Origin of the sequence: Nocardia wallacei (assembly GCF_014466955.1) — a bacterium.
GTDB lineage: Bacteria > Actinomycetota > Actinomycetes > Mycobacteriales > Mycobacteriaceae > Nocardia > Nocardia wallacei.
Window position 1 is genome coordinate 1586021 of the sequence record NZ_AP023396.1, and the last position, 112206, is coordinate 1698226.

Annotated in this window: 110 protein-coding genes, 2 tRNA genes, 1 other RNA gene and 1 pseudogene (1 of these 114 running past the window's edge); 53 read left to right on the forward strand and 61 right to left on the reverse strand. The window is 68.8% G+C overall.

Annotation, left to right across the window (positions count from 1 at the left end; all coding sequences use genetic code 11):
* Both NWFMUON74_RS07275 and NWFMUON74_RS07280 read right to left on the reverse strand, forming a co-directional pair.
* Positions 1 to 573, reverse strand: the 5' portion of a protein-coding gene (locus NWFMUON74_RS07275) for an ABC1 kinase family protein (protein ID WP_187687187.1). 771 nt of this gene lie to the left of the window's left edge; the window shows 573 of its 1344 coding nt (coding positions 1-573); it begins with the start codon at positions 571 to 573; its stop codon lies off the left edge, out of view.
* A 298-nt stretch (positions 574 to 871) separates the two neighbouring features.
* Positions 872 to 1789, reverse strand: coding sequence for a TOMM precursor leader peptide-binding protein (locus NWFMUON74_RS07280; protein ID WP_187687188.1), 918 nt, complete (start codon positions 1787 to 1789; stop codon positions 872 to 874).
* A gap of 434 nt (positions 1790 to 2223) precedes the next feature.
* Here NWFMUON74_RS07280 and NWFMUON74_RS07285 point away from each other — a divergent pair, with 434 nt between their 5' ends.
* Positions 2224 to 3234, forward strand: coding sequence for an FAS1-like dehydratase domain-containing protein (locus NWFMUON74_RS07285; protein WP_187687189.1), 1011 nt, complete (start codon positions 2224 to 2226; stop codon positions 3232 to 3234).
* A 9-nt stretch (positions 3235 to 3243) separates the two neighbouring features.
* Here NWFMUON74_RS07285 and NWFMUON74_RS07290 read toward each other — a convergent pair whose 3' ends face one another.
* Positions 3244 to 4197, reverse strand: coding sequence for a sigma-70 family RNA polymerase sigma factor (locus NWFMUON74_RS07290; RefSeq protein WP_187687190.1), 954 nt, complete (start codon positions 4195 to 4197; stop codon positions 3244 to 3246).
* A 516-nt stretch (positions 4198 to 4713) separates the two neighbouring features.
* On the opposite strand from NWFMUON74_RS07290, the gene NWFMUON74_RS07295 reads away from it, so the two are divergent.
* Both NWFMUON74_RS07295 and NWFMUON74_RS07300 read left to right on the forward strand, forming a co-directional pair.
* Positions 4714 to 5046: an ArsR/SmtB family transcription factor gene (locus NWFMUON74_RS07295; protein ID WP_187687191.1), complete on the forward strand. Its 333-nt coding sequence runs from the start codon at positions 4714 to 4716 to the stop codon at positions 5044 to 5046.
* Between the two features lie 106 nt (positions 5047 to 5152).
* Entirely contained in the window at positions 5153 to 6028 is an 876-nt protein-coding gene (locus NWFMUON74_RS07300; protein ID WP_187687192.1) for a TIGR03620 family F420-dependent LLM class oxidoreductase, read from the forward strand.
* Between the two features lie 163 nt (positions 6029 to 6191).
* Here NWFMUON74_RS07300 and NWFMUON74_RS07305 read toward each other — a convergent pair whose 3' ends face one another.
* Positions 6192 to 7601: a zinc-dependent metalloprotease gene (locus tag NWFMUON74_RS07305; protein ID WP_187687193.1), complete on the reverse strand. Its 1410-nt coding sequence runs from the start codon at positions 7599 to 7601 to the stop codon at positions 6192 to 6194.
* A 50-nt stretch (positions 7602 to 7651) separates the two neighbouring features.
* Here NWFMUON74_RS07305 and NWFMUON74_RS07310 point away from each other — a divergent pair, with 50 nt between their 5' ends.
* Complete coding sequence (locus tag NWFMUON74_RS07310; protein ID WP_187687194.1) at positions 7652 to 8677, forward strand: YlbL family protein; 1026 nt, start codon at positions 7652 to 7654, stop codon at positions 8675 to 8677.
* Between the two features lie 234 nt (positions 8678 to 8911).
* Here the strand turns inward: NWFMUON74_RS07310 and NWFMUON74_RS07315 are convergent, their stop codons facing one another.
* The gene (locus tag NWFMUON74_RS07315; RefSeq protein ID WP_425300409.1) at positions 8912 to 9517 is read right to left on the reverse strand and encodes a PPA1309 family protein; all 606 of its coding nucleotides are present in this window, start codon (positions 9515 to 9517) and stop codon (positions 8912 to 8914) included.
* Positions 9518 to 9713: 196 nt separating this feature from the next.
* Between NWFMUON74_RS07315 and NWFMUON74_RS07320 the strand changes: the two genes are divergently transcribed.
* Positions 9714 to 12707: a UPF0182 family protein gene (locus tag NWFMUON74_RS07320; RefSeq protein WP_187687196.1), complete on the forward strand. Its 2994-nt coding sequence runs from the start codon at positions 9714 to 9716 to the stop codon at positions 12705 to 12707.
* Positions 12708 to 12788: 81 nt separating this feature from the next.
* On the opposite strand, the gene NWFMUON74_RS07325 is transcribed toward NWFMUON74_RS07320, so the two are convergent.
* The gene (locus NWFMUON74_RS07325) at positions 12789 to 13328 is read right to left on the reverse strand and encodes a transglycosylase family protein (RefSeq protein WP_187687197.1); all 540 of its coding nucleotides are present in this window, start codon (positions 13326 to 13328) and stop codon (positions 12789 to 12791) included.
* Positions 13329 to 13842: 514 nt separating this feature from the next.
* Here NWFMUON74_RS07325 and NWFMUON74_RS07330 point away from each other — a divergent pair.
* Positions 13843 to 13916: transfer RNA gene (locus tag NWFMUON74_RS07330), tRNA-Met, on the forward strand.
* A 98-nt stretch (positions 13917 to 14014) separates the two neighbouring features.
* On the opposite strand, the gene NWFMUON74_RS07335 is transcribed toward NWFMUON74_RS07330, so the two are convergent.
* Positions 14015 to 14458, reverse strand: coding sequence for a nitroreductase/quinone reductase family protein (locus tag NWFMUON74_RS07335; protein ID WP_187687198.1), 444 nt, complete (start codon positions 14456 to 14458; stop codon positions 14015 to 14017).
* A 112-nt stretch (positions 14459 to 14570) separates the two neighbouring features.
* Between NWFMUON74_RS07335 and NWFMUON74_RS07340 the strand changes: the two genes are divergently transcribed.
* The 3 genes from NWFMUON74_RS07340 to NWFMUON74_RS07350 all read left to right on the forward strand — a co-directional run bounded on the left by NWFMUON74_RS07340 (position 14571) and on the right by NWFMUON74_RS07350 (position 16282).
* On the forward strand, positions 14571 to 15056 hold the full coding sequence (locus tag NWFMUON74_RS07340; protein WP_187687199.1) for a MarR family winged helix-turn-helix transcriptional regulator: 486 nt from the start codon (positions 14571 to 14573) through the stop codon (positions 15054 to 15056).
* Between the two features lie 128 nt (positions 15057 to 15184).
* Positions 15185 to 16135 (forward strand): phosphotransferase, encoded by a 951-nt coding sequence (locus tag NWFMUON74_RS07345; protein WP_187687200.1) that lies wholly within the window; start codon positions 15185 to 15187, stop codon positions 16133 to 16135.
* 73 nt (positions 16136 to 16208) lie between these two features.
* Positions 16209 to 16282 (forward strand) — tRNA-Met (locus tag NWFMUON74_RS07350).
* Between the two features lie 134 nt (positions 16283 to 16416).
* Here NWFMUON74_RS07350 and NWFMUON74_RS07355 read toward each other — a convergent pair.
* The 7 genes from NWFMUON74_RS07355 to NWFMUON74_RS07385 form a co-directional block, all read right to left on the reverse strand.
* Positions 16417 to 18012 carry an ABC-F family ATP-binding cassette domain-containing protein gene (locus tag NWFMUON74_RS07355; protein ID WP_187687201.1) on the reverse strand — a complete coding sequence of 532 codons (1596 nt, stop codon included), beginning with the start codon at positions 18010 to 18012 and terminating at the stop codon, positions 16417 to 16419.
* Positions 18013 to 18252: 240 nt separating this feature from the next.
* Positions 18253 to 18630 carry a winged helix-turn-helix transcriptional regulator gene (locus NWFMUON74_RS07360; protein ID WP_232110893.1) on the reverse strand — a complete coding sequence of 126 codons (378 nt, stop codon included), beginning with the start codon at positions 18628 to 18630 and terminating at the stop codon, positions 18253 to 18255.
* A 2-nt stretch (positions 18631 to 18632) separates the two neighbouring features.
* Positions 18633 to 19019, reverse strand: a complete 387-nt coding sequence (locus NWFMUON74_RS07365) for a nuclear transport factor 2-like protein (protein WP_187687202.1) — start codon at positions 19017 to 19019, stop codon at positions 18633 to 18635.
* A gap of 24 nt (positions 19020 to 19043) precedes the next feature.
* Positions 19044 to 19688 (reverse strand): dihydrofolate reductase family protein, encoded by a 645-nt coding sequence (locus tag NWFMUON74_RS07370; protein ID WP_187687203.1) that lies wholly within the window; start codon positions 19686 to 19688, stop codon positions 19044 to 19046.
* 71 nt (positions 19689 to 19759) lie between these two features.
* On the reverse strand, positions 19760 to 19972 hold the full coding sequence (locus NWFMUON74_RS07375; protein ID WP_187687204.1) for a CDGSH iron-sulfur domain-containing protein: 213 nt from the start codon (positions 19970 to 19972) through the stop codon (positions 19760 to 19762).
* Complete coding sequence (locus tag NWFMUON74_RS07380; RefSeq protein WP_187687205.1) at positions 19950 to 20606, reverse strand: methyltransferase; 657 nt, start codon at positions 20604 to 20606, stop codon at positions 19950 to 19952. The genes NWFMUON74_RS07375 and NWFMUON74_RS07380 overlap by 23 nt, the downstream gene beginning before the upstream one ends.
* Positions 20607 to 20634: 28 nt before the next feature.
* The gene (locus NWFMUON74_RS07385; protein WP_232110895.1) at positions 20635 to 21642 is read right to left on the reverse strand and encodes an iron-containing redox enzyme family protein; all 1008 of its coding nucleotides are present in this window, start codon (positions 21640 to 21642) and stop codon (positions 20635 to 20637) included.
* Between the two features lie 114 nt (positions 21643 to 21756).
* On the opposite strand from NWFMUON74_RS07385, the gene NWFMUON74_RS07390 reads away from it, so the two are divergent.
* The 5 genes from NWFMUON74_RS07390 (at position 21757) to NWFMUON74_RS07410 (ending at position 26349) form a co-directional block, all read left to right on the forward strand.
* Positions 21757 to 22128 (forward strand): hypothetical protein, encoded by a 372-nt coding sequence (locus tag NWFMUON74_RS07390; protein WP_342212922.1) that lies wholly within the window; start codon positions 21757 to 21759, stop codon positions 22126 to 22128.
* Positions 22129 to 22161: 33 nt separating this feature from the next.
* Entirely contained in the window at positions 22162 to 23508 is a 1347-nt protein-coding gene (locus NWFMUON74_RS07395) for a cytochrome P450 (protein WP_187687207.1), read from the forward strand.
* A 91-nt stretch (positions 23509 to 23599) separates the two neighbouring features.
* Complete coding sequence (locus NWFMUON74_RS07400; protein ID WP_187687208.1) at positions 23600 to 25387, forward strand: thiamine pyrophosphate-requiring protein; 1788 nt, start codon at positions 23600 to 23602, stop codon at positions 25385 to 25387.
* 15 nt (positions 25388 to 25402) lie between these two features.
* A complete protein-coding gene (locus tag NWFMUON74_RS07405) occupies positions 25403 to 25726 on the forward strand; it encodes a plasmid stabilization protein (protein WP_187687209.1) in 324 nt (107 codons plus the stop codon).
* 35 nt (positions 25727 to 25761) lie between these two features.
* Positions 25762 to 26349 carry an Rv1733c family protein gene (locus NWFMUON74_RS07410; protein WP_187687210.1) on the forward strand — a complete coding sequence of 196 codons (588 nt, stop codon included), beginning with the start codon at positions 25762 to 25764 and terminating at the stop codon, positions 26347 to 26349.
* Positions 26350 to 26431: 82 nt separating this feature from the next.
* On the opposite strand, the gene NWFMUON74_RS07415 is transcribed toward NWFMUON74_RS07410, so the two are convergent.
* Positions 26432 to 27574, reverse strand: coding sequence for an acyl-CoA dehydrogenase family protein (locus tag NWFMUON74_RS07415; RefSeq protein ID WP_187687211.1), 1143 nt, complete (start codon positions 27572 to 27574; stop codon positions 26432 to 26434).
* A 65-nt stretch (positions 27575 to 27639) separates the two neighbouring features.
* Between NWFMUON74_RS07415 and NWFMUON74_RS07420 the strand changes: the two genes are divergently transcribed.
* Positions 27640 to 28224 carry a TetR/AcrR family transcriptional regulator gene (locus tag NWFMUON74_RS07420; protein ID WP_187687212.1) on the forward strand — a complete coding sequence of 195 codons (585 nt, stop codon included), beginning with the start codon at positions 27640 to 27642 and terminating at the stop codon, positions 28222 to 28224.
* Here the strand turns inward: NWFMUON74_RS07420 and NWFMUON74_RS07425 are convergent.
* The 13 genes from NWFMUON74_RS07425 to hpnC all read right to left on the reverse strand — a co-directional run bounded on the left by NWFMUON74_RS07425 (position 28214) and on the right by hpnC (position 43801).
* Positions 28214 to 29941 (reverse strand): FAD-dependent oxidoreductase, encoded by a 1728-nt coding sequence (locus tag NWFMUON74_RS07425; protein WP_187687213.1) that lies wholly within the window; start codon positions 29939 to 29941, stop codon positions 28214 to 28216. The two genes, NWFMUON74_RS07420 and NWFMUON74_RS07425, sit on opposite strands and share 11 nt — an antisense overlap.
* A gap of 116 nt (positions 29942 to 30057) precedes the next feature.
* Entirely contained in the window at positions 30058 to 31125 is a 1068-nt protein-coding gene (locus NWFMUON74_RS07430) for an ABC transporter ATP-binding protein (protein ID WP_187687214.1), read from the reverse strand.
* A 25-nt stretch (positions 31126 to 31150) separates the two neighbouring features.
* Positions 31151 to 32011: a carbohydrate ABC transporter permease gene (locus tag NWFMUON74_RS07435; protein ID WP_187687215.1), complete on the reverse strand. Its 861-nt coding sequence runs from the start codon at positions 32009 to 32011 to the stop codon at positions 31151 to 31153.
* Positions 32012 to 32041: 30 nt separating this feature from the next.
* On the reverse strand, positions 32042 to 32887 hold the full coding sequence (locus NWFMUON74_RS07440) for a carbohydrate ABC transporter permease (RefSeq protein ID WP_187687216.1): 846 nt from the start codon (positions 32885 to 32887) through the stop codon (positions 32042 to 32044).
* A 3-nt stretch (positions 32888 to 32890) separates the two neighbouring features.
* Positions 32891 to 34198, reverse strand: a complete 1308-nt coding sequence (locus NWFMUON74_RS07445) for an ABC transporter substrate-binding protein (RefSeq protein WP_187687217.1) — start codon at positions 34196 to 34198, stop codon at positions 32891 to 32893.
* A gap of 52 nt (positions 34199 to 34250) precedes the next feature.
* Positions 34251 to 35537, reverse strand: coding sequence for a hypothetical protein (locus NWFMUON74_RS07450; protein WP_187687218.1), 1287 nt, complete (start codon positions 35535 to 35537; stop codon positions 34251 to 34253).
* 58 nt (positions 35538 to 35595) lie between these two features.
* Positions 35596 to 36597, reverse strand: coding sequence for an adenosyl-hopene transferase HpnH (gene hpnH, locus NWFMUON74_RS07455; protein ID WP_187687219.1), 1002 nt, complete (start codon positions 36595 to 36597; stop codon positions 35596 to 35598).
* Positions 36598 to 37596, reverse strand: coding sequence for a phosphorylase family protein (locus NWFMUON74_RS07460; RefSeq protein ID WP_187687220.1), 999 nt, complete (start codon positions 37594 to 37596; stop codon positions 36598 to 36600).
* A gap of 3 nt (positions 37597 to 37599) precedes the next feature.
* On the reverse strand, positions 37600 to 39531 hold the full coding sequence (gene shc, locus NWFMUON74_RS07465; protein ID WP_187687221.1) for a squalene--hopene cyclase: 1932 nt from the start codon (positions 39529 to 39531) through the stop codon (positions 37600 to 37602).
* Between the two features lie 2 nt (positions 39532 to 39533).
* On the reverse strand, positions 39534 to 40550 hold the full coding sequence (locus tag NWFMUON74_RS07470; protein ID WP_187687222.1) for a polyprenyl synthetase family protein: 1017 nt from the start codon (positions 40548 to 40550) through the stop codon (positions 39534 to 39536).
* Positions 40551 to 40596: 46 nt separating this feature from the next.
* Complete coding sequence (gene hpnE, locus NWFMUON74_RS07475; RefSeq protein WP_187687223.1) at positions 40597 to 42045, reverse strand: hydroxysqualene dehydroxylase HpnE; 1449 nt, start codon at positions 42043 to 42045, stop codon at positions 40597 to 40599.
* Positions 42042 to 42959, reverse strand: a complete 918-nt coding sequence (gene hpnD, locus NWFMUON74_RS07480; RefSeq protein WP_187687224.1) for a presqualene diphosphate synthase HpnD — start codon at positions 42957 to 42959, stop codon at positions 42042 to 42044. Before hpnD ends, hpnE begins: the two co-directional genes overlap by 4 nt.
* The gene (gene hpnC, locus NWFMUON74_RS07485; RefSeq protein WP_187687225.1) at positions 42956 to 43801 is read right to left on the reverse strand and encodes a squalene synthase HpnC; all 846 of its coding nucleotides are present in this window, start codon (positions 43799 to 43801) and stop codon (positions 42956 to 42958) included. The genes hpnD and hpnC overlap by 4 nt, the downstream gene beginning before the upstream one ends.
* 104 nt (positions 43802 to 43905) lie before the next feature.
* On the opposite strand from hpnC, the gene NWFMUON74_RS07490 reads away from it, so the two are divergent.
* Together NWFMUON74_RS07490 and ald are read left to right on the forward strand one after the other, a co-directional pair.
* The gene (locus NWFMUON74_RS07490) at positions 43906 to 45120 is read left to right on the forward strand and encodes a PucR family transcriptional regulator (protein ID WP_483243861.1); all 1215 of its coding nucleotides are present in this window, start codon (positions 43906 to 43908) and stop codon (positions 45118 to 45120) included.
* 166 nt (positions 45121 to 45286) lie between these two features.
* Entirely contained in the window at positions 45287 to 46396 is a 1110-nt protein-coding gene (ald, locus tag NWFMUON74_RS07495) for an alanine dehydrogenase (protein WP_187687227.1), read from the forward strand.
* 390 nt (positions 46397 to 46786) lie between these two features.
* On the opposite strand, the gene NWFMUON74_RS07500 is transcribed toward ald, so the two are convergent.
* The 3 genes from NWFMUON74_RS07500 to NWFMUON74_RS07510 form a co-directional block, all read right to left on the reverse strand.
* Positions 46787 to 47278 carry an Lrp/AsnC family transcriptional regulator gene (locus NWFMUON74_RS07500; RefSeq protein ID WP_187687228.1) on the reverse strand — a complete coding sequence of 164 codons (492 nt, stop codon included), beginning with the start codon at positions 47276 to 47278 and terminating at the stop codon, positions 46787 to 46789.
* A 96-nt stretch (positions 47279 to 47374) separates the two neighbouring features.
* Positions 47375 to 47770 carry a rhodanese-like domain-containing protein gene (locus NWFMUON74_RS07505; protein WP_187687229.1) on the reverse strand — a complete coding sequence of 132 codons (396 nt, stop codon included), beginning with the start codon at positions 47768 to 47770 and terminating at the stop codon, positions 47375 to 47377.
* 22 nt (positions 47771 to 47792) lie between these two features.
* Complete coding sequence (locus tag NWFMUON74_RS07510) at positions 47793 to 48317, reverse strand: cysteine dioxygenase (protein WP_197986980.1); 525 nt, start codon at positions 48315 to 48317, stop codon at positions 47793 to 47795.
* Positions 48318 to 48594: 277 nt separating this feature from the next.
* Between NWFMUON74_RS07510 and NWFMUON74_RS07515 the strand changes: the two genes are divergently transcribed.
* A complete protein-coding gene (locus tag NWFMUON74_RS07515) occupies positions 48595 to 50199 on the forward strand; it encodes an ABC transporter substrate-binding protein (protein WP_187687230.1) in 1605 nt (534 codons plus the stop codon).
* A gap of 13 nt (positions 50200 to 50212) precedes the next feature.
* On the opposite strand, the gene NWFMUON74_RS07520 is transcribed toward NWFMUON74_RS07515, so the two are convergent.
* A complete protein-coding gene (locus NWFMUON74_RS07520; RefSeq protein ID WP_187687231.1) occupies positions 50213 to 50902 on the reverse strand; it encodes an HAD family hydrolase in 690 nt (229 codons plus the stop codon).
* 191 nt (positions 50903 to 51093) lie between these two features.
* Between NWFMUON74_RS07520 and NWFMUON74_RS07525 the strand changes: the two genes are divergently transcribed.
* Positions 51094 to 51570, forward strand: coding sequence for a GNAT family N-acetyltransferase (locus tag NWFMUON74_RS07525; protein WP_187687232.1), 477 nt, complete (start codon positions 51094 to 51096; stop codon positions 51568 to 51570).
* Positions 51571 to 51636: 66 nt separating this feature from the next.
* Here NWFMUON74_RS07525 and NWFMUON74_RS07530 read toward each other — a convergent pair whose 3' ends face one another.
* From NWFMUON74_RS07530 to NWFMUON74_RS07540, 3 genes are read right to left on the reverse strand one after another with little or no spacing between them, the layout of a single operon-like run.
* Positions 51637 to 52431, reverse strand: a complete 795-nt coding sequence (locus tag NWFMUON74_RS07530) for a class I SAM-dependent methyltransferase (RefSeq protein WP_187687233.1) — start codon at positions 52429 to 52431, stop codon at positions 51637 to 51639.
* Between the two features lie 7 nt (positions 52432 to 52438).
* Complete coding sequence (locus tag NWFMUON74_RS07535; RefSeq protein ID WP_187687234.1) at positions 52439 to 53530, reverse strand: hypothetical protein; 1092 nt, start codon at positions 53528 to 53530, stop codon at positions 52439 to 52441.
* 22 nt (positions 53531 to 53552) lie between these two features.
* Positions 53553 to 53720 carry a hypothetical protein gene (locus NWFMUON74_RS07540; RefSeq protein ID WP_187687235.1) on the reverse strand — a complete coding sequence of 56 codons (168 nt, stop codon included), beginning with the start codon at positions 53718 to 53720 and terminating at the stop codon, positions 53553 to 53555.
* 311 nt (positions 53721 to 54031) lie between these two features.
* Here NWFMUON74_RS07540 and NWFMUON74_RS07545 point away from each other — a divergent pair, with 311 nt between their 5' ends.
* A complete protein-coding gene (locus tag NWFMUON74_RS07545) occupies positions 54032 to 54697 on the forward strand; it encodes a PIG-L deacetylase family protein (protein ID WP_425300408.1) in 666 nt (221 codons plus the stop codon).
* 657 nt (positions 54698 to 55354) lie between these two features.
* Here NWFMUON74_RS07545 and NWFMUON74_RS07550 read toward each other — a convergent pair.
* The gene (locus NWFMUON74_RS07550) at positions 55355 to 55915 is read right to left on the reverse strand and encodes a hypothetical protein (protein ID WP_187687237.1); all 561 of its coding nucleotides are present in this window, start codon (positions 55913 to 55915) and stop codon (positions 55355 to 55357) included.
* Positions 55916 to 55999: 84 nt separating this feature from the next.
* On the opposite strand from NWFMUON74_RS07550, the gene NWFMUON74_RS07555 reads away from it, so the two are divergent.
* Positions 56000 to 57391 carry an NsdA family TPR-like regulatory protein gene (locus tag NWFMUON74_RS07555; RefSeq protein ID WP_483243749.1) on the forward strand — a complete coding sequence of 464 codons (1392 nt, stop codon included), beginning with the start codon at positions 56000 to 56002 and terminating at the stop codon, positions 57389 to 57391.
* Here NWFMUON74_RS07555 and NWFMUON74_RS07560 read toward each other — a convergent pair.
* Positions 57355 to 57927 carry a GNAT family N-acetyltransferase gene (locus NWFMUON74_RS07560; protein ID WP_187687239.1) on the reverse strand — a complete coding sequence of 191 codons (573 nt, stop codon included), beginning with the start codon at positions 57925 to 57927 and terminating at the stop codon, positions 57355 to 57357. The genes NWFMUON74_RS07555 and NWFMUON74_RS07560 overlap by 37 nt on opposite strands.
* A gap of 86 nt (positions 57928 to 58013) precedes the next feature.
* Between NWFMUON74_RS07560 and NWFMUON74_RS07565 the strand changes: the two genes are divergently transcribed.
* On the forward strand, positions 58014 to 58481 hold the full coding sequence (locus NWFMUON74_RS07565) for an NUDIX domain-containing protein (protein ID WP_187687240.1): 468 nt from the start codon (positions 58014 to 58016) through the stop codon (positions 58479 to 58481).
* On the opposite strand, the gene NWFMUON74_RS07570 is transcribed toward NWFMUON74_RS07565, so the two are convergent.
* The 3 genes from NWFMUON74_RS07570 to NWFMUON74_RS07580 form a co-directional block, all read right to left on the reverse strand.
* Positions 58478 to 58786, reverse strand: coding sequence for a DUF202 domain-containing protein (locus NWFMUON74_RS07570; protein ID WP_187687241.1), 309 nt, complete (start codon positions 58784 to 58786; stop codon positions 58478 to 58480). The two genes, NWFMUON74_RS07565 and NWFMUON74_RS07570, sit on opposite strands and share 4 nt — an antisense overlap.
* Positions 58783 to 59124, reverse strand: coding sequence for a YidH family protein (locus NWFMUON74_RS07575; RefSeq protein ID WP_187687242.1), 342 nt, complete (start codon positions 59122 to 59124; stop codon positions 58783 to 58785). The genes NWFMUON74_RS07570 and NWFMUON74_RS07575 overlap by 4 nt, the downstream gene beginning before the upstream one ends.
* 90 nt (positions 59125 to 59214) lie before the next feature.
* A complete protein-coding gene (locus NWFMUON74_RS07580) occupies positions 59215 to 59757 on the reverse strand; it encodes a TetR/AcrR family transcriptional regulator (protein ID WP_187687243.1) in 543 nt (180 codons plus the stop codon).
* Positions 59758 to 59918: 161 nt separating this feature from the next.
* On the opposite strand from NWFMUON74_RS07580, the gene NWFMUON74_RS07585 reads away from it, so the two are divergent.
* The 3 genes from NWFMUON74_RS07585 to NWFMUON74_RS07595 all read left to right on the forward strand — a co-directional run bounded on the left by NWFMUON74_RS07585 (position 59919) and on the right by NWFMUON74_RS07595 (position 62990).
* Complete coding sequence (locus tag NWFMUON74_RS07585; RefSeq protein WP_187687244.1) at positions 59919 to 61343, forward strand: MFS transporter; 1425 nt, start codon at positions 59919 to 59921, stop codon at positions 61341 to 61343.
* Positions 61344 to 61413: 70 nt separating this feature from the next.
* Positions 61414 to 62424: an isopenicillin N synthase family dioxygenase gene (locus NWFMUON74_RS07590; protein WP_232110896.1), complete on the forward strand. Its 1011-nt coding sequence runs from the start codon at positions 61414 to 61416 to the stop codon at positions 62422 to 62424.
* Between the two features lie 23 nt (positions 62425 to 62447).
* Positions 62448 to 62990: a YaeQ family protein gene (locus tag NWFMUON74_RS07595; protein ID WP_187687246.1), complete on the forward strand. Its 543-nt coding sequence runs from the start codon at positions 62448 to 62450 to the stop codon at positions 62988 to 62990.
* 8 nt (positions 62991 to 62998) lie between these two features.
* On the opposite strand, the gene NWFMUON74_RS07600 is transcribed toward NWFMUON74_RS07595, so the two are convergent.
* Positions 62999 to 63517 (reverse strand): dihydrofolate reductase, encoded by a 519-nt coding sequence (locus NWFMUON74_RS07600; RefSeq protein WP_232110897.1) that lies wholly within the window; start codon positions 63515 to 63517, stop codon positions 62999 to 63001.
* A 159-nt stretch (positions 63518 to 63676) separates the two neighbouring features.
* Here NWFMUON74_RS07600 and NWFMUON74_RS07605 point away from each other — a divergent pair, with 159 nt between their 5' ends.
* Complete coding sequence (locus tag NWFMUON74_RS07605) at positions 63677 to 64417, forward strand: HAD family hydrolase (protein ID WP_232110898.1); 741 nt, start codon at positions 63677 to 63679, stop codon at positions 64415 to 64417.
* A gap of 61 nt (positions 64418 to 64478) precedes the next feature.
* Complete coding sequence (locus NWFMUON74_RS07610; protein ID WP_187687247.1) at positions 64479 to 64688, forward strand: hypothetical protein; 210 nt, start codon at positions 64479 to 64481, stop codon at positions 64686 to 64688.
* Positions 64689 to 64704: 16 nt separating this feature from the next.
* On the opposite strand, the gene NWFMUON74_RS07615 is transcribed toward NWFMUON74_RS07610, so the two are convergent.
* Both NWFMUON74_RS07615 and NWFMUON74_RS07620 read right to left on the reverse strand, forming a co-directional pair.
* A complete protein-coding gene (locus tag NWFMUON74_RS07615; RefSeq protein WP_187687248.1) occupies positions 64705 to 66003 on the reverse strand; it encodes a sensor domain-containing diguanylate cyclase in 1299 nt (432 codons plus the stop codon).
* A 23-nt stretch (positions 66004 to 66026) separates the two neighbouring features.
* On the reverse strand, positions 66027 to 66836 hold the full coding sequence (locus NWFMUON74_RS07620) for an SAM-dependent methyltransferase (protein WP_187687249.1): 810 nt from the start codon (positions 66834 to 66836) through the stop codon (positions 66027 to 66029).
* Between the two features lie 261 nt (positions 66837 to 67097).
* Between NWFMUON74_RS07620 and trpB the strand changes: the two genes are divergently transcribed.
* The gene (trpB, locus tag NWFMUON74_RS07625) at positions 67098 to 68348 is read left to right on the forward strand and encodes a tryptophan synthase subunit beta (RefSeq protein ID WP_187687250.1); all 1251 of its coding nucleotides are present in this window, start codon (positions 67098 to 67100) and stop codon (positions 68346 to 68348) included.
* Positions 68349 to 68358: 10 nt separating this feature from the next.
* Positions 68359 to 69423 (forward strand): threonine aldolase family protein, encoded by a 1065-nt coding sequence (locus tag NWFMUON74_RS07630; RefSeq protein ID WP_187687251.1) that lies wholly within the window; start codon positions 68359 to 68361, stop codon positions 69421 to 69423.
* A gap of 173 nt (positions 69424 to 69596) precedes the next feature.
* Here NWFMUON74_RS07630 and NWFMUON74_RS07635 read toward each other — a convergent pair whose 3' ends face one another.
* Positions 69597 to 70382, reverse strand: a complete 786-nt coding sequence (locus NWFMUON74_RS07635) for a maleylpyruvate isomerase N-terminal domain-containing protein (RefSeq protein ID WP_187687252.1) — start codon at positions 70380 to 70382, stop codon at positions 69597 to 69599.
* A 148-nt stretch (positions 70383 to 70530) separates the two neighbouring features.
* On the opposite strand from NWFMUON74_RS07635, the gene NWFMUON74_RS07640 reads away from it, so the two are divergent.
* Entirely contained in the window at positions 70531 to 71748 is a 1218-nt protein-coding gene (locus NWFMUON74_RS07640; protein ID WP_187687253.1) for an oxygenase MpaB family protein, read from the forward strand.
* 396 nt (positions 71749 to 72144) lie between these two features.
* Positions 72145 to 72906, forward strand: a complete 762-nt coding sequence (locus NWFMUON74_RS07645; RefSeq protein WP_187687254.1) for a DUF6319 family protein — start codon at positions 72145 to 72147, stop codon at positions 72904 to 72906.
* A gap of 9 nt (positions 72907 to 72915) precedes the next feature.
* Here NWFMUON74_RS07645 and NWFMUON74_RS07650 read toward each other — a convergent pair whose 3' ends face one another.
* Positions 72916 to 73101, reverse strand: coding sequence for a hypothetical protein (locus NWFMUON74_RS07650; protein ID WP_187687255.1), 186 nt, complete (start codon positions 73099 to 73101; stop codon positions 72916 to 72918).
* 292 nt (positions 73102 to 73393) lie between these two features.
* Between NWFMUON74_RS07650 and NWFMUON74_RS07655 the strand changes: the two genes are divergently transcribed.
* The gene (locus tag NWFMUON74_RS07655; RefSeq protein WP_187687256.1) at positions 73394 to 75139 is read left to right on the forward strand and encodes a sodium:solute symporter family protein; all 1746 of its coding nucleotides are present in this window, start codon (positions 73394 to 73396) and stop codon (positions 75137 to 75139) included.
* Positions 75140 to 75151: 12 nt separating this feature from the next.
* Positions 75152 to 75397, forward strand: a complete 246-nt coding sequence (locus NWFMUON74_RS07660) for a hypothetical protein (RefSeq protein ID WP_187687257.1) — start codon at positions 75152 to 75154, stop codon at positions 75395 to 75397.
* A gap of 37 nt (positions 75398 to 75434) precedes the next feature.
* Here NWFMUON74_RS07660 and NWFMUON74_RS07665 read toward each other — a convergent pair whose 3' ends face one another.
* From NWFMUON74_RS07665 to NWFMUON74_RS07675, 3 genes are all read right to left on the reverse strand, one after another.
* Positions 75435 to 76238, reverse strand: coding sequence for an NAD(P)H-binding protein (locus NWFMUON74_RS07665; protein ID WP_187687258.1), 804 nt, complete (start codon positions 76236 to 76238; stop codon positions 75435 to 75437).
* 5 nt (positions 76239 to 76243) lie between these two features.
* Positions 76244 to 77158, reverse strand: a complete 915-nt coding sequence (locus NWFMUON74_RS07670) for an NAD(P)H-binding protein (protein ID WP_197986981.1) — start codon at positions 77156 to 77158, stop codon at positions 76244 to 76246.
* 273 nt (positions 77159 to 77431) lie between these two features.
* Entirely contained in the window at positions 77432 to 78001 is a 570-nt protein-coding gene (locus tag NWFMUON74_RS07675) for a TetR/AcrR family transcriptional regulator (RefSeq protein WP_232110899.1), read from the reverse strand.
* A 34-nt stretch (positions 78002 to 78035) separates the two neighbouring features.
* Between NWFMUON74_RS07675 and NWFMUON74_RS07680 the strand changes: the two are divergent.
* Positions 78036 to 78854, forward strand: a pseudogene (locus NWFMUON74_RS07680) (DMT family transporter); the annotation flags it as partial.
* A 183-nt stretch (positions 78855 to 79037) separates the two neighbouring features.
* On the opposite strand, the gene NWFMUON74_RS07685 reads toward NWFMUON74_RS07680, so the two are convergent.
* The 5 genes from NWFMUON74_RS07685 to NWFMUON74_RS07705 all read right to left on the reverse strand — a co-directional run bounded on the left by NWFMUON74_RS07685 (position 79038) and on the right by NWFMUON74_RS07705 (position 86881).
* The gene (locus NWFMUON74_RS07685) at positions 79038 to 80519 is read right to left on the reverse strand and encodes a PepSY-associated TM helix domain-containing protein (protein ID WP_342452777.1); all 1482 of its coding nucleotides are present in this window, start codon (positions 80517 to 80519) and stop codon (positions 79038 to 79040) included.
* Positions 80520 to 81279: 760 nt separating this feature from the next.
* Positions 81280 to 81855 carry a hypothetical protein gene (locus NWFMUON74_RS07690; protein WP_232110900.1) on the reverse strand — a complete coding sequence of 192 codons (576 nt, stop codon included), beginning with the start codon at positions 81853 to 81855 and terminating at the stop codon, positions 81280 to 81282.
* Between the two features lie 80 nt (positions 81856 to 81935).
* The gene (locus tag NWFMUON74_RS07695) at positions 81936 to 83543 is read right to left on the reverse strand and encodes an acyl-CoA synthetase (RefSeq protein WP_232110901.1); all 1608 of its coding nucleotides are present in this window, start codon (positions 83541 to 83543) and stop codon (positions 81936 to 81938) included.
* Between the two features lie 197 nt (positions 83544 to 83740).
* A complete protein-coding gene (locus NWFMUON74_RS07700) occupies positions 83741 to 85393 on the reverse strand; it encodes an acyl-CoA synthetase (RefSeq protein WP_425300749.1) in 1653 nt (550 codons plus the stop codon).
* Between the two features lie 117 nt (positions 85394 to 85510).
* Complete coding sequence (locus NWFMUON74_RS07705) at positions 85511 to 86881, reverse strand: FAD-binding oxidoreductase (protein WP_187687262.1); 1371 nt, start codon at positions 86879 to 86881, stop codon at positions 85511 to 85513.
* Between the two features lie 216 nt (positions 86882 to 87097).
* Here NWFMUON74_RS07705 and NWFMUON74_RS07710 point away from each other — a divergent pair, with 216 nt between their 5' ends.
* The 3 genes from NWFMUON74_RS07710 to NWFMUON74_RS07720 all read left to right on the forward strand — a co-directional run bounded on the left by NWFMUON74_RS07710 (position 87098) and on the right by NWFMUON74_RS07720 (position 89889).
* Positions 87098 to 87733, forward strand: a complete 636-nt coding sequence (locus tag NWFMUON74_RS07710) for a hypothetical protein (RefSeq protein ID WP_187687263.1) — start codon at positions 87098 to 87100, stop codon at positions 87731 to 87733.
* A 68-nt stretch (positions 87734 to 87801) separates the two neighbouring features.
* Positions 87802 to 89214: a serine/threonine-protein kinase gene (locus NWFMUON74_RS07715; protein WP_232110902.1), complete on the forward strand. Its 1413-nt coding sequence runs from the start codon at positions 87802 to 87804 to the stop codon at positions 89212 to 89214.
* Between the two features lie 69 nt (positions 89215 to 89283).
* Positions 89284 to 89889, forward strand: a complete 606-nt coding sequence (locus NWFMUON74_RS07720) for a dihydrofolate reductase family protein (protein WP_187687264.1) — start codon at positions 89284 to 89286, stop codon at positions 89887 to 89889.
* A gap of 93 nt (positions 89890 to 89982) precedes the next feature.
* Here the strand turns inward: NWFMUON74_RS07720 and NWFMUON74_RS07725 are convergent, their stop codons facing one another.
* Both NWFMUON74_RS07725 and NWFMUON74_RS07730 read right to left on the reverse strand, forming a co-directional pair.
* Positions 89983 to 91218, reverse strand: a complete 1236-nt coding sequence (locus NWFMUON74_RS07725) for an acyl-CoA dehydrogenase family protein (RefSeq protein ID WP_187687265.1) — start codon at positions 91216 to 91218, stop codon at positions 89983 to 89985.
* Positions 91219 to 91245: 27 nt separating this feature from the next.
* Positions 91246 to 92637: an acyl-CoA dehydrogenase family protein gene (locus NWFMUON74_RS07730; protein ID WP_425300842.1), complete on the reverse strand. Its 1392-nt coding sequence runs from the start codon at positions 92635 to 92637 to the stop codon at positions 91246 to 91248.
* 145 nt (positions 92638 to 92782) lie between these two features.
* On the opposite strand from NWFMUON74_RS07730, the gene NWFMUON74_RS07735 reads away from it, so the two are divergent.
* Complete coding sequence (locus NWFMUON74_RS07735; protein WP_187687267.1) at positions 92783 to 93373, forward strand: class I SAM-dependent methyltransferase; 591 nt, start codon at positions 92783 to 92785, stop codon at positions 93371 to 93373.
* 85 nt (positions 93374 to 93458) lie between these two features.
* Here NWFMUON74_RS07735 and hisN read toward each other — a convergent pair whose 3' ends face one another.
* The 3 genes from hisN to NWFMUON74_RS07750 all read right to left on the reverse strand — a co-directional run bounded on the left by hisN (position 93459) and on the right by NWFMUON74_RS07750 (position 95833).
* Entirely contained in the window at positions 93459 to 94244 is a 786-nt protein-coding gene (hisN, locus tag NWFMUON74_RS07740) for a histidinol-phosphatase (RefSeq protein WP_187687268.1), read from the reverse strand.
* A 47-nt stretch (positions 94245 to 94291) separates the two neighbouring features.
* A complete protein-coding gene (locus tag NWFMUON74_RS07745; protein WP_187687269.1) occupies positions 94292 to 95098 on the reverse strand; it encodes an SDR family oxidoreductase in 807 nt (268 codons plus the stop codon).
* Positions 95099 to 95245: 147 nt separating this feature from the next.
* Positions 95246 to 95833 carry an NADPH-dependent FMN reductase gene (locus tag NWFMUON74_RS07750; RefSeq protein ID WP_187687270.1) on the reverse strand — a complete coding sequence of 196 codons (588 nt, stop codon included), beginning with the start codon at positions 95831 to 95833 and terminating at the stop codon, positions 95246 to 95248.
* Between the two features lie 198 nt (positions 95834 to 96031).
* Here NWFMUON74_RS07750 and NWFMUON74_RS07755 point away from each other — a divergent pair, with 198 nt between their 5' ends.
* From NWFMUON74_RS07755 to NWFMUON74_RS07815, 13 genes are all read left to right on the forward strand, one after another.
* Positions 96032 to 96889: a helix-turn-helix domain-containing protein gene (locus NWFMUON74_RS07755; protein ID WP_187687271.1), complete on the forward strand. Its 858-nt coding sequence runs from the start codon at positions 96032 to 96034 to the stop codon at positions 96887 to 96889.
* Between the two features lie 71 nt (positions 96890 to 96960).
* Positions 96961 to 98079: a peptide chain release factor 2 gene (prfB, locus tag NWFMUON74_RS07760; RefSeq protein ID WP_187687272.1), complete on the forward strand. Its 1119-nt coding sequence runs from the start codon at positions 96961 to 96963 to the stop codon at positions 98077 to 98079.
* 144 nt (positions 98080 to 98223) lie between these two features.
* Positions 98224 to 99075, forward strand: coding sequence for a mechanosensitive ion channel family protein (locus NWFMUON74_RS07765; RefSeq protein ID WP_187687273.1), 852 nt, complete (start codon positions 98224 to 98226; stop codon positions 99073 to 99075).
* Complete coding sequence (locus NWFMUON74_RS07770; RefSeq protein WP_187689630.1) at positions 99062 to 99220, forward strand: Rv3103c transmembrane domain-containing protein; 159 nt, start codon at positions 99062 to 99064, stop codon at positions 99218 to 99220. The genes NWFMUON74_RS07765 and NWFMUON74_RS07770 overlap by 14 nt, the downstream gene beginning before the upstream one ends.
* A 153-nt stretch (positions 99221 to 99373) precedes the next feature.
* Positions 99374 to 100063 (forward strand): cell division ATP-binding protein FtsE, encoded by a 690-nt coding sequence (ftsE, locus tag NWFMUON74_RS07775; RefSeq protein ID WP_187687274.1) that lies wholly within the window; start codon positions 99374 to 99376, stop codon positions 100061 to 100063.
* Entirely contained in the window at positions 100063 to 100968 is a 906-nt protein-coding gene (gene ftsX, locus NWFMUON74_RS07780) for a permease-like cell division protein FtsX (protein WP_187687275.1), read from the forward strand. Before ftsE ends, ftsX begins: the two co-directional genes overlap by 1 nt.
* An 87-nt stretch (positions 100969 to 101055) precedes the next feature.
* Positions 101056 to 103224 carry a DNA helicase RecQ gene (gene recQ, locus NWFMUON74_RS07785; RefSeq protein ID WP_187687276.1) on the forward strand — a complete coding sequence of 723 codons (2169 nt, stop codon included), beginning with the start codon at positions 101056 to 101058 and terminating at the stop codon, positions 103222 to 103224.
* A 56-nt stretch (positions 103225 to 103280) separates the two neighbouring features.
* A complete protein-coding gene (locus NWFMUON74_RS07790) occupies positions 103281 to 103535 on the forward strand; it encodes a WLR motif membrane protein (RefSeq protein WP_187687277.1) in 255 nt (84 codons plus the stop codon).
* 79 nt (positions 103536 to 103614) lie between these two features.
* Positions 103615 to 103860, forward strand: a complete 246-nt coding sequence (locus tag NWFMUON74_RS07795) for a WLR motif membrane protein (protein ID WP_187687278.1) — start codon at positions 103615 to 103617, stop codon at positions 103858 to 103860.
* Between the two features lie 304 nt (positions 103861 to 104164).
* Positions 104165 to 104812, forward strand: a complete 648-nt coding sequence (locus NWFMUON74_RS07800; protein WP_187687279.1) for a slipin family protein — start codon at positions 104165 to 104167, stop codon at positions 104810 to 104812.
* Positions 104813 to 104920: 108 nt separating this feature from the next.
* A complete protein-coding gene (gene smpB, locus NWFMUON74_RS07805) occupies positions 104921 to 105394 on the forward strand; it encodes an SsrA-binding protein SmpB (protein ID WP_187687280.1) in 474 nt (157 codons plus the stop codon).
* A gap of 81 nt (positions 105395 to 105475) precedes the next feature.
* Positions 105476 to 105846, forward strand: a transfer-messenger RNA (tmRNA) gene (gene ssrA / locus NWFMUON74_RS07810).
* A gap of 91 nt (positions 105847 to 105937) precedes the next feature.
* The gene (locus NWFMUON74_RS07815; protein WP_197986982.1) at positions 105938 to 106810 is read left to right on the forward strand and encodes a 2OG-Fe(II) oxygenase; all 873 of its coding nucleotides are present in this window, start codon (positions 105938 to 105940) and stop codon (positions 106808 to 106810) included.
* Here the strand turns inward: NWFMUON74_RS07815 and NWFMUON74_RS07820 are convergent.
* Together NWFMUON74_RS07820 and NWFMUON74_RS07825 are read right to left on the reverse strand one after the other, a co-directional pair.
* Positions 106792 to 107481, reverse strand: coding sequence for a DUF899 domain-containing protein (locus tag NWFMUON74_RS07820; RefSeq protein WP_187687281.1), 690 nt, complete (start codon positions 107479 to 107481; stop codon positions 106792 to 106794). The genes NWFMUON74_RS07815 and NWFMUON74_RS07820 overlap by 19 nt on opposite strands.
* Before the next feature lie 253 nt (positions 107482 to 107734).
* Positions 107735 to 108976 carry a DUF1444 domain-containing protein gene (locus tag NWFMUON74_RS07825; RefSeq protein ID WP_187687282.1) on the reverse strand — a complete coding sequence of 414 codons (1242 nt, stop codon included), beginning with the start codon at positions 108974 to 108976 and terminating at the stop codon, positions 107735 to 107737.
* Positions 108977 to 109126: 150 nt separating this feature from the next.
* On the opposite strand from NWFMUON74_RS07825, the gene NWFMUON74_RS07830 reads away from it, so the two are divergent.
* Together NWFMUON74_RS07830 and NWFMUON74_RS07835 are read left to right on the forward strand one after the other, a co-directional pair.
* Positions 109127 to 109744 carry a TetR/AcrR family transcriptional regulator gene (locus NWFMUON74_RS07830; RefSeq protein ID WP_187687283.1) on the forward strand — a complete coding sequence of 206 codons (618 nt, stop codon included), beginning with the start codon at positions 109127 to 109129 and terminating at the stop codon, positions 109742 to 109744.
* A gap of 14 nt (positions 109745 to 109758) precedes the next feature.
* The gene (locus tag NWFMUON74_RS07835; protein WP_187687284.1) at positions 109759 to 111357 is read left to right on the forward strand and encodes an MDR family MFS transporter; all 1599 of its coding nucleotides are present in this window, start codon (positions 109759 to 109761) and stop codon (positions 111355 to 111357) included.
* A gap of 67 nt (positions 111358 to 111424) precedes the next feature.
* Here the strand turns inward: NWFMUON74_RS07835 and NWFMUON74_RS07840 are convergent, their stop codons facing one another.
* The gene (locus NWFMUON74_RS07840) at positions 111425 to 112186 is read right to left on the reverse strand and encodes a 3-hydroxyacyl-CoA dehydrogenase (protein ID WP_187687285.1); all 762 of its coding nucleotides are present in this window, start codon (positions 112184 to 112186) and stop codon (positions 111425 to 111427) included.
* Between the last annotated feature and the right edge of the window lie 20 nt (positions 112187 to 112206).

Below are 112206 nucleotides of genomic sequence, written 5' to 3' on the forward strand. Positions count from 1 at the left end.
CTCGGCGAGAATCGGCTTCACGTCGGCGCCGGGGATGACGGCGCCGATCATGCCGGCCATGCGGTTGAGCGTCTTCAGGTCGGCGCGCAGGGCTTCGTCGGCGCCCGGATACTGCACCTTCACCGCGACGGCGCGCCCGTCGGACCACTGCGCCTTGTGCACCTGGCCGATGCTGGCCGAGGCGGCGGGCTCGTCGTCGAAGTCGGCGAAACGCTGCCGCCAGGCCGTGCCCAGTTGCTGATCCAGTACGCGGTGCACGGCGGGTGCGGGCAGCGGCGGCGCCGCGGCCTGCAGTTTGGTCAGCGCCTCGCGGTAGGGCTCGCCGAATTCCTCCGGAACGGCGGCCTCCAGCACCGACAGCGCCTGTCCGAACTTCATCGCGCCGCCCTTGAGCTCACCGAGCACGGCGAACAGCTGCTCGGCGGTCCGCTGGTTCAGTTCGGCGTTGATCTCGGTCCGATCGCCCCCGGCCAGCCTGCGGCCGAATCCCATCGCCGCCCGGCCGGCGATCCCGAGCGGAATCTTGGCCAGCTTGGCATTGCGGGACGAAGGCCGACGCACAATCTCAGACACCTCACCATCATGGCCGACGTACCGCGCGCTGTGCCATGTGAATCGGGTGAACTTATCCCCCTCTCACGATGGTGTCGTCGGTCACAATCCTCACTTCCGCCTCATGATTTCCGCAGTGCGCCGGGGTCCACGCGGTCCGCCGAGGACCTGTCGCCACGACCGTCACCCGATACGCCGAGAACCGGCTCGACACCTCGGTGACACATCTCACCACCGCATTTCCCGCCGTGCCACGCCGCCCGACCAGCCGCTGACTCTCGATCAGCTGGTCGGTCGGCGAGCGGTGTGCTACCTGCGTTCACTGGTTCCCATGGACAGACGGCCTGCGCGGCACGCGTTCCGATGCCCCGCCCTGTTCTGCGGGCGGGGCGGTGAGGATGGCGCGGCAGCCGCAGGCCGGGTGCGGGGACCAGGTGCGGCGGTGGATGTGGTGCGTGTCCGGGTCGAGTTCCAGTGTGGTGTCGAGGGTTCGGGGTGGGGTGTCGGCGGCGCCTGCGAGGACGAGTTCCAGGTCGCGCAAAGCCAGGGCGGCGGTGGCGGCGATCATGGCCGGCGAGCCATAACCGATGCGGTCGAGGAGTTGGGCGGCCAGGTGCGGCCATTCGGCGTCCAGGTCCCGGCGGGTGAGGTCGGCGCAGCGCAGGCAGCTGGTGCCGCCCGGCAGCACCAGCGGGCCGACCACCCCGCGGCCGTCGCGGATGCGCACCTGCAGATGCGGAATCCGCCGCAGCACAAGGTCGTTGACCAGGTGCGGCTCGGGTACCAGCGCGTCGGCGAGCACCACCACGTCGGCGTCACGGCCCACGCCCGCGCCCGGAGTCAGATCACGGGACCGGCTGGGCCGCAGCCCCGATCGGCGCACGCCCGCGGCGAGGGCCTCCGACAGCGGGCCGCGCCCGTGCACATGTACCGCCCGCACCGCGCTCACCGACTCCCGCGGGCGCATCAGCAGTCCGGCGCGGTCGATCTCGCCGAGCAGCCGCAGCGCGTCGCTCGACGCGATCCCGAAACGACCTGCCTGCCAGATGATCTGCGGATGGCTGCGCAGACCGTCCAGTAGCTTCAGGAATTCGACGATCGGCTCGGCGCCGACTCCCGGTAGCCGCACCACCACCGCCCGCTCCGGATCCCACCCCAGCTGCACCGCCCCCGAAGGGCGCCGCAACACCGCCACTCGCGGATGCAACATCGGCCCGCGCGGCCGAAACATGGTCATGGCCGACAGTATTCGCGCCCACCGCCCCGGGCCAACGCCCGAAAGCCCTGGTTATCCACAGATTTCGGCTGTCATCCACAGGGTATTCGGCCAGGACATCCCCGTGTCCGCGCCCCGCTCGGTGGCGCCTTTCCCGCCGCCGCCCTCCGAAACCATCCCCAACTTGCCGGATCCGCACGGACCCGTCGAACCGGCTTGTGGAAAGCACGCCGATCGGAACCCGCGGAGCACCAAGGTTTTTCCGCCTTTCGCGACAATCCGGACGGCACGACCGCGGGCGTGCGATTCACAATCCGATCGGCCCGAACACGGTGATATCTCCAGACCATGGCTCCTCCCGGGTGACATCCGGCCGGGCCGGGAAAACAATGGTTGTCCCCTCGGGGATGCACTGGCCCGGTCGGCCCGGCCCGGATTCGCCGCAAAGGAGCACCATGGGAAGCGCATCCGTCGACGTCCCGCACGTGGCATCGAAGGAACAACTCCGGTCCCGCAACACCTTCACCGTGACCGCCGAGCACATCCGCGACTACGCGCGCGCGGTCGGCAACTCCGACCGCATTCATCTGGACGCGGACGCGGCCGCCGCGCGTGGCTTCGGCGCGCTGGTCGCGCCGCCGACGTTCGCCACCATGGTGTGGATGCGGGCCGAGGAGGAGACCCTGACCGCGATGGTGCCAGGTTTCCACATCGGCCGCATCCTGCACGCCGATCGCGCCCTCGACATCGTCCGCCCGCTGGTGGCCGGGGACCGGGTGAGCTGCGATGTGCACTTCGAATCGTTCCGGCACTACCGCGATTACGACATCGTCTCCATGGTGACCACCATGCGCGATCACCTCGGGCAGGTCATCGTGATCGGCTCGTCGACGCTACTGGTGCACACGCAGCGGCTCGCCGCCCGCCATCCCGGCGCGCACGGTGACGACCGCGGACTCGAACTCGTCCCCGCCCGGCGTCGCGCCCGCGTGCCGGGGCTGGGCGAACACCTGCCGATGCGGCAACGCGGAGTGGCGGTTCCGCGCCCGCGACCGGTCGTCGACTTCCAGGAGTTGCGGGTCGGCTACGAATTGCCGGTCCGGCGCCACGCGCTCGCGCCCTCCGACGTCATGGATCACGCGAGTGTGGTCGGCGCCCCGGGCCGTTTCGACGCCGACGGGCGCACGCCGGTCGGCGCGACACCGGGCATGCTGAGCCTGGGGCTGGCTGCCGGATATCTGTCGTCGTGGCTGGGCGATCCGACCGCGGTCGCCAAGTACCGGGTGCAGTACGCGCCGAAAATGCACTACCTGCCCGTGGGCACCGGCGAATCCACCTCGATCGAGTTCCGCGGCCGCGTCACCTGGCTCAACCCGACCCGCCGCACGGCGACCGTGGTCGTCGAGGCGATGGCGCAGAGCCGCAAGCTGTTCGGGTACGCCACGGCGGAGGCGCGCTTTCCCTGAGGCGGCCGATCAGCCCAGCAGGCCGTCGAGCACCCGCGTGCTGGCGGGCTTGCGGAGTTTGGCCATGCTCTTGGTCTCGATCTGCCGGATGCGTTCGCGCGAGACGCCCAGGATGCGGCCGACCTGCTCCAGGGTTCGCGGTTCGGTGCCGTCGAGACCGTAGCGCAGCACGAGTACCTGCGCCTCGCGCTCGGCGAGCGTGGCGAGCACGTCGGCGAGGCGGCCCCGGATGAGGGAGTCGGCGACCGTCTGCGCCGGGTCGGGGGAGTCGTCGGCGATGAGGGCGCCGAGTTCGGTGTCGTCGTCGCCGACCTGCAGGTGCAGCGAGATCGGTTCGCGGGCGTGCCGCAGCACCTCGCGGACCTTCTCGGCGGACAGGTCCAGTTCGGCGGCCAGTTCGTCGGCCGTGGCCTGGCGGCCGAGCTGCTGGTCCAGGGTGCGCTGGGCCCGGGTGATCCGGTGCAGGATCTCGGCCACGTGGGCGGGCAGGCGGATGGCGCGGCTCTTGTCATCGATGGCGCGGCCGACCGCCTGCTTGATCCACCAGGTGGCATAGGTGGAGAACTTCAGTCCGCGATGATGATCGAACTTCTCCACCGCGCGGATGAGACCGAGCGTGCCCTCCTGCACCAGATCCAGCAGCGACATGCCGGCCGGCGCCGGATAGCGCTTGGCGATCGAGACCACCAGGCGCAGATTGGCCTCGATCATGTGGTCCTTGGCGGTGCGGCCGGAGCGGGCCGCGCGGGTCAGCTCGCGCCGCTCGGCCGTGGTGAGTTCCGCTCCGTCCGTGGCGCTTTCGGCCAGCCTCCGCTCGGCCTCCAGCCCGACGGCCATCCGCTCGCCGAGCTCGAATTCCTGCTCGGCGGTGAGCAGCGCGGTGCGGCCGATGCGGTGCAGGTAGTCGCGGATCGGATCGGTGCTGACAGCCGCCGAGCGGTCGGTGGTGGGGCGAAAAGTCACGAAGGCCTCCGAGTGCGAGTGCGGCTGTGGGCTGTGCGAGGGGTAGGCGGCCGGTGGGCGGAACTGTACGGCGCGCGTCGCGCCGCCGGTGTGACGCCCATCCTACCGGCGGTAATCCCCCCGCACCCGCGCTCGTCCGAGGTCCACCAAATCGCCACGCCCACCCATATCGCGACCCGGCGGCCCCTTGTTGCCCCGCGGACTTGGCACCCCGGCGAATTCTGTTGCCACAGAGTTTGGCGCCCGGCGAGCTCTGTTGCCCTGCGAAGTCGTGCCGGGCCGGATCGTTGTTGCCTAGTGGGGGCCCGCTGTCCGGCAGATCCTCGTTGCCTCGTGAATCGCCGCGCGGTGGATCCTCGTTGCCTGGTGATCCGCCGCGCGGTGGATCGTTGTTGCCTGGTGAATCGCCGTCCGGCGGATCCTCGTTGCCTGGTGAATCGCCGTCCGGTGGATCGTTGTTGCCTGGTGAATCGCCATCCGGCGGACCCTTGTTGCCCCGTCGCTATTCTGGGGCTCATGGCGGAAAGTGTGGCCGCACCCGATCCTGAGTTGGTGCGTGCGTTGCGGGCGCTGGCGAATCCGCTGCGGCTACAGCTGTTGGCCTGGCTGCGCGATCCCGAACAGCACTTCCCGGTGGAGCGCGCGATCGCCGACATGAACGAGGTCGGCGTGTGCGTGAGTCATATCCAGGAGAAGGTGGGGCTGGCGCAGTCCACGGTGTCGGCGTATCTGGCCGAACTCGAACGGGCCGGGCTGGTGCGGTCCACCCGGGTGGGCAAGTGGACCCACTACAAGCGTGACGAGCGGCGCATCGCCCGGCTCGTCGCGGAACTCGGGCAGACCCTCTAGTCGCTCTCGAGCGGGAACATATCGCACTTCCTCGATAGTTCTAGGTATCGTACTTCCACGATATGACGATGCGTCTCGGCGCACGAACGGGAACGAGGAGATCGGCATGGGCACCATCGACGGCCTGGACCTGGGGACATACGGCATCTACACCTTCGACTTCGAGCACCTGCTCGCCACCGGCATGCGCGAAGCCATCCGCGAACTCGAACGGCAGGGCTGGCGAGCCTTCTGGTTCCCCGAGGTCGGCGGGCACGAGGCGCTGACCCAGGCCGGGCACCTGCTCGCCGCCACCGAACGGATGCACATCGTCAACGCCATCGCGCAGATCACGCCGCGGACGCCGAGCGCGACCCACAGCGGCGCCGCGCTGCTGGCCGCGGCCTACCCCGATCGGCATGTGCTCGGGCTCGGCGTCGGAGCGATCGCACGCAAGCCACTGGCCGCCATGGCCGAATACCTCGACGAACTGGATGCCCTGACAGACGACGGCCGGCCGCCCATCCGCCGCATCCTGGCCGCCTACGGACCCAAGATGCTGGAGCTGGCCCGCGACCGCGCGGCCGGTGCGCACACCTATCACGTCACCGTGTCGCACACCGAGCAGGCGCGAGAGATATTGGGCCCCAACAGCTTTCTGGGAGTCGAACACGCGGTGCTGTTCGAGACCGATCCGGACCGGGCGCGCGAGATCGCCCGCGAGCACCTGGTGCCCTACCTGACCACGCCCTACAACCTCGCCAAGTTCCACCGCCTGGGCTACACCGAGGCCGACACCTCGGGTGGCGGCAGCGACCGCCTCGTCGACGACCTGGTGTTCTGGGGCGAACCCGCGAGCATCGCCGACCGTCTGCGCGCCCACGTGGCAGCGGGGGCGGACCACGTCGCCGTGCAGGTCATCGGTGTCGAACCCGGTCGGTCGGCCGTCTCACAGTGGCGCACCCTCGCGGAAACCCTGCTCCCGCAACCTGTCACCGTCTGAGTACGCACTCCGGTCGCAACCTGCCCGGCGCAGCAACCTGCCCGGCGCAGCAACCGGCCCGGCGCAGCAACCTGCCCGGCGCAGCAACCTGCCCGGCCCGCGTGGCCTGGGCACGCACTTCGATGCCGTTGTCCGGTCGTGGCGCGGACCGAGAGTGCGGTGGTCAGGAATCGGTGTTGCCGGAGTCGCCCTGTTCCGGGTCCTCGCCTTTCTTCTCCGCCTCACGCTGTGCGCGCTCACGGGCCTCGGTCTCGGCCAGCTGGGCCAGCGGGTCGTCGAAAGCGTCGGTGCCACCGCCGATCACGCCGTCGATGAAGCCGGCCGGGTTGTCCAGATCCTCGGAGCTGGGCAGCAGGTCGGGGTGGGCCCAGATGGCGTCACGGGATTCGATTCCGGCGTCGGTGGTCAGGCGCTGCCACAGGGTGGCGGCCTCGCGCAGCTTGCGCGGCCGCAACTCCAGGCCGACCAGGGTGGCGAAGGTCTGCTCGGCCGGGCCGCCGGTGGCGCGGCGGCGGCGCAGTGTCTCGGCCAGCGCGCCCGCGCCGGGCAGCCGATCGCCGACCGCCTCGCTCACCACGACCTGCACCCAGCCCTCGATCAGCGCCAGCAGCGTCTCCAGCCGTTCCAGCGCGGCCTGCTGCTCCGGCGTGGTCTGCGGTTCGAACGTGCCCTGCGACAGCAACTCCTCCAGCTTCGAGGGGTCGGTCAGCGTCATCGGGTCGATGTTCTGGGCCGCCTCCTCGATCGCCGAGAAGTCCATCCGGATGCCGCGCGCGTAGTCCTCCACCGCGCCCAGCACCTGCTGGCGCAGCCACGGTACGTGCGCGAACAGCCGTTGATGCGCGGCCTCGCGGGCGGCGAGATAGACCAGGATCTCGCTCTCCGGCCGTTCCAGGCCCTTGCTGAATTCGGTGACGGCCGCGGGCAGCAGCGCCGCGGTGCCGGTCGGGCCCAGCGGCAGGCCGATGTCGGTGGAGGTCAGCACCTCCTTGGCCAGCTGACCCAGCGCCTGCCCGAGCTGCGAGCCGAACGCCAGGCCACCCATCTGGCCCAGCATGCCGATCATCGGCGCGGCGAACTCCTTGGCCTCCTCCGGCAGGGTGGCCGTCCACATGCCCGACACCTGCTGGGCCACCGGGTCGCACAGCCGCCGCCAGGTCGGCAGGGTCTCCTCGATCCAGTCGTTGGGCGTCCACGCCACCGTCTTCGAGGCGCCGGCGGGCAGCGTCGTGACCGGGTCCAGCCACAGCTCGGCCAGGTGGGCCGCGTCGGCTACGGCGCGCTGCGTGCCCGCGGACACCGGCTCGACGCTCGAGCCGAGCTGCTGGCGGGCCAGTCGCTTGGCGATGTCGTAGTTCACCGGACCGCCGGACTGCGCGCCCGGCTGCCCGATATTGGAGAACATCTGACCCAGCGAGGTCAGCATCTGCCCGAGCTGCGACGGATCGAATCCGCCCGCACCCGGACCTCCGATCCCGAACGGATTGTTCGCGCCGGAACCGGACTGATCGTCCCGCCGGTCGCGGTCGGGATCGTCATCGCGGTTCGAGAATCCGAATGGCACGTCGCTCATAACCCTCAGGCTACGCGGACGGCTCCACGGGAGCCGCTACTGTGTTGCGGGTGAATCGTCGGATCCTCACGCTGCTGGCTGCCCTGATTCCCGTCCTCGTGCTCGGTGTCGTCGGCAGCGCCGTCACGGTGCCGTTCGTCGCGCTGGGGCCCGGTCCCACGTTCAACACCCTCGGCGATGTGGAGGGCAAACAGGTCGTCGACGTGCGGGGCGCGACAGTGGATCCGACGGCGGGCAACCTCAACATGACCACGGTGTCCGTTCGCGACGGGCTGAATATTTTCGAGGCGTTCGTGTTGTGGGCCGACGGCCGCTACGGCTTGGTGCCGCGTTCGGAGGTGTACCCGCCGGGCGTGCCGCGTGACCAGATCGACAAATCCAACGAGCAGGACTTCAAGGACTCCGAGGACAACGCGGAGCTGGCGGCGCTGCACTACCTGAAGTACCCGACGACGGTCCGGCTGCGCACGGTCGCCGAGGACGGCCCGGCCAACGGCGTACTGCGCAAGGGCGACGTGCTGGTGAGCGTGGGCGGCAAGCCGGTCGCCACCGCCACCGACGTGGTGGACGCGGTCAAGGCGACCAAGCCCGACACCGTCGTGCCGATGGTGATCCGCCGCGACGGCGTCGAGCAGACCGTCGAGGTGAAGGTCGGTGCGCGGCCGGACGACAACTCCAAGGGCTACCTCGGCGTCACCCCCGAGGAGGTGCCGCAGGGCCCGCTGGACGTCACCTTCAACCTGGCCGATATCGGCGGCCCGTCCGCGGGCCTGATGTTCAGCCTGGCGCTGATCGACAAGCTGAGCCCCGGACAGCTCAACGGCGGCAAGTTCGTCGCCGGCACCGGCACCATCGACCCGACCGGCAAGGTCGGCCCGATCGGCGGCATCCAGTACAAGATGATCGCCGCCCGCGAGGCCGGCGCCGAGACCTTCCTGGTCCCCGCCGACAACTGCAACGAGGCGCGCCAGCGCATCCCCGACGGCCTGAAACTGGTGAAAGTCGAAACCCTCACCGGCGCAGTGCAATCCCTCGGCGACCTGAACTCGGGACGCGACACCGTCAGCTGCGGGTAGCTCGCGGCCGCACCTTCCCACGCCCCGGCAGGCCGCGCATCGCCCGCCTGTCCTCGCCCGCATTGCCGTGCCTGTGTAGGTGCCCGCTCCTGACGCCGTGCCCGTGCCCGTGCCCGTGCCCGTGCTCGTGCTCGTGTCGGTGCCGGTGCCGGTGCCCGTGTCGGTGCGTGCGCCCGTGCCCGTGTCGGTGCATGTGCCCGTGCCCGTGTCGGTGTCTGTCGCGTTCGCCGCGGGCTACTCCTCCGGCTCGTTCTCCAGGGTGTGGCGCAGGGCCTCGACCAAATTCGTGGCCAGGTTCGGAGCGGTGCGCAGGTCCAGGTCGGCGAACGGGTCGTCCTCGGCCTCGTCGGGACGGATCTGCAGCAGGCTCAGGGAGACGCCGTCGCGCAGCGTGCCGACGAACAGACGGGCGTCGCGGCGTCCCGGATGGGCGACCGCGGCCTTGCGGCCCGCCCGGTCGGCGGCGTCGCGGTCGGCCAGCAGCGGGGCGATGGCATCGTCGAGGGTCTGCTCGGCGTCCGGCGGCAGCACCACGATCTGCTGCACCAGCACGCAGCCCGCCACCGCCGGTGGCCAGCTGGTGGTCGCGAGGAATTCGTCCAGCGCCATCGCGTCCCCGCGCAGGTCGTCCGGAAGCGGTTCCTGCGCAATGGGAGTCAGTTCCGCGCCGTCGGCGAGCTGATCCTCCAGCGTCGGCTCGGCCGCGACCAGGTCGGCCGTCGGCACCAGCGCGAACAGCTGCGGCGGGCGATCCCACCCCTCGCCGTCGGCGTACTCGGCCACTTCGCGGATGCAGCGGTACAGAGCGGTGGAGGGGTTCACGATGGTCACGGCCGACACCTTAGGGCCTGCCCGGACGGTCACCCGGACCGGGCACGATGCCCGCCGCGACGCACTCGGGCAGGGAGTGTGATCCGATCCGACCCGTTTTACGTAGAGTGGGGCGCGAGAGACGGTCCGCAGGGACCGCCGCAACATCGGACTGCGGTGCGCCGACCGGGAAGTCGCGCACCGCCGGACCTGGGAGAGTGGCATCGTGGGCATGCGCCCCCCGACAGGCTTACCTTCGCTGTCCCGTCGCAGCCGGGTGCTGCTGCTGACGGCCCTCGTGATCGCGGCGCTGCTGCTGGTCGGGCCACGGCTGGTCGACGCCTATACCAACTGGTTGTGGTTCGGCGAGCTGGGATTCCGTCGTGTCTACGCGACGGTACTGGTGACCCGCATCCTGCTGTTCCTGGTGGTGACGGTCGTGGTCGGCCTGATCATCTGGCTGGCGCTGCTGGCGGCCTACCGCACCCGTCCGGTGTTCGTCCCGGTCGCCGGTCCCAACGACCCGATCGCGCGCTATCGCACGACGGTCATGGGGCGGTTGCGGCTGTTCGGCATCGGCATTCCGGCGCTGGTCGGCCTGCTGTCCGGGCTGGTGGCCCAGTCGAACTGGGTGACGGTGCAGATGTTCCTGCACGGCGGCTCCTTCGGCATGAAAGATCCGCAGTTCGGCCTGGACGTCGGCTTCTACGCCTTCGATCTGCCGTTCTACAAGATGCTGCTGAACTGGCTGTTCGTCGCGACGGTGATCGCGTTCTTCGCGAATCTGGTGACGCACTACGTGTTCGGCGGCCTGCGGCTGTCCGGGCGTGAGGGCACCCTGACCCGCCCGGCCCGCATCCAGCTGGCGATCATCGCCGGAACCTTCGTGCTGCTCAAGGCCATCGCGTACTGGTTCGACCGCTACTCGATGCTGTCGAGCACGCGCAAGGAACCCACCTTCACCGGTGGTTCCTACACCGACATCAACGCCGTGCTGCCGGCCAAGCTGATCCTGATGTCCATCGCCATCATCTGCGCGATCGCCTTCTTCACCGGAATCGTGTTGAAGGACCTGCGGGTTCCGGCGATGGCGGCGGCGCTGCTGGTGCTGTCGTCCATTCTGATCGGCGCGGTGTGGCCGCTGATCGTGGAGCAGTTCGAGGTGCGCCCGAACGCGGCGACCAAGGAGTCGGCCTACATCGAGCGCAATATCGCCGCCACCCGGCAGGCGTACGGCCTCACCGACGACAAGGTCCAATACCAGGATTACAAGGGCACCCCGACCAAGGACCCCACCTCCATCCCCGCCGACCAGCAGACCATCAAGAACATCCGGCTGCTGGACCCGAACCTGTTGACCCAGACCTTCGTCCAGCGTCAGCAGCTGCAGAACTTCTACGGCTTCCCCGATCCGCTGGACATCGACCGCTACACCGTCAACGGCGAGGTCCAGGACTACATCGTCGGCGCGCGAGAGCTGGTGCCGCAGAACCTGTCCGGCAACCAGACCGACTGGATCAACAAGCACACCGTCTACACCCACGGCAACGGTTTCGTCGCCGCGCCGGCCAACCGCGTCAACGTCGCCCCGCCGAAGGAGACGCAGCAGGCCGCGACCGGTTCGGCCGGGTCCAACACGGGCGGCTACGGCTACCCGGTGTTCAACATCGGCGACCAGTCCACGGTCAGCGACCTGTTCACGCCGAAGGACAAGCAGGCGATCAAGGTCGACCAGCCGCGCATCTACTACGGCGAGATGATCGCCAAGTCCGATGCCGACTACGCGATCGTCGGGGGCAACGACCAGCCGCCACGCGAATACGACACCGGCACTTCGCAATACACCTACACCGGTTCGGGCGGCGTGCCGATCAGCAACTGGTTCAACCGCCTGGCCTTCGCCGCCAAGTACGCCGAGCGCAACATCCTGTTCTCGGGCGCGATCGGGTCGGATTCGAAGATCATCTACAACCGGAATCCGCGCGATCGGGTACAGCAGGTGGCCCCGTGGCTGACCGCCGACGGCGACGTCTACCCGGCGGTCGTCAACGGCCGCATCCAGTGGATCGTCGACGCCTACACCACCCTCGACAACTTCCCCTACGCCCAGCGCACCTCGCTGGAGGGCATCGAGGATTCGATCGATCAGAACACCGGGCGGATGCTGCCTCGCAAGGAGGTCAGCTACATCCGCAACTCGGTGAAGGCCACCGTGGACGCCTACGACGGCACGGTGAACCTGTACGAAGTGGACTCCAACGATCCGGTGCTGAAGGCATGGGAGGGGGTGTTCCCGAACGCGGTGCAGCCCAAGAGCGCCATCACCCCGGAGTTGCAGGCCCACTTCCGTTACCCGGAGGACCTGTTCAAGGTGCAGCGGGACATCCTGTCGCGCTACCACGTGAACGACCCGCGAGAGTTCTTCACCACCAACGCGTTCTGGTCGGTGCCCAGCGACCCGACCTCGGACACCCCGACCAACGCGCATCAGCCGCCGTACTACGTGCTGCTGGGCGATCCGCAGACGGGTAAGCCGCAGTTCAACCTGACCAGCGCGATGGTCGGATACAAGCGGCAGTTCCTGGCCGCCTACATCCAGGTGAATTCGGACCCGGAGAACTACGGCAAGTTCACGGTGCGCAAGCTGCCCACGGACTCCCAGACCCCCGGCCCGCAACAGGTGCAGACGTCCATGACGACCGATGCCCGGGTGTCCAGTGATCGCACGGTGCTCACGGGTGGCAACACCAACAAGATCAAATACGGGAATCTGCTGACCCTGCCCGTCGGTGACGGGGGCGTGCTCTATGTGGAGCCGTGGTATCTGGAGCGCAACGCCGGACCCAATGCCGCATCGTTCCCGCAGCTGGTGAAGGTTCTCGCCAGTTCCGGGGACAAGGTCGGCTACCAGGCCACGCTGGGCGACGCGCTCAACGACGTCCAGGAGGGTCTCGGCTCGACGGCGACCCAGCAACCGGGCCAGCAGGCGGTCAACCCGCCCAGCGGGAACGGCACCGCGCCGCCCGCCAACCAGGGCACCCAGCCGCCGGTCACGCCACCCTCGACGGGGTCGGCCGGTAAGGACGCCGCGGTCAAGGAGATCAACGACGCGCTGAAGGGCGTGCAGGACGCGCAGAAGTCGGGCGATCTCGGCCGCCTGGGCCAGGCGCTGGAGACCTTGCAGAAGGCCGTCGACGATTACAACAAGGCCGGCGGATAGCGCGGCCGATACGCGAACGGCGCCGCCATCGTCATTGATGGCGGCGCCGTATCGTTTCTCCCGGTATGGAGAGCTTTCGCGTCAGCGGCCGAGCGACTCGATGAGGCCGCTGTTCTGCTGCAGGAGCTGCTGATACTGGTCGGTGACGCCGAACTGGTCGGCGAGCTGTTCGCCGGTGCTCTTGGCCTGGTCGAGCAGGGCCTGGCGGTCGGACGGGGCAGGGGCGGGCGCAGCGGGCTCCTCCGGCTGCGGCTCGGGCTGCGCGACGCTGTCTTCGCCGGCGCCCCAGCGCAGGTACTGGCCGCACACCGGCCAGGCGCCCACGCCCTGAGTGGCGAGGACGTTCTCGGCGACCCGGATCTGCTCCTCCTTGGAGGCGTTGGCCGGGCTGCCGGAGCCACCGTTGGCGTTCCAGGTGCTCTGCGAGAACTGCAGGCCCCCGTAGTAGCCGTTGCCGGTGTTGATGTTCCAGTTACCGCCACTCTCGCACTGGGCGACACCGTCCCAGTCGTGGGCAGCGGCGGAAGCCGTGCTGGACATGGCGAACGGGACGGCAACAAGGGCGCCGGTCACGGCGGCGAGGCCGAAGGCGCGACTGCTGATCTTCCGGTTCTTGTTCATTGGCTGTTTCCCTCCCTGCGCCCACCGGCACGACGGCGAACCGCCGGGCCCTGCCCCCAGGAGGTCGGGGATCCCTCGAACCGCGGGGCAGGGTCGCCGGTGTGCAACGGTTCGGGTCGGTTGCCCCGTCACGAGGATCGTTCCGGGCCGAGCACGACGATAACGAACAGATTTCGACAGATCACGTCTTGATAACAGCTGGAATGCGTGAAGCGCATAACCGAATTCGGACCGTTGATGCAGGATAGCTATGCTGCGTTAGGAAATTCTGGTCGGTCTGTTATCTGTTCGTTATGTGTTCCAGATCACCCCGTGATTGTGTGCCAGTTCACGTTTCCACGCTCTTGCGCAGGGGACGCGCGTGTGCGCGAGAGCTCTTGCGGCGCTGTTGCCCGCCCGATCCCCGCTCGCCCTCTTTCCGACCGCCCATGATCATCTCGACCCACCCCGAAACCCCCGCTGACCACACGATTTGTATGTCCTCACCACCTGTGTGTAATGTTGTGTTCACCGACGCGGGGTGGAGCAGCTCGGTAGCTCGCTGGGCTCATAACCCAGAGGTCGCAGGTTCAAATCCTGTCCCCGCTACTAACGAGAACGGCCCCGGAACCACTGGTTCCGGGGCCGTTTCTTTCGGTTCCGAGTCCTTCTCGCCGTAGGCCGTACGGGAGGGTGTGCGGGCCGGATCAGGCCGGTTCGACGCTGAACACGGCGATTCGGTCGGCCGCTGCGGCGACTCCCTCCGGCGTCGCATGCTCGGCCAGGCCCGTGGTGACGAAGCGCCGGCCTACGCTCGCCGGACTGGTTTCGACCAGCTCGCGCAGAAGCGGGCCGCGGTCGGTGACCGGCACCTCGACAAGGCGGGCTGTGGCAGCCTTGCGGCCTCGGGTCAGGGTGACCGTATCGGCCGCTCGTACGTTCGCCACCCAGGCGGCCTTGGGGAATGCCTGGAAAATGTAGCGGCCGCCGCTCAGTTCGTTCACCGCGATGGGGAAGGTGAGCTCCCGGCCCGTGCGTCGGCCGCGCACCGTGAGCAGTTGCATCGGGCCGAAGGCGAGGCCGGCTCGCTGCAGACCGGAAATGATCTTGTTGATGGTATTGACCCGGCGACGGTACCTGTCTGCGTTCATGGAACCAGTGTAGATCGTATGATACGAGAAAGATATAGTATTGTTTACGTACTTTCTCGATCTGCCGTACGATACGGAAACCGTATGAAGCGGTCGAGCCGAGGTGGTGACGATGGGAACCGAGCGCACGGCGTCTCGGCGACAGCGGAAGTTGGCCGTCGAGGTCAAAGATGCGTTGCGCGAATTGAACATTCAGCTGTCGCTGCTCAACCGCCGGTTCGGCGGGCGAGTCGAATTGCGCGATGCCGACTGGACCTGCCTCGATCTGATCAACAGGCACGGGCCGATAACGCCCTCCGCGCTGTCCCGCCGGGTCGGCCTGCACCCGGCCACGCTCACCGGCATCCTCGACCGGTTGCAGAAGGGCGGCTGGATCGTGCGCGAACGCGATCCGGAGGCGGCCGATCGCCGGGCCGTCACCCTGCGAGCCGTGCGTGACCGCAACCCCGAACTCTACGAACTGTTTTCGGGCATGAACGGCCGGATGGACGAGCTGTGCCGCCATTACTCCGAGTCCGAACTGGAACTCATCGCCGATTTCCTGCGCCGCACCAGCGCCGCCGGCCAGGAATCCGCCGACGAACTCGCCGCCGATTGAGGTTCGAATCCTGTCCCCGATCGGTTGGCATCAGTGACGCCGCGCGCGGATACCAGTGCTCATGCTGCCCAGGCGTTTTGTGGAACACTGGCTCCGGGGCCGTTTCGATCGTCGAGAAAGAGAGATTCATGGCCGATTTCGCGACACCGCAACGCCTCGCGCAACGCACCTCCGCCGCCGTCGACGCGGCCGTCGGAGCGGGGCGCGACCTCGGCCTCACCGTGACCGACGCGACCGTGCTCCACGACCTGTTCTCGGTCGTGGTTCACCTGGCGCCGACTCCGGTCGTGGTTCGGGTTCCGACCGTCCTGCCGCCTTCGGAAAGTCTTGTTGCCCTGGCGCGTCGGCAGCGGGCGGAATTGGACGTGACGCGATGGCTCGCCGACCGGGGCACGCCGGTGATTCCGCCCAGCCCCCTCGTACCACCGGAACCCGTTCAGCGCGAAGGGTTCTCGATGACCTTCTGGCAATTCGTCGAGGAGGATCGCGATCGAGAGCCCGACTATGTGGCCAACTCCGAAAGCGTTGCCGACCTGCACGCCGCGCTGCGCGCGTATCCGGGGCGGCTGTCCTTTCTCTCCGCGGCCGATCCGCAGTTCGTTGCGGACAGCCTCGTGCTGCTCGACCGGCGCCCCGATCTCCTGGGCGCTACCGAGCTGGACCGCGCACGTCGCGAATGGCGGATTCTGGAGCCGCTGGTGCGCTCCCGCGCCGCATTCGAGGCGGCCTACCCGGGAATCGATCTCCAACCGATCCATGGCGACTCACCGACCGCGAACATCTTCGCCGGGGTGGACGGGGACCGCTACTCCGACTTCGAACTGGTCACACTCGGCCCTGTGGAGTGGGACCTGGCCGCTCTCGGATCGGTCCACGAATCCGCCTACAACGTCGGCGCGCGGCGCAACGGCACGCGGCTGTTGCGCGACGACGTCATGCGGTTCGTCAATGCCGTGGGCATGTTGCGAGTCATCGCCACCCTCACCCTCGTACCGCAACTGCCCGACCTCGCGACATACCTCGCGCCCGCGGTCGAGCAATGGCAAGCGATGCCGTTCGCCGGCGGCGCAGCCGAGTAATACCCGCCCGTTCGGCCTCGATCCTGCGGTTTTGGGGTGGAGAACCAGGTCGTGTAGGGTCATAACTACCCGACGCGGGGTGGAGCAGCTCGGTAGCTCGCTGGGCTCATAACCCAGAGGTCGCAGGTTCAAATCCTGTCCCCGCTACTCATGAGGGCGGTCCTGGCCGGTAGGTCGGGACCGCCCTCGATTTCGTCTCGCGGGAGGCGTCGCCCCCATCGCGCAGGCGATCATCGACGCAGATCGTCTGTGAGGGCCCGGAAGCCCACTGCCGGAGGCGGTTACAGGGACGCGCGCTGCCGGAGCCGACCGCCCGGCTCGAGTTCCACGACGGTATCGATCCCGATCCTGCGCAGGAACGGGAAGTCGTGGCTGACCACCAGGATCGCGCCGCGATAGTCGGTCAGGGCCTCGACCAGCTGGTCGACACTGGCGATGTCGAGATTGTTGGTCGGCTCGTCCAGGATCAGCAGCTGGACCGGAGGGGCGGCGAAAAGCAAGCGCGCCAGGGACACTCGGAAGCGTTCACCGCCGGACAGGGTGGAGACCGGACGCTCCACACTGGTGCCGCGCAGCAGCAGCCGGGCGAGCTGATTGCGGATGGTGGCCGGCGCGGTGGCGGGGGCCGCGGCGCGGACATTGTCCAGGGCGCTGGCGTTCTCGACCAGATCGTCCAGACGCTGCGGGAGATATCCCACCCGGCCGGTGAGCAGCACACCGCGGTCGGAATGGTTCGCGTCGAGCAGATTCTCGAGCAGTGTCGTCTTGCCCGCGCCGTTGGGGCCGATCAGGGCGACGTGTTCGGGACCTTGGATGACGATATTCCGGTCGCCGTCGTGGAGTTCGGCGATGCGGCGGCTGCGCGGCACGTCCGGGTCGGGCAGGTCGAGGTGAATGTGCTCGTCGTGCCGGACGCGGGCCGCGGCGGCATCCAGATTCTGCTGTGCGGAGCGGACTTTCGCGTCGAGCGTGGTGCGCATGGCGCCCGCCGAGCCCTGTGCCCGGCTGGCGCGGTTGCCCGCGAGAATGCGCGGTATGCCGCCGTCGCGCTGGGTCGCGCGGGCGGTGCGCTCGCGTCTGGCGAGTTTCGTCTCGGCCTCGATCCGCTGCCGCTTCTCGACCTTCAATGCCTGCTCGGCGGTGCGGGCCGCCTGCACGGCGGCGGCTTGCTCCTGTTCGACGTGCTGTTTCCACGCGCTGTACGGTCCGCCGAACACGTCGAGGGTCCCGCCGCGCAGCTCGGCCGTGGCATCCATGTGCTCGAGCAGCTCGAGGTCGTGGCTCACCACCACGAGGGTGCCGGGCCAGGAATCGACGAATTCGGTGAGTCCGGCGCGGGTTTCGCGGTCGAGATTGTTGGTCGGCTCGTCGAGCAGGGTGATGGGCGTGCGCCGGACCCGCAGACCCGTGATCGCGATCAGCACCGCTTCGCCGCCGGAGATCTCCCCGACCCGGCGATCCAGATCGGCGGCGCTGAACCCGACGTCGTGCAGCGCCTCGTCGGCGCGGGATTCGATGTCCCAGTCGTCGCCGATGGTCTCGAAGTGCTCGGCGTCGGTCTCGCCGGATTCGATCGCGCGCAGGGCCGCGAGTTTGCCTGCGATACCGAGCAATTGGGCGATGGTGGCGTCACGGCCGAGGGTGAGCGTCTGCGGAAGGTAGCCCACTGCACCGGTGGTTTCGATGCGCCCGGACGTGGGCGTCAGCAGACCGGCGATCAATCGCAACAGCGTCGATTTCCCGGCGCCGTTGCGGCCGACCAAACCGGTGCGCCCGGTGGTCAGTGTGCCGTCGAGCCCGGACAGCGCGACGGTGCCGTCGGGCCATTCGAAGGTCAGATTCCGTAGCGTGACAGCAGAGGGCATGGAGATGGACATGGGTCGTCGACTCTTTCCTGCTCGGGTACGAGCGCCGCGAGTATCGCGCCGTGGTCGAACGACTCTTCGGCGCGTGATCCGGAAAATGTGCGGAGTCAGGCGAAGGCGAGAATGTGTGTGCTGGAAGCGCCGCCTCCGACTGGGCGGCTAGATTCTGTCGACTTCCTCGATGAGCACGCGACCACTTTACCAGCGATGTCAGATGGTGATCGTCTGGTATTCGGTCTGCTCGTGATCGCCTCAGCTGGTGAGCGGGCGCTGCGGTCCGGTTCGGGCCGGTGCGTCGGTCTGGTGCCGGCTCCACTCCTCGGCCCATCGGGTGAGGGGCTGGAGGTTGTCGACCAGGCGGGTGCCGAGGGGGGTCAGGGCGTAGCCGTTGTCGTGGGCGACGAGGCCCGCGTCGGTGAGTTCGTGGAGGCGGCGGGTCAGGACGCTGGAGGAGATGTCACCGCAGGCGGTGCGGAGGTCACGGAAGGTCGGCGGGTGCTCGGCCCGGTGGAGTTCCCAGATCACGCGCAGCAGCCAGCGGCGGCCGAGCAGGTCGAGCAGGGCCATGATCGGACGGCCGGTGGTGGAGCCGCGGACCGGCCGTCCCGGGGCGGGGATGTCGGCGGCCACGGCTAGGCCGCCGGTTCGGGGAGAGGCGAATCCTCCAGTCGCCGCGCCATTGTCGCGATCGCGCCCCGCAAGACGCGATACGGCCGCAGGAACAAGGTCACCTGACGCAGTTTGCCGTGCGCATCGCGCTCCTCGCGGAGTACGCCCTGCAACTCCTCCCGCTCTACCTTCGCGCGGAAGGCGAACACCCGATCCCCGGCCCCGGGCCAGGTCGCGGTCTCCTCGACACCACCCAGCACTGTCGCGATCACGCCCAGCATGTGCGCGACGTTCGCCCGGCCGCGATAGTCGGCCACCGGGCTCGAGAAAACCGCTCCCTCGGCCAGTTCGGCGGCCAAGCTCCCGACGTCGCCGGACCGCCACGCTTCCAGGACAACACTGTCGTGCATGCCTCTATATTAGAGGCGCAAGGATCACCGGCGCCAGAGGAAGTGGTGGACGACGCCGCTCGGGCTGGGGATCTTCTCGATGTGGAAGCGGTCCGCGAGTTCGTCGGGGCTGGTCCAGAGTCGTTCGCCGCCACCGAGTTCGACGGGGGCGACGGCGAAATGCATGGTGTCCACGAGGTCGGCCGCGAGGAATTCGCGCACCGTGGCGACCCCGCCGCCGATCCGCACGTCCTTGCCGTCGGCCGCCGCCTTGGCTCGTGCCAGCGCTTCCTGTGGTGTGGCGTTCAGGAAGTGAAATGTCGTCTCGCCCCGGGTGAAGGACGGGCGTTCGTGGTGGGTGAGGACGAAGACCGGGGTGTGGAACGGCGGCTCCTCGCCCCACCAGCCCTGCCACCGGTGGTCCTGCCACGGGCCGCGCTGGGGCCCGAACTTGTTGCGGCCCATGATCTCCGCGCCGATGTTGCGGAAGAACTCGCGCGTGCAGTAGTCGTCCAGTCCGCGCGTGCCGCCGGGCTCGGTGCGGTTGACCCAGCTCGCCGTCGCCCCGGCCCACGAGAACAGCGCCGTCGCGTCGGCGTCGCCGAAGGGGCGTTGGAGACTTTGGCCGATCCCAGCGCCGTATCCGTCGCTGGAGAGATTGAAGTTGTGGATGCGCACCAGCTGTTCCATCGAGGCACCTTTCTACACGCGGACTGCGAGCAGCATGCCGCATGCGATTGCAAAATGCAATCAGTAAGGCGTCAGTCGCGAGGAACCCGCTTGTGGCGGCGATGGCTGGTATCGCAGAGCGGGTAGGTGCGCGAGCGGCGGCACATGCAGACCGCGACGACGAAGCGGTCGCAGTGGATGGTGGCGCCGTCGTCGGTCACCAGGTCCACCGGGCCCTCGATCAGGGCGGGCCCGTCCTTGGTCAGGGTGACGCGCCTGGGTTCAGCGTGCGGTTCGGTCGGCACGGATCACCACCAGTTCCTCGTGTCGTTGGCCGGGCTCGATCAACCCGACCGCTTCCAGCCAGGCGGCGCGGGCGTGCAGCACGGGCCCGAACTCGTTCGGCTCGCGCGCCGCGACCGCCGCCTTCAGTCCGCCGGCGCGCAGCAGGCGCATCGTCTCGTCCGGGTCGCACAGCGCCGAATGGACGATCAGCGCCGTCCCGCGCCGGTTCAGCAGTGTGGGCATCATCCGGCACAGCGGATCGAGCAGTGCCCGGCCGCTCCGACCGGCTTCCCAGGCCCGGGCGGCGCCGCGCGCGGCAGACGGCTCCGGCCCCGGCACGTACGGCGGATTCGCCAGCACCGTATCGAAGCTGCGGTTCCGCAGCACCCGGTCGAATTCACCGTGCAGCAGTTCCAGCCGGCCACCGCGCAGGCGGCTGTTGACCCACGCCGACAGCAGCGCCGAGCGGGAAACATCCACGGCCGTAACCTTTTTCGCGCCCAGTCGCAGCGCCTCCACGGCGACGGCGCCGGTGCCGGTGCACACGTCGAGCACCTCAGCCCCGCGTGGCATCGCGGCCGCCGCCATGGCTCGCATGAGCAATCTCGTATCTGCCCGTGGCCGGTAGACCCCCGGGGCGCGGAAGAAGATCATGCACGATGGATAGCCGCGATCGTCGCGGTCAATCCGCCGGAGCCGCTTCGGTAGCACGCAGCGAACTCCGCCCGGCCTGCCAGCTGTCGAGCAGATGGCGGTCGATGCGGTCCTCGAGCAGGTTGGTGGCCTGGATGCCGAAGACCACCGACTCGGTGAGCGCCGGTTCCCGGTCGAGCAGATCGCCGATCACGTCGCGGCGCATGACCTGCTCGTGCACGGCATCGGCTTCCACGTGCTCGGCGTAGAACCGCACGCACGCCGGGTCCGCCCGCAGCCTCTCCAAGGTCTCCACCATGCGCCGCGACGCGGGCGGCGAGGTGATCTCGACCGTCGCGAAGTGCCCGACCAGCGCCCCGCGCAGCGCCCGGTGCAGGCCGAACAGCGACATCATGTTCACCAGGGCCAGCATCGGCGCGGGGGTGACAGCCAGATAGTGCAGGTAGCCGGAGTCCAGCCCGGCGGCGTCGAGCAGATCGGCGTAGAGCTGGGCGTGCACGCGCTCACCGCGGCCGCCCCCGAACTCGTCGAATTCCACCGCGACCAACGCCGCCTTGGCCTGCCCACGCAGTCGCGGGATCACCCACGCGTACGGGTCGGCCTCCTTGAGGTGGTAGATCGAGCGGTGCACGAAGTACTCGCGCACCTGCCACCATTCGCCTTCCGCGCGCAGGAACGCGCCGACGCCCGTGGCCTCCACGGGCTCGGTCACCAGCTGTTCCAGCTCGGCCGCCACGTCCGACCCGCCGCTCACCGCGTCCCGCAGCGCGGTCAGGAAGCGCTCCTCGAGCCGCGCCCGCAGCCGCAGCAGGTCCGGGTCCCACTCCCAGGCCGGATCCACCGACTCGAAGCCGTGGTAGTGCAGTTCGTAACAGATGTGCAGGGCCAGGTGCAGGTCCTCGCCGAACGGGTCGGCATCGGCGACGTCGGGCTCGGTCCACCCGGTGACGCCGCGCAACAGGTCGATGACGGCGCCGGACAACTCGCCGCGCGGCGCGGGCAACGCCGGGGCGGTGGGGTCGGTATGGGTAGTCACGACTGTCGAATACCCCGAACGCCGCCCGCAATCGTGGCGCGGGCCACCGGCGGGCGAGTCGGTTCGAACACGATTCGGCGGGTATGCGCGTTGGTGAAGGGAGTGTGATGAACCATGGACCACGTCTACAACCGGCAGGAATCGATTCGCGCCCTCGACTACACGGGCACCGCCACCACGCGGACCGGCCGCCCGGACGACCGCGACTCCGCGGGCTTCCCCGACGACGCGCGCACTACGCGCAGCCATGCCGGAGAGGGCTTGGAGGACGGCTACAACGTGCCCGGAATCGTGTTGTGCGCGTTGGGAATCGTCGCCATGGCATTGGCGCTGACCGCCGCCGGGTACGGCTTCGCGGGCTGGGCCGTGGTCGCCGGTGTGGTGGCCGCGGTGTGCGGCGTCGCGGGTGTGGCCTGGCTGCTGCTCGAACACCGGCGGGTCAAGGCGAAGGAGGGCTTGTCCCTCACCGACCAGCAGGGCCACTGACGACCGAATCGTCGCAACCGTCCGGAGGTACACGTGGGCGAAGGCCATCGGATCACCGGCGTGCGCGCGGCCGCCGTCCTGGCCGATCTCGGGTTCACCGCCGTGGCGTCGGGTGTGATCGCCCGGCGGCGGGCGGTGATGGGCGCGCTGGAACGGGCACAGGCCGATCGCCGGACGGTCGGCCGCATCCGGCGGTTGCGCGCGGAATTCGGATCCGGGCCGGTCGAACTGGTGATTCCGGGCCGGAGGTTCGTCATCGTGCTCGATCCCGCGGATGTCGCGACGGTCCTGGCGGGCACTCCGACGCCGTTCCATCCGGCCAACCGGGAGAAGCGCGCGGCGTTGCGCCAATTCCAGCCGCACGGCGTGCTGGTATCCGACGAACCCGTTCGCGACGAGCGCCGCGCCTGCAACGAGGCGGTGCTCGACACGGACGCGCCGATGCACCGGCTGGCGGGTCCGTTCGCGGCGGTCGTGGCCGAGGAGGCGCACGAGATCATCGAGTCCGCGCTGCGGCGCGGGCATTTGGACGCGGCGCGGTTCACCACGGCCTGGTGGCGACTGGTCCGGCGGATCACACTCGGCGACCCGGCCCGCGACGACGACGCGATCACCGACGAGCTGTGGCGGCTGCGCTCGGCCGCGAACTGGTCGTTCCTGGTGCCGCCGCGACGGCGGCGTCGCGAACGGTTCTTCGATCGGCTGCAGCGGTATGTCGAGAACGCCGGTCCGGACAACCTGGCCGGGACGGTGGCCCGGCTGCCGGGCGGCGGCGCCGTCGATCCGGTGGGGCAGATTCCGCACTGGCTGTTCGCCTTCGATGCCGCCGGAATGGCGTCGAGCAGGGCGTTGGCCGTGCTGGCGACCCATCCGGAACAGCACGCCCGCGCGGTCGCGGACGCCGCCGATCCCGCACACCTCGGCCTGCGGCCGTATCTACGCGCCTGCGTGCAGGAATCGGTGCGGCTGTGGCCGACCACGCCGATGATCCTGCGGGAGGTGACCGCGCCTGCCGCCTGGCGCGCCGGTGACGAGCTGTTCGTCACCGCGCCGGGGGCGGCGCTGCTCATCACTGTCCCGGCCTTCCATCGCGACCGGGACCTGCTGCCGTTCGCGGACGAGTTCGTGCCCGAGATCTGGCTGGACGGCCGCGCCGAGCAGTACCCGCAACTGGTCCCGTTCAGCGCCGGGCCCGCCGGGTGTCCCGGACAGAACCTGGTCCTGTTCGTCACCAGCGCACTGCTGGCGCACCTGCTGAGCGCGCTGGAGCTGCGGCTGCGCTCGCACCTGCGACCGGTGCCCGATGCCCCACTTCCCTTGATGTTCAACAACTTCGGACTCGACTTCACCGTCACGCGGGCGACCGCCCGCGTCCCGTAGGCGCCGGAATCCGCCCTGGTGATTGGTCGGCCGGTTCGCGGGTATCCGGCCGACAGCGCCCCCGGACGACCCGACACGGACAGGAGAGGCGATGGCTGAGCAACAAGTGGGCGACCACATCGTGCAGCGGCTGCGAGAGTGGGGGGTCGAGCAGGTTTTCGGCTACCCGGGTGACGGGATCAACGGGCTGGTGGCCGCCTTCGGCCGCGCCGGGGACAACCCGTCGTTCATCCAGGCCCGGCACGAGGAGATGGCGGCTTTCCAGGCCACCGGCTACGCCAAGTTCAGCGGGAAGGTCGGGGTCTGCACGGCCACCTCCGGCCCCGGCGCCATCCACCTGCTCAACGGCCTCTACGACGCCAAGCTCGACCATGTGCCGGTGGTGGCGATCGTCGGACAGACGGCCCGCAGCGCCATGGGCGGCAGCTACCAGCAGGAAGTCGATTTGCAAAGCCTCTACAAGGATGTCGCGAGCGATTACCTGGTGGAGGTCAACGTCCCCGCGCAGCTGCCCAACGCGCTCGACCGCGCGATCCGCGTCGCCATGACCCGGCGGGCACCGACCGCGATCATCGTGCCCGCCGATCTGCAGGAGCAGCCGTACGAGCCGCCGGCGCACGAGTTCAAGCAGGTGCCCTCCAGCGCGCCCGGACCGGTACAGCCGGGTACGGTGCTGCCCCCGGCCGAGGAGGTCCGCCGCGCGGCGGAGATCATCGACGCCGGATCCAAGGTGGCGATCCTGGTCGGGCAGGGCGCCAGGGGAGCGGCGGCCGAGATCACCGAACTCGCCGAGCGCACCGGCGCCGGTGTCGCGAAGGCTCTGCTGGGCAAGGACGTGCTGCCCGACGATCTGCCGTTCGTCACCGGGCCGATCGGATTGCTCGGCAGCCGCCCCAGCTACGAGCTGATGCGCGATTGCGACACGCTGCTCATCATCGGGTCGAACTTCCCCTACTCCCAGTTCCTGCCCGACTTCCGGCAGGCCCGCGCCGTGGAGATCGATATCGACGGCGCCTTCATCGGCATGCGCTACCCGACCGAGGTGAACCTGATCGGCGACGCCAAAGCGACTGTCGCCCAGTTGATCTCGCTGGTAGAGCGCAAGCAGGACCGGTCCTGGCGCGAGACGGTCGAGAAGAATGTGGCGCGCTGGTGGGAGGTCGTGGAGCGGCAGTCGATGCTCGCGGCCGACCCGGTCAATCCGATGCGGGTGGTCTGGGAGTTGTCGCAGCGCATACCCGACAACGCCATCGTGACAGCGGATTCCGGCTCGTCCACCAACTGGTATGCGCGGTGCCTGCGGATGCGCGGCGATATGCGCGGCTCGTTGTCGGGCACGCTCGCCACCATGGGCCCCGCCGTGCCCTACGCGATCGGCGCCAAGTTCGCCCACCCCGACCGGCCCGCGATCGCGCTGGCCGGTGACGGCGCCATGCAGATGAACGGCATGGCCGAACTGCTCACCATCGCCCGCTACCGGGACCGGTGGACCGACCCGCGCCTGATCGTCTGCGTCTTCCACAACAACGACCTCAATCAGGTCACCTGGGAGCTGCGGGCGATGGGCGGCGCACCGAAATTCGAAGAGTCCCAGACTCTTCCGGACGTCTCCTACGCCGAGGTCGCGCGCTGCGCCGGTTTCACCGCGATCGCCGTCGACAGCCCCGATCAGCTCGGGGACGCCTGGGATCGCGCCTTCGCCGCCGACGGCCCGGTGCTGCTCGACGTCCGGTGCGATCCGGAGATGCCGCCCATCCCGCCGCACGCCACCTGGGATCAGCTGAAGGACACCGCCTCGGCGTTGCTGCACGGCGATCCCGATGCGCTGCATCTGATGGCGCAGGGCGCGAAAGCCAAAGTCCAGGAATTCATTCCATGATATCGGAGGTGTGAGATGCCCAAGGAATGGACCGCGAAACAGGAACGCGAATACGAGCACATCAAGGACTCCGAGCAGAGCCGGGGCGCGAGTACCCGGCGGGCCAAGGAGATCGCGGCGCGCACGGTGAACAAGAACCGCGCCCAGTCCGGGGAGTCGCGGACGGCGAGCAAATCGAGCGTGCGGGACAAGTCCCCGCAGCGTCGCGGCGGGCAGCGATCGCACAGCGGCCCCGGCGGCCCCACCCGCGACCAGCTGTACAACGAGGCGCGGCAGCGCGGTATCTCGGGACGTTCCAAGATGACCAAGAAGGAGCTGGCCTCGGCGCTGGGGAAGTAGCGCGGAGGGTCCGCGCCCGCGGCGCGGGAGGCGAGATGGCACAGGATATCTCGATGGTGCTGCGCGCCCGGCGGCTCGCACCGTGGGCGCGAAATCCCATGTTGCGCGGGGTCGATCGGCTGGAGGGCTGGATCCGGCTGCTCGCGGCCGTGGTGGTCCTGCTGGCGATCCCGGCGTCGGTGCCCGCGGGTATCGACGGTTACACCGCGGCGCGTGCTCGCATCGACTCGGAAAACGCCGCGAAAACCGCTGTGCCCGCGGTGATCATCACCGATCCGGTCCGGGTGCCCGCCACCGACCGGGTGACCGTGGACCGGATGCAGGCCGAGGCGCGGTGGAATCACGAGGGCCGCGCCGGGGAGGCGTCGATCGATGTGGCGGGAACCGCGAAGCGCGGTGACCGGATCGAACTGTGGCTGGGGCCCGACGGCCGCCCGGCCACCGACCCCGTCCCGGCCGACGCGGCGATCGGCCAGGGCATCGGTCTGGGACTGCTCACGTTCGCCGGTATCTGCACTGCCACAGGCATTCTGGTGTGGATCACCGGTCGGCTGCTCGACCGGCGGCGCAGCGCGGCGTGGGAACACGAATGGAAAGAGGTCAGCCCCGCCCTCGGCTCGTAACCCACCGCGCCTGCTCGCCAGCGATTACCGCGGCAGCGGCCGCTGGGGTCGCGACGAGTCGCGTCGTGCCCACACGCGGGGATCAGGAACCCGCGAGTGAGCGCGCCACCACCAGGCGCTGAATCTGGTTGGTGCCCTCGAAGATCTGGGTGATCTTGGCCTCGCGCATGTAGCGCTCCACCCGGAACTCGCGGGTGTAGCCGTAGCCGCCGAGCACCTGGACGGCGTCGGTGGTGACCTTCATGGCGGCGTCGGTGGCGACCAGTTTGGCCACGGAAGCGTTGCGGGAGTAGGGAAGTCCGGCGTCGCGGCGACGGGCGGCGTCGAGGTAGGTGGCGCGGGCGGAGTCGACGGCCGCGGCCATGTCGGCCAGCAGGAAGCCCAGGCCCTGGTGGTCGATGATGCGACGGCCGAACGCCGTGCGCTGCCGGGCGTAGTCGATCGCCTCGTCCAGAGCCGCCTGCGCCAGGCCGACCGCCACCGCCGCGATGCCGAGACGGCCGGAATCCAACGCGCTGAAAGCGATCTGGAGTCCCTGGCCTTCCGTGCCGATGCGGCGGTCGGCCTCGACGGGGGCGTCGTCGTAGTGGGCGCTGGTCGTCGGCACCGCGGACAGGCCCATCTTCTCCTCCGGCTTGCCGAAACTCAGCCCGGGAGTGTCCTTGTCGACCAGGAAGCAGGAGATGCCGCGCGAGCCCTCGCCGGTGCGGGCGAACAGAGTGTAGAAGTCGGCGCGGCCGCCGTGCGTGATCCACGCCTTGGTGCCGGTGACGCGGTAGCCGTCCGCATCCGGAACGGCCTTGCAGGCCAGGGCCGCGGCATCGGATCCGGCCTGCGGCTCGGACAGGCTGTAGGCGCCGATCGTCGCACCGCCCAGCATGTCCGGCAGCCACCGCTGCTTCTGCTCCTCGGTGCCGAAGGCCAGCAGCGGGTAGCAGGACAGGCTGTGCACGCTCACCGCCACGGCCACCGCCGCCCACCGGGCCGCGATCTCCTCGAGCACCTGGAGATACACCTCGTACGGCTGCTCGCCGCCGCCCCATTCGGCCGGGTACGGCAGGCTCAGCAGCCCGGCCTCGCCCAGCGTCGCGAACACGCCCTCGGGATAGGTCTCGGCCTTCTCGTGCGCGTCGACGATCGGCGCGAGCGTCTTGTCCGCGATATCGCGGGTCAGCTGGATCAGGTCCCGCGCTTCGGCGGTGGGCAGCAGGCGGTCGACGGCCACGCGCGGCTCCTTGCTCGTCGGACGACAGACGGTACTGGATTACGATTCACAGTACTATCTCCGGCATGGCCCCGCCCACTCGCTCCGAGTTCGCCACCCGGCGGCGCACCGAACTGTTCGACGCGCTGGTCGACCTGTTCCTCGCCGAAGGCTTCGCGCATCTGACGCTCGACGCCATCGCGGCACGCCTGCGCTGCTCGAAATCCACGCTGTACACCCTCGCCGGGAGCAAGGAACAGCTCGTGCGGGCGGCGACCGTGCACTTCTTCCGGCGCGCCACCGCCGCGGTGGAGTCGCGGATCGCGAAAGTCGAAGGGGCGCAAGGCCGGATCGTCGCCTACCTGTCGGCGGTCGGCACCGAACTGTCGGCCGCGTCCGAGCAGTTCATGGCCGACCTGGACGCCTTCGCGCCGGCACGCGCGGTGTACGAGAAGAACACCAGGATCGCCGCGCGCCGCGTGCGCGAGCTGATCACCGAGGGCGTGGCCGCGGGGGAGTTCCGCGACGTACACGCCGCCTTCGCCGCCGATCTGGCCGCGACCATGATGGTCCGCATCCAGCAGGGCGGCGTGCGAGCGGGCACCGGCATGGACGACGCGCACGCCTACCGGGAACTGGCGGCGATCCTGACCGCCGGGATCAACTCCTGAGATCGGCCGGGCGATGGGTGATGTCGACGATCGGCAGCCGCAGCGCGGCCGGAGCGTCCGCCGGCACCACGGGGCGGTGCGGCGCGATCGGGCCGAGCCGGCGGTACGGCGCGCCGAGTTCCGGACGCGGGTCGGCCTCGCCGCGGTTGGGCCACAGCGACACCGCGCGCTCGGCCTGGGCGGTGATCGTCAGGGACGGATTCACGCCGAGGTTGGCCGAGATGGTCGAGCCGTCGATGACATGCAGCCCGGGATGGCCGTACATGCGGTGGTACGGGTCCACCACGCCGCTGTCGGGGGAGTCGCCGATGACGCAGCCGCCGATGAAATGCCCGGTCATGGGGATGCCGAACGGTGTGGTGATGCTGCCGGTGGGAATGCCGTCGATCTTCTCCGCGACCCGCCGGGCCACCTCGTGCCCGGCCGGGATCCACGTCGGGTTCGGCTGCCCCACACCCTGTTTGGTGGTCATGCGACGGCGGCCGAATACGCCGCGGCGGGTGTAGGTGGTGATGGAGTTGTCCACCGACTGCATGACCAGCAGCCCGATCATCCGCTCCGACCAGTGCCGCGGGTTGAGGATCACGGGCAGATCCCGGCGGCCGCGGCGTAATTCACGCAGCCACAGCCGGACCCGGGAGGTGTGGCCGTCCTCGTCGAACATCACCGTCGTCATCAGCGAGAGCACATTGCTGCCCTTGCCGTAGCGCACCGGTTCGATATGGGTGTCGGGGTCGGGATGCACCGAGGAGGTGATGGCCACGCCCTTGGTGAAGTCGGTCTTCTTGTCGCGGCTGCGCACCGACAGCAGCTCTTCGGAATTGGTGCGCGACAGGTACCCGAGCCGCGGCGAGATGCCCGGCAGCGAGCCGGTGTCGCGCAGGCGGTGCAGCAGTTTCTGGGTGCCCAGCGCGGCGGCGGAGAAGACCACCTGCTCGGCGGTGAAGTTCTTGCGCGCCTTGCGAACCCAGCGCCCGGTGCGGACGGTATCGACGGCGTACCCGCCGCCCGGCAACGGCCGGACGTCGACCACGGTGGTGAGCGGATGCACAGTCGCGCCGGACTTCTCCGCGAGATACAGGTAGTTCTTGACCAAGGTGTTCTTGGCGTTGTGCCGACAGCCGGTCATGCACTCGCCACAGTGGGTGCAGGCGCGGCGATCCGGGCCGACACCACCGAAGAACGGGTCGGGAACCGCCTCGCCGGGCCGAATGCCGTTGCCGCCGAACAATACTCCGACCGGCGTGCTCCGAAAGCCCGCGCCGACGCCCATGTCCTGCGCGACCTCCGCCAGCACCCGGTCGGCCGCGGTGGTCGCCGGGTTGATCGTCACGCCCAGCATGCGCTTCGCCTGGTCGTAGTGCGGGGCGAGTTCGGCGCGCCAGTCGGTGATGTGCGCCCACTGCGGATCGGCGAAGAACTTCTCCGGCGGTTCGTAGAGGGTGTTGGCGTACACCAGCGAGCCGCCGCCGACCCCGGCCCCGCTCATGATGAAGGTGTCCTTCAGCAGGGTCAGGCGCTGGATGCCGAAGCAGCCGAGCTTGGGCGCCCACAGGAAGCGCCGCGCGCGCCAGGAGGTGGCGGCGAATTCGTCGTCGGCGAAGCGGCGCCCGGCCTCGAGCACGCCGACCCGGTATCCCTTCTCGGTCAGGCGCAACGCGGTGACGCTGCCGCCGAACCCGGACCCGATGACCACCACGTCGTAGTCGAACGCCATGTCCTGCCTTTCCGTCGCCGGTACCACCCCACCTGGGACGTTAGCGAGGAACGGGCAGCGGGTGGCACACAGCTGCGGCCAGGAAATCCATATTTACGGCCAGGAGTGGGCAAGTGTTACGCGGTGGCGAGCAGCAGGCCGGTGTCCGGGTCGTACCAGCGGCTCGCCTCGGGCGGGAGGCGCAGGGGCAGCGCGCTGCCGGGTTCGGCGCGGAAACCGGCCGGGGCCTGGATCTTCAACGCCTGCCCGGCGACCTCGGCGGTGAGCAGGGTCGACGAGCCGAGCGGCTCGAGCACGCGCAGTTCGCCGCGCACGGTGCCGGGCTCGCCGACCACGACGGCCTCGGGCCGGATGCCGAGCCGCAGCTCCCGGCCCTCGAACGACGACAGCGCCGCGGGCACGGCCAGCGACTGGCCGCCCAGCTCGAGGCGCGCGGACGTGACCGTGCCGGTGAGGAAGTTCATCGGCGGACTGCCGAGGAAGCCGCCGACGAATTCGGTGGCGGGCCGGTCGTAGACCTCGGCCGGGATGCCGGTCTGCGCGATCCGCCCGTCCCGCAGCACCGCGACGCGATGACCCAGCGACAGGGCCTCCAGCTGATCGTGGGTGACGTACACGGTGGTGGTGCCGAGCTCGGCGACCAGCTTCTTCAACTCGGCCCGGAACGACATCCGTAGCAGCGCATCCAGATTGGACAGCGGCTCGTCCATGAGCAGCACGTCGGCGTCCATCACGATCGCGCGGGCGACCGCGACCCGCTGGCGCTGGCCGCCGGAGAGCTTCGCCGGGTACCGGTCCAGGTACGGCGTGAGCTGCAACAGGTCCGCGGCCCAGGCGACCTTGCGGCGGATCTCGTCGGCGGGCACGCCGTGCACGCGCAGGCCGAAACCGATGTTGTCGGCGACCTTCTTGTTGGGGAACACCGCGTAGGACTGGAACACCATCGACAGATTCCGCCGCCGCGGTTCGAGATAGGTGACATCGCGGCCGCCGATGACGATCTGCCCGGAGTCGGGCAGGTCGAGCCCGGCGATCATGCGCAGCAGGGTGGTCTTGCCGCAGCCGGACGGGCCGAGCAGCACCATGAACTCCCCGTCGGCGATCTCCAGCGAGACGTCGTCGGTGGCGCGCGCGGCGCCGCCCGGATAGGTCTTCACCAGCTCGCGCAGAATCACCTCGGCCATATCGCAACCCCTGTCGTCCCACGTCTCATCGCAGGGTCGTACCCCACATGTTCACCAGATAGCGCCGCATCACCAGGATGAACAGCAGCGCCGGGACGATCAGCGCGAATCCGCCCGCGAACCGGTACGGCGTGGACGCCTCGCCCAGCGCGGTGAGCACCTGGGCGGGCAGCGTGCGGTGGCTCAGCGTCACGACGGTCGCGCCCAATATCTCGTTCCACGACAGCACGAAGGTGAAGATGGACGACGCCGCCAGTCCCGGGAGCGCCAGCGGCACAACGACTCTGCGCGCGGCCTGCCAGCGGGTGCAGCCGAAGACGCGGGCCGCCTCCTCCAGGTCGGCCGGGACGGCGACGAAGATGCTCGCGGTGATGAGCACCGTGGTGGGCAGCGCCAGCACCGTGTGCACCAGCGTGACCGCCAGCACCGTGTCGTAGATGTGCAGGCGCAGGAAGATCGTCGCCAGCGGCACCGACAGCACCACGATCGGCAATGCCCGCACCAGCAGCACGAACACCTGGTACGCGTCGCGTCCGCGGAAGGCGTAGCGCGCCAGGGCATAACCGGCCGGGGCGCCGACGACCAGCGACCAGAACACGGTGTAGAGCCCGGCCAGCACGGAATTGCCCAGGGCCGCGGCCGTTCCGGTGGCACGAAAGAACGACACCAGGGTATCGGCCGAGAACTCCTCCGGCACGGGTGGTTTCGGGAAGCGGTTGAGCGCCTCGCGCGAGGACACCGCCGACAGGGCGACGAGCACGATCGGCACCGCCATGAACAACGTGATCACCACGCAGGCGGCCTGTACGCCCGCCGCCCGCCACCGCCGCCTGCGTAAGGGCGCGCGGTCGATCGGCGGCAGCTCGCGCGTGCTCGACTCAGACATGTTGTCGCCCTGAGGAGATGGCTGGTGTGTTCATCGCGCGCCCTCGGGGTCGCGGACGGTGCGGAGGTAGAAGATCGCGGTGGCCAGGGAGATGGCCAGGACCACGAGGGACACGCAGCTCGCGACCGCGGGATTCTGCAGATTCGAGTACCACTGGTAGGTCTCGCCGACGAGCAGGGGGAAGTCGCGGCCGGTGAGGGCCTGGGCGACGGCGAAGGCCTGCAGCGCCAGGATGGTGCGCAGGATGAGGGCGACCTGCAGGCTGGGTCCGAGGAGCGGCAATGTCACATGCCGCAGCCGCTGCCACACATTCGCGCCGAACACCTGGGCCGCCTCGTCGTAATCGCGTGGGAGCAGCTGCATTCCGGCGATCGCGATGACGAACACCAGCGAGGTCGCCCGCCAGATCTCGGCGACCACCACGGCCAGCAGCATGGTCCCGGTGTGCTGATAGCCGAGCCACCGCACCCCGTCCTCGGACACACCGAGCCATACCAGCAGCGAATTCAGGTACCCGCGATCGCCGAAGACGGCCAGCCACACCAGTCCCGCGGCCAGCTCCGAGACCGCCAGCGGCACGCACCAGAGGTAGAAGTGCACACCGGCGAACCGAGGCCGCGCCTGCAACAGCAACGCCATCCCGATCGACAACACCAGCTGGACCGGCACCACGATGACGATCAGCAGCAGTGTATTACGCAGCGCGGTAAGGAAGTACGGGTCGCCGAGGAGGCGTTGCCACTGCGCGAGGGTGAAGCCGTGGTCGTCGCGGAACGCCGCCGCCACCGCCTGTACCAGCGGCCAGCCGAACAGGGCGGCCAGCAGCACGATGGAGGGCAACAGCAGCAGCCATGGCGAACGTAGTCGCGCGGTCATCGCTCACCCCACCCGGCACGGTTCGGCCGCGGGATCCGGCGCCCAGCAGGGCACGCGCAGCTCGTCGAGGATGCCCTGCAGCACCCGGGCCTGCTGGTCCAGCGTGGCGCGAATATCGTTGCCGCCCAGCACGATCGAGCGGAAACTGTCCTGGAACACCTTGCTCACCTCGCCCTCGCGTTTGCCGAGGCCGACCGGCGGCAGCGACAGCAGCGCACCCGGCGCGTCCCGCTGGCGGCGCAATGCCTCGGCCTCCAGCGTGGCCGCGGCGGGCAGGTCGGCGGGGACAGCGGTATCGACGGAGGGGAAGAAACCGTTCGACCGCAGCAATTCGAGCTGAGTCTGCGGCTGGGTCAGCGTCGCGATGGTCCGTTGTGCCAGTTCGGGATCCGGGCTGTGCTCGGGCACCGCCAGCCCGGTCACCACGGCCATGTACCCGAGCCCGTGCGGGCCGCGCGGCGCGGGCAGCATGCGCCACCGTCCCGGCTCGCGGGCGGGCGCCTGCGCCAGCCGGACCACGTGATCCCACGCCATTCGCACCTCGCCGCTGTCCAGCGCGTCCTGCATGAAGTCGTAGTTGGTGCCGGAAGGCACGCAGTTGGCCCACAATTCGCGGAAGTACCGCCATGCCGTCACCGCCTCCGCCGATCGGAAGGTGGTGATCTGGCCGCCGGTGAATGACGGCAGCAGGAAGCCCTGGACGAACCGGTGCAGCAGGCCCTTGGGCCCGGCGGGAAGACCGAGCATCGGCCGGTTGCCGTTGGCGCGCCGCGCGGCGACGGCCCAATCCAGGAACTGGTCGTAGGTCAGCGCGTTCGCGTCGGCCCCGGACGGCAGGTGCTGCAGCGCGTCGGCGTGCGCCGCCAGCACGTAACTCGCTGTGGCCCAGGGGATGTACCAGGTGCGGTCGGTGCCCACCCGGGCCAGGCGCAGGTAGTCGGGCGGCCAGCGGCGGTCGCCGAGGTCGGCCAGCAGCCCGGTCAGGTCGGTCAGGTAGCCGTCGGCGAGCGGGGCGAGGTCGCCGTGCAGCCCGCCCAGCAGCCCGATCCGCGTCGATCCGGCGTCCACCTGGCTGCGCACTTGACCCGCGAACGGGCTCTCCTCGATGGTCACATAGCTGACGCCCGGCGCGACGCGGCCGAGCAGCGCCCGGAACCGCTCGGCCTCGTCGGCGGGGCGGAACTGGGTGGACAGGAACACCATTCCACCCGCACCGCTGGTCACGAAGCCGGTGCAGGCGGCCGACAGCGCGGCCACGCCGAGACCCGCCGCGCGCAGGAACGCCCGGCGCGGCGAACCGGATGCGAGCATCGGCGGCTCCCTGGGGCGGCGGTGGTGATCACGGCTCGATGGTCCGGAAAACCTAAGCGCCGTCCCCGGTGTTGTCAACGCGACGGCCGCGCAGCAGTCCGGCGAAGACCACGCAGCCGGTGATGACGCCGAGCGCCGCCCAGCCCGGGAGTACCGAAGCGCGCCCGTTGAATTCGCATACCAGCCCGCCGCCGGGCGAGGGTGACTCGGCACAGGAACCGTAGCTCAGCCGGGTGCGCAGGACGAGGATCGCCGACGGCGTCACGATCATCACCAGACCGATCACCCGCGTCGAACCACGTTGCGGCAGTGCGGCGCCCAGGGCATAACCGGCGACGACGGCCAGCACGAAGTTGCCCAGATTGTCGACGACGTCGCTGCGGCTGTGCACATAGGCCAGCAGCGTCGCGCAGAGGGCCACGGCCGCGGTCGCGGTGAAGCCCGCCTGCGGTCTGGGCCACCGCAATCCCGCAGCGAGTCCCGCGCCGGTGAGCACGATGAACCACGGCAGCGACCACATCGGCAGGGTGGCCGAGATCATCGCGTTGCCCGCCGCCGTGACGGACACGGCCATCAGCACGAACACGCCCTCCCGACCGGGCAGCGCGAGCGCGGTGACACCGAACACCAGCGTGGCGATCGTGAGGGCCGCGACGATCACGATCATGCTGTCGCCGCGGCGGGACAACCATTCCGCCGTCGCCGTCTCGGTGCCGATCAGCACCAGCGCGGCGACGATCGGCGCCATCGGCAACTCCACCGAGAGCCGCGGCGCCGTGTCGCGATGCCGGTTGAGGTAGGTGCTGACGAGCACCATCGCGACCGCGGCGCCGACCAGCCACGCGGGCGGGGAATCCGTGGCCGTCCACGCGCCGCCGGATCGCTGCGTGCTGGGCAGCGCCTCGGCGACGGAGATGCTGGCGACCATGCCGAGCACCCAGCCCGCACTCGGTATCCGGCGGCCGATGACCGCCGCGCCGATACCGCCGAGCAGGATTCCGCCGCTGACCGAGTCGACGAAGTTCAGTGTGGTCAGCGGCGCCGTCGGGCCGGAGGTGTAGCCCACCTGGTGCACGGCCGCGACGGTCACGATGCCGCCGAGCGTCGTGCACCACGACGCGAGTTCGCTCTCCGCCGCCGTCAGCACCGTCGCGACGACCACGGCCACGACCGCACCCGCCGCGACGGCGCGCGGCTGGCTGAAGGCGAGCAGGTTCAGCTGCAGCGGCGAGGATTCGCTGGTCCACCGGAAGTCGATCGGCAGGGCCAGCGACAACCCGGCAACGAGCGTCGTCAGGAAGGCGGTGACCGTGTCCACACCGGTGTGGATGCGTCGCACCTGCCGAAAGTACCCGGCCGTGGGCCCGCGTTCCGGACGAAACGCCGACGGCCCGCGGTCAGCTCACCGCAGCGCGGATCGTCTCCCGCAGCGAGCCGAGCGTGGCGACCACGGCGGTGGGTTCGTAGCCGCAGTGCGCCATGCAGTTCGCACAGCGCGGGTCGTTCCCGCGGCCGAAGTTCGACCAGTCGGTGTCCTCGATCAGCTCCCGGTAGCTCGCGGCGTAGCTGTCCTCCAGCAGGTAGCAGGGTCGCTGCCAGCCCTTGAGCGAGTAGGACGGGATCGCCCACGCCGTGCACTGGAAATCGACCTTGCCCTCCAGGAAGTCCAGGTACAGCGGGGAGTGGTTGAGCCGCCACTTCTTGCGGCGACCGCCGCCGAAGGCCTTCGCGAACAGCTGGTGGGTCTGCGAGACGCCGAGCCAGTGTTCCTGGTCGGGCGCCTTCTCGTAGGCGTAGCCGGGCGCGATCTGCATGTGGTCGACGCCGAGCTCGTCGTTGAGGTAGTCCAGTACGTCGATGACGTCCTGCGGCGAATCCAGGTCGTAGAAGGTGGTATTGGTCATCACCCGGAATCCGGCCGCCTGGGCCTGCCGGATCGCGTCCACGGCCTGATCGAATACGCCGTCCTTGCACACCGACGCGTCGTGACGCTCCCGCAGCCCGTCGACGTGCACCATCCACGCGAAATTGCGGTGCGGGGCGAACTTGTGCAGATGCCTGGGCAGCAGCACGGCGTTGGTGCACAGGAAAACGATCTTGTTCCGGTCCAGCAGTCGCCGCACGATCTCATCGATCTGCGGGTGCATCAGCGGTTCGCCGCCGGCGATGGACACCATCGGCGCGCCGCACTCCTCGATCGCGCCGACGGCCTGTTCCACCGGCATTCGTTGTTTGAGCAGGTCGTGTGGATGTTGGATCTTGCCGCAACCGGCGCACTTGAGATTGCACGCGAACAGCGGCTCCAATTCGACCAGGATGGGGAACTTCTCGCGGCGCAGCACCTTCTGCTTCGCGAGATAGGCTCCCAGGCGCAGAGATTGACGCCAGGGCATTGCCATTCAACTCACCTCCCGTGGGTGGAAACGAAGTTCATCGGCGACCGTGGTCTCGCGTACCCGGACCGGGCCCAGGCCGGACAGGGCGTCGAGCAGATCGGCGGTCAGCGACGGTGGCGTGGACGCGGTGGCGACCACCGCGATCCGGCGGGCGCCGCGCAGCAGCGCCAGGTCGAGCCCCGCCACGCTGTCCACCGGATGCACCGGAATGCCTTGATTGGCAGCCAATTCCGGCAATCCGGCGGTGTGGCATTCCCGGTCCGGGACCGCGGGGGCGCTCCAGACGTATCTGCCGGTGATGCGGACCGACCGGGAATCGAAGCCCGGCGCGGCAACGGCCGTGTCGGGGGAACGGAGCAGCAGCACGAGATCCACGCCGGGCCGACGCCGCCGTGTGGTCCGTGGCGCGGGCGGCGCATCGGTGGTCAGCGGACCGCACAGCAGCACCTCCCGTTCCCCGATCGCGGCCGACCACTGGTCGAGAACCGGTGCGGCACAACGCAGGGCGTGCAGGGCGCGGATCCCGCGCAGCACCGTGCCCGGATGCACCAGCGGCGCGTCCAGGGTGTCGACGATGGCGCGGATGACGACCGTGCGTCCGTCGGGCACCGCGTCGGCGAGGAACGCCGACTCGGTGTCCACGGCGAGCGCACCGGTGGCGGCCAGCCGGACCCGGGCCGGACCGTCGACGACGCGCTGGGCCGAATAGATGGGCCCCAGGTGAACTCGCAGCCCGAGGTGCCGCAGGGCCGAGTACAGCAGCGGCGCGGCCTTGCTGGGCAGCACCACCCCGGCGCGACGGATCTCCTGTGCGACGACGAGATCCCCGGGCTGCACGCGCGGATCCAATCCGCCCGCCACGCCGGCGACGGCGATCGGACCGGCCGCCGCATCCAGCCGGTGGGTCGGCCCGCGCCCGGTGCGCACCACCGGGGTGGCGATGGCGCCGCGCAGTGCCGCCCACTCGCTTCGCAGTGGGGCACAGACGGTTCCGGGTCGCATCGTTCAGCCGCCCGTCTGCCCGGTGCCGATCGCGGCCGGGCCGCGCAGGTACCGGCCCAGCGCCCAGATCGGGAACACCACCCGGTACAGGTGATAGTTGATGTAGAAGTCGCCGGGGAAGCCGGTGCCGGTGAACAGGTCCTCGTCCCAGCCGCCGTCGGGCCGCTGGGTGTCCACCAGCCAGCGAATGCCGCGGTCCACCACCGGCGAGTCGACGCCCGCGGCCAGCAGCGCCAGCAACGCCCAGGCGGTCTGCGAGGCCGTGGACTCGCCGTGCCCGATCCAGACCGCATCCCGATAGGAACGCAGGTCCTCGCCCCAGCCGCCGTCGCGGTTCTGGTGGATCCGCAACCACCGCACGGCCGCCCGGATCGGCCGCGAGTGCGGGTCCACACCGGCGGCGACCAGCGCCGGGACCACCGCGCCGGTGCCGTAGATGTGGTTGGCGCCCCAGCGGCCGAACCAGGAACCGTCGCGTTCCTGATGGTCCAGCAGCCAGCGCACGCCGCGCCGGCACTCCTCGTCGCGGGCGCGGCCCAGCGCCGCGAGCATCTCCACCACGTGCGCGGTGACATCGGCCGACGGCGGATCGGTGACCGCGCCGAAATCGCAGAACGGCAGATCCGCCGGCAGCGAGGAGGTGTTGTCGGCGTCGAACGCGGCCCAGCCGCCGTCGGCGGACTGCATGCCGACCGTCCACTCCGCCGCGCGCTCGACCGCCGCTCGCAACCGCGCCTGGTCGGGATGCGAAACCTGGTGCAGGGCAAGGACTATGAGGGAGGTGTCGTCGGTGTCCGGATAGCGGTCGTTGGCGAATTCGAACGCCCAGCCGCCCGGGGTCAGGTCGGGACGGCGCACCTGCCAGTCGCCGCCGACGGTGACCTGCTCGGCCAGCAGCCAGTCGGTGGCGCGCAGCACGGCGGGATCGTCGGCGGGTTCGCCGGCGTCCAGCAGCGCGACCAGCGCCAGCGCGGTGTCCCACACCGGCGACTGGCAGGCCTCCAGCCTGCGCAGTTCGCCCTCGGGCGTCTGTTCCCGGACGACGAACCCTTCCAGTCCGTCCAGTCCGGCGCGGACCGCCGGATGATCCAGCGAGTAGCCGAGCAGATGCAGCGCCAGCAGTGAGTACACCCACGGCGGCTGAATGCCGCCCCACCCGCCGTCGGCCTCCTGGCGGGCCAGAATCCATTCGGCGGCCTGCCGCATCGCCAGGTCGCGCACCCAGCCGAGCGGGCGGCGCGCGTAGCTGTGCAGCACGGTGTCCAGTCGCTGGAACACACCGGCGATGCTGGCGATCGAATCGCGTTGCGCCGGAGCCGATCCGGTGCGCAGTTCGGGGATGTCGAAGGGCAGCGGACGGACCGGGCGCAGCGTCGCCACCACGGTCAGCGGCACCACGGTCTGGCGCGCCCAGCAACCCCAGTCGTAGATGTTGAGCGGGAACCAGGACGGCAGGAAGATGAGCTCCGGCGGCAGATTGGGCAGCTCGTCCCACGACCACAAACCGAACAGCGCCAGCCAGATCCGGGTGAACACCCGGCTCGCCTCGACGCCGCCCCCGGCGCGCACGAACTTCGCCGCCGCGCGCATGTGCGGGGCGTCCGGCGAGTCACCGGCCAGCCGCAGCGCCACCCACGCCTCGACCGTGGTGGACAGATCGCCGGGGCCGCCGTGGAAGGTCGCCCAGGTGCCGTCCTCGCGCTGCTGGGATCGGATCCAGCGGGCGGCCGGTTCGGTCACCTCCGGGGTGCTGATGCCCAGGAAGGCGCGCAGCAGCAGGTCCTCCGCGTCCATCGTCACATTGGTGGCGAGTTCGCCCTTCCACCAACCGGTTTCGTCCTGCAGCGAGCGCAGGTGGGCGACCGCCGCCCGCAGCGCGTCGCGGACGGACGCGAGTTCCTCGGCCCGCGCGTCGGTCGTGTCGATCACTGTCATACTCACGCACTCCGTTCGACGATGAACTTCGCCAGATCGGTCAACTCCCGGTGGCACTGCGCCGGCATGGGCACCGCGGCCAGCGCCTGTTCGGCCAGTGCGACCCGCCGCCGGGCCTCGTTGCGGGCCCAGCGGCGCCCGCCGCCACGGTCGACCAGCTCCGCGGCGTATCGCAAACCGTCCTCGTCCGGCGTCTCCGGGCACGAGAGCCACTGCGCCAGTTCGTGTCCCGTGGTGCCGCCGGCCTCCAGCGTCCAGACCACCGGCAGTGACTTCTTGCGCGACCGCAGGTCCGACCACACCGGCTTGCCGGTCACCTCGGGCTCGCCCCAGATGCCCAGCAGGTCGTCCACCAGCTGGAAGGCCAGGCCGACGTGATGGCCGTAGCGTTCCATCGCGGTGACCGTGCGCGCCGGTGCGCCGGTGAGCACCGCGCCGACGGCCGCGCTGGCCGACAGCAGCGCCGCGGTCTTGCCCGAGGCCATTCGCACGCATTCGGCCAGGCTCACCTCGCTGCGCCGCTCGAACGCGACGTCGGCGATCTGCCCGCGAATCAGCTCCCGGGTCGCCGCGCCGACGATCCGGCTGGCCGGAACCGCGTGCGGCACAGCAGGATCCAGTAGCACCTCGTGCGCCAGCGACAGCATCGCGTCACCGGCGAGCACCGCGACCGGGTCGCCCCAGAGCGCCCACACCGTAGGCCGGTGCCGGCGGGTGGTGTCGCGGTCCATGAGGTCGTCGTGGACCAGCGAGAAGTTGTGCACCAGCTCCACCGCGACCGCACCGGGTATCGCGTCGGCCGCGTCGCCGCCGGTAGCCTGCGCCGTGAGCAGTGCCAGCCGGGATCGGATGGACTTGCCGCCGTTGCCCGCCACGGCGTGCCCGTGCTGATCGCACCAGCCGAAGTGGTAGGCCACCACCGTGCGGAGGGAATCGTCGAGGCGGCTCACCGCCTCGCGTAACGCGGCCCGCACCGCGTCGCTTCCGGTGCCGACGGCAGACAGGATCGTTGTAGTCACCGAACCACCTCCGTTACCCGTGCCTGATGCTGTTCGAAGTCGGGTGTCATCGGACGGCCTCCTCGGCGGGCGTCCGGGCGTAGTCCGAAACGAGTTCGGCGACAGCGGATTCCCCGCTGCGCACGGCGCCCTCCATGGTCGCGGGCCAGCCGGTGGCGGTCCAGGCGCCGGCCAGGTACAGACCGGGCAGCGCGGTGCGGGCCGCCGGGCGCAGGCGCGCGCTACCGGGGGACGGGCGGAAAGTGGCGTGCCGCTCGCGGGTGACGAAGAAGTCGCGAACCCCGGCCGCGCGGGTGGCGGGCAGCAGCCGGTGCAGCTGCGGGAGGAAGCGGCGGCGCAACTCGGCGGTGGGCAGGTCGACCAGGTCGTCGGCGGCCGACACCGAGACCGCGAGATACTGGCCGCCCGCCGCGGTGTCGCCGAGGCCGGAGGCGTCGGTCCGGTCGAAGACCCACTGCGCGTCCGTGCCGAGCCCCGCCAGGAACGGCTCGGCCATCACCTGCCGGTCATAGACGACGTGCACGTTGATGATCGGCGAATTATCCAGGGCCACAGACCAATTCGATGGCAGGCGCACCGATTCCGGCGGCAGCAGGGTAGCCGCCGCGTCCGGTGGTGCGGCGAGCACGATCGCGTCGGCCGCGGCGCAGTCGCCGTCGACCGATACCGACCACCCGCTCCCGTTCCGCTGGATCCCCGCCGCTTTCGCGCGCGTCACCACCGTGACACCGGCGGCCGCGAGTGCCCGCTGGGCGGCATCACCGTGCAAGCGCCCCAACGGTATTCGCGACCAACCGATGTCGGCGGCGTCCGACCGGGTCAGCAGGCCGATCTGAAAGACGGTGGCGGCCAGGGCCAGCGATACGTCGTCGGCGCGCGCGTTGAGCGTCGCGATGCCGACCAGTTCCCACAGACTTTCGATGGCGGCCCGATCCTGTCCGTGCGCGCGCAGCCAGTCCCCGAAGCTCTCGGCGTCGTTGCGCGGATCGTCGGCATCGACGGCACGCAGCGCCAGCGCGGCCCGCACGAACCGGGCACGCGCGGCCGTCGATATCCACGGATAGCGCAGCAGCGCCCAGCTCAGGTGCAGCGGGGCGGGCACCGGCAGACGGCGTAGGCGGCCACCGATGACAGCGGGTTCGGCGCCGTCGGCGTACTGCCCGGCGGCGGTCCCGAGTGTGGTGTGCTGCCGAGTGGCGGGCCGCCCGGCGGAGACGAGCCGCTGGCCGCGCACCGGGATGTCCAGGCGCTCTTGCAGATTCACCTCACCTGCCACGCCCAGCCGGGTCAGCAACGCGCGGTATCGGTCGCAGCAGCGCAGGAACACGTGCTGGCCGTTGTCCACCGCGAGCCCGGCGCGGTCGAACGAATAGGTCAAGCCGCCCAGCCGATTTCGCGATTCGAACAACGTCACCCGATGTCCGGCGTCGGCACAGCCGAGCGCCGCGGTGATGCCCGCGAGGCCGCCGCCGACCACCGCCACGCGCGCGGTCATCGCGGGCCCCGCGCCGTGCGGGACCGCTCGCCGTCGCCGGTCAGCGCCGCCGAGGACCGCAGCAGCGCACCGGAGGCGACCCGGGCCTTCTCCCACGCCGACAGCGACAGCCGCCGGTCGTAGACCGCCGCCGGGTTGGCGCGGATGCGGGCGTTGAGCTGCCGGTAGATGCCCGCCATGGCGGCGCAGCAGGCCGCGCTGCGGCCGTCCAGCTCCGGCAGTAGCCGCAGGCCCAGGCAGTACCAGTTCTCGGCGCGTTCGGCGGCGTCGCGGATCAGCGCCGCGAGCCGTCCGTCCGGATCGTCGAGCGCTCCCGTGGCGTCGAGTTCCAGCCGGACGCCGTACCGGTCCAGTTCGTCGGCCGGTAGGTAGACGCGGCCGTTGCCGAGGTCCTCGCGGATGTCGCGGAGGATATTGGTCTGCTGCAACGCGATGCCCAGCTGATCGGCGAACAGCGGCGCCCGCGGATCGGCGCCGGTGCCGAACACCGACAGGCACAACCTGCCCACCGCACCGGCGACGCATCGGCAGTACGTGGTCAGCTCGGCGAAATCGGCGTAACCGACGCCGTCCACGTCCATCTGCACGCCGTCGATCAATTCGCCGAACGCCGAGAGCGGGACGGGGTAGCGCCGCGCGGTGTCGGCCACCGCGAGCAGCACCGGATCGTCCTGTCCGGCCGGGTCGTCGAGCTGCTTGCGCAATCCGGCCAGCGCCTCGGTCTTGGCGGCCGGTGCCAGGTCGCCGTCGCCGATGTCGTCTATCCGGCGCGCCAGCGCGTAGAGCGCGCACAGGGCAGACCGCTTGTCCGGGGGCAGCAGCCGGATGCCGTAGTAGAAGTTCTTCGCCTCGGTGCGGGTGATCCTCTCGCACTCGGCGTAGGCCTCGGTGCGAGTGGGCAGGGTGGCCGTCATCGGGTGACCACCGCCGCCCGGCCGAGCAGCGCCACCATCGTGCGAACCGTGTCCACGTGCCGGGGCGTGGGTTTTCGCAGCCACACGTCGCCGTCGGCGGCCCGCAACGCCTTCGCGGTGGCGTAGCCACCGGCCACGTATCCGGCCACCGCCATCCGCGCCCAGCCGGTGAGCCTGCCGACCAGCGCGGCGCCCTCGTCCAGCAGATCCATCGCCCGGTCCACCTGGCGTAGCACCACCGCCCGGCAGCCGGTCGCGCCCGTGGCGAGTTGTGCCTCGGCCACGCCGAAGTCGGCCAGATCCGCCTGCGGCAGGTAGATCCGCCCGGCCCGGTAGTCCTCGGCGACGTCCTGGCAGTGTTCGAGCACCTGCAATGCCGTGCACACCCGGTCGGACAAGGCGATCGTCACGGGCGTGCCCTGCCCGAACACTCCGAGCACCAGCCGCCCGACCGGATCGGCCGACAAGCGGCAGTAGCCGAGCAGGTCCTCGAAGGTCGGATACCGGGTGACCCGCTGGTCGACCAGGTTGGCCTCGATCAGCTGCTGGAACGGCTCCTCCGCCAGCCCGCACGCGGCCACCGTGGGTGCCAGCGCCGCGAACACCGGGTTGGCCGGTTCACCGCCGGACCACACCAGCGAAAGATCGGCACGCAGCGCCAGCAATTGTTCGGTGCGGTCCCCGGCCGCCCGGTCGCCGATGTCGTCGATCATCCGGGCCGTCGCGTATACCGCGTGCAGGTGATCGCGTTGTTCGCGGGGGAGCCAGCGCAGCGCTACGGGGAAGTTCTCCTCCTGTTCGCGGGCCCGGATTCGTCGGGGCCCGGCCGTGGCTGCGTCCATTACTCGATGGTGAGCGCTACTCTGCGCGCAAATCTGCAACCAACGAGGTGATTTCGGACGGTCGTATTTGTCACGGGGGGATAATCGAGGCCGGAGGGATTCGGATGAGCATCTCCGACAAAGAATTTCAGGTTAAGCCGGACGCGGTAGAGCGGCTGGCGACCGAGCTCGATGCTAGGATGCCCGTCCTTCTCGACGAGGTGCGGGACATGCTCGCCGCCGAGTGGCCGAACTACGCGGGATTCCTCGACCAACATCATCCGGATGTGGCCGAGGCGGGTGTGCTGTTCGTGCACAGCCTGCTGGAGATGGCCGAGCACGGTCCCGCCCCCGGCCGGGCGGGCGGCGGCGAGTACGCGCGGGCGCGGCTGGTCTTCGAGCAGATCGGGCGGCGGCATTTCCAGGACGGCCTGGAGTTGTCGTACCTGCTCACCGCCTACCAGGTCGGCGCCCGGGTGGCCTGGCATCATGTCGCCGCGACCGCGCTGGAGCTGGAACTCGAGCCGCAGGTGCTGGCCGCCCTGGCCGAGGCCGTGTTCGTCTTCGTCGACGAGTTCTCCACCGCGTCGGCGCACGGGTACGTGCTCGAGCAGTCGGCCGCCAGCGCGGCCCGGGAGCGCCGCCGCGAGGAGTTGGCCGAACTGTTGCTGTCGGGCCGTTCCGATGCCACCGACGTCCGTGCCGCCGCGAACCGGGCCAGCTGGCCGCTGCCCGCCGACGCCGCTGTGGTGCTCGCCGATCCCGACGACGCCGAGTCCCGGACCGCCCTCGATCGGCTCGGCCTCAACGCCCTTCCGATCCGTCGGCCCGACGCGACCGGGGTGATCGTGCCGAACACCAACGGCGGCGGGCAGCTGCCCCGGCTGGCCGCGGTGTTCCGCGGCCGCGCGGTCGTCATCGGCGGCCCGCTGTCGCTGGATCTGCTGCCGGTCGGCATGCACATCGCGCAGACGGCGCTGCGCCTGCGCCGCGGCGGGGTGCTGCGCGACAGCCCGGTGGTCGTCGGCGAGCAACTCGACACCATCATCGCCAACCGCGACGAGTGGCTGCTGTCGGTGCTGCGGGAGCAGGTGCTCGAACCGGTGCTGGAACTGCCCGAGGGCACCCGCGACCGCCTGATCGAGACGCTGCGCAGCTGGCTGTGGCAGATGGGCGACCGGCAGGCGATCGCGCACGAACTGCACATCCACCCGCAGACGGTCCGCTATCGCCTGGCCCGGCTGCGCGAGCTGTACGGCGAGCGGCTGGAATCGCCGCGCGAGCGGGCCCGATTGTTCCTGGCGCTGATCTGGGACGTGCCGCACGAGCCGCCCGGGTAGCGCCGAAGATGCTTCGGGCGGCGGCCTGTCGAGACCCGGAGTTTCGCTTATATGGATGACACATCGGCGTAATCGAGAATTATCTTCAGCAGGATAGATCTCTGATCGCAGTTTTTTCATACTTTGGGCAACGGGACGATTGCATCCAGCGGACACAGGAGCACAGGTGAAGATCGGAATCCCCCGCGAGGTCAAAAACCACGAATACCGAGTCGCGGGCACCCCGGCCGGGGTGCGGGAACTGGTGGCGCGCGGCCATGAGGTGTTCGTCGAGACCGGGGCCGGCGTCGGTTCGGCGTTCGACGACGACGCCTACTCGCTCGTCGGCGCCCGCGTGCTGAATTCGGCGGACGAGGTCTGGGGCATAGCGGATCTGGTGCTGAAGGTCAAAGAGCCGGTGGGCGAGGAGTATTCGCGGCTGCGCGAGGGCCAGGTGCTGTTCACCTACCTGCACCTCGCGGCCTCGGCGGAATGCACCGACGCGCTGCTGCGCTCGGGCGTCACCGCCATCGCCTACGAGACCGTCACCGGCCGCGACGGCTCGCTGCCGCTGCTGGCGCCGATGAGCGAGGTGGCCGGTCGGCTGGCATCCCAGGCGGGCGCCTACCACCTGATGCGCAGCGGCGGCGGGCGCGGCGTGCTGATGGGCGGCGTACCCGGAACCCGCCCGGCAAAGGTCGTCGTCATCGGCGCGGGAGTGGCGGGACGCAATGCCGCGGCGGTCGCCGTCGGCATGCGCGCCGACGTGACGGTGCTGGATCTGAACATCGCGCCGCTGCGCGAACTCGACGCGCAGTATCAGGGCCGAGTGCGCACGGTCATCTCCAACGCGCAGGAGCTGGAGAACTCGGTGCGCGAGGCGGACCTGGTGATCGGCGCGGTGCTGGTGCCGGGGGCCAAGGCGCCGAAGCTGGTCTCCCACGAGCTGGTGGAGCAGATGAAGCCGGGCTCGGTACTGGTCGACATCGCCATCGACCAGGGCGGCTGCTTCGCCGACTCGCGCCCCACGACCCACGCCGATCCGACCTATCAGGTGCACAAGTCGGTCTTCTACTGCGTGGCCAACATGCCCGGCGCGGTGCCCTACACCTCCACCGTGGCCCTCACCAATGCCACGCTGCCCTATGTCGTTTCACTCGCCGATCGAGGCTGGCGCGCGGCGGTCGCGTCCGACCCCGGCCTGGAACAGGGCCTGAGCACCCACCAGGGCATGCTCCTGTCGGAGAGCGTCGCCGCCGCGCACGGCTACACCGCCCAGCCCCTCGCCGGAGTGTGAACGCCGCACACGCTACCTCCGCACAGCCCTACGCCCGGGGGCGGAGGACGTGCGCGCTACATCGCGTAGTCCCTCGCCGGGTGTGGAGGCTGTGCGCGCTATCCCGCACAGCCCTAGGCCGAACCTTGAGGTCGTGCGCGCTATATCGCGTAGTCCCTCGCCGGATGTGGAGGCTGCGCCCGCTACATCGTGCAACCCCTACGCCGGGGGTGGAGGCCGTGCGCGCTACATCGTGCAACCCCTACGCCGGGGGTGGAGGCCGTGCGCGCTACATCGTGCAACCCCTACGCCGGATGTGGAGGTCGTGCGCTACCTCGCGCAGTGCTTCGTCGGAGCGTGGAGGCCGCCGCGCTGATCGCACAGCCCCACGCCGGAGTGGGGAGGTCGCGGTCAGCGGCCTGGGCGGATGCGGGGGCGGATGTGTTCGAAGATGAGGATGGTTTCGGTGCGGGCGACGGCGGGGTGGGCGCTCAGATTCTCCAGCACGAACATGCGCAGGCGTTCGGTGTCGGCGGTGGCCACGTGCACGAGGAAATCGTCGGCGCCCGCGATGAAGTAGACGTTGAGCACCTCGTCGAGCGCGGCGAGCTGGGCGCCGAAGTCGGCGAGGTGCTTGCGCGCGTTGGCCTGCACCCGCACCGAGACCATCGCCTGCAGGCTGCGCCCCAGCGCGGCCGGGTCGATATCGGCGTGGAAGCCGCGGATCACCCCGCGTTCGACCAGCGACCGGACCCGCCCCAGACAGGTGGACGGGGCGATCCCGGCGGCCGCCGCCAGCGCGTTGTTCGTCATGCGCCCGTCGCGCGCCAGTTCGTCGAGCAGGATGCGATCGACGTCGTCCAGCGCCACCGCGGACCGCGCCGTAGGGTCGTTCTTCGGCATCGTCCCACCGTATCGAACGAAATTCGGCGATCCGGCCGATCGGACGCCGAATCCGCTGTTCTCACCGCGCGCATCGGCGCATGTTTCGCGGGATGCTCAGGGCACGGCGGGGGAGCCGCCCGGCACCACCGGGAGTCCGGCGGACTTCCACGCGCGAAAACCGCCGATCAGGTCGGTGGCGTGGGCCAGGCCGAGGCGGTGCGCGTCGGCGGCGGCCAGGCTGGAGGCATACCCCTCGTTGCAGACCAGAATCACCGGCGTATCCGCCGCCAGGCCCGGCAGCCGGTGCTCGCCGGTCGGATCCAGCCGCCACTCCAGCACGATGCGTTCCATCACCACCGCACCCGGAATCTCGCCCTCGTCGAGCCGGTTCGCGTGTGGCCGGATGTCCACGATCAGCGCGCCCTCCGACTGCAGGGCCGCCGCCTCCCGGGGCTCCACCCGGATCAGTCGCGACCGGGCGCGGGTGAGTAGTTCGTCTACGGCACTCATACCTCCACCCTTCCCGAACCGGTCATATCCCCGCAAAATCGGTCAGGTCACGGTATTCGCGGACCGGCCGCAGCGGCGGCGAGTACGCGTGCACCGTGGCCGCCGGGCCCGCGCTGCGATTGTCGAGCCGGTGGGCACGCTGCGGCCCGAAGGCCACGGTCTGGCCCGCCCGCCAGTGCGCCTGCCGCACGGGCCCGCCCGCGTGGCGGTACTCCTCGTTCAGCTCGCCGACGGTGACCGTGAACGCGCCCGACGCCCCGCCGTGGTCGTGCGGTTCGGTGCCCTGCCCCGGCGCCCACGACAACAGCCACAGCTCCACGCCCATGGTCAGCGCCAGCCGGGTCCACCAGCGCTGGCCGGAATCGAAGCGGACGATGTCGAGCAGCGGCGTGGCGAGTTCGGCGGCGACCGCCTCGGTCAGCTCGCGCAGTTCCGCGGGGGACCACAGTGTGCGGTCCGGGTGTACGGCGTCCTGTAACAGCGGCACGTCTACGGCAGGGTGAATGTCCTTGGCATGCTTCAGATTCACCGGTAGTGACGTGGTCACCCTGTGCGCTCCTGACGGGTCGAGTGGACGGAACCAGCTCGGATTGTCCGCCATCGCGGCGGCGCTGCCATCGGACAGGATCAGCGTGAGCGAAATCGCCGGACCGTTCGAACCGCGGGCAAGCATTGCGCTCAGGCCGATCGAGAGTGCTGACACCGCAACCGATTTCCCCCTACCGTCGGCGCAGCCGAGGCAAAGGAAATTCGATGGTCGATTTCGCGGTGCTGGCCGCCGACATCCTGGGGCTGCGTTCCACCTCACCCCCCTGGAGAATTCGATGAAAAGACCCGTGGCCCTGCTGGGCGCCGTCGTCGCCGTCGCGACCCTCGCGGCCTGTGGCTCCGACTCCGGCGGCTCCGTTCCGGCCGGCCCACCGCGGCCGGGCGGCACCTTGCGCTACGGCCTGTCGCTCGCGCCCACCTGCTCCGATCCGGCCCAGGCCGGAACCAACCAAACCCTCTATGTCACAAGGCAGATCGTCGATTCCCTGACCGACCAGAACCCCGAGACCGGCGCGATCACGCCGTGGCTGGCGCAGAGCTGGGAGGTGAGCCCGGACGCCAGAGCCTTCACCTTCCACCTGCGTCCGGGGGTGACCTTCAGCGACGGCACGCCGCTCACCGCGACCTCGGTGCAGAAGAATTTCGACGCCATCGTGCACACCCTGACCGGTGTGAAGGCGCCCCTGGCGGCGAGCTACCTGGCCGGGTACACCGGCACCACCGTGGTGGATCCGCTCACCGCCCGGGTGGAATTCGACCGGCCGAACGCGCAGTTCCTGCAGGCGTCCTCGACGCCGCAGCTCGGCATTCTCGCCGAGGGCACGACGTCCGGGTCGGCCGACGAGCGCTGCCTGGGCACCGACATCGGCACCGGCCCGTTCACCTATGCCGAGTACAAGCAGGGCGCCTCGGCCACGCTCGTGAAGCGGGTCGGCTATGCCTGGGGGTCACCGGTTTTCGCGCACCAGGGCGAGGCCTATCTGGATCGGATCGAGTTCACGGTGGTGCCGGAGTCGGGGGTGCGGGCGGGCAGCGTGTCCTCGAACCAGCTCGACGCGGTCAGCGACGCGCTGCCGCAGGACGCGCCGCAGATCGAGGCCGCCGGTGGGAAGGTGCAGGTGACCCCGAATCCGGGCTTGCCGTTCGGGATTCAGCCCAACGTCACCCGCGGACCGCTACGGGACGCGGCCGTGCGCGCCGCGCTGGAATCGGCCATCGACCGTCAGGAACTCGTCGATACGGTGCTGGGGCCGCAGTTCCGGCCCGCCAGTAGTTCACTCGGCTCGAAAACACCTGCCTACGTGGATCTTTCGGAGCGAATACGGTACGACCCCGAGACCGCGCGGCGCCATCTGGAGCAGGCGGGCTGGGCGCCCGGCGGTGACGGGATTCGGGCCAAGGACGGCGTGCGCCTGTCCTTCGGCATCCTGTTCAGCCGCGCTTTCGCCGGGAATCAGGCGATTCTCGAGCTGATCCAGCAGCAGCTGCGCAAGGTCGGCGTCGAGGTGCAGTTGCAGGTCGCCTCCGACGCGGAGTACACGGCGCGGCAGAATGCCAAGGATTTCGACTCGGTGTACTACAACATCACCCGCGCCGACGGCGACATCCTGCGCACCACCTTCGGTCTGGCCGACCGCAACCTCAACGCGCGCGGCCCGATCCCGCCGCTGGATCGGGCGCTCTACGACCAACTGCAGGCCGCCGACCCGGCCGTGCGTACACAGCTGATCGGGCAGGCGCAGCGACTGGTGCTCGACAACGGGCTGTGGATACCCACGATCGAGCTGTCGCAGGCGATCGGGGTGTCGGATACGGTGCAGGACTTGAAGTTCGAGGCGTCGGGCCGGTTGCAGTTCCACGACACCTGGCTGCGCGAGTAGGACTCTCGACGGCTCACCTTCCGGTCCGGAGCAGGACGGCGCGGATCGCGTCGTCGAAGGTGTGCGCCACGTAATCGGCAGGCGCGGAGGCGATCTGGTATGTCGTGCCGACGCCGTAGGTGACTCCGACGGTGAAAGCGCCGATGGCGGCACCCAATCCGATATCCGCGGCGGTGTCGCCGACGACCGCGCCGGAGGGCCCGGCATCGGACAGGCCCAGGATCGCCAGGGCGGCGTCTGCGCTGTCGCGATGCGGTTCGGGATGTGTCACGTCGTCGGCACCGACCACGGCCGCGAACTGCTCGCGGATGCCCGCGGCGGCCAGGAGCAGCTCGGCGCCCTGGCGTTTCTTGCTGGTCACCACGGCCAGCACCAGACCGGACCGGGCGAGTCGCTCCAAGCCGCCGCGCACCCCGGGGAACAGCAGATCGGCCGCCTTCGGCACGATGAGTTCGCGGTACCGGGTCCGAAAATCGGCCGAAACCCTCTGCGCTGTAGTCGAATCCGGTTCCGTACCGGACAGCGCTCCGGCCATCTGCGCCAGTGGCGCGCCGATCAGCGCCCGGGCGGTCGCGAGTTCCGGGAGAACGCCGGTCACCGCCTCGACAGCCAGCGACATCTGCTCGGCGACAGCGCGCGGAGTGTCCAGCAACGTCCCTTCCAGGTCGAACAACACCGCCGAGCGCGCCGACTCAGCCGACATGGGCCACTCCTCGCTCCAGGGTGACCCGCGCCGCCTCGGTCTCGGAAGTGGCGACAGACCCCTTGGTCGCTGGCCATGCTGCGGGAGACGGGCTGCGCTGTACACAGTTTCGACCAGCGTGAGTGAATAGCTGTTGTGCGGTGCCCGGTACCGGCTCGAATGTCAACGGTCGCACGACGAATGGAGCCGGGATGGTCGACAATGACCGCGGTACCGTCACACTGCGCCCTGTCGGCTGGGCCGATCCCGACGCCGTGTTGCTGCGCGAGGAGATGGCGGCCGAGGTGGGCCCGCGCTACGCCCGCTTGATGCGGACATTACCGACCGACCCGCACCGCATCGATCCCGCGACGGTGGTCCGCACCGTGGTCGCGTACGGACCGGACCCGGTCGGTCACGCCGCAATACGTCGGAACGGAAGCGATCTCGAACTGAAGCGCATGTTCGTGCGTCCCGGCCATCGCGGCCGCGGCATCTCCGACCTGCTGCTCACCGCCGCCGAAGACACCGCCCGCGCGCACGGCGTGCCGCGGCTGATCCTGCAGACCGGACATCTGCAACCGGTGGCCGTCCGCTTCTACCTCCGCCGCGGTTACCACCGGATCCCTCTCTTCTCACCCTACGAACACCTACCGCTGTCGAATTGCTTTGCCAAGCAATTGATTTGAGGCGAGCCTCACGCCGGTGGGCCCGATCAGCGAAGCCATGCCCTGAGCGGACGAGATCATAGGGAGTCAGGAATGAATTTGTTCTGTGGGAATCGGGGAGTGCGCCTCGATCATGAACATCGACTTTGTCAATCGCAGGTCATGTTCCACAGAGCACGCTGATTCCATGTCCGCGCGGCTCAGTTTCATGCCCTCTGCCGTTTCTTCGAACAACAATGTCGAAGTGTAGTACCGTAAGAATTCTTCTCGGTCGGGAAAAATAAGGCTTGCATCTATCGTGTCGGTTCGCACATAGTCGAATCGCTCTTGCACGATCGGTAGGAATTCGTCGGTGAGTCGTGCAGCACGGATTCGGGTGCGATCGTCGATGCGTTGTCCGGTGAGGCGTTCGTTGTAATCATAGAGTTCGGGCGCGTTCTCGGCCGTCGGTCCGATGAGCAGCAAGTGGCCGTCGGTGCGAAGAACTCGGGTGATCTCGCCGATTGTGGTGACCGGGTCCTGTGCATTGTAGATGGCGAAAATCGATGTCACCAGATCGAATGTGCAGTTCTCGAACGGAAATTCGTCATCCATGGATTGTTCGACCAGAGTGAGTTCGCGAGCGCCACCGAGATCGGCTCGCGCAGTATCGAGCAATGTGCTGTCTCGGTCGATTCCGATCACGCGACCGCCGGGCTGCAGGTGGCGCAGGTAGATTCCGAGATGGTTTCCGTCACCGCAGCCGATGTCGAGCACGGCTTTCCAACGTCGAACGCTGACGAATTTCTCGATCCAGGCGGTCAGGTCGAAGGTGCCGAATCGCTTGTTCGCTCTGATGCGGTTGGCGAGTCGGTTGTCCTTTTCTTGGAAGCTCAGGTCCATCGCATCCTCAGTGGTTCGTCGTCGAAAGCGATCCGGGTAGTAACAGTAAGGCGTGTAGGCCCAGGTGGGTTATCGCGTCCGGCAAGGGCATCGAGCTGGGTAGTTGTGATAGATACGTTTTCCACCAGCGTTTGTCGCGTTTCCAGGCGTCCGTGTAGGCGACGCAGAAGGCCGGAGTGATCTCCTGGTGTGCGGCAATGGCCGTCTGCAGCGCGGTGTGGACCGCGACTTCGTCGTTTCCCTGTGCGATGCGCTCGGCGAACTTGTCGATCAGTGCTTGCAGGAAGTCGTACTTGGCAGATAAGAAGGACCGCCAAAAGGCGCGATCTGCATGGCCCGGTGCGAACCCGTGGCGGATGCCGCTGTGCAGGCCCTGTGCGATGACTTCGCCGAACTCTTGGTGTGCCGCTCTTCGGGGATCATCGAAGGGGCGATATTCGGCGTGTACGGCACTTCCGGTCAGTGCGAGCTTGGGAAAGGAATCGTCGTCCAGTAGATATAGCCAGTCATCATTGTATATTTCCGGAAAGAATGCCGGACGTTGCCTGGGGGATGTCATCAGGACACCGCCCGCCAGAAACGAGTCGTGCACCTGCCCGATTCGCTCGAGGGCATGGCCGACTACAGAGAGATCGGGGAACCCGTGGACGGTCAATCCGGATACCGCGTACTGGTCGAGCAGTTCCGAGGCAGCAAGAATATGATTGGGCTCATCGATCCGCACGTCGTCGTCGAGGAAGAAGATTCGGTCCCATCCGACCAGGTGCGCGAGGATGATCCCCAAATTGCGTTTCGCGCTGACCTCGACCGAGTGCCAGAATGGCGTTCGCGCGAGTAGTTCGGCGGTGCCGAAGACCTCGGGATAGGGCGGGCACACGTTCGCGTCGAAGTCGATCGCAACTACCGGAACGCTGGAATGTGCCGCACTATCGGCAACGTCTCGCGAACTGATTTGCTTGCTGCAGACGACGACCAGAGTGCATCCGAGGGCTTCGGCTAACCGTACGTGCTCTCTCACGAGGTTGATCGGTCGCGCGGCCGGTACCACAATGGCGTCTACGCCGATTTTGCCCCGTTTCACCGAGTGGTCGGTTGCCATCACGTGGGATGGTATCCGTCCACTAGATGGTATCGACCGGCGGAACTCCGAAGGCTCGTGACTGGGATGCCTCGAGTAGCGTGGTCGAGTCGATTTTTTGGCCGACCACATCGGGAAGCAGCTCATGGGGAGTGTTTGCGATGGTCTCGTAGGCGCGTCCGGCGAACTCGATCAGGGTGGCTATGAACATGGGTTGCCTCTCCGGATTGGATCCGATATGCGGTCGGGTCGGGCTGAACTGTCCTCGATGATAAGCCTGGCGCCGAGCTCGGACTAGCCAATCCTGGGAAGTGGGTGGGAGGCGATATATTGTCCCGTGCGGGTTCGTTCCCGAGTTTGGAGTTGTGTAATGAGTAATGGCACGTGCTTGCGTTGTGTGGACGAAATTTTACGGTCGAGCTTGGGCGTCGAGTACGTCGGGTTTCGCTCACTCGATGGCGACGAACCCGACCGGCGGCGGCAGATAGTACAGGCGCGCTCTCATGAAATGCGTGTACGGATTTGATGTCACTGAATGGCGATAGTCTGACCGAGATCGCCGTACTGGGAGCGCATTGTGACGATATCGCCATCGGGGCGGGCGGCACGCTGCTGACGTTGGCTGATGCATATCCTGGACTGCGGGTCAGAGCATTGATCCTGTCCGGGCGGGGAACGGAGCGAGAGGGGGAGGAGCGACACGCCCTGAGTGCATTCTGTCCTGGGGCACAGGTCGACGTCACAGTGTATGACGTCGCCGACGGCAGCGCGCCCGCTGAATGGGCGCGAATAAAGGAGGCACTCCGGCATTTTCGTCGCCGTTGTGAACCGCAGCTCATTCTCGCGCCGAACCGTGAGGATGCGCATCATGATCACCGGCTTCTCGCCGAGCTTATAACTACCGAATTCCGGGACCATTTGGTACTGCGGTACGAGATAGTAAAGTGGGAAATAGATACCGCACGCCCCACCTTGTTTCACCCGCTGGCGCCGAAGATCGCGGCCACCAAGGCCAGGTTGCTTCATGAGCATTACCCGTCGCAGCGGTATCGGCACTGGTTCGACGAACGCACTTTTCTCGGGTTGGCACGCATCCGCGGCGTCCAGTGCGGGAGGGAATTCGCCGAGGCGTTTCTCATCGACAAGGTAATGATCGATTTCGGTCGGACAGCAGGCGGACGCGGCTGAGCTCTGACATGCTGGGTATCGCGTCACTTGCAGCTTCGAACAGATTGTGACCGCGGGTGAAGGTGAGCAGTTGGCGGCCCGTCCAATTCTTCTCGATGCTGTCGACGGCAAACCGACCATAGCCAGTAGCGTGCGGCTCACCTCGTCCCTCCGGGGTGATACCCGCGTGCGAAGTACGGGACGACGTGTGGCTGGTGACTGGCGGCGACGAATCGCATCGCTTGCTCCGCGTCGGCAAGGCTGCTGTATGGGCCCCACACCCCGTTCGGACACGGTCCTTCGTGTCCGGCGCAACGACCGCCGCACGCCACGATTGCCCACCGCGTGTGCGGTTCGGATCGCGTGCTGTTCACCGCACGTGCCGATCCGGCGCGATGGAAGGCTGTGTGGTTGGCGATACGTCGCTCCAGAATTCGTGGCGGACCCTGTCCCACAATGGATTCCATTGGGGACAGCGCACACGCGCTTCGGCGAGGTCGGTCCCCGGCGCGAACCGCACCTTCACCGCGCGACGGTCATCGGCGTTGTCGTGCACGGCAATCACCTCGATTCGTCTCCTGGAATCACGAGTAGGCCGCCACACCGCCTCGAGCCCACCGGCCCGCGTCGTACGCTCGCTGTCCATCGGCATTCGGCTCTCGCCAGGTCCCGGGGCATTCACGTGGTCGCACCCGCCGAGCCGGGCGCGACGCAGCGATGATTCCTGTTCGCGCCGCGCCCATCTTCGGCCCCGGCGCTGCCCGCCGCGAGCACCCGGTGGTCGGCGGCATCCTCGGTGAGCCCATCGAGCACCGACAAGAGCGTCTGCAGATCCGGCCTCGCCCCCGGCACCGATTTCGACACCGCCGCCCTCCACATCTCCGGCGGACGGACGGTTCCCAACACGAACATCTCACACACCCGCGACGGCTGATCATCAACAGTCGCAAGGTCATACACGAACACAGCGTCGACACCGAGCGCAGCCGCGATCCCGAGCCCATACCCCACCGGGTCCGGATGATCCGCAGGTGGCCGCACCGTATACAAACAGGCGTAGCCCGACTCAACCGCATGCCGCCGCACCATGACTGCCTGCCGCGCAGTCTCAGGCCCCGCAATGTCGGGGCGGACCAGGCCCACCGCGGTGCGCCTGGCCTGGTCGTATTCACCGGAATCCATGTGCTTCCCCTCCGCTGCCCTCTTGTCGGTGATGGAGCTGTATCCACCGTCGCGCATGGGCCGCTTCTGCGGAATCCGCTGTTGTTGGCGCAGTGTTGACCTACCGTTGCAATCGACTACTGGCCGATCGGGGGAGGCGATATGGTGCTTGCGAGGGGTTGGACGGGGTTCGAGGCAACCGCTCTCCAAGCTGCGACTCGCATGTCGGTGCGCGAGTTCGCCGAGGTGGTTTCGGTCGAGCCGAGAACGGTCGCGAATTGGCGAAAGCGTGGCCGCGCAGCTGTTCCCAGACCTTTCACCCAGGGCCTCCTCGACACCGTGCTGTCGCGGGTGGACGATCAGGTACGTGCCCGGTTCGAGCAGCTCATCGAGCACGGTGATGCGGCTTCGGGCCGCATGGCTCGACCCGAGCCGGCTTGGGTGGCGGCCGTGCCGTGGGGGCGAGAGAGTGCGCAGATAGACGCGGAATTGCGAGTGTGGATAGAAATGAACCGTCGTCAGCTGATCCGATTGTTCACCGGAGTAGGGGTGCTACCGGCGGTGGCCGCGATCTTCGCCGACCTGGACGAGGTGGAGCGCGACCGAATCACCGATATCCTCGTCGATCCGAGCCGGGTGGACGATGCCGCCGTCGACAACATCGAGAGAGCTTTGGGCGTGCTGCTGGCCCAGAACGATGTCTTCGGGCCGGAGGCGGTGCTCGCGATGGTCCAGGGCCAACGCACCTTGGCCGAGGCGTTGGTCAGGGAGTGCCCCGAACGCCTGCGGCCTCGGATGCACAACTTGCACGGGGCGCTGGCCCAACTGGCCGGCTGGATGCAATTCGATCTGCACGACCTCGACGGAGCCTACGAGAGTTACAAGCAGGCGCGCAGGTCGGCGCACGAGGCCCGGAACAGCGATTTGGCCGCACTGGTGCTCTGCAACATGGCCTATCTGGAGGTGTGGCGAAACGAGCCGCGCCTCGGCATCGATCACGCGGTGGCCGCGCAGAATTGGGCACGTCGGTCCGACGACCATCGATTGCGAGCCTATGCCGACGATATGGCCGCGATCGCGTTCGCGAAGGACAACCAACGTAGCCAATGCATTTCAGCGCTGATCGATGCGGACAGCGCGATCGCCGTTGCCGAGCGACAACCGGCCGAGGGGTCCGTCGCCTACTTTCAGAGTCCAGGTCTGGTGGCGTCCCTGCGCAGCGACTGTCTGCACCAGCTCGGCTCCGGCCACGACGCTCGTGTTGCCGCTGAGGAAGCCTTGGCACACATCGACGCGTCGTTCGTACGCAACCGAGCCCTGGCTTGTGTGGATTTGGCCAATGCTCATGCGGATCTCGGTGAGGTCGAGGCTGCTGTCGGAGCCATTCGCGCCAGTGCGGATCTGGCTAGGTCCTGCCGATCCGATCGGCTCTCTGCCCGGATCGGAGAGGCTCGCCACGAACTCGCGCGGTGGAGCAATGTGAGTTGCGTGCGGGAACTCGATGATGAGCTGATGTCCTACGGTTTCGCTGCGCCGGGCAGATCCGCGACATAGATATCGAATTGCGACGAGACGTAACTCGGAGTGTCCTGTCGGCCGACCAGTTGCCACCCGCCGATCGCGGCGTAGAACGCGTGAGATCCCGCGGCCTTGGGCTGTACGGCGAGAGTCGTACGTTCCTCCGGGCGGGTACTGAGCAGCGTGCCGAGCAGACGGCGTCCGATTCCCTTTCTACGCCAATCGTTCCGCACCGCGAGATCGATCACCGCGAACGTCCGGCCCGTCCATTCACGAGTCATATCGTCGGCGACAGGCTCTCGAAAACCATTCCACCAATTCGTGTCCGGCTTCAACGCAATGCCGTAGACGAATCCGACCAGCTCGCCCGCGATCGTGGCGAACGCTGTCCCGAATGTCGGGTCGAGGACGAGACGGTCCAGCATCTGCCGGTGCCGCACCGACTCTCCGTCCGGCCATACGAACGGCGGGACCGAGAATACCTCGTCGTAGAGCGCGCACACGGCATCCATCTGCCGCCGAGCCTCGACCGCCGAACCCACAACCACCGTCACCTGCTCACCCTCACCCATAATGCGACCATACGGGCCTGTCCGGGCAACCGCCCTACGCTTCGCCTCGCAACTCGAGCGCTTTTCCGAGAGAAGGAGCCGATCCGATGACTGACCCAGCCGCCCGGTTCGCGACACCTCGACTCGCGGCAGGCGCGCTCTTCGTTCGTGGCGAGGAGGTCTTGCTGGTTCGTAAGACCTATGGAAACCGGTGGGATATTCCTGGCGGTTACGTCGACAGGGGAGAGTCACCGGCGGACGCGTGTGAGCGGGAGTTGCGAGAGGAGTTGGGGCTGAACAGGTCTGTGCGTCGGCTGCTGGTTCACGATTGGGCGCCCGGTGATGCCGAGGGGGACAAGGTTTTGTATGTGTTCGATTGTGGCGAGCTGGGCGACGACGAGCGCAGGCTCCGCCTCGACGGCACAGAAATCGACACAATCGCATGGGTGAACGTGAACAGGTTGCCCGGCTACGTGATTCAACGCCTTGCGCGGCGTTTGGCGCACGCGTGTCGAGCGCACACGTCGGGCACCGTCATGTACTTGGAGCACGGCCGACCCCGCACGCCGCACTAGAACAGGGGATTCACCGACCCGATGACGGCCGCCACGAGCGCGACGACGATGACCGCCACCGTCGTCACCGCGACAACCGCCGCCCCGTGGCCCCAATGCCCGTGCCGCAGTGAGCGATTCCGCACATAACCGACCGCCGCGAGGGCCAGCAGCGTCAGCGCCGCCGCCACCGGCGCCACCGATGCCCCGCGCCACCCCGTGACGACGGCCTCGTGCAGGAACAGTGCCGCGATGCCCATCGCCGCCACGGCCGTCCGGCGCCAGGCCAGGGCGGTGCGTTCGGCGGCGAGCGTCGGCGCGGTCATCGGTAGAGCACCGCCACCGCGGCCAGCACGGAGACCACCGCGATGCCCACGGCGAGCAGCGGCACCATCACCGTGTCGGCGAGCGGCTCGCCGCGCCGCATGCGCCGCTGCACGTCCCGCCAATGCGTGTAGGCGCCGACCGACACCAGCACCGCCAGCACGATGCAGCTCACCGCCAGCGTCCGCCGCAGCCCGACGTGATGGAACGGCTGGGCCAGCGTGTGCACGGCGACGCCCCCGGCGAGCAACCCGAGCGCGGTCCGGATCCACGCCAGGAAGGTGCGTTCGTTGGCCAGCGTGAAGCGGTAGTCGATGTCCTCGTGATCCGCATCGGTCATGGTCCGACCGTAGGCCGCCGGTGTACCGATGCCTCGGTCATCGATCCGTATGTCGGGCGATCCGGCGGCGCCACCGTATGGGATGACCGGTCATGCCCGGATGCGCAGCCCCGCGAGGGTAACGGCGATCAACCGGTCGGCCGCCTCCGGCGAGGCTTCGCAGGCGACACCGATGCCGTGCCCCAGGCGCAGCAGATCCCGCGGCTGGATGTCGTCGCGCACCAGGCCCGCCTCCTGCGTGGGGCGCAGCACGGCGGCCGCCGCGTCGGTGATCAATCTCGAGCAGAGGGTGAAGGTCTCGGAGTCGCGGTCGATCGCGGCCTTGAGCGTGGCCGCCAGACTGCGCTTGTCCATCACGAAGTCGACCTGGGCGCGAAACCACTGCTCCAAAGCCTCTGTGGGGGAGCGGGTTTCGACGAGCTGGTGGGCCTCGGCGGCCAACCTCTCGATGCTGGATCGGTAGACGGCCTCGATCAGCGCATCGCGCTGCGGGAAATGCCGGTACAGCGTGCCCGGACCGACACCGGCGCGGCGGGCGATGTCGTCCAGCGGGGCCTGCGGGCCGTGCTCGGCGAACGCCTCCCGCGCGCACTCGATGATGCGCTCGTAGTTGCGGCGTGCGTCTGCGCGCATCGGCCGCGCCGTCGGCGTCGTTGTCGGCGGTGCGTCCACGGTTCCTCCATTGAAAACGGATGAACTCTCCGCTTAGTCTTGCGTAAGTGGAGATGTTCTCCATATCCTATCTCCAGCGTAACCGGAGACTATCTCCGCTTTAGTCCTACGATGGAGCTTCCTTGACTTCCCCTGCCCTCACCCAGGCCGCCGCGCCGCGCGCCGACACCCGGCCAGCCCGCCCCGGTATCGTCCTGGTAACTCTGCTGACCTGCCAATTGATGATCATTCTCGACGTCACCGTGATGAACGTGGCACTGCCGAGCATCCGCACCGACCTGCGTTTCAGCGCCACCGGCCTGTCGTGGGTGATGAACGCCTACACGCTCGTCTTCGGTGGCCTGCTCCTGCTGGGCGGCCGAGCCGGTGATCTGTTCGGCCGCCGGCGGTTGTTCGTCGCCGGGGCCACCCTGTTCACACTGGCCTCGCTGGCCGGCGGCTTGGCTCCCAGCGCGGGCTGGCTGCTGGCCGCGCGCGTCGTGCAAGGCATCGGCGGAGCGATGGCCGGCCCCAGCACGCTGGCCCTGCTGACCACCACCTTCACCGAACCCAAGGCCCGGATGCGCGTGCTCGCGCTGTTCTCCGGCATGTCCAGCGCCGGATTCGCTATCGGACTGATGCTGGGCGGCCTGCTCACCGAGTGGCTGGGCTGGCGCTCGGTGCTGTTCATCAACGTGCCCTTCGGATCGGCCGTCGTCGCGCTCGCGCTGCGCTGGCTGCCGCACGCCGCTCGGCAACCGGCTCGCCTCGATCTGCCGGGCGCGGTGACCGCGACCGCCGGTATCGCCGCGCTGGTCTACGGCTTCATCAACGCCGCCGCGCACGGCTGGGGTGCGGCCGCCACCGGCGTCTCGCTCGCCGCCGGAGTGCTACTGGTCGCGGTGTTCCTCGCCGTCGAGGTGAAGGCGCCGCAACCGCTGCTGCCGCTGCACCTGTTCGCCGATCGCAATCGCGCCGTGGCGTACACCAATATGTTCCTCGGCCCCATGGCGGGCATGTCGATGTTCTTCTTCCTGACCCAGTACCTCCAGGAGGTGCGGGGAATGAGCTCGCTCGCAACGGGTCTCGCGTTCCTGCCCACGGCCGCGCTGATGTTCACGATGATTCGGCTGATTCCGCGGCTGCTGCCCCGATTCGGCCCGAAGCGGGTGACGGTGACCGGCACGATATCGATGATCGCGGGCCTGGCGCTACTGACCCGGCTGTCGACCGGAACTGGCTACTTCCCGCTGCTGTTCGTGGCGATGGTGCTGATGGGATGCGGTATCGGCCTGGCGTTCTCGCCGCTGAACGTGATCATCATGTCGAATGTCGCGCCGAGTGCGGCCGGGGCGGCCGGGGGAGCGCTGCAGACGGTGCAGCAGACCGGCGGCACGCTCGGGCTGGCGATCCTGGTCACCGTCTTCGGTACCGCCTCGCGTGGCGCGACCGGCTCGGCGCACCAGGCGCTGGTCGATGGCATCACCGCCGCGTTCGGCGGCGCGGTGGTCATCGCGGTCCTGGCCTTCCTGGTCGCGCTCGCCTTCCGCGGCACCGGAAAGCGCTGACCCGAGGTGCTTGCGTTCATCTCGAGCGGAACGGTTTCCGGCCGTGACGGCCGTCCCTACGATCGTGTGGGTGAACGCCCGCCTGCCGCTCATCGATATTTCGCGCTTCCGCGGGACGGCCGCGCAGCGCGCCCGGTTCTTGGCCGAATTGCGTTATGCCGCACACGAAATAGGCTTCTTCTACGTCGTGGGCCACGGCGTGCCCGAGTCGCTGACCAACGGGATCTTCGACGTGGCGAAGGAGTTCTTCGCGCTGCCCCTGGAGCAGCGGCTGGAGATCGAGAACATCCACTCCCCGCAATTCCGCGGGTACACCGGCACCGGTCACGAATACACCGCCGGTTCGCCCGACCGGCGCGAGCAGATCGACATCGGCCCGGAGCGCCCGGCTGTCCCGCCCGCGCCCGGACAGCCCGCGTGGCAGCGCCTGATCGGTCCCAACCAGTGGCCCGCGGCGCTGCCGCAATTGCGCGCGACGACGCTCGCCTGGCAGGCGGAGGCGCTGCGAGTGAGCCGGGAAGTGTTGCGCGCGTTGGCCGCTGCGCTCGGTCAGGACGAGGGCTACTTCGACGCCTGGTTCGACGAGGAGGCGTCCACGCACATCAAGATCATCCATTATCCCGGCCGCGACACCGGCGACGACGATCAGGGCGTCGGCGCGCACAAGGACTACGGCTACCTGGCCCTGCTCCAGCAGGACGCGGTGGGCGGCCTCCAGGTACAGGGCCCGGACGGCTGGATCGACGCGGTGCCCGTCGCGGGCAGCTTCGTGTTCAATATCGGCGAGATGCTGGAGATCGCCACCCAGGGCTACCTGACCGCGACCAAGCATCGCGTGGTGAGCCCGCCGCCGGGCGTCGACCGCTACTCGGTGCCGTTCTTCCTCGGACCCCGGCTGGATGCCGTGGTCGAACCGCTGGAACTCCCGGCGGAGCTGGCGGCCCGCGCCCGCGGTGTCAGCGCCGACGCCGACAATCCGCTGCTGGCACAGTACGGCGAGAACGCCCTGATCGGCTGGCTGCGCTCGCATCCGGCCGTCGCCGAGCGCTGGTGGAGCGACATACTGGCCGAACGCACGTGAGCGGCGGCTAAGCTCCTGCGGCTATGGCCCTCAGCGCGACCGTGTACAACTTCGCCGTCCAGCTCGCCGATGTGGACCGTGGCGTCTACGCGGATGTGGAATTGCGGGTCGCGCGCCACCCGTCGGAGTCGGCCGAGTTCATGGTGACGCGGCTGCTGGCCTATCTCCTCGAGTACGAAGACGGTATCGCGTTCAGCGACGGCGGCGTGTCGTCCACCGACGAACCCGCCGTGCTGGTGCGCGACCTCACCGGACGCCTCACCGCCTGGATCGAGATCGGCGCGCCCGCGGCCGAGCGCGTGCACCGCGGCAGCAAACTGGCCGACCGCGTCGCGGTCTACACCCACCGCGAGCCCGACCGGGTGCTGGCGCAACTGAGCGGCAAACCCATTCACCGCGCCGAGGCGATACCGCTGTACGGCTTCGAACCGGGTTTCGTCGACGCTGCCGTCGCACAGCTCGAGCGCCGCAACACCGCCGGTCTGTCCGTCACCGAGCGCCGCGTGTACCTCGACCTCAACGGCGTCAGCCTGAGCACGCCGATCCAGGAGCACCGGCTGGGGTGAGGACCGGGCTACGGCCGGGCGTAGCTGCGGAAGACGTAGTAGTCCCTGCCGTTCGACGACCTCGACACCCCGGTGGTGAAGGCCATGACGAACTCCCGCGAGATCGGCGGCGCGTACACGTCGCCGGTCACGTCGGTGGACACCTCCGTCACCGAGATCACCGTCGCGTAGGGCATTGCGGTGCGGAGGGTTTCGCCGCCGCCGATCACCCACGCCTCGTCGGGCTCGGCCAGGCTCAACGCCTCCTCGATCGAGGCGGCGCGCTCGGCGCCCACGGCGTACCAGTCCGGATCGCGGGTGACGACGATGGTGCGCCGCCCCTCTTCGACGCGTGCCTCGACGGGCAGCGCGTCCCAGGTCTTGCGGCCCATGACGACCGCGCGGCCGGTGATGGTCTCCTGGAAGTGCGCCAGGTCCTCCGGAACATGCCACGGCACCGTGCCGTTCGCGCCGATGACACCCGCGCGGGTCTGCGCCCAGATCAGCCCGATGGTCCGCTTGCCGGTCGATGTGGTCGCTGGGGTCACGAGGTTCAGGATAGCCACCCGGACGGCAGGTCTAGCTACTGAACGGCAATCGGAGCTTCGGCGTGGTGCGCACGATGGCCACCGCGCGGGCGGAGCCGTCTCGTGACAGTGTGGCGGAGGTGCGGCGGCACCTGTCGCCGGAGTCGAAGGGAGGGCCGGATGAGTGCCGAGGACGCGGAGACGATGGCGCTGAGCGCCGAGAAACCGGTGCGCGCAGTGGTTTTCGATATGGACGGCCTGCTGCTGGACTCCGAGCGGCTGGCGCTGGAATCGCTGACCGGCGCAGCCGCGGAGCTGGGTTATCGAGTGCCGCCGGAATTCTGCCGCGGCATGATCGGGCAACCCGCCGACCGCTCCCGCGCACTCGTCGCCGCCACGTACGGCCCGCAGTTCCCGGTCGAGGAGTTCTTCGCCCGCCACGAAACCGGGCTCGCCCGGCTCGTCGACGCCGGGCGCCTGACCCTGAAACCGGGCGTGCACGAGATCCTGGACGAACTGGACGCGCGGGCCCTGCCCCGCGCGATCGCGACCTCATCGGGCCGCGCACGCACCGATCACCACCTACGCGCGGCCGGGATCGCGGACCGCTTCGACGCGGTGGTGACCCGGCAGGACGTCCGGCAGGGCAAACCCCACCCCGAACCGTATCTGACCGCGACCGCTGCCCTCGCCGCCGATCCGGAATACACACTGGCCCTGGAGGATTCACCGAACGGGCTGCGCGCCGCCCACGCTGCCGGACTGCGCTGCCTGCTGATCCCCGACCTGGTGGATCCCACCGCCGAAACCCGGGAACTCGCACACCGGGTCCTCGCGGATCTCCACCAGGCGATCGCCTACCTCGCCGACACCGATTCCGCGGTCTCCGCCCGCGAGGAACTGCCGGACGTGCTCGCATAGTCCGGCCCGTGGCGGGTATGCCGCGAGACGAGTACATCGTCGTCGCGAGGAGTGAACGCTCATGCGAGCCGTCACGAAGACCTGGCAGCGGATCACGGAGCTGGCGGAGTCGGCGCTCCGGCGTGATCACCGGCCCGGCACGCGCCGCCATCTCCGACTGACCTCGGCATCCGACCGCGATTCCGGAGCCGAGCACAGTTCGGTCACCACCGACCGGCCGCGGGGCGAGCCGGAATCGTCCCCGCGCGGTCTCGGCGGCATGGATTTCTGACCCGCTGACCGCCGCGCTATTGATGCTGTCGCGAGCGTGAACCCGGGCGATGCCGCGCGGCCTTGTTGCGGTACATGGCGGTATCGACGGTGTGCATCAGATCGTCGATCGCCTCGGGATGCTGGGTAACCAGCGCCGTACCCACCGACGCTCCGACCGAGATCGATTGTCCCGCCACGACGATCGGCTCGGCGAGAGCGGCCAGCAGCCGCCCGGACAGCGACACCAGCTGCTCGGTATCGGCGCACCGCTCCCGCAGCACGATGAATTCGTCGCCGCCGAGCCGCGCGGCCAAGCCGTCCGGCGCGGCGGCCGCCCGCAGCCGCTCGGCGACCGCGCGCAACACGCGATCGCCGACGGTGTGGCCGTGCTCGTCGTTGACCTCCTTGAATCCGTCCAGATCCAGATAGCACAGCCCGATGGGCGGGGCGGCGTGTGCGAGCCGGTCGAAGAACAGCACCCGGTTCGCCAGGCCGGTGAGGTTGTCGTGGTGGGCGTCGTGCCACAGCTGCGCGGCGAGCGCCTGGCGTTCGGTGATGTCGACGGAGACACCGACGAGGAAGCGGACCTCCCCGCGCGCGTCCCGCACCGCCGACATCGACAGGTCGATGATGGCCGTGGTGCCGTCGGGCCGCAGGGTCTTGGTCTCGATCCGGAAGCGGTCGATCCGGCCCGCCAGCAACTGCTCGAACTGCGCGTAGGCCGGACCGATGTTGTCCGCGCCCAGCACCTCGGCGACCGAGCGGCCGGGAATGAGTTCCGCTGGGACACCGAGCATTTCGGCCATCGCCGCGTTCGCGTCCAGCACGGTGCCGGTGGCGGCGTCGACGGTGCCGATACCGACCGAGGCGCCCGCGAAGATGGCCGCGAAACGCGCCTCGGACAGCTGGCGCTGTGCCTGGGCCTGCTCGACCGCGCCCAGCGCGGCGGTCAATGTCGCCTCCTGCTCGGTCAGCGCCCTGGTCCGCAGCGCCGCGGTGAACCCGGCCGCGAACTCGGCGGCGACGGTGACGGCCCGGTCCCGCAACCGCTCGTACTCGGCCCCGGTGCGTTCCGGGCAGAGCGCCTCGACCATGTCGCGGCAGATGATCGGCACGGTCCGGGCGACCGCCGCCGAATCCTTGTAGTTGGCGGCGACCAGGGCCGTCGCCGCGGAGCGGGCCACCATGCCGGCGTCGCCGTCGTCGCGCAGGACGGCCAGCAGCTGCGCGCACAGGTCGGCGAGCAGATCCTCGACCTGGGTGCGGGTGAGGGTCGGTGCGACGACGCCGTCGAGCGCGTCGGCCCACCGCCGGGTCACCTCCTGCGATGCCACCTGCTGCACCTGCCTACTCGAAGTCAGATCCGTAACCCCACACCCGCCAGGCCGAGCGAGCGGCCCGGCGCCTCGTGTAGATCGCGCTCGGATTCCGGCCGCCACTGCGGAATCTCGACCACGCCCGGCTCGACGAGTTCCCAGCCGGTGAACAAGTCGGTGATGGCCGCGCGATCGCGGAAGCGGATGCCGACGCGGCTCTCGTTGGCGGAATGGTCGCCGAGCCGCGCGGCATCCTCCGGGCGCTGCGCGGAGGTCAGGTGCGAGATGGCCACATGGCTGCCCGGCGCCACCGCCTCGCGCAGGGCAGCGACCCGCTCCACCGGCAGGTCCGCGTCCTGTAGTAGATGCAGCACCGCGACCAGCAGCAGGCCCACCGGCTCGGTGAAGTCGATCAGGCCCGAGTCGGCGGTCCGGGCCAGTAACTCGTCCGGCTTGCGCAGGTCCGCCTGGATCGCGTCGGCGCGGTCGTTGCCCACCAGGATGGTGCGCGCGTGCGTGACCGCGACGGGATCGATGTCGACGTAGAGCACCCGGATGCCGGGATCGATCGCCTGCGCCACCTCGTGCACATTGCCCGCGGTCGGGATGCCCGAGCCGACGTCGAGGAACTGCCGGATGCCGCGGTCGGCCAGGAAGCGCACCGCCCGGCGCAGGAACGCCCGGTTGCTCAGGGCCAATCGGGGCAGGTCGGGTACGAGCCGCTTGCCCGCTTCCGCGGCCAACCGGTCGACCTCGAAATTGTGCGACCCGCCCAGCAGGGCGTCGTACATCCGGGCCGGGCTGGCCCGGCTCATGTCCACGCCCTCGGGCGCCCACGCCGGCCTCTCCACTGGCAACCCCTCTTGTGCCTGCTCCCCGGCTCGCCTCCGAGCGGGCGGCCGGGCCCTGCGGATGCTGTGTGAACGTTCACCCGCACGGGTGTACTGCGCATATTAGCCCGCGTTTCTGTGAGCCGGTTCGGGCCCGGAGGTCGGCCTTTTAACTTCACTAACAAACTGTTAACTATTTCATTGCCCGCAGGGCATGGTGGACGTCGTACGGGTAAGACAGAGTGCACGATGTGGGTTCGGCAGTGAGACGTGTTGGTACTGATGGTTGTTGATCACGGTGTGGCGCAGGAATCCTGCGAGCCCGCTCCGCTCCCGGACGAACAGGGACGATTCGGTCGCTTCGGCGGACGGTATGTGCCCGAGGGACTGATGGCCGCGCTGGCCGAACTGGACACGGCCTATCGCGCGGCGTGCGCGGATCCGCGCTTCGGTGCCGAACTGCGGGAGTTGCTGCGCGACCGCGTCGGCCGCCCCACACTGCTGCACCGCGCGCCGCGCTTCGCGGAATCGCTACCGGCGCCGGGCATCCGGGTCTATCTGAAGCGCGAGGACATGACCCACACCGGCGCGCACAAGATCAACAACGCGCTCGGGCAGGCCCTGCTCGCCCGCCGCATGGGCAAGACCCGGATCGTGGCGGAGACCGGCGCGGGCCAGCACGGCGTGGCGGTGGCGACGGTGTGCGCGATGCTCGGACTGTCCTGCGTGGTCTACATGGGCGCGCACGACATGGGACGGCAGGCGTCGAACGTGCTGCGCATGCGGCTGCTCGGGGCGCAGGTGCGGGCAGTTCACGCGGGGCGGCGGCGATTGAAGGACGCGGTCAGCGAGGCGGTCCGGGACTGGGTGACCAACGTGGACACCACCCACTACCTGTTCGGCACCGCCGCGGGCCCGGCGCCGTATCCGCGCATCGTGCGGGACTTCCAGACGACGATCGGCGAGGAGGCCCGCGCCCAGATCCTGAAGGCCGAAGGGCGGCTGCCGGATTACGTGCTGGCCTGTGTCGGCGGTGGCAGCAACGCCATCGGGCTGTTCCACCCCTTCCTCGACGATCCGCAGGTCCGGTTGATCGGTGTGGAAGCGGCCGGGCGCGGCATCGAAACAGGGTGGCACGCGGCCACCTTGAGCGTCGGCACGCCCGGTGAGATGGACGGCTCCTTCAGCTACCTGCTACAGGACGAGGACGGCCAGATCGCCGGGACCCACAGCATCGCGGCAGGGCTGGACTATCCGGGCGTCGGCCCGGAACTCAGCCACCTCAAGGACAGCGGCCGGGTGAGCTACCCCGCGGTGACCGATGCGGTCGCCCTGCGCGGCATGGACGCTCTCACCCGCACCGAGGGCATCATCACCGCGCTGGAATCCGCCCATGCCGTAGGACACCTGCTCGAGCTGGCCGAACGCGGCGCGCTGCCCGCGGGCGCGGTGGTGCTGGTGTGCCTGTCCGGGCGCGGTGACAAGGATCTGGAGATAGCGGCACAGCAGCTGGACCTCGCCCCACCGCACTAGTCTGGGCGGGATGACCGACGCTCTTCGCCGACACGACACCACCGTGCGTGCCTTCGCCAGCGACAACTGGGCCGGTATCCATCCGGACGTGCTGGCGGCGCTGGCCACGGCCAACGGCGGGCACCAACCCTCCTACGGCGCCGACGAATACACCACCGCGCTGCGACAGATCTTCGCCCGCCATTTCGGCGAGCATGCCCAGGTCTATCCGATGTGTACCGGCACCGGCGCCAATGTGGTTGCGCTGCAAGCTGTGTTGCCGCGCTGGGGTGCGGTGATCACTGCCGAGTCCGCGCACGTCAACTCCGACGAGTGCGGCGCCGCGGAGAAGGTGGCCGGGATCAAGATCTATCCGGTGATCGCCCCCGGCGGAAAGCTCACGCCCGAACTGGTCGACACGCAGGCGTGGGGCCGGGGCAACGAGCACCGGGCCCAGCCGCTCGCGCTCTCGATCACACAGACCACCGAACTGGGCACCTGCTATTCGGTCGCGGAGATCCGGGCGCTCTGCGACCACGCGCACGGCCTGGGCATGCTGGTGCACATGGACGGCGCCCGGCTGTGCAACGCGGCGGCGACCCTGGGCCTGGGGTTGGGCGAGTTCACCACCGCCGCCGGTGTGGACATCGTGTCCTTCGGCGGCACCAAGAACGGGCTGCTGCTCGGCGAGGCGGTGGTGGTCCTGCGCCCGGACCGCATCCACGACATCACCTACCTGCGCATGCTGACCACGCAGCTGGCCTCCAAGATGCGGTTCCTGTCGGTCCAGTTCGAGGCGCTGCTCGGCGGTGACCTGTGGCTGCGAAACGCCCGGCACGCCAACGCCATGGCCGCCCGGCTGGCCACGGCGGTGCGGGCCGCCGGAGTCGAGATCGCCCACCCGGTGCAGTCCAACGCCGTCTTCGCGATCCTGCCCCCGGACGTCACCGCCCGCCTGCGCCGGCGCTTCCCGTTCCACGTGTGGGACGAGGACACCGGCGAGGTCCGCTGGATGTGCGCCTTCGACACCACTCCCGAGGACGTGGCGGCCTTCGCCGCCGCCATCGAGGAAGAGATGAGTGCCGCGCGGGCCTGAGCCACCGGCCACCTCGACGGCCCCGCATTCCGGTCGTCGCAGCGAATGGTCGTAGCAGCGAATGTCAGCCTTCCCGAGGTCCTTCATGGTGATCCCCCGAACGAATCCGATCGCCGTCCGACTGTTGCGGCCGTTGTCGCGGCTCGGCATCCGATTATCGGACCGGCGCTGACTCACACCAGGTTGATGGAATCCAGCACTCGCGTGCCGAGTTCGACGTCGCCCGTGACGGCGACCGCGCAGGCTCGCCAGGACAGGCGGCGCGTGCTCCACAACGGGAATTCCTCTGCGAGAGCGGCGATTCGGGCCGCGGCCGTGGTGACCGGGCCCGGACGCACCCGGATCCGCCCGCCACGCGGCTCCAGGCGCCAGCTGCCCCCGCCCGGTCCGGTCAGGGTGATGGCGACGGGGGCGTCCAGCCAGCTCAGCGCCTCCCGGTGCGAGCGCTCCAGCAGCACGGTGAGCCAGGTCAGCATCGAGGCCATGCGGCGCGGGTCGGTGGGCGGGATCGGGCGGTCGAGGGCCACCGCCAGGTCGTGGCGCATATGGGTGTGCCAGTCGAAAACGAGCATGGCGGGGACGAGACCCAATGGATACCAACCCAATTCGCCGATTCGGAAGGGGATCCGGTCGATGCCCGGCGCGGTCAGCGCCCGCAGGGCGGCGCAGCCGCGCCCGCTCCACTTGGTGAAGTCCGATGTCACGTGCTTGGTCGAATGCGAGCGCCGGACGTCCACCAGCTGATTGTTCAGGCGTTCGAGATCGCGCGTGGTCGCGAGCGCCAACGCGGTCGGGGTGACGATCGCGCGCGCGGTGACGGTCAGGTGGATGAGCACGTCGGCAACCGACCATCCCGGCGCCGCGCTCGGGGCGGCCAGATCCGCCACGCTCAGCTCGGCACAGAAGTCGAGCACGGCCTGCCGCTCGTCGCGCAGTGCCAACAGGTGCCGCGAACTCATCGGGTGGCTCCCGCGACTGCCGAACACTTCATGACAAGCGCACGCTACCGGTTGGGCGGGCAACCGTGGCGCGATCGCGCCTTGACACAATGAGAGAAAACGGAGTAAATTCTCTCACGACTTGGCGTCCGCTCGAAGGAGAGCAGCGATGAACTCAGCCGTGCCGCGGCGACACCCCGATTCGCCGCGCCAGGTCCCCGGCCTGCGCCCGTTCGCGCGGCTGATGCGGATCGGCAATCCCTCCCCGGAGCAGTGGCAGGAGCTGGGCGAAGCACTACTGATCGGCGACGAGCCGATGGACCGGATCGTCGACTGGATGTACGCCGAGGGGATCGAGCACACCCGCCCGCTGTTCGAGCGGGCGTTGCGCGAGGGCATCGCCGCCGTGCCGCACGCTCCCGAACCGCTGCGCGAATTCTTCCTCCGGTACGAGACCGTGCCGGACTGGGTGGACTGGGACCGGATCCGCCGCGCCGAGCGGGTGTTCCGGATGGGCGGCACCGACGGGCTCTACATCGCCCGCGACGTCTCGCTGCTGGGCGGCTATCTGGCGTCGGGCTTCAACAAGACCCTCATCCGCACCGGCGCGCTGGAGAAGGGCCCGGCCAAACGCTTCGCCGAGACCCTGCAGTGGGCGCTCGACGTCACCTCCGACGACGGCATGCGGCCCCTGGGCGCCGGCTACCGCTCGACCCTGCACGTCCGGCTGATCCACGGTTTCGTGCGGCGCCACGTGGCCGCGCTGCCGGATTGGGACGCCGAGGAGTGGGGTGTGCCGATCAACCAGACCGACATGGCGGCCACTCTGGTCGGCGCGCTGATCGCGCCGTTCATCGGAGCCATGCCGATGGGCATCGTCCCCACCCGCGCCGACCTCGACGCCGGGGCCCACCTCGCCCGCTACGTCGGCTGGCTGATCGGGGTGCGCGAGGAGTGGCTGCCGGACGGGTTCCGGGACGCGGTGCGAATCCTCTACCACTGCATGACCGCCATCACGAATCCGGACGAGACCACCCCGCAGCTGGCGATGCCGATGGGTGACGATCCGCTCGGCTGGCACTACCGCAACTTCCCGGCGCTGCGCGGCCGCATCGCGCGGGCACAGCACCTGTCGGTCGCCAGTACCTTCCTCGGCCCCAAGGCGATGCGGCAGCTCGGCCTGCCGCCGTACATGCCGCCCTGGTATCCGCTGCTGCGAATCCCGGTGAACCTCACCAGAAGTGGCGCCGCGCTGCTGCTGCCCGGCGGTGTGGAACGCGCCGCCGCCCGCGGCCGCCGCGAGCAGGAGGCGTTTCTGCGGCAGCTGATCGGCGAGCGGCCCGCGGTCATCGGCGACTCGGCGAAGCACGTGAGTCACGCCGCCTGAGTTTCGCACGGCGGCGGGTACACCCGCGCGTTGTCGTCGGCGATGTCTCCAGCCGAGTGAACAGCCCGGCAGCGGGCGCGGCCATCGGCGTCGATTGTTGCTGTGCCGACGCGCAATTCGGGTCGCGGCGGCGAAGCCGCTGGATACCGGTGCGGTGCGCGGAACCGGAAGTCCGGCGTTCCCAGTGGATATCGGTGACAGTCGGGTTGCCGTCGGCGTGGGAGGCGACGCGGGCACATCCGGCGGCGGCTGCGACCGCGCCGCGCAGTGAGCGCATACGATTCTCGCGGTCGGCCGAGATCGGTGGTCCGGCAATAATGCCGGGCGATGTGGACTTGTCGGTGGCATGGGGCATGCTCATGGCACGCAGATGTCCACTAGCGCCCGGAGAGCACCATGTCGTCCCGTCGAACCAAGTCGCAACCCTTGTCGGACATCGAGATTCGGCAGATAGCCGCGGAGATCACCGACGGCCGCCCGCCGATGGTCTGGTTCACCGCGGATGCGGTGGGTGTGCCGGAGGGGCGTTCGGGCAAGGTGGTCGCACTCGGTGACCCCGCCGAGGGCGATTTCCTGCAGGTGCGCCCCACCGGCTCCAAGGATGTGCTGTCGTTCTCGCCGACCGAGGTCACGCTGACCAAACCGGCCCGCGCGAAACCACCGGCCACGAAGCAAGCCCCCAAGAAGACAACGGCAACCAGGAAGGACACCGCAGTGAGCATGCCGTCGACCGTCAACCCTGCGCCGACGCCACCCGGCCCGGCCCCGGTCCAGCCCGCTGTCACCGAGGCTCCCAAACCGGCCGCCCCGGCTCCGAAACCGCCCGCCAAGCAGAGCCAGGGCGCCGCCGCGCGCCCGGCCCGCGAGAAGAGCGCCGGCACCGCCCGCAAGTCCAAGACCCCGGAGGTGACGGTCACGCTGTCCGGCACCGCCGACGGGGAGTGGACGGTCGACGTGACGCACGGCAAGAAGCGCACGCGCGGCCTGTCGGTCCCCGGCGCCACGGTCGCCCAGGCCGCCAAGATCCTGCACCCGGAGGTCGCCGAGGTGGTCGACGCGGTGCTGGAGTCGGTGCGCAGCAGCCAGCGCGCGAAAGTCGAACAGCTGCAGGCGGAATTGGAGCAGGCCCGCCGCCTGCTCGACGACCTGTCGGGCTGAGCGAGTCGCTCAGTGGCGTGCCGAGCGTGGCGTGCGCTCCCCGCGCCCGCTCGGCACCACGTGCTCGGTCACCACGTGCTCGGTCACCACGCGCTCGGTCACCACGCGCTCGGTCACCACGCGCTCGGTCACCACGCGCTCGGTCACCACGCACTCGGTCACCACGCGCTCGGTCACCACGCACTCGGTCACCACGCACTCGGCACCAGGCGCGCGGTCACCAGGCGCTCGGTCACCACGCGCTCGGTCACCGCCCGCTCGGTCACCACGCGCTCGGGCATCGGCATCGGGACAGTGCGCATCGGCCGCCGAGCCTGACCCCGGTAGCGGGATGGTGGCGCACGGCAGCGCGGCGGCGACTCGCGCGAGAACGTAGGACACGGCTCGGTCGAGTCGCTGGTTCTGCTCCTGTGAGCGTTAACAACCCGCTAGGATCCGGGTTCGGCCGATTGGTCGTCCGGTGATCCCATCGACAGGAGATAGCTATATGTCGCCCGCCGCTGCTGAGCCGCCCGGAGTGTTCGACGCTGTGCTGGCAGGGGGTCCCGCACACTCGGTCCTGGCCGAGGGTACCCAGCTCCGCCTGGACGCCGCCCCCGTCGACTACCTCCTGGTCGCACTGTATTTCGTCTTCGTTCTCGGCATCGGCCTGCTGGCCCGCCGGCGGGTGTCGTCGAGTATCGACTTCTTCCTGTCCGGCCGTTCGCTGCCGGCGTGGGTGACCGGCCTGGCGTTCATCTCCGCCAACCTCGGGGCGGTCGAGATCATGGGCATGTCGGCCAACGGGGCCCAATACGGGATGCCGACCATGCACTACTTCTGGATCGGCGCGGTTCCGGCCATGCTGTTCCTCGGCGTGGTGATGATGCCGTTCTACTACGGCTCCAAGGTGCGCAGCGTGCCCGAGTTCATGCGCCGGCGTTTCGGCACCGGGGCACACCTGGTCAATGCGATCAGCTTCGCGCTCGCGCAGGTGCTCATCGCGGGCGTCAACCTGTATCTGCTCGGCTCGATCCTGAACGTGCTGCTGGGCTGGCCGCTGTGGGTGTCGATCATCGTGGCCGCCGTGATCGTGCTGTCCTACATCACCCTCGGCGGGCTGTCGGCGGCGATCTACAACGAGGTGCTGCAGTTCTTCGTCATCGTGGCCGCGCTACTGCCGCTGACCCTGGTCGGCCTGCATCGCGTCGGCGGCGTCGGCGGGTTGAAGGACAAGGTGCTGGGGCAGCCCGACGGCGCCGAGCAGTGGCACTCGTGGCCGGGTAACGAATTGAGCGGCTTCGGCAACAACGTCCTGTCGGTGGTCGGCATCGTGTTCGGTCTCGGCTTCGTACTGTCGTTCGGCTACTGGACCACCAACTTCGTCGAGGTGCAGCGCGCGCTGGCGACGCATTCCATCTCCGCGGCCCGGCGCACCCCGATCATCGGCGCGTTCCCGAAGATGTTCATCCCGTTCATCGTGGTGATCCCCGGCATGATCGCCGCCATCCTGGTTCCGCAGATCGCCGATCTCAAGGCCACCGGCGAGGGCGACGCCACCTACAACCAGTCGCTGCTGTATCTGATGAAGGCGGTGCTGCCGAACGGTCTGCTCGGCGTGGCGCTCGCGGGCCTGCTGGCGGCGTTCATGGCCGGTATGGCGGCCAACATCTCGGCGTTCAACACGGTGTTCAGCTACGACCTGTGGCAGCAGTACGTGAAGAAGGACGCGCCGGATCAGTACTACCTGAGCATCGGCCGCCTGGCCACGGTCGGCGCGACGGTGATCGCGATCGGCACGGCGTTCATCGCCGGCAACTTCTCGAACATGATGGACTACCTGCAGACGCTGTTCAGCTTCTTCAACGCGCCGCTGTTCGCGACGTTCATCCTCGGCATGTTCTGGAAGCGGATGACGCCCACAGCCGGTTGGGTCGGGCTGGTGTTCGGCACGCTGTCCGCGGTCGTGATCTTCATCCTGCACCAGACCGAGGTGTTCCACCTGTCGGGCCAGGGGTCGAGCTTCCTCGCCGCCGGTGTGGCATTCGCGGTCGACATCGTGCTCAGCGTCATCGTGACCCAGGTGACCACGCCGAAGCCCGCGGCCGAACTGGTCGGCCTGGTCTACTCCGAGACACCGAAGGAACAACTCAACGACCCCGACGCGGCCTCGCTGCCCTGGTACCAGCGCCCGGTCCTGCTCGCCGGTATCGCGCTGGTGCTGGTGATCGCGCTGAATATCCTCGTCCGATAAGGAAGTGACGCAATGCTTTTCGACATCCGAACCATCGTCGGCACCCTGATCGGCCTCTACGGCGTGATCCTGGTCGTCACCGGCCTGGTGAGCCACTCCGACGCCGACCTCGCCCGCTCCGGCGGCTGGAACACCAACCTGTGGTCCGGCATCGGCATGATCGTGGTCTCCGTCGCCTTCCTGGCCTGGGTGATCCTGCGCCCGGTCAAGGAATTGGTCCACCAGACAGAAGCCCAGCCCACCGACACTCCCGAGTGACCTCGAACTCGCGCCGCCGCCCGGCCTCGGCGGCGGATCAGCGGAACAGCTCGGCGTTGGCGGTGGCCCAGTCGGCGAATGTGGTGGCCCGGCCGGTGAGGTCGGCGACCGTGCTGGTGGCGATCTGCGGATGCTCGACCCGGGCGGCGAGGCCCTCGACGAACCACCGCGCGAAGAACTCGCCCATCTTCGGCTCGAGGCGTGCGGTGAGTTCGGCGGGCGACACCGTCACGAACGACAGCTCGCGGCCGATCGCCTCGGCCAGGAACCGCAAACGCTCTGCCCTGGTGAAGGTTTCGGGACCGGTGAGCCGGTAGGTCGCGCCGAGGTGCCCGTCGCCGAGCAGAATCGTCGCGGCGACACGAGCGATGTCGTCCATGGCGATGGGCGCGTCCGCGGAATCCGGATATGGTTCGCGCACTTGGCCTGTCGCGCGAATCTGCTCCGCCCAGTCGGTGGTGTTCTCCATGAATTCGTACGCGTGCAGATGGGTCCAGCCGACGCCCGACTGCTCGACCGCCTGCGCGATGGGCTGCCAGGTGGATGTCTCGTTACCGGACAGATCGACGATGTGCTGGATTCCGGCCCGGCGGGCCAGTTCGACTACCTCGGTGACGGTTTCGTGAGCCGGTGCGAGATACATCCGGTCGACGCCCGCGAAGGCGCGGGGCAGCGAGGACAGTCTCCGCAGATAGCCCTCGACCACCTCGACCTCGGGCGGGAACGCCGTGCGTTCCGGATGGTTCGACAGCGCGCGAATATCGTCGGCACCCAGGTCCACCAGGTGGTCGACGACCATGCGGCCGATATTGGCGGTGGCGCCGGTGACGAGAATCTTCATGACTCCTACTCCGGGGAGGCCGACAGCGGCTGGAAGTCGGCTCGGTGGTCGGCGGCCCACTGCGCGAAACTGCGTGGTGCTCGTCCGGTGATTCGGTGGAAGGTATCGGTAGGCGGAATACACCCGGGGCCCTCGAGGGAGTCGATACGCAGTTCCAGCATCCAGTCGACGTATTCGGCCGGATACCCGTCGCGCAGCCACTGTTCCCGCGCCTGCTGGGGACTCAGCTCTTCGAATGCGATGGCCTCACCGATCGCGGCGGCGATGGCGCGCACCTGCTCGGCCTGGGTGACCTTGGCCGGCCCCGTGAGGGTGTACGCCGCGCCGACGTGCGCGTCGGTCAGCAGCGCCGCGACGGCGACCTCGGCGATATCGGCTTCGTGCACCCACGGGTACCCTGACGCGGGGTACGGCTCCCGCACGACGCGTTCGGTGCGTATGGACTCCGCCCAGCTCAGCGCATTGACAGCCAGCAAACCGGGACGCAGGTGCGTCCATTCGGCCCCCGTCGCCTCGACCCACCGCTCGAGCTCCCGATGGGCCCGCCGTTCTACCGCCAGGTGTCGTTTCAAATGATGCAGGCCGGGATCAGCGGGCTCGTCGCCGGTGAAACCGGCCGCGACCGCGGAATGCACCACGAAGCGGCGTGCGCCCGTGCGCACCGCCCGATCGACGAAATGACCGCCGGGCGTTTCGACGTCGTAGATGTGCGGGAACAGATAGACGCGGTCCACGCCGTCGAGGACCTCGGCCCAGGTATCCGGCTGCTCGAAATCCCCGTATCTGACATCCACCGCCGCGGGAAGGCGCGCGGTATGCGGAGCGCGGGTCATGGCCCGCACCGCCTGCCCGGCGTCGACGAGCCGGTGCACGAGACAGCGTCCGATATTTCCGGTCGCGCCGGTAACGAGAATGGTCACAGCACTCCTGCTCGTCATTACGGATCAGCGAAAGTCGCTCGCGGACAGCGCCCATGGGGCAAGTCGTCGGGTAGAGCCGCCGACTCGACCGCTGCCTGGGCGAAGGTAGCGCGGATGGAAGCGGCCGCGCACATGGTTGTCGGCTTTCCCACACACTGTTGCGCGCGGCGATTTTGTGCCATCTCCAGGCCGAAGGGCTGCGAATTACGTTGTAGCGCAACCATATTGACCGATCAATCAGAAACCGGAGTCGGGTGGCGTTCTGGCGCAGGCTCAGCCGAGTAGCGCCACCGCTGCGTCGCAAGCCTGAATGATCGGGTTCGGCGTGACGTGCATGCCGTGGCAGACCAGAGCGCCTTCGTGCAGCAGGGTGATGGTGTCGGCCACGGTGTCCGGGTCCGGGGTCCCGGCCTGTGCGGCGAGTGTGTGGAACAGCTCGCGCATCCATCGCTTCTGGGCGACGGCCACCGCGTGGCCGGGGTGGCCGGACGGCAGTTCGGCATGCGCCCGGACCATGCTGCAGCCCTTCGCCCCGCGCGTGCGCATCCACTCCTCGGAGGTGTCGAACACCGCGCGCAGCCGGGTGGCCGGGTCGTCCGGAAGCGGAGCGAGTCGCTGCTCGAGCCGTTCTCGCCACTCGTGGTCGCGAGCGAGCAGGTACTCGGCCACGAGGCGGTCCTTGGACCCGAAGCGGTCGTAGAGCGTGCGCTTGGTGACGCCCGACTCGGCCGCGATCCGGTCGACGCCCACCGAGGTGATGCCGTGGTCGTAGAACAGCCGCGCGGCGGTGGCCAGGATCTGCCGTGCGCGGGGCGTCCACTCGATCGCGTCCGTCGTCTCCACCTCACTGACTATACAGATCTGTATAGTCGGCCTCATGGGTATACAGATCAGTGAAGTGCGATCGGGACGGGCCGGGTTGGTCGTGTTGTCGGCGCTGTTCGTGGTCTGCTGGAGTTCCGGATTCGTCGGGGCCAAGCTCGGCGGGGCGGATGCTCCGGTCGCGACCGTCCTCCTGTGGCGGTTCGTTCCGCTGGCACTGGTCCTCGCGCCGCTGGCCGTGCGAGTCCACGGCATGCCGGGCGCCCGCGCGCTGGGCCGGACGGTCGTCATCGGCCTGCTCTCCCAGACCGGTTACCTGACAACGGTGTACTGGGCCATCGCCCTCGGCGTGAACACCGGCACCACCGCCCTGATCGACGGTATTCAGCCGCTGGTCGCGGCGGCGCTGGTCGGCCCGCTACTCGGGGTCGTGGTGTCCGCCCGGCAGTGGGCCGGTTTGGCGCTGGGCCTGGCCGGGGTCGCGCTCGTCACGGTGTCCGACGCCGTCGAGGCGAGCGGCGTGCCGTGGTGGGCCTATCCGATCCCGCTGGCGGGCATGCTGGCATTGATCGCCGCCACCGTCCTGCAGCGGCGAATCACCGCGCCACCACCGGTGCTCACCAGCCTGGCTGTCCAATGCTGCAGCAGCGCGGCGGTTTTCACCGTTGTCGCGGTGGCGCTGGGTACCGTGTCTCCGCCCGCACAGCCGCGCTTCTGGCTGGCCACGGGATGGCTGATCGTCTTCGCCACCCTCGGCGGCTACGGCTTGTACTGGTACCTGGTCGAGAAAATCGGTGTCACCCGAGTCAATTCCCTGATGTTCCTGATGGCCCCGACCACGGCGGTCTGGGGCGCGGTGCTGTTCGGCGAATCGTTCACGGCGGTGACGGCGGTGGGCTTGGCTATCGCCACGGCCGCGGTTGTCGTCGTGAACATGCCGCGCGGCACCACTTTTCGGCAATTCGCCGGGCGGCGGGTGTGGTCGGCCCCCTCATGCGTGCCCACCACACCCGCGTTGGGCAATAGCCGAAGCCCCGGTAGGAAAGGGGCTATGGAGTCAGCCGGCCGTACGGCGGCGGGTCAGGCCCACGATGACGTCGACGGCCAGGAACATCAGCAGGCTGATTCCGAGCACCGGTGCGAACCAGCCGATCGCCACGGCGACGGCCGGCACCGTCACCATGAGATACAACGGTGCGCGACGTAGCGCTCCACGGCGCGGTGGCTTGCCGAACGCGAAGCGGCTGCCCGCCCGGGTGGGACGGCGGCGCCACCACATCAGGTAGCCGCGCACGAGCACGGTGATCAGGGCGATCATCGTGGCCAGCAACAGCAACTGATTGGCGAGCCCGAACAGCAGGCCCATGTGCAGCTGGATACCCCAGTTGGCGAGCTTGGCCATCAGCGGCCAGTCGCGGTAGCGGAGCACGTCGGTCACGTCTCCGGTGCGTCCGTCCACAGCGATCGAGTCCTGCGTGTACACCCCGGACAGCCGACGTTCCTGCGCGACGAAGGCGGCGCCGTCCGCGGCCGGGATGCTGATCTCCAGCGGTCCTTCCAGCCCGTGTCCGCGCGCGACCGCGTACACCTTGTCCGCCTGCGCGGCCCGGTCCGCCGGCACCGGCGCGCCCATGTCGTGGCCGCTGTGCCCGGCATGTTCACCCGCGGCCGCCACTGCGGGACCGGCAGCTCCCGGCAGGGTTGCGCTCATGGCCGGTTTGGTCCAGCTGAGTTCGGCGCGCAGCTTCTCGATGTGCTCACCGGCGTACGTCGACCAGGTCATCCCGGTCGCGGACAGGAAGAGCAACGGTACCATGATCCAAAAGCCCACGGCCGCATGCCAATTCAACGCTCTGATGCGTCCGGGCCGAGACCGATCGGGCCGTGCCAGCCAGGCGATCGACCGCCGTTCCCGCCGTGACCGCACCCGCCGTACCCAGAGCACGAGCCCGGCCAGCGCGATGACCCACATCCACGACGCGGCCATCTCGCTGTACAGCCGCCCCGGCTCGCCCAGATGCAGGTTCCGGTGCAGCAGGTCGATCCAGGTGCGGGTGGGCAGCGCACCCGAGCTGCCGTACACCACACCGGCGCCGACAGTCTCGGCCGTGGCCGGATCGACGAATACCGCCCGCCGCTCGGACTCGCCCAGCGCCGGATCGGTGAAGATCACCCGCGTGGTCTCGCCCTGATTCGGCGCGGGCGCGACAGCATTCAGCCCCAGCCCCGGTTCCGTGGCCACGGCCGCCGCGATCTGCTCCGACAGCGGCCGGGCCGGGCCGGCCGAATCGACGTGCAGCAGATCGCGATCCACGATCGACTCCAGTGTGGGCGAGATCGCGTACAGCGCACCGGTAACTGCGGCGATCAGAATGAACGGCGCTACGAAGACACCGGCATAGAAATGCAGCCGCATCGCCAACGCGGACAACGCTCCGCGCGTATCACGGCCGCGATCCGGCGGCGCGGGCGCGCCGGACGCCTCCGGCGCGAGCTGTGGCGGCTCCTTCGCGGGAACCGGTGAATCGGTAATGCTCAAGGGAAGTGCTCCTGTTCGAGAGGCACCCGTACGCGCTGTCGCCCGGTGGCTGCGGACAATCCGGCGGCCACCGACCCACCTGCCCGAGCGGCGGCTCATATCGCCACCACCTCCCGAACGGTCGGCCGCCACGGCACTGCCATCCATGCAATGAACTCGTGTCCGCGGCTTTGCTCAGCCGGGCCACGGGCTCTGGCTCGTCGTCGTGGTCTTGCCGACCGGCCGACGGCTCTGGCTTGCCGTCGCGGTGTTGCCGACCAGCCGATGGCTCTGGCTCGCCGTCACGGTGTTGCCGACCGGCCGATGGCTCTGGCTCGCCGTCGCGGTATTGCCGACCGGGTGACGGGTTCGCGCTCGCCGTGGTGGTCTTGCCGACGGGTTGCGGGCTTGTGTTCGCTGCCCCCACGTTGCTGCCTGGCTGACAGACTCGTGCTCGCCCTGCGGGCCAGCGGACTCGTCCCGTCACTACGGACGGGTGCCTGGTTCGGCACGGAGTCCGTTGTGCGGCTCGGTCAGGTTCGCGACCCGCTCCGGCGTGTGCGGTGATGGCACAGCTAGTGATGAGGCGAGCGGCGGCTGTCATCCATGCGTCGAAATGCCCGGTGGCACCGGACCTTCCGGCCGGAGGACGTCACCACGTGCTCCATGGGTGCAGTGCGACATCGGAAGCCGTTCCGGCCGTTGGGATTCCGCTCAACAGACGATCAGCTCGAGCGTTCACGCGAGACAGCGTCGGGATGTGTACGGGTGTAGGGAATATTCAGCCTCGAACAGGCACCGGCGGGCCGCGCGTGCGGAAGACCTCAGCGGCGAAGACCCGCAGCACCACTCGATCGCGATGAGTGATCCGCAGCGCCGCAGGCCCGGCGATCACCGGTGATCGCAGCAGCTTCGGCAGCACCCGCGACAGTGCCGTCCCGATCCGGTAGGCCGCCTCCGCCGCGTGAATGACGAAAGCGGCGCACAGCGCGGCGGCGAGATGGGCGCACAGCATTACCGGCGTCCACATCGATTCCCCATGCGACATGCCCCCGAACGACAGTACGGCGTGCCCGAGCAGTTGCCCGCCGACCAGCGCGACGCCCAGCCCGGACCGTGTGTGCCGCAACGGCCCCAAACCGGCCACCAGCGCGCCGACCACCGTGCAGGCGGCCACGAGCAGCGCCACGGTGGTGGTCCCCACCGGCATCCCACCCGATGCCCAGCCGTGCGCCGCCACCGAAAGCGCCCCGGAAACCGACCCGGCCGACCCACCGCGCAACCGCGCCGCCGCCGCACGGCGCATACGCACCGCCGCGGCGTCGCGGGCCGGAGATCGGCCGGATTCGAGGATCACCTGCTGATGATAACGGATTGTTTACCGTCAATTATTCGCACTCGCACAGCAATTCCACACAGAACTACCCCGCCCGGGAACTACTCGGCGGTGGCCTCCATCTCCACGAGCGGTTTGCGGAGAAGTTTGCCGGTGGCATTGCGGGGGAGTTCCTCGAGGAAGATGACCTCACGCGGCACCTTGTACCGAGCGAGGTTGGCCTTGACGAATTCCTTGATCTCCTGCGGATCGCGCGCGGAGTCGGGGCCGGGAACCACGATGGCCCGCAGCCGCTTACCGAACTCGCGGTCGTCGACACCGACGACGGCCGCTTCGAGAACATCGGGCCGATTGGCGATGAGATGTTCGACTTCCTGCGGGAAGACGTTCTCGCCACCCGAGACGATCATGTCGTCGTCGCGGCCATCGATGAACAGCAGCCCGTTCTCGTCGAAGTGGCCGACATCGCCGGAGGACATCATGCCGTCGACGGTCTCCTTGGTGCGCCCGTCGGTGTAGGCGGTGAAGGAGTGCGCGTTGGAGATGAAGATCGTGCCGGTGACGTGCGGCTCGGTGATCCGCTTCCGATTCTCGTCGTACAGCGCCAGGCGGATGCCGACCGGCGGGCGCCCGGCGGTGGTCGGTGCGATCCGCAGCTCCTGCGGGCCGGCGACCGTGATCACGGCGCACTCGGTGGAGCCGTAGACGTTGTAGAGGACGTCACCGAAGTAGTCGAGACTGCGGGTGACCACGTCCGGCGGGATCGCCGAGCCCGCGGCGAACAGCATGCGCAGCGACGACATGTCGTACTTGGCCAGCGTCTCCGCGGGCAGGTCGAGCATGCGCTGCAACATCGTCGGCACCACCACGAGCGACGACGCCTGATACTTCGTGATGTTGGCGAGCGTCTGCTCCGGATCGAAACGCCGCTGCTGGAACACCATTCGGTTGCCCAGCGCCAGCCCGAGGGTGAACTGCGACAGACCGGTGGCGTGGAAGATCGGCGCGGCCACCACCATGGTGCCGTTGCGCGGCAACGGAATTCGGTCCAGGAACTGCGCGGAGATGAACGGGCTGACCTTCTCCCGCGGGGCGCCCTTGGGCGTGCCGGTGGTGCCGGAGGTCAGGATGATCATCCCGCCCGGCTTCTCCGGCGCCGGTACCGGATCGCCGGACCTGTTCTCGCGCAACGAATCCAGCGTCGGTATGGACGGATCCACGCCGTCCTTCTCGTCCACCCACGTCAGGATGCGCGGGATGTCCGCCGGGATCGCGCTCATCAACTCGACGAACTCGCTGTCGTGCAGGACCGCCTTGACCTGCTCGCGCGCGGCGACATCGGCGAATTGCGGTTTGGCGAAACCGGTGTTCATCAGTACCGCGCGCACCCCGAGCTTGCCGGTGGCGGCCAGGCTCAGCACCATGCCGCGGTGGTCGCGGGCCAGCAGCCCGACGACATCGCCCTGCCCCAGGCCCAGTGCCGCCAGGCCGCGCGCGACCTGGTTGGACTGGGCGTCGATCTCGGCGAAGGTGAGTTCTCCGCGTTCGTCGACGATGGCCGGTGCGTGCGCGTTGGTCTTGGCGGCGTGCATGATCACGCCCGCGAACGGGCCGAACTTGCCGACATTGAGCGCCGAGCCGATCGCGTGGTCGGGCCGCAGCGGGCTGAACAGCCCCCGCTTGCGCATGGCGTTGACGCTGAGAGCCATATCTCCGGCCTTGCGGAGGGCCCCGCTGACTGACGGAAGGACAGCTGACATAGGTACAACCTTCCGCGGATACCGCCGATCGGGCTGGCGGACCGCAACATCGAGATCCAGTGCGCTGCTAACCCTAGCAAGCAGGTCAGACGGGATGTGGTTCGTGTCTCTGTAACGGAGAGTACGCCTATAACTGGACGGTTGATCTACTGCGTGGCGGGGTATTCGCTCAGCACCCGCCGCAGTAGTTTGCCGGTCGTGTTGCGGGGGAGTTCATCGAGGAAGACGACATCGCGCGGCACCTTGTAGCGAGCCAGATTGCCCTTGACGTAGGCCTTGATCTCGTCGGCGTCGGGTGTGACGCCCGGCTCGGGCACCACGAACGCGCGCAACCGTTTGCCGAACTCCGCATCGTCCACCCCGATCACCGCGGCGTCGAAGACATCGGGACGCTCCAGCAGCAGATTCTCGACCTCCTGCGGGAAGACGTTCTCGCCGCCGGAGACGATCATGTCGTCGTCGCGGCCGTCGACGAACAGCAGGCCGTGCTCGTCGAAATGGCCGACATCGCCGGAGGACATGAAGTCGCCGATGATCTCCTTGTGGCGGCCGTCGGTGTAGCCCTTGAACGGCGCGCCGGAGCGGATGAAGATGCGGCCGGTGACGTGCTTGTCGCGGATGCGGCGGCCGTCGTCGTCGAACAGCGCGACCTCGCAGGTGGTGGGCGCGCGACCGGCGGTCCCGGGCGCGATGGCCAGGTCCTGCGGTTGCGCCACGGTCGCGACGGCGCACTCGGTGGAGCCGTACAGGTTGTAGACGACCGGGCCGAACGCCTCGGTGGCGCGGATGGTCAGCTCCGGCGACAGCGCCGAACCGGCCAGCACGATGGACTTCAGCGACGACAGGTCGTACTTCGCCCGGACCGCCGGAGCCAGTTCGACCATGCGGTGCAGCATGGTCGGCACCGCGACCAGCATCTCCACCCGGTGTTCGGCGATCTTGCGCAGCGTGGTCTCGGCGTCGAAGCGGCGGATCAGCACCACCTCGTTGCCGAGGCCCGCGGCCACCAGCCAGGTGGCCTGGCCGGTGCTGTGGAAGATGGGCGAGACGATCATCATCCGGCCCTGACGTGGGAACGGCAGCCGATCGATCACCTGGACCGTCGACAGCGGCGAAACCTTGTCGCGCGGAGCGCCTTTCGGTAATCCGGTGGTGCCGCTGGTGAGGATGATGAAGCCGCCGGGCTTGTCGGGCAGCGGCAGGGGAGCGCTGGAGTTGGCGGCGATCAGTTCCTCGATCGTGGTGGCGCCCTCCGGCAGTTCGTGGCCCTCGTCGACCCAGGTGAGCACGCGCGGCAACGCCGGCGGCAGCGCGTCGAGCAGTCCGACGAACTCGCTGTCGTGCAGCACCGCCTTGACGTTCTCCCGCTTGCAGACCTCGGCGAACTGCGGTTTGGCGAAGCCGGTGTTCATCAGCGCCAGCCGGGCGCCGAGCTTGCCCGCCGCCGCCATCGCCAGCAGCAGGCCCCGGTGGTCGCGGGCCAGGATGCCGATCACGGTGCCCGGCGTGACGCCGAGGCTACGCAGGCCGTGCGCCAGCGCGTTCGAGCCCTCGTCCAGTTCCCGGTAGGTCAGCGCGCCACGTTCGTCGACGGCCGCCACATTGGCGGGCCAGGTCCGCGCGGCGTGCCGGACCATGGTCGCCTGCGGGCCCAGGACACGCGACTCCTTGATGGTCCGCAGCGTCTCGACCGGATCGCCCGGATCGATGAACCCGCGCGTCCGCAGCACGTTCAGCCCCCGCAGCGTCTCGACCGTGTGGGCCGTCCTGCGCTGCACTTCCTCCAGAATCGAGGTCACCTCGAACACCTCCGCGTGCCCCACGTGCGCCGTCGCACGCAACCCGTCCGTGTGTGGAAGGTAGCAGCCGGATGTGACCTGGGATACACAAATTCGGCCAATTCGGGCGCTCGCCAGCTACCTACCGCGGACGCATTTGTCGTACAGGTCGGGAAAGCGGCCGTCGGGGTCGTAGGCGGCCTTCAGCCGGTGGTAGGTGTCGCCGCCGTACAGCTGCCAGAATTCGTCCTCGCGGTAGTGCGCCGTCGAGTACAGCGGTTTGCGGCCGCCGAGTTCGGTGATCTTACGCTCGATCAGGCGGTTGTGGTGGTCCGGCGCCTGGCCGCGGCGTAGGCGGACCGGCGCCCAGAACCCGATGCTGACGAACAGGCGGCCGGTCTCTATCGGGTACAGGCTCGCGCGACGGCGCATGACGAACGGGCACAGCCAGACCGGCGCGATGCCGACCTCGCGGGCGAAGAACTCCAGGAATTCCGGCACCGTCTCGGCGGGCAGGTCCGCGTCCTGCAGCACCCATTCCACCGGGCGGCCGACCGCGGCGAGCACCCGGTCGGCCCGGCCGTCGCGCCGCGCCCACATCTGCAGGCGGCGCAGGGTCTCGGCATTGCGATAGCGCCGCGGCCAAAGTTGCCGCACGACAGGGTTTTCCAGGCCGAACGCCTTGGACGTCCAGTACAGGTCGGTGTCCCAGCGCCACAGGTAGTCGCGGATGGTGAGGTAGTCCTCGGTGTGTGTGCGGACGGCGTGGTAGTAGATGCGCCGACCGGTGTAGTCGGACAGGTAGGGCGCGGTGTCGGTGAAGGTGCCCAGGCTGAGATGGACCGCGTCCGGGCCGAAGTAGGTGCCGTCCACGAAATCGACTCGCTCCCCGTCGAATTCGCGGGTCTCGGTGATCTTTCGCAGCGCCGATACCCATTCGCCGGTCGAGCCCGTTCGCACGTGCCGCAGCCGGATCAGCCGTTGCGCCGGTTCCAGGTCGAGCCGCAGCCGCAGGGCGTAGCCGAGACAGCCGTAGGAGTGCGGGAGGGCGTGGAACAGTTCGGCGTGCTCGTTGTCGGCGGTGGCCGTGACGATACGGCCGTCACCGGTCAGGACCTCCATCTCGGTAACGCTGTCGTGCGGCAGACCGGCCCGGAACGACGAGGATTCGGCCCCGGTGCCCACGACCGCGCCGCCCAGGGTGATGGTTTTGCAGTCCAGCACCAGCGGCGGCAGCATGCGCCGGGCGAGGGCGGCGTCGGCGATCGTCTCGTAGGTCGCCATGCCCTCTACCTCGGCCGTGCGGCCGCCCGGATCGACGGTCAGCACCCGGTCGAAGGTCCGCACGTCCAGCCCGTTCCCTTGCTGGACGCGCGGGCGCCACAGGTTGGAGGTGGACTTGACCAGGTGCACCGGCTCGTCGGCCGGTAACGACGCGAACCTGTCGTGCAGTTCGGCGACGTCCCGGCGATGGCGGGCGATCGCTATATCGGACGGTATTTCTGACATGGCATCCCCCTCATTGCGAATCTGCCTGCGCCGGTGCGCTTTCAGGCCTGTCTCGATCGCGGAACCCCAGCATGACACGCACCTCCGACACATTCCGGCGATTGGGCTGGTCTCGCGTTCTCGTCCCGGCGCGTCGCCCGCGTACACGCGCCGGTGACTGCCCGTCGTGGCCGATGCGGGAACCTCGTGGCCGAATCACCGCATACTGTGAGCGTCATGCGTATCGCGGTGTTGACGATGCTCGTGCTCCTGGCGGCAGGTTGCTCCCTGACCAAAGACGGCGAGCCACATCCCGTTTCCGATGCCGTCATGCAAGCGCCCGCGCGAGGAGCTTCGTTCGCCGACGTCGCCGCTTGGGTGCAGGCCGGTAAACCGGTCGACCCCGCACACTTCGGCACCGCCACCCGAGATGGTAGATCCACACCGTTGAACGGCGACATTGCATTCGTGAGCCCAACCGGGAAAATCAAGTGCACCACCGATTTTCGCACCGGTTTCGACGACCTGAGCTGCCTGGTGGACCTGCGGCACCCGCCCACGCGCCCCCCGGGCGACCAAATCGGCAACTGGGTCCCCAACTGGATCGATTACACGGGCACGACCCTCTCGGTCGGCTCCCTGCACGGCGACCCGGGCCCCTTCGTCCTCGGCGATGGCGCCGCGCTGCCCTACGGTAGCCGCATCACCGCCGAGGATTTCACCTGCCGCCTCGAAACGGACGGTCTCGTCTGCGTGCACGCGGTGGCGAAATCGGCCGCGCGGATCAGTGATGCCGGGGTGGTCCCGTTCGGTTGCCTCCACGAGCAGGCCGCGGACCCGAGAGAGCAGTTGGGCCAGGTCTTCGGCTGCTGAGTTTCGAGGTCGCTCGCCCCGGCGCGGTCCAGTACCGTAATCCCAGGCTCGGGTGGAGGAGGACGGGGTTGGGTAGCACGCTGGCGCACGGGCAGGTCTTCGCCGGCTATCGCATCGAACGGTTGCTGGGCGTCGGCGGCATGGGCGAGGTGTATCTCGCGCACGACCGGGATCTGCCCCGGTTCGTCGCGCTGAAGCTGCTCAGTCACGCCATGGCCGGTGACCCGGACGTCCGAGCGCGGTTTCAGCGGGAGGCGGATACCGTTGCGCGGCTGGCTCATCCGAATATCGTGGCCATTCACGCGCGGGGTGAGCACGAGGGCCGGTTGTGGATCGCGATGGAATACATCGACGGCACCGATGTCGCCGCCGTCGTGCGCAACGGACCGATCCCGCCGGAGCAGTCGGTGCGGATCATCACCGAGACCGCCCGCGCGCTCGACCACGCCCATGCGGGCGGGATCCTGCACCGCGATGTCAAACCGGCCAACATCCTGCTCGCCCGCGGACCGCAGCAGCGGGTGCTGCTCGCCGACTTCGGCATCGCCAAGGCGCTCGACGAATCCGTCGGCCTCACCCGCACCGGCGACGTGTATGCCAGCCTCCAGTACGCCGCGCCCGAGCAGTTCGATGCCGGCTCACCGGTCGATCACCGCACCGACGTATACGCGCTCGGGGGCACCCTCTATCACATGCTCACCGGCGACCACCCGTATCCCGGAAGCAATTCGGCGCAACTCATCAACGCCCACCTGCATCTGCCGCCACCGGTACCGAGCCGCCGGAACCCTGCGCTGCCACCGGGTTTCGACGCCGTCATCGCCCGGGCACTGGCCAAGGACCCGCGTCAGCGTTTCGGCAGCTGCGGAGAACTGGCCGCCGCGGCGGCGAACGCCTTGTCGGGCAGGCCCATTCCGCATCCGATGGCCTTCACTCCCGGTCCCTCGGCGCCGCCGGTGCCGAAGCGCCGCCGCCGCGGATTGTTCGTCGCCGCCATGCTGGGCATCGTCCTGGTCCTCGGCGGCGCCGCCACGACTGTCGTTCTGGTGCTGCACAATTCGTCCAGTAAACAGCACGAGCAACAGGCCGCCGAAGAAGCACGCGAGGCGTCGCGCAAGTTCGCCTGCGATTTCGGGCGCGCCATGATGACCTACGACTACAAAGATCTCGACTCCTACAAGAAGTCGCTGGACGACGGAGCGGCCGGTGATCTCCAGGCCCAGTTCGACACCACGTGGTCCGCGCTGCGAGGCGCCATGGTCCAGAGCCAGGTGTCCTCCCGGGCCAGCGCCGCCGAGTGCTACTTCAAATCCGGCGACGCCACCCGCGCGGAAATCACCGGTCTACTCACCCAGACACTCCACAACATAACCACCGGCGCGAACCCCCAAACCAAACAAGTCCCCGTCACCCTGACCGTCGAATACCTCGACGGCCGCTGGCAGTGCACCAAACTGGACACCCCCCAGCCCCCGAACTGACGGCTCGGCCGATGAATTCGTGGCTCCCGGCCGGTCGAAGCTCTTGACACCCTAGGAAAGGAGACCGTTATGTCGGAGCTTCTCGTTGACTTCATCACCTCCCTCGATGGCTATGCGTCGGGGGAGGGCTGGCCCGGGTTCTGGGGACTCGAAGGCCCGGAGTACCTCGCATGGCTCGGTGAGCAGCCCGAGCCGAAGTACCTGATGGGAGCGAATACCTACCGCCTGATGTCGGGCTTCGCCGCCGGTGAGGTTCCCGAGGGCCAAGACGAGTTCAGGCCCGAGGAAGAGGCATCGGTCGACGGGCTCACGAAAGCGTCCAAGGTGGTGTTCTCCTCCTCGCTGGAGGAGCCGCTGGTGTGGGCCAACTCCACGCTCGTTCGCGACGACGCCGTGGAGGCGGTCCGTGCCATGAAGTCGAGTGGTTCGGGGCTGCTCAGCACCATCGGCAGCCTGAGGCTGTGCCGGTCCCTGCTGCGAGCCGGACTCGTCGACCGATTCCGGGTCGTGATGTTCCCGGTCATCACCGGCGCTACGGGCGCGGAACGCATCTACGACGGCTATCCGGACGTCGCCCTCGAGATGACCGACCACCGCACCTTCGACGGCCGCATCCAGTTGGTCGAGTACAAGCCCCGCGTCCTCGAGCACCCCCCGCTCGGCGCCCCGGCGTGACATCGCCTCTCCACCAGACCAGCGTGCCCGGAAGCGAAACAACCGGCGCGAGGCATGACACACACTCGCGCCGGTTCTCCGTGGTCCTGCGACCTACTTCAGTTCGGCGCTGGTCAGCTCCAGGACCCGGCGGGCCACGATGAGTTGCTGGATCTGCTGGGTGCCCTCGAAGATGTCGAGGATCTTCGAGTCGCGGGCCCACTTCTCCAGCAGGAGGCGCTGGGAGTAGCCGACGCCGCCCGCCAGCTCTACTGCCTTGAGTGTGACGTCGGTGCCCATGCGGCCGGCCTTGGCCTTGGACATGGAGGCCTCGAGGGAGTTGGGCTTCTTGTTGTCGGCCATCCAGCCGGCGCGCAGGGACAGCAGGTAGGCCGCCTCCCAATCCGCCTCCAGGCGCAGGAATTCCGCGGCCGCGGCGTGCTGGGCGTTGGCGGGGCGGTCGTAGTCGATCTCGACGCCGGCCTCGGTGAGGATCGTGCGCAGTTCCTCGAGGGCGGCGCGGCCGACGCCTACGGCCATCGCGGCCACCAGCGGGCGGGTGTTGTCGAAGGTCTGCATGACCCCGGCAAAACCCTTCTCCACGTTGACTTCCGGGCTGCCGAGGATGTTGTCCTTCGGGATCCGGCAGTCCTCGAGCCGCAGCTCGGCGGTGTCGGAGGCCTTGATGCCCAGCTTGTGCTCGAGCCGGGCGACGGTGAGGCCCGGGGCGTCCCGCGGCACCACGAACGACTTGATGGCGGCGCGGCCCTTGGTCTTGTCGACCGACGCCCACACCACGATGTGGGTGGCGCGCGAACCGGCGGTCACGAAGATCTTGGTGCCGTTGAGCACCCACTCGTCACCGTCGAGCACCGCCGTGGTGGTGACGGCAGCGGAGTCGGAACCGAACGACGGCTCGGTGATCGCCATGGCGGCCCACACCTTGCCGAACCGGTCCAGCTGCTCGTCGGTGGCGACCGCGGCGATGGCCGCGTTGCCGAGGCCCTGATACGGGATCGACAGCATGAGGCCGACATCGCCCCAGGACGTCTCGAGGGCGTTCATCAGCGCGGACATGTTGCCGCCGTTGGAGTTTCCGAGCAGCTCGGTGGCGTGGTTGTCGGCCTTCTCGCCGGTGTCGGACTTGCGGCCGCCGGTGGCGCCGGAGATGTCCTGGGTGCCGGAGTCGGCCAGGCCCTCCACCATGGCGGCCATGGTGTCCAGCTCGACCGGGTACTCGTGCTCGGCGAGGTCGTATTTACGCGAGATCGGGCGGAAGATCTCCTGCGCGACCTGATGCGCCTGGTTGGCGCTGGCCCGCAGCTTCTTGGGGAGTTCGAGATTGATCATGATGGTCTCTCCGTTGCGGAAGTCGGGCTAGACGAGAACAACACCCTCGGCGATGCCGATGGCGCGCAGATCGCGGTACCAGCGCTCGACCGGGTGCTCCTTGGTGAAGCCGTGGCCGCCGAGCAACTGCACGCCGTCCAGGCCGATCTGCATGCCCTTGTCGGTGGCCAGCTTGCGGGCCAGCGCCGCCTCGCGAGCGAACGACAGGCCCTGCTCCGCGCGTGACGCACCCCGCAGAGTCACGAGCCGCATGCCGTCCAGTTCGATCGCGATATTGGCGACCATGAACGCCACCGCCTGGCGATGCGCGATCGGCTCGCCGAAAGCCTCGCGCTCCTTCACGTACGGGATCACGTAGTCCAGCACGGCCTGGCCGGTACCGACCGCGAGCGAGGCCCAGCCCAGCCGGGCCAGCCGCACCGCGTCGGCGTACTCCTCGGCGCGCTGGGCGGCGTCGCCGTCGCCCAGGATCGCGTCGGTGGAGACCGCCACGTTGTCCAGGATCAGCCGGCCCAGGCCCGCGGCCCGCAGGCCCATGCTCGGGTCGGCCTCGATCACCAGGCCCGGGGTGTCGGATTCCACGATGAACAACGCCGGGCGGCCGTCCAGCTCGGCGGCGATGATGAACAGCTCGGCATCGCCGGCGGCCGGGACCAGGCTCTTCACGCCGTTGAGCCGGTAGCCGCTGGGGGAGCGGGTGGCCTTGGTCTGCAGCGCGAACGGGTCGAACAGCGGCCGCGGCTCGCTGATCACGACCGAGGCCTGCGGCACGTTCTCACCCGTGAAGGCGCCCAGGTAGGTCTGCTGCTGGGCGTCGGTGCCCCACTGCGACAGCGCGACCGCGACCCCCGAGGGCGCCAGGATCGGCAACGCCAGCCCCATGTCGCCGTGCGCGAGCGCCTCGGCGACCATCGAGTTGGTGACCGCGCCGCGCTCGGCGGCCGCGCCCTCCAGCTCCTCGGGCACGTTGATCAGCGTGATGCCGAGTTCGGCGGCGCGCTCGAGCAGGTCGCGCGGCGCCTTGGCGGCGCTGTCGGCCTCGTAGGCGGCCGGGCGCAGGATCTCCTCGGCGAACTCGCGTACCGTCTCGACGATCATCTTCTGCTCGTCGCTCGGGGTGAGGTCGAAGTAGTCCTTGTTGCGGGACTCGTTGGCGGGCAACCGCTTCGGCTGTCCGCCGCCGGCCACCTTGTTGAACGCGCGGGTGGCCCTGCCCAGGGTGCGGAAGCCGGTCTTGGTGCCTTCGTAGGTGAGCCGGTTGATCGGCTCGCGCAGCTTGTACTTCTCGGCGAGCTCGGACCCGGTCAGGGTCGTCATGACCCGCATGGCCGCGCCCATCCAGTCGCGCTTCTGCGGATTCAGGCCCACGGCGGAATCCGGACGACGCTTCGTTGCGGTGTCTCGAGTGCTCATAATCACCAGTCTTCTCGGGGTGGGTGGTGGGTGATCGGTCCCAGCATCTTACTGTCGAGTAAGGCTATCTTACTCCAGAGTAAGAAAGGAGTCGAGCGGCAGCACACACAGAGCGATCTCCGCCACAGCTTCGTGCCGATAGTGTCGGTTGATGGGCCAGTTTCATTTCGATCCCGATACCTACGACGACCTGATGGCCGCGGAGGTTCCCGACTACGCCCGGCTGCAGGACGCGGTCCGCGACGCGACGATCGGAGTCGGCCGGGTCGGCCGGGTACTGGACCTGGGCACCGGCACCGGGGTCACTGCCCGCGGGGTGCTTCAGGTGCATGCCGGAGCGACCCTCGTCGGCGTGGACGCGAGCGCGGCGATGCTGGCCCACGCCCGCGCGGTGCTGCCGGTCGATGCCGAACTGCGCGTGGGCCGCCTGCAGGACCCGCTGCCGAACGGCCCGTTCGAACTGGCCGTCTCGGCGCTGGCGGTGCATCATCTGGACGGTCCGGGCAAGGCCGACCTGTTCCGCCGCGTGGCCCGCGAACTCGTGCCGGGCGGTCGATTCGTCCTGGGCGACTTGGTGATTCCCGAAGACCCCGCCGACGCCGTCACCCCGATCGACGGCGCCTACGACACCCCCAGCACCTCCCCCGACCAAGTGCGCTGGCTCAGCGAGGCAGGGTTTTCCGTCGAATTGGCCTGGGAGCACAAGGATCTCGCGGTCTTCGTGGGCGACCTGCCGAGCTGACGGATCGCCCGACCGGGCGGACTCGGCTCACGACCACGGCACGCCCTCGGCTCGGTGCGGGGCACCGCGGCCGGCGCGCTCCCGATCAGGGCCGCAGGCGGGTGAGAACTTCGTCGTGCAGGGTGCTGTTGGTGGCTACCGCGCTGCCACCGTGCGGGCCGTCGCTGCCGTCGAGAGCGGTGAAGCGCCCCCCGGCCTCGCGGACGAGGACATCCAGTGGGGCCAGGTCCCACAGCGATACCTCGGGTTCGGTGGCGATATCTACCGCGCCCTCGGCGAGCAGGCAATAGCCGAAGAAGTCGCCGTAGCCGCGAGTGCGCCACACCGCGTCGGTGAGATCGATGAGCCGGTCACGCAGGCCGAGATCGCGCCAACCGGAGAGGCTGGAGATGGCCAGGCTGGCGGCGCCGAGTTCGCGGACCGCCGATACCGCGATCGCCTTCGGCGGCCCCGACTCGAAACGAGTGAACGCGCCGGAACCGGTTGCGGCCCACCACCTTCGAGACAGCGCGGGCGCGCTCACCACGCCCACCACCGGTACACCGTCGACGAGCAACGCGATCAGCGACGCCCACACCGGTACGCCGCGCACGAAGTTCTTGGTGCCGTCGATCGGGTCGAGCACCCACTGCCGTCCGGTGAATTCGGCAGCGCCGCCGAACTCCTCGCCCAGCACGGCGTCGCCGGGGCGCTCGCGTTCGAGTTCGGCTCGCAGGGCGCGCTCCACCGCCAGATCCGCGTCGGACACCGGTGTCAGGTCCGGCTTGCTGTCGACCTTCAGATCCAAGGCTCCGAAGCGCGCGCGAGTGATCGTGTCGGCCGCGTCGGCCAGGCGCAGGGCGAGCTCGAGGTCCGCGGAGTGGTCGGTCACGCGGCACACGTTAGCCGGTGCCCGCGGCGGTGCGGGGTGGTGGTGGTCTACTGCGGAATCTGCCAGACCGCCGGCCAATCCCGGCCGCGGAAGGCGGCGTCGATGCCGCCGTCGCAGAACAGGACCGAGCCTACGAAGAACCCGGCCCGGTCGGACAGCAGGAAGCCCACCAGCTCCGCGATCTCCTCCGGCCGCCCGGCCCGGCCGATCGGCGTTGCCGCCAGGAAACCCTTCATACCCTCGCCGATGAGCGCGTCGTCGGCGCCCTCCCGGGTCATCGGCGTATCGATGATTCCCGGTGCGATGGCGTTGAGGCGGATGCCCTCCTTGATGTACTCGGCCGACCGCGTGCGGGCGTACCACGCCAGCGCCGCCTTGGTGGCCGGGTATGCCTGGATCGCGCCCAGGTCGCCGAACGACTCGGCGATGCCCCGGGCCCGCTGCTCGTCCCCGGCCAGGCAGGCGTCGGCGAGTTCGACGGGCCAACCCGGTTGCGTCGTAGTGGAATTCGACGACACCAGTACCACCGACGCGCTTCCCGCCGCGCGCAGCGACGGGCGCACGCCCTCCAGCAGTTCGACCGCGCCGAAATAGTTCACCGACACCAGCAGCCCGCCCGGCCGGCCGGTCGCCGCGGCCACTCCGGCGAAGGGCAGGAACCCGTCGAGCCGTCCCCCGCTGAGCCGGATGATCTCGGCGACCGCGTGCGCGCGCCCGTCGCCGGTCCCGAGGTCGGCCGTCACCTCGGCATCGCGCAGATCCACCCCGATCACCCGATGCCCGGCCGCGCCGAGATGCGCACTCACCGCCGCCCCGATACCCGACGCGCTCCCGGTCACCGCGAACGTGCTCATCCACCCTCCTCATCGACGGCCGAACCGCCATCAGATCACGCGCATCCCGAGCGCGCGACGCCTTGTCCGGTCAGTGGGTGCCGCACTTGCCACGCCGTTGCCGGGCGAGTAACCGCGCAGCCGCGGCGGGCTACCGGTGCGTTCCCCTCAGGCGGCGATCCGGGCCGCGGCCAATGCGGTTGCCCACCAGTGCAGTTGGTCGAGCATGGCGGTGGCGGCCGCCGCGGGGTCATCGGGGTCGGTCAGGTTGCCCTCGGCGTCGAACAGGAGGTAGTAGCGGGGGAACGACACGTAGTTGCGGACGGTGTGGGCGTTGAGTTCGTTGAACACCGAGCGCAGGTGCTCGATGGCGAGCAGGCCGCCGGTGAGGCCGCTGTAGCCGACGAAACCGATCGCCTTGCGGTCCCACTGGGTGAAGTGCCAGTCGATGGCGGTCTTCAGCGACGCCGGGTAGCTGCGGTTGATGTCCGGAGTCACGATCACGACGGCATCGGCGGCGTCGAGACTGCGGGTGAGTGCGGCCATCCCGGCCGGACGGGTCGGATTCGGATCCATCATCGGCGAGGTGGCGGGCAACGCGAGTGGCAGTTCCGCCTCGGCGAGATCGACCACGTCGACCTCGAACCCGCCGTGCTCGCGGGCCCGCTCGGCGAACCAGTTCGCGACCACCGGTCCGAACCGCCCGTCGCGGACGCTGGCGATGATCACGGCGAGCCGGGGAGTGTTGCTGGACATTCGAGTCTCCTTCACATGCGTTTGTCGCTTGTCACGACTCTGCTGTCCGCCGCGAAGGTCAGGGAGCCCGCTGTGAGAGTGGTAGTGGGAGGGATACCTTTCCGACCGCGATCGCTGTTAGCGTCGGATGCGGAAGGCGGTTTCACCGACCCGAGACCAGCGAGGTGTGTGATGCGGGCGAGAGGCTTGTGACAGGCCATGAGTGACAACGAACTCGGCCTGTTCCTGCGCACCCGGCGCGAGGCCGTGACACCCGCGGAAGTTGGGCTCCCCGCCGGTTCGCGGCGGCGCACCCCCGGACTGCGCCGCGCCGAACTCGCCACACTGGCCGGGGTCAGCGTCGAATACCTGATCCGACTGGAGCAGGGCCGCGATCGCCGCCCTTCGTCGGCGGTGCTCTCGGCGCTCGCCGATGCCCTGAACATGACACCCAGCCAGCGCGTGCACATGTACCGGCTGGTCAAGGGCGCGGATCCGGGGTTCCACTGCCTGGGCGGCGCCACCCCCAACCGCGTGGTGCGCCCCGCGGTGCAGGCCGTGCTGGACCAGCTCGAACCCGCACCCGCCGCCGTGCTCAACCGACTCGGCGAGGTACTGGCCTGCACCGACGGCTACCGCCAGGTCATGGGCCCGATCGGGCTGCTCGACGGCGGACTCCCGGCCAGCATTCCCCGCTACCTGTTCACCGACGAACGAGCTCGCGTGGCGTATCCGGACTGGGCGCACTGGGCCGACAAGGCGGTCGCGAACCTCAAAGAGGGCCCCTACCAATCGGATTCGCAGGTCAACGCCTTGGTCGAGGAGCTGACCGTCACCGTGGGCGTGGAGTTCACCGGCCGCATGGAACGCATCCCGGGCTTCGCCGACGCCAACGGCATCGCCCGCCTGAACCACCCGGAAGCCGGACCGCTGCGCTTCGCCTACGAGCGCCTGGACCTGTCGGCCGACGACGACCAGCATCTCCTGATCAGCCTCCCCGCCGACGCCGCCACCGCCGCCGCCCTGGATTCGCTGATCGGCCGCCGCCCGGGCGGCCTGCGGGCAGTCTCCGGTTGACTCCCGCACCACATCCGCGCTGACCTCGGCGTATTTCGCGCCACCGAGCGCGACCGGTAGATTGAACGATCGTGCATCCTGACGTTTCCGCTGATCTCGCCGAACTCGACACCACGCTGAAGACCGTCGAGTCGGTGCTCGACGTCGACGAGCTGCGCCGCCGGATCGACGAACTCGAACAGCAGGCCGCCGACCCGGACCTGTGGAACGACCAGGAGCACGCACAGCGGGTCACCAGCGAACTGTCGCATTCCCAGGGCGAACTGCGGCGCGTCACCGAATTGCGCCAGCGCCTGGAAGACCTGCCGGTGCTCTACGAACTCGCCGAGGGTGAGGAGGGCGAGGCCCGCACCGCCGCCCTGGCCGACGCCGACGCCGAACGCGCCGCTCTGCACACCGACGTCGAGGCGATGGAAGTCCGCACTCTGCTCTCGGGTGAGTACGACAAGCGCGAGGCGCTGGTCAACATCCGTTCCGGCGCCGGCGGTGTCGACGCCGCCGACTGGGCCCAGATGCTGATGCGCATGTACGTCCGCTGGGCGGAGCGGCACAAGTACCCGGTGGAGATCTACGACACCTCCTACGCCGAAGAAGCCGGAATCAAGAGCGCCACCTTCGCGGTGAAGGTGCCCTACGCCTACGGCACGCTCTCGGTCGAGATGGGCACACATCGCCTGGTTCGTATCAGCCCGTTCGACAACCAGGGCCGCCGCCAGACCTCGTTCGCCGAGGTCGAGGTGCTGCCCGTGGTCGAGACCACCGACCACATCGACGTGCCCGAGGGCGATATCCGCGTCGATGTCTACCGCTCGTCGGGCCCCGGCGGCCAGAGCGTCAACACCACCGACTCCGCGGTCCGCATCACGCACATCCCGACCGGCATCGTGGTCACCTGCCAGAACGAGAAATCGCAGCTGCAGAACAAGATCTCGGCGATGCGCGTGCTGCAGGCCAAACTCCTCGAGCGCAAGCGGCTCGAGGAGCGCGCGGAGATGGACGCGCTCAAGACCACCGAGGGCGCGTCGTGGGGCAACCAGATGCGCTCCTACGTGCTGCACCCCTACCAGATGGTCAAGGACCTGCGCACCAACTACGAGGTGAACAACCCCGGCTCGGTGCTCGACGGTGATATCGACGGATTCATCGAGGAAGGAATCCGCTGGCGGATGCGTCAGGGTGACGAACAGTAGGCCCGGAAATGCGGCGTACCTCGCTATCACGGTGCAATCACGACGTTTCGGGCAGCGCGAGCGCCGTAGTAGCCTGACGGGCGTGTATTTCGGTGGCAGCGTGATTCCTGGTGGTTTCCGGTTCGCGCCGGGAAGGACGGTCCGATGAGCGCCGACCTCGCCGCCGGCTCGGACATCACCAGCTGGCTGCGCAGCAGCGGGCTGGAGATCGTGCTGCTCGTCATCGGCGCGATGCTGTTCAGCCGGTTCGCGACCTTCGTCCGGGACCGGATCACCCGGCGCATCGACGCGGGATTCCAGAGCAGCGACTCGCTGGTCCGCTCGGAGGCGGCCAAGCACCGGCACGCGCTGGCGCAGGTCGTCACCTGGGTGGTGCTGTCCATCGGCTACTTCCTGGTGGCCCTGCAAGTGTTGCGGCGCTTGGGTTTCGAGCTCAGCGGCTTGGTCGCGCCGGCGGCGGTGCTCGGCGCCGCACTGGGTTTCGGCGCCCAGCGCATCGTGCAGGACCTGCTGGCCGGGTTCTTCCTGATCACCGAGCGGCAGTACGGATTCGGCGATGTGGTGAGCATCGCGGTCACCGGGCAGACCACGCCCGCCGAAGGCACGGTCGAGGACGTCACGTTGCGGATCACCACCCTGCGCAACGTCGACGGCGAGGTGATCACGGTGCCCAACGGCCAGATCGTGAAAGTGACCAACCTGTCCAAGGATTGGGCGCGCGCGGCGATCGATGTGCCGGTGCCGGCGACCGCCGACATCACCAGGGTCAACGAGATCCTGCACGAGGTGGGCGCCAAGGCGTTCCAGGATCGGCGGCTCAAGACGCTGCTGCTGGACGAGCCGACGGTGATGGGCCTCGAGGACCTCACGGTCGATCAGATGAACATCAGAATGGTTGCCAGGACCTTGCCGGGCAAGCAATTCGAGGTAGGGCGCGAGCTGCGGGTGCGGGTGGCCGCGGCGCTGCGCCGGGAGGGTATGAGTGAAACCGCGTAAGTCCACGGCGATCCTCATCACCGTCTGGATCGCCACGTTCGTCCTGTATGTCTTCGTCAAACCGGCCACTCCGGAGCATTCCGGCTTCACGCCGATCGCGAATACCATTCCGAAATCGGTCGTTTCGACACCGGCGGACAAGTGACGCGAATGTGACAGCGATCGCGGGGCCGGTCGCGGCCGTGCCTGTTGACGGCGTATTTCCGCCGTCGGCGTGGTTGTGCGGGGTGACGTCACCGGGCGCGCCGCAAAATGCCGCGGGCGAATGCCCGTTCTTCGCTGGCTACACTGGCTGCTCGTGATAACCCTGCGGAACGTCACCAAGTCCTTCCCGACCTCCACGAGGCCGGCGTTGGACAATGTCTCGGTCGAGATCGACAAGGGCGAGTTCGTCTTCATCATCGGGCCGTCCGGTTCGGGTAAGTCGACGTTCATGCAGCTGTTGCTCAAGGACGAGAAGCCGTCGGCCGGTGAGGTGCACGTCGCCGATTTCCGGGTGGACCGGCTGCCTGGGCGCAAGGTGCCCAAACTGCGCCAGCGCATCGGGTGCGTGTTCCAGGACTTCCGGCTGCTGCAGCAGAAGACGGTGGAACAGAACGTGGCCTTCGCGCTCGAGGTGATCGGCAAGAATCGCAAGTTCATCCAACGCGCGGTTCCGGAGGCGCTGGACCTGGTGGGCCTGTCCGGCAAGGCCGACCGGCTGCCCAGCGAGCTGTCCGGCGGTGAGCAGCAGCGGGTCGCCATCGCGCGGGCGTTCGTGAACCGGCCGCTGGTGCTGCTGGCCGACGAACCCACCGGCAACCTCGACCCGGACACCAGTCAGGACATCATGATGTTGCTGGAACGGATCAACCGCGTCGGCACCACGGTGCTGATGGCGACCCACGACAATCACATCGTCGACGCGATGCGCCGGCGCGTGGTCGAGTTGGACCGGGGAAGGCTGGTGCGCGACGAGGCGACCGGCGTGTACGGGGTGGGCCGGTAATGCGCGCGAGCTTCCTGTTCGGCGAGGTCTTCAACGGCCTGCGCCGCAACGTCACCATGACCATCGCCATGATCCTCACCACCGCGGTGTCGCTGACCATGCTCGGCGGCGGCCTGCTCGCGGTGCGGATGGCGGACAAGACCGAGCAGTACTTCCTGGACCGGCTCGAGGTGCGGCTGTATCTGACCGAAGAGGTCTCCGCCGGCGACCGGGACTGCTCGCAGGATCCGTGCAAGACGCTGATGGCGGATCTGAAGCGGACCTCGGGCGTCGTCTCGGTGCAGTTCCTCAGCCGCGACGACGCCATTCGCGAGGCCAAGGAGAAGACCTTCAAGGACCAGCCGGAGCTGGCGGCCTACGTGAGCGAGTCGCCGCTGCCGGCCTCGCTGCGGGTGAAGATGGCCGACGCGGGTGAGTACCCGCGCATCTTCCAGGAGTTCCAGGGCCGCGAGGGCGTCGGTTTCGTCCGCAACGACAAGGACATCGTGGACCGGCTGGTGAGCCTGTTCGACGGCCTGCGCAACGCGGCGTTCGGCCTGGCGGTGCTGCAGGCGCTGGCGGCGCTGCTGCTGATCGCGAACATGGTGCAGATCGCGGCGTTCACCCGCCGCACCGAGGTCGGCATCATGCGACTGGTCGGCGCCACGCGCTGGTACACGCAGTTGCCGTTCCTGCTGGAGGCGGTGGTGGCGGCGCTGGCCGGTTCGGTGCTCGCGGTGATCGGCCTGCTCATCTCCCGGCCGCTGGTCATCGATCGCGCGCTCGGAGATCTGTTCGCCTCCAAGGTGTTTCCCCGGATCACCGGCGACGACATCGCCATCGTGACCATGACGATCGTGCCGGTGGGCATCGTGTTCGCGGCTCTCACCGCGTACGGCACGCTGCGGTACTACGTGCGGGAGTAGGGGGCGGTCCCGCCGCAGGGCGTGCGTGAACCGGTACGGGGTGCGGGAGTTCGGATCCCGGTCGCGTTGTCGGCGGAGATCCGTAGGATGGCCTGCGTGAGTTCCCCCGAGACGCTCGAGACGGTGGTCGACCAGCCCGCTGCGGGCACGAATTCCGATGCGGCGCATGAGGTTCTGCGGCGCGTGTTCGGATACGAGAGCTTCCGGGGGCTACAGGCCGACATCGTCGGGCAGGTGGTCTCCGGCGGCGACGCGCTCGTACTGATGCCCACCGGCGGCGGCAAATCGCTGTGCTATCAGATTCCGGCGCTGGTGCGGCCCGGGGTCGGCGTGGTGATCTCCCCGCTGATCGCGCTGATGCAGGACCAGGTCGATGCGCTCAACGCACTGGGGGTGCGGGCCGGGTTCCTCAACTCCACCCAGTTCCCCGACCAACGGCGCGCGATGGAGGCGCAATTCGTCGCCGGAGAACTGGATCTGCTGTATCTGGCCCCCGAGCGGTTGCGCATCGACTCCACGCTGCAACTGCTGGATCGGGCCGAGGTTTCGGTGTTCGCCATCGACGAGGCGCACTGTGTCTCGCAGTGGGGCCACGATTTCCGGCCCGACTACCTGTCGCTGTCGGTCCTGCACGAGCGCTGGCCCGACGTCCCGCGCATCGCGCTGACCGCGACCGCCACCGAGGCCACCCGCAAGGAGATCGCCGAGCGGCTCGATCTCACCGCCGCGAAGCATTTCGTCGCGGGCTTCGACCGCCCCAATATCCAGTACCGCATCGAGCCGAAGAACCGTCCCGATCAGCAGCTGTTGAGCTTCATCAGCGGCGAGTACCCGGGCGAGGCGGGCATCGTCTACTGCCTGTCGCGCAATTCGGTGGAGAAGACCGCGGAGTTCCTGAGCCGCAACGGTATCGAGGCACTGCCGTACCACGCCGGGCTGGACGCGCGGGTGCGCGCGGCGAATCAGGCGCGGTTCCTGCGCGAGGACGGCCTGGTCATGGTCGCCACCATCGCCTTCGGCATGGGCATCGACAAACCCGACGTGCGTTTCGTCGCCCACCTCGACCTGCCCAAGTCGGTCGAGGGCTACTACCAGGAGACGGGCCGTGCCGGGCGCGACGGGCTGCCCTCCACCGCGTGGATGGTCTACGGCCTCAACGACGTGGTGCAGCAGCGCAAGCTGATCGACAATTCCGAGGGCGACGCCGCGCACCGCCGCCAGCTGCAACTGCACCTGGACGCCATGCTCGCGCTGTGCGAGACGGTGCAGTGCCGCCGCACCCAGCTGCTGGCCTACTTCGGCCAGCGCGGTGAGCCCTGCGGCAACTGCGACACCTGCCTGAATCCGCCGGAATCCTGGGACGGCACCGTCGCCGCGCAGAAGGTGCTCTCCACGGTGCTGCGGCTGAAGCGGGAGCGGGGGCAGAGCTTCGGCGCGGGCCACATCGCCGACATCCTGGTCGGCAAGGCCAACCCGAAGGTGTTGCAGCACAACCACAACGAACTCAAGGTGTTCGGCGTCGGTGCCGAGCTGCGCGACACCGAATGGCGCGGGGTGATCCGGCAGCTGCTCGCACAGGCACTGCTGGCCGTGCACGGCGAGTACGGCGTGCTCACCCTCACCGAGGCCAGCAACGAGGTGCTGTTCTCGGGGCGCAAGGTGCTGCTGCGCCGCGAGCCCGAGCGGGCGAAGGCCGCGAAAGCCCCGCGCGCCAAGACATCCCGCATGGCCGCCGCCGACCTGGCGCCGGGCGATGCCGACCTGTTCGAACGGCTGCGCGCCTGGCGCGCGGCGGTCGCCAAGGAACAGGGTGTTCCGGCCTACGTCGTCTTCCACGACGCGACGCTGCGCGAGATCGCCGCCCGCAAACCCGCCGACCTCGCCGGACTCGGCGCGATCAGCGGCATCGGCGAGAACAAGCGAGCCAAGTACGGGGAGGGAGTGCTTGAGGTGGTGGCGGGTGGCGCGGCGTCGCCGGTGTCGGCCGCGGAGTCGCCTACTGCACAGGCTGCCGGTTCGCCGTCGAGCACGCGGTCGCGCGCGCGCAGTGCCTCCGCACCCCGGGCGTCGTCGGCCGACAGGCAGAATCCGCAGCGCCTGCGAGATCCCGAACCGCATCCCGTACGGGGCCTGGAACCGCATCCCGTGCGGGACCAGGAACCGCTGCCCGTGTGGGACCAGGAACCGCCACCCGAGTGGGACCAGGGACCGCCGCCCGAGTGGGACCACGAACCGCCGCCCGACGAAAGGTACTGAGGGCCGAGGAGCCGGGCCGCGTTTATCCCCGGCCCGAACCTGGGTACCGTTCGGGTATGGCACCCGGTGACGACGACGCGGTCCACGGGGACGGTGTTTCCCCCAGTCGAAGTGCCCTGGCACCCTCGGAGAACACGGTTCGGATCGCGCCGTCGGAGCCGCAGGTAGCCGGGACCGCGTCGGCGCGCACGTCGCGGTGGAGCCGTTTGTGGCGGCAGCGGCTGGGTCGTCTGCGGGTTTCGACCATGGTGCTGGTCTCGGTGTGGGTGGCCGTGCTGGTTCTCTATCTGCAGGTCCGGCCGGGAGGCTAGGGAGGTGCCGCCGATGCCGACGACATACCGACTGCCCGAAACGCTCGCTTTGCGCGGGCGGGGCGGATAACGTGCCGCCATGACGCACGACCAGGGTGGCGGCGATCGTTCCGATCAGTCTTCCGATTCCGGTTCGGGCTCCGGTTCCGGTGACGCGCCCGATGCCGCGCGGGGACAGGTCGGCCGAGTCACCGAAGGCACCGTCGAGGCCGGTTGGCTGCGCCCGCACGCCCGGCGGGCGCTGGGACGTCCGCGGGTATCGACGATCATCCTGATCGTGCTGTGGATCGCGGTGTTCGTTCTCTACCTCCAGGTGCACACGTAGCGCGCGGCGGAAATTCGCTCGCGCATCGGAGCCCGGTTCTCTACCGTTGACCTCGGTCGCCATCAAGGGGCGCACCGGAATCTCCGGCCCGCGTTCCCCGTGTCGGTGCGGCCACGCCATTCAGGTTGGCGCAGACACCAAGTCTGTTGGGGTTCGATTCCTCTACCAGCGGTGCGTCCTGTCCGGTCGCATGCGGTGCCGCGGCCCTGCGGGCACTCCGTCGCGACGGAGCGCGCCCCCGCCGCGCTGCCGTGGCCGGACCGGACGTATTCGCGAATGTTCATGCGGGGGAAGGAGTTTCGTGATGTTCACGACCGTGATGGAGTGGCAGCGCACGCTGCTGTACCGCGACGGCAAGCTCGAGAAGGTGCTCGAGCCGGGCCGGCACCGCTACGACCAGCGCCGGTGCACGCTGGTCGCGGTCGATATGCGCCCGCGTCAGCTGCAGGTGTCCGGGCAGGAACTCCTCACCCGCGACGGTCTGTCGCTGCGGGTCAGCTTCGCGGTGAACTGGGTGGTCACCGATCCGCTCGCGTTCACCACCGGCGCGCAGTACTCGGAGTCGGTACTGTACGCGGCGGTCCAGGAGACCGCGCGGGACAAGGTCGCCGCGCACACCCTCGACGAACTGGTCGCCGACCGCGGTCTGCTGGCGGGGGCCGACGAGGTGGCCGCCGCGGTCGCCGACCTCGGCATCCGGGTGTCGAGCGTGCGCGCCCGCGACCTGATGCTGCCGGGTGAGCTGCGCAAGGCGGCACTGGAGACGGTGCTCGCCAAGGAGCGCGGCCGGGCCGACCTGGAGCGGGCCCGCGCCGAGGCGGCCGCGCTGCGGTCGCTCGCCAACACCGCGCGGCTGCTGGAGGAGAACCCGTCGCTGCTGCGGCTGCGAACCCTCCAGGTCGCGGCGACCCCGGGCACTCAGGTGGTACTCGACCCGCGCGACCGGGCTTGAGCTTCGGGCACAACTGTCCGGCGACGCACCGCGTCGCCGGGCGGTGCCGTGCGCCCGGAGCGAACGCGCGGAATATTCGATTGCCCGCGGCCATTACTGTCTAACGCTATGAAGGAGCAGGGGCGAAAGGTGATCGCCACGAACCGCAAGGCGCGGCACAACTACACGATCCTGGAGACGTTCGAGGCCGGGGTCGCGCTGGTCGGTACCGAGGTGAAGAGCCTGCGTGAGGGCAAGGCGTCGCTGGTCGACGCCTATGCCACCATCGATGACGGCGAAGTGTGGCTGCGCGGTCTGCACATCCCCGAGTACGGGCACGGCACCTGGACCAACCATGCCCCGCGCCGCACGCGCAAGCTACTGCTGCACCGCCGCGAGATCGACAAGCTGACCGGCAAGACCAAGGAGAGTTCGCAGACCTTGGTCCCGCTGTCGATGTACTTCTCCGACGGCAAGGTCAAGGTGGAGCTGGCGCTGGCCAAGGGCAAGCAGGACTACGACAAGCGTCAGGACCTGGCCCGGCGCACCGCCGAGCGGGAGGTGACCCGCGAACTGGGCCGGCGCATCAAGGGCATGCGGTGACGCGGGAATGTCCGACTGAGCGGCAGTGTTATGATGAACAGCCCGGCCACCAGCCGGGAAATCTGGATCGATGATCGAGACGGGGCTGAACGGTTTCGACTGCGTACGTCGATTCAGGGGAAGCGTGTCGGTGCAGGCAGGAGACCACCGTAAGCGTCGCTGTAACCCAATAAGCGCCGATTCTCATCAGCGCGACTACGCTCTCGCTGCCTAAGCAGTAGAGCGTGTCTGTCAGCCCGGGTTCGCCCTCGGCCCGGTCACTGGCATCAGCTAGAGGGCTCCACCGTCCGCCTCGGTCGCGGAGGCGGACGGGACATCGCACAGCGACTGGGATCGTCATCTCGGCTTGTTCGCGTGACCGAGAGATCCGAGCAGAGGCATAGCGAACTGCACACGGAGAAGCCCTGAAGAAGCGGCGGAGGACCCGGGTTCGATTCCCGGCAGCTCCACTGAAATGCCCTCACTCGCCAAGCGGGTGAGGGCCTTTTCATGGGCCGCCGATGCCGCCCCCGGCCGCGCTGATTCCCAGGGCTGGAGGGTCTGGTGGGTGGGTGGGGGCGCTTAGGATCCGTTTATATGACGGTGTCGATGGATGCTTCGTGGCGTAGCTGGCTGCAGGAGAATCTTGCTCGGGGGTGTTCTATCGAATCGTTGATCGAGTCGATGGTCGGGGGCGGTTTCGACAAGGATGCGGCGGCGGCGGCCGTGCGGGCTTGCCTGGCGGGGGAGATTCCGGATTCCTTCGGTTATCGGTACGACACCTGCCCGGTATCGACCGAGCGGGTCGTTCACGCGCACGATCGGGAGATCCGTTCGGTGCTGCGGCTGCAGCGGCCGCAGCTGATTCTGTTCGACGATGTGCTTTCCGCCGAGGAATGTGACGAGGTGATGGAGCTGTCGAAGGACAGACTGCGGCGGTCCACGATCGTCGACTCCAAGACCGGGCGGGTGGGGGTGATCAATAACAGAACCAGTGAGGGCACGTATTTCAGGTTGTGCGAGAATCCGCTGATCGAGCGGCTCGATCGGCGGATTTCGGCGTTGATGAACTCTCCGCTGGAGAACGGTGAGGATCTGCAGGTTCTGCGCTATGGGGTCGGTGGTGAATACCAAGCCCACTTCGACTATTTCCCGCCCGACCAACCCGGTCACGTCGCCCATATCGCCCGCGGTGGTCAGCGCACGGCGACCCTCATCGTCTACCTCAACGACGTGGAAGACGGCGGCGAGACCGTCTTTGCCGACGCGGGCATTTCGGTTGCTCCCCGCAAGGGCCGTGCGGTCTATTTCCGATACTTCAACGACCGCGGACAACTCGACCCGGCCACGAAACACGCCGGAGCGCCGGTGCGCGCGGGCGAGAAGTGGATCATGACCAAATGGATGCGACGGTTCAGCTATTCCGCCTCGCCGTAGGCGGCGGCTATTTCCTGTGCGGTGCTCCAGCGGGAGTAGGTGGGGGATTGGGGCCAACCGGCGGGGGAGTCCTGCCATTCTTCCTGGCGGCCGTAGGGGAGCAGGTCGATGAGGGCGAAGGTGTGGCTGAGTTGTTCGGTGCCGCGGCCGTCGGTGTGCCAGGTGCGGTAGACCGTGTCGCCGTCGCGCAGGAATACGTTGACGGCGAAGCCCGCGCCGGGCGGAGCGCCGACGTCGGCGCCGAAGGGGCTGTTCGCCGTGGAGTACCAGGTCATTTTGTTGCCTACCCGGCGCTTGTAGGCGAGGGCCTCGTCGATGGGGCCCTGGGTGACGATGACGAATCGGGCGTCGTAGTTGTTCAGGAACTCGAGCCGGGTGAATTGCGAGGTGAAGCCGGTGCAGCCGCCACACTGCCATTTCTCGCCGGGGAACCACATGTGGTTGTAGACGATCAGCTGTGACCTGCCTTCGAAGATGTCGGCCAGCCGGACCGATCCCGACTCGCCCTCCAGGGTGTATTCGGGCATTTCGACCATCGGCAGGCGGCGGCGCTGGGCGGCGATCGCGTCGAGTTCACGGGTGGCGGCCTTCTCGCGTTTGCGCAGGGCGTCGAGTTCGTGCTGCCAGGTATCGGCGTCGACGACGGGCGGCAGAGCCGGGGTGGTGCTCATGGGGTCCTCCTCTTCGCATGTTGCGGGATGTAGGTGTAGACCCGGTGAGTTCATCGAATTCATCGGTGGCGCCCGCGCCGGGTGCGGAATGATCGCGCCGGGCAGGGGTATTGCCCAGCCATGTTCGCCATCGCTGCTGCTGTTCTGTTCGTGATCGCCCTGCTGCTGGAACTCGCCAACGGGGCTATGACATCCGGGGTCTACGCCCTCGTCATCGCCGGGTTGCTCGGTCTGGCGTTGCATCTGGCCGGGTTCAGTGATCGAGTCCCCCGGGGGCAGTGGCGGTCTCGGGCCCGGTGGCGGCGGCGGTGACCGCCACCGCGCGCAGTCTGGACATCACCTGCGCGGTCGGCCATTTCCGGGCTTCGTAGCGGGCCGGGGCCATGCCCGGCACCGGGGTCAGGCCGGCGATGTCGGCGGCGTCGGTGAACGAGACCTCGAACAGGTGCACCGGTTCGTCGTGTCGGTCGACGCCGTAGATGCTGAGGTAATCCGCTTCGGGCAGTAGCCATTCCACGCCCTCGCCCCATACGGCGACGGTGCACGGGCCGTCGTCGCCGTCGACGTAGCTCAGGGCGCCGACATAGGCCGGAGCGAGATCGTAAGGGCCGTAGTCGAAGTCGCGTCCGTAGGTCTCGTTCAGCCAATGCGTCTGCAAGCCGTATTCGGTGACGGCCAGGCCGCAGCGGGCGCGGGCCGCCGCGGGCAACTGCGGGTGCGGTCCGGCTCGATCGAACGGCACGATCCGGTCGTGCGCGTCGAGGGTGTAGCCCTGCGGCGAAAGTGGCCGTGTCGCATCGCCGTAGTGCTCCTCGACCATCTCGAAGACCTGGCCGAGGATCTCCGGATCGTCGGGCGCGACGATGAGGGTGTCGTAGTCGGGCATGAACGCGACGGGCCGATGTTCGGCTGTGCGATGGGAGGCCAGCCAGCCGGACAGCAGGGGCCAGGAGGCGACATAGGCGTCGCCGTCGTCGGCGTAGCGGACGAAGACGCCGGGCTCACGAACCGGCGGGGTGATCGCCGCGAGATTCTCGTGCGCCACCGCGAACAGTTCGTCGGGCGTGATGTCCCATTCCCGCAGTGTCGCTTCGAGAATGATCGAGCGGGCGGCGGGCTGGTCGTAGGCCACCATCTCCCGCACGAACGGGAAGGCGGGGCGCGACACCGGGCGCATGTCCGGTGGCGCGTCGAGCCCGAAAGTGATGGGACGCAGGATCGGCCGTAGTTGCGACCGCGCCTCGGGCCAGCCCGGGAGTTCGCCGGTGCTGTCGCGCATGACGGTCACGAAGCGGACGATCGCCTCGTCGCGTTCCCGATCCGACAGCCCCCGGCTGTCCCGGAACAGATTGCCGAGGTACAGCTGGGTGTCGTCGCTGAGATGGATGGCGAATTCCGCCGGATCGTACTGCGCGTGCGGATCGCCGAGATCGCTGACCTGCCGCAGCACGACCTCGGCGAACCTGTCGAACTCGTCATCGTCGAGAGAATTCACGGGGCGAGCCTAGTGGCGGGGCGGCAACCGCTGCACCGCAAGACTTTTCGCCCGTGGAAAGGTGTCGCCCGCGTCTCGGGCGGTCGTGGTGCTCCACCTCACATCAACTTGCAGTTTCTGAAATATTTCAGTTTGTGCTAGATTTTTCGGGTGTCCGAGGGGAAGGTTGCGGTGGAGTTGGGGCTGCGGGAGCAGAAGAAGCGGCAGACCAGGCTGGCGCTGTGCGTGGCCGCGCGGCGGCTCACGCTGGAGCGGGGGTTGGATGCCACGACCGCCGAGGATGTGGCGAAGGCGGTGGGTGTCTCGCCTCGGACGTTCTTCAACTATTACGAGACCAAGTTGGACGCGGTAGTCGGTCCGGTGGGGGAGATCGGCACGCCCGATACGCGAGAACAGTTCGTCGCCGGCGGTCCCACGGGAGTGCTGATCGACGATCTGACGTGGCTGTACGCCTCCGGTTACGAGCCCGACAACGAAGTGCGGGAAAGTGTTTCGCTGGTGGCGGAGATCATCAAGCAGGAGTCCCGGGTACTGGCGGCGTTCGTGGCCGCCGGCGCGCGGTACGAGGAAGCGGTCGGGGAACTGCTCTCGGCGCGGATGGGCTCGGCCGTTTCGACCCAATTCGCCGCGCTCACAGCGCATCTCATGTCGGCGCTGAGTACCAGAGCGGCGATGTCGCTGGCCGACAACCCGGATCGCTCACTGGCCGAAGCTCTGCACGATCAATGTGACCTCGCCGCCCGCTTGTTCGACAGCGGGCGACAGTAGAAGGAGACCGAACGATGACCACGACGGCCGACGCGTCGCCGCCCCCTATCGTCCTCACCCAGAAGCGGGTCTGGCTCATATTCTCCGCGTTGATCGCGGGCATGTTCCTGGCCAGCCTCGATCAGACCATCGTGGGCACCGCCATGCCGACCATCGTCGGACAGCTCGGCGGTGTCTCCGAAATGGCTTGGACCGCAACGTCCTACCTGCTCGCCACCACGATCGTGATGCCGATCTACGGCAAGTTCGGCGACCTGTTCGGGCGGCGTTGGCTATTCCTGTTCGCCATCGGGGTGTTCACCGCGGCGTCGGTCGGCGCGGCGCTGTCCACCGGATTCTGGGAATTCATCGTGTTCCGCGGCCTGCAGGGCGTCGGCGGCGGTGGGTTGATGATCCTGGCGCAGGCCATCATCGCCGACGTGGTGCCCGCCAAGGACCGCGGCAAGTACATGGCGCCGATGGGTGCGGTGTTCGGCCTCACCTCGGTCGCCGGTCCGCTGCTCGGCGGGCTGTTCGCCGACCATCTCGGCTGGCAGTGGTGCTTCTGGATCAATGTGCCGGTGGGTCTGGCCGCCATGGCGATCGCGTTCCGCTACTTGAGCATTCCGAGTCATCGCCCGAAGACCAAGCCGGACTATCTCGGTGTGGTGCTGATGTCGTCGGCCACCGCGCTGCTGATCCTGATCACCGACTGGGGCGGCAAGCGGCACGCCTGGGATTCGCCGACGATCCTGTCGATGATCGCGGCGCTGGTGATCGTGGTGGCGGCGTTCATCGTGGTGGAGTCGCGGGCGGAGGAGCCGATGCTGCCGCTGTGGTTGTTCCGCAACCGCAGCTTCGTGCTGACCTCCGCGATCGGCCTGGTGGTCGGTCTGGTGATGTTCGCGGCGCTGGCGTTTCTGCCGACCTACCTGCAGATGGCGACCGGCACTTCGGCTTCCGTGTCCGGCCTGCTGCTGATCCCGATGATGATCGGCATGATGGCGACGCTGACTACCTCGATGGCCGCCATCACCCGCACCGGGCGCTACCGGATCTATCCACCGGTCGGCGCGCTGATCATGGTCGTCGGCATGCTGTGGATGACGCGATTGAACGCGGACACCTCGATGTGGGTGGTCGGCGCGATGCTGTTCGTGATGGGCGCTGGACTGGGCCTGATCATGCAGGTCATCGTGCTGGTGGTGCAGAATGCCGTGCAGGCCGATCAGATCGGCACGGCGACCAGCGCCAACAACTACTTCCGCGAGATGGGTGGCGCGATCGGCGTGGCGATCTTCGGCTCCATCTTCACCCACCGGCTCACCGAGGGACTCACCGATGTGTTCCGGGAGCACTATCAGGAGGCGGCACAGTCCGGTCTGCAGCCGGGCGCGCTGGTGCCCTCGGTGGTCAAGAATCTGCCGGAGGGCCTGCACGACGCGATCGTCGGCGCCTACGTCGACGCGCTGGTGCCGGGGTTCTGGTACCTGATTCCCGGTGCGGCCCTTGCCTTCCTGCTCGCGCTGTTCATCCCGCACCTGAAACTGTCCGACGAGGCAGGAATGGTGGCGCGCGGCGAAGCGGTCATGGCGGAAGGCGAGACCGACACGGCGGTCACCGCCGAGCGCTGAGTCACGACAGCGCGAAGGCCCGGTCTGCGGGACCGGGCCTTCTGCGTTGTGCCAGCAGCGCTTTCGCTCAGCGCGGGGCCATGCGGATGGCGCCGTCGAGGCGGATGGTCTCGCCGTTGAGCATCGGGTTCTCCACGATGTGGCGGGCGAGAGCGGCGTATTCGGTCGGGTTGCCGAGCCGGGAGGGGTGCGGGACCTGGGCGCCGAGGGACTGGATGGCCTCGTCGGGCAGGGTCGCGAACAGCGGGGTGTGGAACAGGCCGGGGGCGATGGTGTTCACGCGGATCCGCAGGCTCGACAGATCCCGCGCGATGGGCAGGGTCATGCCGACGATGCCGCCCTTGGACGCCGAGTAGGCGGCCTGGCCGATCTGGCCGTCGAACGCGGCGACCGAGGCGGTGTTGATGATGACGCCGCGCTCCTCGCCGACCGGCTCGGTGGCCGAGATGCGTTCGGCGGCAAGGCGAATGACGTTGAAGGTGCCGATCAGGTTGACGTTCACCACCTTGGTGAAGTCGGCCAGCGGGAAGGCGCCCTTCTTGCTCACGGTCTTGATCGCGTTGCCGATGCCGGCGCAGTTCACCGCGATCCGCAGCTCGCCGAGGCCCTGGGCGGCGTCGAGGGCGGCGGTGACCTGCTCCTCGTCGGTGACGTCGGCGGCCGCGAACACCACGCTCTCGCCGAGCTCCTTCGCGATGGCCTCGCCGTCGGAGGACGGCAGGTCGATGATGACCACCTTGGCGCCCTGACCGTGCAGTTCCCGTACGGTCGCCAGGCCCAGCCCGGAGGCGCCGCCGGTCACCACGGCGACGGCGTTGTTGATCTGCATGAGACCTTCCCTTCTGTCTG

Bases quoted from the DNA above. Each gene is read 5' to 3' on its own strand.
- NWFMUON74_RS07835 (WP_187687284.1), top strand. From the start codon at position 109,759: ATGACCACGACGGCCGACGCGTCGCCGCCCCCTATCGTCCTCACCCAG.
- NWFMUON74_RS07460 (WP_187687220.1), bottom strand. From the start codon at position 37,596: ATGCGACCCGGAACCGTCTGTGCCCCACTGCGAAGCGAGTGGGCGGCA.
- NWFMUON74_RS07790 (WP_187687277.1), top strand. From the start codon at position 103,281: ATGGCACCCGGTGACGACGACGCGGTCCACGGGGACGGTGTTTCCCCC.
- NWFMUON74_RS07345 (WP_187687200.1), top strand. From the start codon at position 15,185: ATGGCCGATTTCGCGACACCGCAACGCCTCGCGCAACGCACCTCCGCC.
- NWFMUON74_RS07505 (WP_187687229.1), bottom strand. From the start codon at position 47,770: ATGAGTGCCGTAGACGAACTACTCACCCGCGCCCGGTCGCGACTGATC.
- NWFMUON74_RS07280 (WP_187687188.1), bottom strand. From the start codon at position 1,789: ATGACCATGTTTCGGCCGCGCGGGCCGATGTTGCATCCGCGAGTGGCG.
- NWFMUON74_RS07795 (WP_187687278.1), top strand. From the start codon at position 103,615: ATGACGCACGACCAGGGTGGCGGCGATCGTTCCGATCAGTCTTCCGAT.
- NWFMUON74_RS07340 (WP_187687199.1), top strand. From the start codon at position 14,571: ATGGGAACCGAGCGCACGGCGTCTCGGCGACAGCGGAAGTTGGCCGTC.
- NWFMUON74_RS07370 (WP_187687203.1), bottom strand. From the start codon at position 19,688: ATGGAACAGCTGGTGCGCATCCACAACTTCAATCTCTCCAGCGACGGA.
- NWFMUON74_RS07525 (WP_187687232.1), top strand. From the start codon at position 51,094: ATGGTCGACAATGACCGCGGTACCGTCACACTGCGCCCTGTCGGCTGG.
- NWFMUON74_RS07425 (WP_187687213.1), bottom strand. From the start codon at position 29,941: ATGGCGTTCGACTACGACGTGGTGGTCATCGGGTCCGGGTTCGGCGGC.
- NWFMUON74_RS07755 (WP_187687271.1), top strand. From the start codon at position 96,032: ATGAGTGACAACGAACTCGGCCTGTTCCTGCGCACCCGGCGCGAGGCC.
- NWFMUON74_RS07500 (WP_187687228.1), bottom strand. From the start codon at position 47,278: ATGCCGAAGAACGACCCTACGGCGCGGTCCGCGGTGGCGCTGGACGAC.
- NWFMUON74_RS07635 (WP_187687252.1), bottom strand. From the start codon at position 70,382: ATGAGTTCGCGGCACCTGTTGGCACTGCGCGACGAGCGGCAGGCCGTG.
- NWFMUON74_RS07765 (WP_187687273.1), top strand. From the start codon at position 98,224: ATGAGCGCCGACCTCGCCGCCGGCTCGGACATCACCAGCTGGCTGCGC.
- shc (WP_187687221.1), bottom strand. From the start codon at position 39,531: ATGACAGTGATCGACACGACCGACGCGCGGGCCGAGGAACTCGCGTCC.
- hpnH (WP_187687219.1), bottom strand. From the start codon at position 36,597: ATGGCAATGCCCTGGCGTCAATCTCTGCGCCTGGGAGCCTATCTCGCG.
- NWFMUON74_RS07560 (WP_187687239.1), bottom strand. From the start codon at position 57,927: ATGGGTGAGGGTGAGCAGGTGACGGTGGTTGTGGGTTCGGCGGTCGAG.
- NWFMUON74_RS07400 (WP_187687208.1), top strand. From the start codon at position 23,600: ATGGCTGAGCAACAAGTGGGCGACCACATCGTGCAGCGGCTGCGAGAG.
- smpB (WP_187687280.1), top strand. From the start codon at position 104,921: ATGAAGGAGCAGGGGCGAAAGGTGATCGCCACGAACCGCAAGGCGCGG.
- NWFMUON74_RS07840 (WP_187687285.1), bottom strand. From the start codon at position 112,186: ATGCAGATCAACAACGCCGTCGCCGTGGTGACCGGCGGCGCCTCCGGG.
- NWFMUON74_RS07645 (WP_187687254.1), top strand. From the start codon at position 72,145: ATGTCGTCCCGTCGAACCAAGTCGCAACCCTTGTCGGACATCGAGATT.
- NWFMUON74_RS07820 (WP_187687281.1), bottom strand. From the start codon at position 107,481: ATGAGCACCACCCCGGCTCTGCCGCCCGTCGTCGACGCCGATACCTGG.
- NWFMUON74_RS07430 (WP_187687214.1), bottom strand. From the start codon at position 31,125: ATGGCCGAGGTGATTCTGCGCGAGCTGGTGAAGACCTATCCGGGCGGC.
- NWFMUON74_RS07610 (WP_187687247.1), top strand. From the start codon at position 64,479: ATGCGAGCCGTCACGAAGACCTGGCAGCGGATCACGGAGCTGGCGGAG.
- NWFMUON74_RS07800 (WP_187687279.1), top strand. From the start codon at position 104,165: ATGTTCACGACCGTGATGGAGTGGCAGCGCACGCTGCTGTACCGCGAC.
- NWFMUON74_RS07655 (WP_187687256.1), top strand. From the start codon at position 73,394: ATGTCGCCCGCCGCTGCTGAGCCGCCCGGAGTGTTCGACGCTGTGCTG.
- NWFMUON74_RS07570 (WP_187687241.1), bottom strand. From the start codon at position 58,786: ATGACCGCGCCGACGCTCGCCGCCGAACGCACCGCCCTGGCCTGGCGC.
- NWFMUON74_RS07380 (WP_187687205.1), bottom strand. From the start codon at position 20,606: ATGATCTTCTTCCGCGCCCCGGGGGTCTACCGGCCACGGGCAGATACG.
- NWFMUON74_RS07710 (WP_187687263.1), top strand. From the start codon at position 87,098: ATGCGTATCGCGGTGTTGACGATGCTCGTGCTCCTGGCGGCAGGTTGC.
- NWFMUON74_RS07410 (WP_187687210.1), top strand. From the start codon at position 25,762: ATGGCACAGGATATCTCGATGGTGCTGCGCGCCCGGCGGCTCGCACCG.
- NWFMUON74_RS07605 (WP_232110898.1), top strand. From the start codon at position 63,677: ATGAGTGCCGAGGACGCGGAGACGATGGCGCTGAGCGCCGAGAAACCG.
- NWFMUON74_RS07435 (WP_187687215.1), bottom strand. From the start codon at position 32,011: ATGTCTGAGTCGAGCACGCGCGAGCTGCCGCCGATCGACCGCGCGCCC.
- NWFMUON74_RS07305 (WP_187687193.1), bottom strand. From the start codon at position 7,601: ATGAGCGACGTGCCATTCGGATTCTCGAACCGCGATGACGATCCCGAC.
- NWFMUON74_RS07445 (WP_187687217.1), bottom strand. From the start codon at position 34,198: ATGCTCGCATCCGGTTCGCCGCGCCGGGCGTTCCTGCGCGCGGCGGGT.
- NWFMUON74_RS07285 (WP_187687189.1), top strand. From the start codon at position 2,224: ATGGGAAGCGCATCCGTCGACGTCCCGCACGTGGCATCGAAGGAACAA.
- NWFMUON74_RS07515 (WP_187687230.1), top strand. From the start codon at position 48,595: ATGAAAAGACCCGTGGCCCTGCTGGGCGCCGTCGTCGCCGTCGCGACC.
- NWFMUON74_RS07530 (WP_187687233.1), bottom strand. From the start codon at position 52,431: ATGGACCTGAGCTTCCAAGAAAAGGACAACCGACTCGCCAACCGCATC.
- NWFMUON74_RS07550 (WP_187687237.1), bottom strand. From the start codon at position 55,915: ATGCGCGACGGTGGATACAGCTCCATCACCGACAAGAGGGCAGCGGAG.
- NWFMUON74_RS07405 (WP_187687209.1), top strand. From the start codon at position 25,403: ATGCCCAAGGAATGGACCGCGAAACAGGAACGCGAATACGAGCACATC.
- NWFMUON74_RS07695 (WP_232110901.1), bottom strand. From the start codon at position 83,543: ATGGCTCTCAGCGTCAACGCCATGCGCAAGCGGGGGCTGTTCAGCCCG.
- NWFMUON74_RS07665 (WP_187687258.1), bottom strand. From the start codon at position 76,238: ATGAAGATTCTCGTCACCGGCGCCACCGCCAATATCGGCCGCATGGTC.
- NWFMUON74_RS07440 (WP_187687216.1), bottom strand. From the start codon at position 32,887: ATGACCGCGCGACTACGTTCGCCATGGCTGCTGCTGTTGCCCTCCATC.
- NWFMUON74_RS07420 (WP_187687212.1), top strand. From the start codon at position 27,640: ATGGCCCCGCCCACTCGCTCCGAGTTCGCCACCCGGCGGCGCACCGAA.
- NWFMUON74_RS07735 (WP_187687267.1), top strand. From the start codon at position 92,783: ATGGGCCAGTTTCATTTCGATCCCGATACCTACGACGACCTGATGGCC.
- hpnD (WP_187687224.1), bottom strand. From the start codon at position 42,959: ATGACGGCCACCCTGCCCACTCGCACCGAGGCCTACGCCGAGTGCGAG.
- NWFMUON74_RS07720 (WP_187687264.1), top strand. From the start codon at position 89,284: ATGTCGGAGCTTCTCGTTGACTTCATCACCTCCCTCGATGGCTATGCG.
- NWFMUON74_RS07365 (WP_187687202.1), bottom strand. From the start codon at position 19,019: ATGCACGACAGTGTTGTCCTGGAAGCGTGGCGGTCCGGCGACGTCGGG.
- NWFMUON74_RS07565 (WP_187687240.1), top strand. From the start codon at position 58,014: ATGACTGACCCAGCCGCCCGGTTCGCGACACCTCGACTCGCGGCAGGC.
- ftsX (WP_187687275.1), top strand. From the start codon at position 100,063: ATGCGCGCGAGCTTCCTGTTCGGCGAGGTCTTCAACGGCCTGCGCCGC.
- NWFMUON74_RS07660 (WP_187687257.1), top strand. From the start codon at position 75,152: ATGCTTTTCGACATCCGAACCATCGTCGGCACCCTGATCGGCCTCTAC.
- NWFMUON74_RS07575 (WP_187687242.1), bottom strand. From the start codon at position 59,124: ATGACCGATGCGGATCACGAGGACATCGACTACCGCTTCACGCTGGCC.
- NWFMUON74_RS07745 (WP_187687269.1), bottom strand. From the start codon at position 95,098: ATGAGCACGTTCGCGGTGACCGGGAGCGCGTCGGGTATCGGGGCGGCG.
- NWFMUON74_RS07595 (WP_187687246.1), top strand. From the start codon at position 62,448: ATGGCCCTCAGCGCGACCGTGTACAACTTCGCCGTCCAGCTCGCCGAT.
- NWFMUON74_RS07640 (WP_187687253.1), top strand. From the start codon at position 70,531: ATGAACTCAGCCGTGCCGCGGCGACACCCCGATTCGCCGCGCCAGGTC.
- NWFMUON74_RS07325 (WP_187687197.1), bottom strand. From the start codon at position 13,328: ATGAACAAGAACCGGAAGATCAGCAGTCGCGCCTTCGGCCTCGCCGCC.
- trpB (WP_187687250.1), top strand. From the start codon at position 67,098: ATGGTTGTTGATCACGGTGTGGCGCAGGAATCCTGCGAGCCCGCTCCG.
- NWFMUON74_RS07580 (WP_187687243.1), bottom strand. From the start codon at position 59,757: ATGCGCGCAGACGCACGCCGCAACTACGAGCGCATCATCGAGTGCGCG.
- NWFMUON74_RS07540 (WP_187687235.1), bottom strand. From the start codon at position 53,720: ATGTTCATAGCCACCCTGATCGAGTTCGCCGGACGCGCCTACGAGACC.
- NWFMUON74_RS07295 (WP_187687191.1), top strand. From the start codon at position 4,714: ATGGCGGAAAGTGTGGCCGCACCCGATCCTGAGTTGGTGCGTGCGTTG.
- NWFMUON74_RS07705 (WP_187687262.1), bottom strand. From the start codon at position 86,881: ATGTCAGAAATACCGTCCGATATAGCGATCGCCCGCCATCGCCGGGAC.
- NWFMUON74_RS07535 (WP_187687234.1), bottom strand. From the start codon at position 53,530: ATGGCAACCGACCACTCGGTGAAACGGGGCAAAATCGGCGTAGACGCC.
- NWFMUON74_RS07555 (WP_483243749.1), top strand. From the start codon at position 56,000: ATGGTGCTTGCGAGGGGTTGGACGGGGTTCGAGGCAACCGCTCTCCAA.
- NWFMUON74_RS07355 (WP_187687201.1), bottom strand. From the start codon at position 18,012: ATGTCCATCTCCATGCCCTCTGCTGTCACGCTACGGAATCTGACCTTC.
- hpnE (WP_187687223.1), bottom strand. From the start codon at position 42,045: ATGACCGCGCGCGTGGCGGTGGTCGGCGGCGGCCTCGCGGGCATCACC.
- NWFMUON74_RS07300 (WP_187687192.1), top strand. From the start codon at position 5,153: ATGGGCACCATCGACGGCCTGGACCTGGGGACATACGGCATCTACACC.
- recQ (WP_187687276.1), top strand. From the start codon at position 101,056: ATGGCCTGCGTGAGTTCCCCCGAGACGCTCGAGACGGTGGTCGACCAG.
- NWFMUON74_RS07390 (WP_342212922.1), top strand. From the start codon at position 21,757: ATGGACCACGTCTACAACCGGCAGGAATCGATTCGCGCCCTCGACTAC.
- NWFMUON74_RS07490 (WP_483243861.1), top strand. From the start codon at position 43,906: ATGAGCATCTCCGACAAAGAATTTCAGGTTAAGCCGGACGCGGTAGAG.
- NWFMUON74_RS07750 (WP_187687270.1), bottom strand. From the start codon at position 95,833: ATGTCCAGCAACACTCCCCGGCTCGCCGTGATCATCGCCAGCGTCCGC.
- NWFMUON74_RS07630 (WP_187687251.1), top strand. From the start codon at position 68,359: ATGACCGACGCTCTTCGCCGACACGACACCACCGTGCGTGCCTTCGCC.
- NWFMUON74_RS07335 (WP_187687198.1), bottom strand. From the start codon at position 14,458: ATGAACGCAGACAGGTACCGTCGCCGGGTCAATACCATCAACAAGATC.
- NWFMUON74_RS07520 (WP_187687231.1), bottom strand. From the start codon at position 50,902: ATGTCGGCTGAGTCGGCGCGCTCGGCGGTGTTGTTCGACCTGGAAGGG.
- NWFMUON74_RS07725 (WP_187687265.1), bottom strand. From the start codon at position 91,218: ATGATCAATCTCGAACTCCCCAAGAAGCTGCGGGCCAGCGCCAACCAG.
- hpnC (WP_187687225.1), bottom strand. From the start codon at position 43,801: ATGGACGCAGCCACGGCCGGGCCCCGACGAATCCGGGCCCGCGAACAG.